The following is a 115,343-nucleotide window of genomic DNA, read 5'->3' as shown; positions in this document are numbered from 1 at the left end:
CTGTTCATTACAATAAAAAGATATGATAAAAGACGATATTTTATCGGATGATTCTTCAAAAAAAACTAACAGGTTAGACGTATTTTCTAGCGATTCGATAAAAAGTTTTTTCTTTTATACGATTTTTGAATGCGTTTTGTAAAAAGCAAAAAAACCCCGTTTTTGCAAACGAGGGTTTTTAAAGCATATTGCAGAATTGAAAGATTAAAGCGCTGCAAGGTTTCCAGCAGCAAATTTTCCAGAACGACGATCTTGAAGAACGTCATAAGAAATCTTTTGTCCTTCATTAAGGTTATTTAAACCAGAACGCTCAACAGCGGAAATGTGTACAAAGACATCTGCACTTCCATCACTCGGCTGAATGAATCCAAAGCCTTTTGTTGTATTAAACCACTTAACTGTTCCTGTAGACATAGGAAACTCCTTAGAATATATAATTATGTTGTGCATTGAAGTCAAAAAGCCTCCAATACGATTTTAGATCGAAATTAGGTGGGAGAAGTTTCGTCGAAAGTGCAGATCGCACAGGAAAGAAAGTCACATAACCGAAAGTTCGATAAGAACTCTATAAGAGTTTTTGAGATAAAAAGCAAGAATTAATTGGTACTTTTATATAAAAAAATTGAGAGAGAGTATTTTGCATCATGGTAAAAAGTTCAAGTGAAATAGCTTTGCAGTGAACGCACTCCAAGGTCCTTTTTTTTCAGTGCTTTGATAGCTTCCATGGCAGCTTCGGCTCCAGCTACGGTTGTATAATAGGGGACTTTTTGCATGAGTGCTGCATGGCGTAAGGATTTCGAATCGGAAATAGCACTGGCAGTGCTGGTTGTATTAAAAATCAATTGAATTTGTCGATTACGAATGGCGTCCTCAATATGAGGATGCCCTTCTAGGACTTTGTTAATTTTTTTTGCCTCAATATTATGTTCGGTCAGGAATTTTTGTGTTCCACTTGTTGCTAAAACAGTAAAACCAAGCTTAGATAAAAATTTTACAGGATTTAAGATACGCTTTTTGTCTTCATCTCTTACAGAAACAAACAATGTTCCCTCTTTTGGTAGCTCAATACCCGCTCCAAGTTGGGCTTTAGCAAAAGCAAGAGCAAATTCATAATCAAGTCCCATGACCTCACCCGTTGAGCGCATTTCTGGACCAAGAAGTGTATCGACACCTGAAAAACGAGCAAAAGGAAAAACGGATTCTTTGACAGCAATATGTTGTTTTTGCGGCAGAGAGGGTAGTCCACCGTAAGCTTGAAGAGCTTTATCGAGCGTTTCTCCTGCCATAATCCGTGCGGCCATTTTAGCAATGGGACGACCAATCGTTTTTGCGACGAAAGGAACAGTACGCGAAGCACGCGGATTGACCTCCAAGACATAAATTGTCTCATCTTTAATGGCATATTGTACATTCATTAGACCACGAACATGAAGTGCCTGTGCTAATGCTATTGTTTGGCGCTCTAATTCAGCTACTGTTTTATGAGAAAGTGTATGGACTGGTAGTGAACATGCTGAATCACCAGAGTGAATACCAGCTTCTTCAATATGCTCCATAATACCAACAACCAGTGTTTTTTCTCCATCGCAAAGACAATCAACATCAACTTCAATTGCTTCTGTTAGATAGGTATCAAAGAGAAGTGGATTTTTACCAAGCAATGTATTGATTTGTCCTGTTTTGTCGTTGGGATAACGGGCTTTGATATCTTCTGAAACCAATTCAAGGACACTCTCAAGCAAATAATTTTGTAAGCTACGCTCATCACGGATAATTTGCATAGCACGTCCGCCTAGAACATAAGAAGGACGTACAACCAATGGAAAACCTAACTCATGGGCAATGAGGCGTGCTTGTTCAATTGAATGGGCAATACCATTTTGAGGCTGTGTTAAGTTAAGTTTAAACAACAATTTTTGAAAGCGATCTCTATCTTCTGCTAAATCGATGGCTTCAGGAGAAGTACCCAAAATGGGGATATTCTGTTTTTCTAGTGCGCTTGCCAACTTCAGTGGTGTTTGTCCTCCAAATTGGACGATGGCTCCAACCAATTCACCTTTTTGCTGTTCTGTTTCTAAAATAGCAATAACATCTTCTGCCGTTAAAGATTCAAAATAAAGACGGTCAGAGGTATCGTAGTCTGTCGAAACGGTTTCTGGATTGCAGTTAATCATAATGGCTTCAAAGTCTGCATCACGGAGCGCAAAAGCAGCATGACAACAACAATAGTCAAATTCAATACCTTGGCCGATACGGTTTGGTCCTCCACCTAAAATAGCAATTTTTTTGCGTTCAGAAACTTGTGCTTCTGATTGTTCTACACCTGCAAAGGGAACTTCATACGTTGAATACATATAGGCTGTCGGTGAAGAAAATTCAGCTGCACATGTGTCAATCCGTTTAAAAACATTCCTAACATTCAGGGATTTGCGCAGAGCAGCAATATCAGCAGATTCTTGTCCCGTAAGGGTAGCTAAACGCGCATCCGAAAAACCCATAGCTTTTAACATGCGTAAATTCTCTGCGTCTTTGGGTAGTCCATGGGTGCGGATGTATTGTTCCATGTCAACAATGGAGGCTATTTGTTCCAAAAACCATGGATCAATTTTGCTGATTTGGTGGATTTCATTTAAGGGTAAGCCCGTACGCATTGCTTGAGCAATGTAGCGTAGACGATCAGGACTTGGTATGGCTATGGCAGAGCGTATAGAACTCTTTTCATCACCTTCAGCATGTTCAGGGATTACAATTTCATCAAGACCGGTAAGTCCAGTTTCAAGCCCACGGAGCGCTTTTTGCAGCGATTCTTGAAAAGTGCGTCCTATTGCCATCACTTCTCCTACAGATTTCATCGCAGTTGTTAAGACAGTTGATGAACCAGGAAATTTCTCAAAAGCAAAACGAGGAATTTTGGTAACGATATAGTCAATAGAAGGTTCAAATGATGCCGGTGTTGCACCGCCTGTGATATCATTTTTTAATTCATCAAGTGTGTAGCCAACTGCCAATTTAGCCGCTACCTTGGCAATGGGAAAACCCGTTGCTTTTGAGGCAAGCGCTGAAGAGCGGGAAACACGTGGATTCATTTCAATAACAATGAGGCGTCCATTTTCAGGATTAACAGCAAATTGTACATTGGACCCACCCGTTTCAACACCAATTTCACGCAGTACAGCAATTGAAGCATTGCGCATACATTGATACTCTTTATCCGTTAAGGTGAGGGCAGGGGCTACCGTAATCGAATCGCCAGTATGAATACCCATGGGATCAATGTTTTCAATGGAGCAAACAATGATACAGTTGTCGTTCTTATCGCGAACAACTTCCATTTCATATTCTTTCCATCCCAAAACACTCTCTTCAATCAAAACTTCTGTAGTTGGGGAAGCTTCAAGCCCTCGTTCAATAATTTCATAAAATTCAGAGCGGTTATACGCAATTCCACCGCCGGTACCACCAAGGGTGAATGAAGGACGGATAATCGCTGGAAGACCAATAATATCAAGAGCTTGAACTGCTTTTGCGGTAGCATGTGCAATATAATGTTGCTTACGCTCAGCTTCTGTATGACGCCAATTGCGTTCAAGATCTTCTAGTGCTTGGTCAAGAGCGTCACCAGAAAGTTTCGCTTTAAGTTCATCGCGCTTTTTTGCGTGTTGGCGGCGATTTTCTTCTTTAAGTTCTGTTGCATTAGCTAACATAGATCGTGGTGTTTCCAAACCAATTTTTGCCATCGCTTTGCGAAATAAAGCACGATCTTCAGCCTTATCAATTGCATCGGCATTTGCCCCTATCATTTCAACGTGATAGCGGTCTAAAACCCCCATACGCTTTAATGATAAGGCGGTATTAAGGGCCGTTTGCCCTCCCATAGTTGGTAAAAGAGCATCGGGACGTTCACGAGCAATAATTTCGGCAACTATTTCAGGAGTAATGGGTTCAATATAAGTTGCGTCAGCTAAATCTGGATCTGTCATAATGGTGGCAGGATTAGAGTTAACCAAAATAATTCGGTAACCTTCTTCTTTTAATGCTTTACAAGCTTGTGTGCCTGAATAGTCAAATTCACATGCCTGACCAATAACAATAGGTCCTGCTCCAATAATAAGAATAGATTTTATATCTGTGCGTTTTGGCATGGTTTTTTCCTATGACAAACATCTGTGTGCAATTGCGTCAGGCAGAATATTTAAATTTTAAGGCTAAAATTGTTTTATAGGTTAAGTGATCAAGAAAGTAAGCCATAAAATGCCTTTTCCATGTTTTTTTTCAGAGAAGTCAAATTTAATAGCTTTGAATATGAGTTTCTTTATGGTCAAAAATTGAGAATTGTAAAGAATAAGTCTTGATACTAAGTTGTTTATTTTATCAAGATGCAAAATTAGAACAAAATTTTCTCGTGTTATGATTCAAAATATGATCAAAACTCTTATCGTAATAAGCTGGCACGATCATTATATTGACTATCGCCCAATGTTGCGATAGCTCTTGCATTAAGACGATTCATTAAAGATATTTTTATTCCTTTTCTAACAGGTTTTTATCCATACGATATTCCCACGTGTGATGGGCAAGGGGATGGTTTGATACAAGATAAGCAGAATTGAAATGAGAGAATCTTAGGATATTCGGGCTTCTCATCCATTATGTAAAACAGTAAATTATCCTTATAAAACAATGTGCTGTATAAAGACATGACACGAATTTGGATAATTTGAGTAAATATTAGTATTATAAGGAACATTTCTGTCCCTATATAAGTTTATTTGAGGGCTCTTAAAACAATAATTCCTGGTGTTTTTGTTACATAATCCATAAAAGGGGAATCCACTACTTTTTCATTTTCTTTTCGTGAAGAAGCATTTCGGAACATTGGACCATTCTCTGTCATGATGAAAAAACCCACATGGGTTACATCCAATCCAGCAAGTTTGGTGTATATACCAATGAAATCACCGGTTTGTAAATGACTTATAACCTCTTCATTAATAAAATGACTTGGAATATAAGTTATGTTGCGTTTAACAATTGGTAATCCGAGAAGGTAGTTTCCACCGTCAGCTTTTTTATTGAGATATTTTTCAGTGCTTACTGCATAGGGGCTGAGCTGTGCGGTGATGTCATTTGCAAGTTTATATTCTCTATAAGCCCAGTCAGTGAAAAAATGCTTCCTCTTCAAAAAGTTTATATTACCATCAACATAACGCGTTTTGATAACATTATTTATGAATTCTGTTTGCGAAGTTGATTTCCGTAATGCTTCAACATAGTCTAGATAAGTGAAACAATCTAAACCTCTAAAATCAATTATGAGTTCTTCTGGTACGTTTTTTGAACCATGCAACATATTTGCTTGGTAAGGTGTTCCTAAAAAAGCTCCTGATAGAAAATCAATCATTTTTCCTGTCTCGTGGTTATCGATTTTCGAGCGTTCTTTAAGAAGAATATTGAGTTTCTTTAAAGTATAGGGATCTAGATTTACTTGTTTTTTTTGCTGTGTTTCCGTTTTGTTTTCAGGCGTTTCTTTATTTCCGTCAGATGTCTGAAAATCACATCCTGTAACCAACGCGGAAATTAAAATGAATTGGAATATTTTTCGCATTTTTTCACCATTTTTAAATTTAACAAAGAGTTTCTTTTGCGTTAGTCATATTATCTTGCGTTAATTATTATAGAGTAAAATATCATTTTCTATTTTTATAGAGCATCTTTATCAGCAGTATTTTTATTTGAAGAGAATTGGCGGTGAATTGTTATAATATAATTTGTATGCATTTAATTCATTAAAAGAAATTTTTTAAAAATATGATTCTTTATAAACTTATAGTTTTGCGCATTTAGTACAATGAGAATTTTTGATATTTTTTTGTTTTTACTTTCGTTATAGTTTTTGTGAGAATATGTTATGTAGCTTTAATAGCAGATAGAGTTTAGAATTGTAGGGAAAACAATTTGCAGGCTATAAGTAATCAAAAACTTGATTCAAAATTTACCCATCGTGGGCTTATTTTAGTTTTTATTATTTTGTTATTGGATTTTATCAGTATCGCAATCATTAACCCTATTTTACCTGAATATTTTGCTCAGTTGACAGGAAAGGATATTAGCAAGGTTTCTGGGGAAAGAGGAAGATTACTTATGGCTTATTCAGCAATGCAATTTTTATTTTCTCCATTTATTGGCAATCTCTCTGATCGTTATGGTCGACGTCCTATTTTGCTTATCTCTATTATCAGTTTTGCTCTTTATAATTTTATCTTTGCTATAGCGTGGAGCTATTCTCTGTTGCTTATTGGGTGCCTTTTGTCAGGGATAAGTAGTGCTAGTTTTGCACTCTGTACAGCTTATCTTGCTGATCTATCTGACGATAGAACTCGCACCCGCAATTTTGGTCTGTTAGGAATTGCATCTGGGCTTGGGTTTGTTTTAGGCTCATTTATAGGCGGTTTTTTAGGTCAATTCAGTCCACGTCTTCCGTTTTATTTTGCGGCCGGTTTTTCTCTTATTAATTTCATTTTTTCATGGGTTATGCTTCCAGAAACGCTTCCTATATGCAATAGGCGCTCCTTTGATATTAAGCGGGCAAATCCTTTAGGTGCTTTTTTGCAACTCAGACAATATCCCAAAGCTCTTTGGATGTTATTAGTTTTTTTTCTTTATTGGTTTGCGGAATCTCTATGGCCAAGCATTTGGGCATTTATTGCTAAAGAACGTTACAATTGGAGCACGTTTTCTATAGGATTATCTTATAGTGTTTTCGGTATAGGTCAGATTATTGTGGTCTCTCTTATTCTGCCTTATTTTTCTAAGCGATGGAGCAATTGGCATATTGCGATGTTGGGGCTCCTGTTTGCATTGGTTGCTATGGTTGGCTACACATTTGCAATTCAAGGCTGGATGATTTACTTGGTTTTTGCGTGTACTATGCTTGAATACCTTGTTCATGCGCCTATGCGCGCTATTGCTTCAGCACAGGTGCCGGCGAATGCGCAAGGAGAATTGCATGGAGCGATGACATCAGTTGTTTCATTGAGTTTAATATTTGGTCCCATTTTTTATATGTTTCTTTTCGAACAATTTACACATGAAGATGCGGACTTTTATTTTTCTGGTGCTCCTTTTGTGGGAGGCTTTTGTGTCCTTATCGTTACTACGATAGTTTTTGCTTTACGGGTCCGCTAATTCTTTAAAGTTTTTATTGATGAGAATTTTTCCAAGCTTCATAAGGTAAAGAAAGCTTATGAGCTCTAAAAGAAGATCACATTTATAGTTATACTGAAAAGTAATATGTTTTTGCGAAATGAAAGAACATGGTTTAGGGAAAGAAGCTCAAAAGAAAAGCATTTCAATTAAGCTATCTTTTTATAATTCATGATAAGATCACTGAAATGTTGAAAGAGGTAATGGCTATCTTGTGGACCAGGGGAAGCTTCAGGGTGATGTTGAACAGAGAAAACTGGTTTTCCAATAATGCGAATGCCACAGTTTGAACCATCAAAGAGGGAAATATGTGTTTCTTGGACATGTGGTGGTAAAGAGCTAGCATCTACAGCAAAACCATGGTTCATTGATACAATCTCAACTTTTCCGGTGTTCAGATCTTTAACAGGATGATTGGCACCATGATGTCCTTGGTGCATTTTTATGGTTTTTGCTCCAAGAGTCAGGGCTAAAAGTTGATGACCAAGGCATATGCCGAAAAGCGGTAAATTATGATCAATTAACGTCTTAATAGTTGGAACGGCGTATTGCGCTGTCGCTGCTGGATCGCCTGGACCATTGGAAAGAAAAATACCATCAGGGTTCATTGCTAGAATTTCTTCTGCATTTGTATGGGCAGGCACGATGGTAATGCGTGCATTCTGTGTCGCCATAAGACGAAGAATATTACGCTTAATGCCATAGTCGATTGCAATGATATGAATATTGTGCACATTGTTTGTCTTATAGCCTTTATTCCAGATCCATGGTTTTTCATTCCATTGTCTTAAGGATTGAGATGTAACTCCTTTTGCAAGGTCAAGATTGATGAGACCAGACCATTTTTGTGCACGCTTCTTTAACGAAGGGATATCAAAATTCCCATGAGGATTATGTGCAATAATAGCATTTTGAGCACCTTTTTCTCGGATAAGAATGGTTAGTGCCCGTGTATCAATGCCGCAAAGTGCAATAATTTTACGTGCTTTAAGCCATTGATGCAGGTTTTCATTTGCACGATAGTTGGAGGGCTGCGTAATGTCTGCTTTGAAAAGAGCACCGACTGCGCCATGACAGTTGAGGGGCGTGAGATCTTCGATATCTTCACTATTCGTCCCTACATTTCCTATATGAGGAAATGTAAAATTAATAATTTGTTGCGTATATGATGGATCTGTAAGAATTTCCTCATAGCCTGTTATAGCAGTGTTAAAACAAACTTCACCTTCAGCAACGCCTGTAGCACCTGCTCCTTTACCTTCAATAACTGTTCCATCAGCTAATACTAAGAGAGCTGTAGGTTTTTTTATACTCCAAGGATCGCGAGATGGGGTAGTTTGTGTCATAGTGAGCGCCTACAATTTATTTCTGAAAGGTATACCAATCAACATCCCACAAAAGTGTAACAGCTTTTGTGTATATTGTTTGTAATGTTTTGCTTGAGAAAGAGAGTATAGGTACATTGTCTGAAGAGGTAAAGTCCTGTTTTTAAATTTTCTAAAATCATCGATATTAATTATTTTTTACCATGCAATGAATGTAAGACATAGAATAATTTAATGATTGCTGAGAAATTATTTTCTGATTGAACAAAATTAGGGTAATTTACGTTGTCTGACAAGATTGGTGGTGCTCTCAAGCCTGCTTTGAAGGTGTAGAAGAGTATGTATCGTGCCGTTCTTTTGGGTTAGTTAATCACTAGATTGAGAGATCGTGATATTTCTTTATTATGATGAAGAAAAATCAGAAGTGAGAGATCATTATATACAGTTTATTTTAGTTGAAATTCAGAAAACAAATCAAAAAAATGAAATAAAATACAATGCCAATGGGGCTTTATAAAGAGTTTAGTTGCTTAAAATTGCTAGAAAAAACAAAGGGATGGGAGTTATTTATAAAATTCTTCTCCATTAACTTGATGAGATGGAAGAAAGGAAAGTCCTTTCCGTAGGGTTGGTACAAGAAAAGAGAGAAAATGAAGTGAACTGTGACAGCTTATGGTGTACTTAAGGGAAAATACTATACAGGTATAGGGAAAATAAATTTTTCTAGAATTGGTAAGAGCTTCATAAAAAAATTCAGTAAAGTTTATTGAGCAACAAAGTGCATCTGTAATTATAATAAGCAATTCTTGACATAGATATATAAACTAAAGATAAGAAGTGAAACTCATTAGAAAAAATTAATGTAAATGAGGGCGTTAAAAGAAAAGAATGAGTCTTTTTTGTTAATGAGTAAAACATCTGTGATCTATTTTATGCTCTTCTTTAAGATGTTACTTTCTTTATTTATGCGGGATTTGTTGTGTAAAGTGGTGAAGCCGTTAAAAACAATTCGGTTAGCAGCAGTGGTTTATCCTTTAATCGCAAACGAGAACGGCGCGCCCACAATGCGCCGTTTTGTCCGATATGAATGTAATCGCGGGTTAATTTGCCACTTTTAAATAGATAGTGTCCCAATGGTTTAGTTCCCAAATGCATCAGTTCTTGATTGTGTTCGAAGAGAGTTTCTTGCGGGATTATCGTGCGTCCAAGAAGCCAAGGTTGATTGTCTCCCATCAGGATAACTTCGCGTAACCAGTAACGTGAGCTCTCAGGGAGATGTTTCGCTTCCTCTTTTAGTTTATCCCGTGTAATGAAACATTCACGTTGTGGTTCGACACGTATACAGGTACAGTGTTTTTTCAATCGAAGTGTCATCGAACCCGTTTCCATGAGCCAGTCACGGATATTTTCTGGTATGAGGTGGTTTTGATCAGGTAGCCACTGTAAAGGTGGCAAGATGGAATCTTTGGGTTCAGACATCATTTTACTCCACATCTAAAACCATATTCCGTATACTATACTGAATAGTATAAAAAGATGTTTGCAATCTAATACAGAAATGCAAAGGCAGCAAGATTTTAAATAAAAAGTTTTAAAGGAAAAATTGAATCGGAAACCTTTAAAAGGGGCTTTTATTCTTTATACTCCAGAAGCATATTTCAATGATTTTAGAAAAGTTTTAATTGATAAAAAACGAAAATAAAAGATACTGAAAAAAGAGTAGAATAAAATTTTTAACATCTCTTTGTTCCTAGATCAAAATTTAGGAGAGGTATGTGTTGAAGAAATCAGATATTAAAAACAGTGATCTTTAAACGCTAATTTTAAAAGGAAGCTAGTACAGTGAAAGAACACTGTTATCTTTGCTGATATAAATAGGTTGTAGCATAGCGATTGAGGATGGTAAGGTGCAAAAGCTTTGTATCGCTTTTAGTTTAACAACAAAATAACGGTGATCCCAAAGGGATGGGATGATAACCCAAAAAGGATGGTAATGCAAAAATATTGCTAAAACACCCACCCCTCACTTGCTCATTCGCGGTAATTTAAAAAGCTACAGCAACGATATTTCAATTTTCTCGTTTAGCACCCAAAAGTGCCTTGAAAAAATGAAAAGGTGTCTTACGAGCGAACTTTTCTTCCTATCCATATAAGAATGCAGGCTCCTATAAAACCTGAAATGAGATAGCCAAACCAACCAGCAAAGCTTACGCCTAAAAGGCCAAAAACAAAACTGGCTAATATAGCCCCAATAATTCCTAAGATAATGTTTAGAAAAACTCCTGTTTGGCTTTTCATAAAATATTGCGCAGCCCAACCTGCAAGGCCGCCGATAATAATAGCTGCAATCCAGCCGATATTTGCGTCTTCCATTTATATTCTCCTTTGCCTGAATCTTAAAACTAGGGTAAGCTCGACAAAGATCAAGGCTAACTCTTTTGCCTTGGGGATAGATAGAGGAATGCTCCTCTTGAAAACTTTATTATATTTTACTTTGCTGTTTTCTCAATTGATGCGAACATCTTATACGTGCAATATTGTATCTCTAAAATCACAAAAACACACCATTACCCGCATAATACCAAAAAATGCTGAAATTCGCAATTGTTTTCCGTAAAGAAAAAATGTTTGTAAAAGCGCATTGAGAGCATATAAATTGAATTTATGAGGAGATTTTTTTGCCAACTCTTCTAACAAGTTTTAAAAAGACTGAAAGGATATAAATAAAGAAACAAGAAAAATTATAATTCGAGAAGTTTGAACGGAAGCTTGTCCATACGATACCAATGATCCTTGAAGTGATCTTTAAGGCTGTTGTTCTTTAAATTTTTACAAACTGTTGTGTCAATTGAATCTTTAAAAATATTATAATTTTTGCAAACCGATGGCGTTTTATCTTTCTCATATTCCATTTTTTTCTTAGTGCTGTGGATCGGTTTAGTCTTTAGCAAGCTTTGATTGGACAAAGACATTTAAAGACGTGAATGCGCAAAATTTAATAATCGATGGAATATGTTCATTGTTCAAATATTCTCAAGGTGAAGGTTTAGACGTTTGTTGTTCAGTAGGATTACGTAGGCGGGAGTTTTGAAGAAGTCCTTGCGCTTCTAAAATTGGGTAGATCATTGAGGTTAAAAGGGAGTTGATTTGTTTTAAATCGCGTACAGTGTCGAGATGAAGGCTGGATGACTCTATGTTTTTAAGGTCACCTTCACGAAGGCGTTTAAAATGCTTTAAACTCATCTCTTTTTCTAAATTTCGGAGCTGGTCTTTTTTCTGCACCAATAAATGTGCGGTATGGGTGTCACGTGAGACAAGAACATTAAATGCGATATGCGCATTGGCTAAAACAATGGAATGGAAGCGCAAGAGATCATTCCATCCATCGCTGCTAAATTTTAGACCTTTTTGTTGTTTCTTTTTAACAAGCATAAGCATATTATGAATAATGATGTCTCCTGCTTGATCTAATTTTATACAAGCACCTAGAAGTTCTTGTGTTTGGAGGGCTTGTTCATCAGACAATTTTTGTCCAGCTAATCGTGCAAGATAAAGTTTAATTGCAATATGCTTTTTGTCCAGCATTGTGTTTAGCTGATTAAGCTCACGGATGATATCGGGATCAGGTTTTTCATAAAGTCCCATGATCTTTTCTAGCATAATATCCACAAGATCACAGATATGGATAACTTCACGCATGACATTAGAAAGTGCTAAAGTTGGGCGCTCAAGAACGCTATCATCAAGAGCTGTTTGATCAGATAAATTCAGTGTTTTATCACTTTGTGTTTTTTTTGTACTGATGTGAACAATTGTGGTGGTTAGTTTTAAAACCGCTGTTGAGAGGGGTATCCCGGCAAGGAGAATGAAAACATTAAAAATGATATGGGCGTTGATAACTTGAGTAGAGGGGGTATTGCCAAGCCATGTGATTGGTGGTTGAAAGAAGAGAAAGAAGAGAAGGATCAAGATTGAACCGGCTCCGCGCATGAGCAAATTCCCCAAGGGCACGAGGCGGGCATTAGGGGAGGCATTGCGTGTTAAAAGCGGTGCTATAAGAGAGGAACCAAAATTAACGCCAAGGACCATTACAACACAGAGTTGGGCATGTATAAGGTCATAGTTGGCAAAATTGACCAGCAAGATGATTCCTGCAATGGATGAATGTAAGAGATAAGTGAGTGCTGCTGCCAATAAAAAAGTAGAAATAGGATCTGTTGAAAGATAACGAATGATGCTAGGTAAAAGAGCGCTATCCCGTAAAGGCTCAGTGGCTGAACTGATCATTTGTAAAGATAAAATCAAAAGACCGATGCCAATGATAATACGTCCCATTTGACGCCACTCACGTTTTTCAGTTGTCATGAAGATACTTGTGCCAATTAAAAGACACAGTGGCACAACAAGAGTAAGGTCATAGGAAAGAATTTTGACAACAAATGCTGATCCTAATTCTCCTCCACGGACAGCCATCAGTCCTGCTACACCAGAGACAAAACCAGATTCGACAAAAGAACCAACAAGGAGTGTGATTGCTGTAGAGCTTTGTAAAATCATTGCTGAAAAAAGTCCGAAACTTACAGCAAACAATGGTTTGGAGATGACATGACGCATTTTATATTTAAGCCTGTCACCATAAGCGCGTTCAACGCCTGTGCGTACCATGCGTGTTGCCCAAAGAAGTAAAGAAATAGCGCCGGCAAGATGAAGGAGTACCAATGAACCATTCATGATACTTTCTCTTTCTTTGTTGTTATAAATAAGGTTGATGTAAAAAATTCATGCATTGAAGCTCATTATTTTACTTTTCTTTCGTTTCTAATACATGACGAAAATCATAACCACTCGGATTTTGAAAAATCTTTAGACCAAAACTAGGAAGAATGGAATAAAGGTGGTCAAAAATATCAGCTTGAATTTGTTCATATTCTAGCCAATTTGTTGTGTTGGTAAAACAATAGATTTCCAAAGGTAAACCATCAGGTGTAGGAGGTAATTGTCGTGCCATCAGGGTCATGTTTTGTTCGATGTTTAAATGCTTTTTTAAATAAGCAACAACATATGCACGGAAAGTTCCAATGTTGGTTAAACGGCGCGTATTGGCTAACACGTCATGATTTTTATCTAATTGAGTATTCCATTGATTAATTTCTGGTATTTTTTGTGTGAAATAATTTTCTAACAAATTAAATCGGGATAGATATTGTTGTTCTTCTTCTGTGTGAAAACGGATGCTTGATTGGTCAATAAAGAGCGACCGTTTAATACGCCGTCCACCTGCTTCTTCCATGCCACGCCAATTCTTAAAAGCGTCGGTTACCAATTTACGAATAGGCACAGTCGTGATTGTTTTATCAAAATTTTGAACTTTAACGGTATGGAGTGCAATTTCAGTGACATCGCCATCGACATCGAGGCTGGGAATTTGAATCCAATCACCGACACGGACCATATCGGTAGATGAAATTTGGATGCCTGCAATGAGAGACAGAAGTGTATCTTGGAAAATCAGCATGAGGACGGCGGCCATTGCACCAAGACTGGAGAGAAGGATAAGTGGTGAGCGGTCAATTAATGTCGCTACCATGAGAATTGTAGCTACAGTAAAAAGCGCAATTTTGGCGATTTGAATATAACCCTTTATTGGTTTTAACCGCGCCGTTGGCTGTTGTTCATAAAGGATATTAATAACATTAAGAAGGGAAGAAATTGCAAGGGCAACCACAAAAATAATGAAGGCATTAGCAACATTGCCTATAATAGTGTTGAGAGCATCAGGAAGTGTTGGGATAAAATTAATGCCGATTGAGAGAGTAAAAGCTGCAACAATGTTCGCTATATACCGAATAGTGGATTCAATATCAGCGGTAGTATTTTTAGGGAGAAAAGAAGAAAGCCGTTTTGCTCCGTGAAAGAGAAGGCTTCGTGCTAAAAAATTGACTAAAAGCGCAATGATGATAAGAATAATGAGCCAAACAATAGATTCTAGCAAAGGATACTGAACAAGAAATTTTATCACTTTTTTTACTCTCCATTTCTGAAAAATATGCGGTTGAACCTTTAAAACTTTTCAATCGCTTAAAAGGAAGTGTTGGAATTATGCTCTAAAGTGGTTAAATATGCAAAAAAGAATTTTTAAACTCTGTGAGAGATAATGCGTTTTTCGGCCGATTTTCTTGATGACCTTCGCACTAGATTGCCAATTTCAACAGTTATTGGCCAGAGGGTGATCTTTGATCCCAAGAAAAGTAAACCTTCGCGAGGAGATTTTTGGTGTTGTTGCCCATTTCATGGTGAGAAGACTCCAAGTTTTCATTGTGATGATCGTAAAGGACGCTATTATTGTTTTGGTTGTGGTGTGAGTGGTGATATTTTTACTTTTCTTTGTGAGCTTGATGGGTTGCACTTTTCAGAAAGTGTAGAGCGTTTGGCTGATTTTGCAGGGATCAAATTACCTCTTTTTGATCCACAAAGTCATAAACGTCAAATGGAAAAGGCTGATCTTTATGATGTTATGAAAATAGCTACGGATTTTTTCCAACAGAGCTTATATGATAAAGCTAGTGTGAATGCGCGTCGTTATCTTGATGCACGTGGTGTGACACCAGAACTTGCAAAGCGTTTTCGAATTGGTTTTGCTCCAGTGAAACGGACAGCTTTAAAAGAAGCTTTAAGTGCGCGCGGAATTTCAATCAAACAAATGGAAGATTGTGGATTGCTCAAATTGAGTGAAGATAATACGGTTTCCTATGATCGATTTAGAAATCGTATTATATTTCCCATTGAAGATTTACGCGGACGTGTGGTGGCTTTTGGAGGGCGTGCGTTAGAGAAAGATACACCAGCAAAATATCTCAATAGTCCCGAAACAGTGCTATTTCACAAAGGAAATATGCTTTATAATGCAGCAGCAGCTCGCAAAAATAGCCGCTTCGTTGGCGATGAGAAAATCCATTCACTTGTTGTGGTTGAAGGTTATATGGATGTCATCGCGTTGACTAAAGCTGGTTTTGAAGGAGCGGTAGCACCTTTGGGGACAGCGTTAACGGAAGCACAAATTGAGCTTTTATGGCAGATGGGATCCGATCCCATTTTGTGTTTTGATGGAGATGATGCTGGCTTAAAAGCTGCTTTTCGTGCTGCTGATCGTGTGCTGCCTCTTTTGAAATCAGGCGTTTCTGTGCGCTTTGTTTTGTTGCCACAAGGTAAAGATCCAGATGAAATTATTTCTGCTGGTGGTGCACAACTTTTCTCTTCTTTTTTGCAAAAAACAATTCCGTTGATTGAACTTTTGTGGCAGCGTGCTGCTTACGGAAAGAATTTTGAAACTCCAGAAGCACGGGCGACGCTAGAACAACAACTAAAACAACAAATTTTTACAATTAAAGATCAAGATATACGCCGTTATTATTTGCAAGATATAAAAAAACGGCTTTTTGATTTTTTTCGTCCCTCTTTTTCGAAAAAAAAGAGTACAGGGCGGTATCAACAGCCCTCCCACAATAGGATCCTAAAAGATCACTCTTTTTCTGTTTTGGAAAATTCTGACATAGTGCGTAATTCGTCGCAATCTATTCCTTTGCGTGAAGCAGTTATTTTGTTGATTTTAGCTTACTATCCTGAGTTATGGTATGAAAATTTTGAAGTTCTTGCTGAATTGGAGTTGCAAAACAGTCAATTAGTCTGTTTTCATCAATCTATGTTAGAAATTCTTGGGGATCAGCAGCTTCATGATAAAGAAACAATGATTGCGCTCTTAGAGGAAAAAGGGCAAACAGCTCTGTTAGAGCGTATGAAACATCTTGTGCAACATGTTGGCATGCGTACTGTTTTTATTGGAGCTCCTATAGAAGATGCTCGGGCTATATTAAAACAGGCTCTCTACTTGCATCTTCAAGAACACCACCTACATAAGAGATTACAAGATATTGAAGAGCAACTTGTAAGGAATCCTAACAGCGAGGTCTTTAATCTGCTTCGTGAGATAAAAAGTGAGCTGGAACAGATGCAAGCGACAGAAGCGTTAATTGAAGGATTTGGAAGTTAGTTGGATAAAAAAATAGACGGGAATAACCAAGATACGATAAAATGATTCGCTTTTTTAATGCGAATCAGTCACCTAAGGCTTAAGATGAGGAAGTTTATGTAGAGCGACATTTTTATAAAGAATGACGACTGGATTTTAGGAAAAGCGGGAAATTGGTTCTTACTATATGCTGCAGAGATTATCTCAGAAAGGCTGAGAGGTGTCGGGGAAACTTCTTGAGTTTTCCCGCGTTTTTGTGTGAATGAAGTACTTATTTCGAATGTATTCTTTCTGATAGTAATCTCCTCTAAGAGGAAGTATATATTGGAAAGGTTCCGATACGTTAGGTAAGAATGAGAAATGCTGGTCACGTGGAAGCTGTGGAGTGATCAAGTGGAGTTACGGTATGGCAACAAAGGTTAAACAGAAAAATAATGTGGAAGTAATAAGCCAAACGAGTTTGGATAGTCCTCTTCTTGATTTTTCTGATGATGCCATTAAAAAAATGGTTAAGCTCGCCAAAAAAAATGGTTATGTGACAATGGATGAACTGAATGCAGTTCTTCCATCTGAAGAGGTTACGTCTGAACAAATTGAAGATATCTTGGCAATGTTTTCTGAGATGGGTGTTAATGTTGTTGACGATGAAGATGATATCGATTCTGAACATGATGAGGAAGAAGTCACGGTAGAGGGAGGAGATCTCGTAGAGGCTTCTAGTCACGCGATTGCAACGACAACGAATAAGCGTGAAGTTACAGATCGTACTGATGATCCGGTGCGCATGTATTTACGGGAAATGGGAGCCGTTGAACTGCTTTCGCGGGAAGGCGAAATTGCCATTGCCAAACGTATCGAAGCAGGGCGTGAGACAATGATTGCAGGACTTTGTGAAAGCCCTTTGACTTTTCAGGCTCTCATTATTTGGCGTGAAGAATTGAAAGAGCAGCGTATTCTTCTTCGTGAAATTATTGATCTTGAAATGACTTATGCTGGTCCAGAAGCAAAGCAGGCTCCTCTTGTTGAGCGAAGTGAAATTAATAAGATAAAAGAGGAAAAAATATCTTCTGGTATGCGCAATATGGAGGGGATTGCGGGAGAGAGAGGCGTTGAGGATGAAGAAGATGATGAGGATGATGTTAACTTGTCGCTTGCTGCAATGGAAAATGAACTCTGTCCCCAAGTCATGGAAACATTGGATTTTATTGCACAAACCTATGTAAAATTGCGGAAATTACAAGATCAACATGTTGAGAGTAGTTTGGCAGAGCGTAAAGAGGGGGCTCTTACATCCTCACAGAGAAAAAAATATGTTCAATTAAAGGGTGAGTTGATTCAAGCCGTAAAATCTCTTTCTTTAAATCAAAACCGTATCGAATCTTTGGTTGAACAGCTTTATGACATCAATAAGAGATTGATTCACAATGAGGGTAAGCTGAAGCGAATTGCTAACAGTTATGGTATTGGTCATGAGGATTTTTTAAAAGAATACCAAGGACGTGAACTAGATGCAGATTGGATAAATTATATTGCGGCTTTATCAGGATCAGGGTGGAAAGAATTTTCAAGGCGTGAAGGAAAAGAAATTCAGAGATTGCGTAGCGAAATACAAAATCTTGCACAAGAAACTGCTATTTCAATTGGTGAATTTCGTCGGATTGTTACGCAGGTGCAAAAAGGTGAACGCGAATCAACAATTGCTAAAAAAGAAATGGTCGAGGCTAATCTCCGTCTCGTGATTTCAATTGCAAAAAAATATACCAATCGTGGTTTGCAGTTTCTGGATCTTATTCAAGAAGGCAATATTGGTTTGATGAAAGCCGTGGATAAATTTGAATACCGCCGTGGGTACAAATTTTCAACTTATGCCACATGGTGGATCCGTCAGGCAATTACTCGTTCAATTGCTGATCAGGCACGTACTATTCGTATTCCTGTTCATATGATTGAGACAATTAACAAAATTGTTCGTACATCACGGCAGATTCTCCATGAAATCGGACGGGAGCCTACACCAGAAGAATTGTCGAGTAAACTTTCTATGCCGTTAGAAAAAGTACGAAAAGTCCTTAAAATTGCAAAAGAACCTATTTCACTCGAGACACCTGTTGGTGATGAGGATGATTCGCATTTAGGTGATTTTATTGAGGATAGAAATGCGTTATTGCCGATTGATGCTGCTATTCAAGCAAATCTACGGGATACAACCACGCGCGTGCTGGCTTCATTAACGCCACGTGAAGAACGTGTTTTGCGAATGCGTTTTGGTATTGGGATGAATACAGATCACACTTTGGAAGAAGTTGGGCAGCAATTCTCAGTGACAAGAGAGCGTATTCGACAAATTGAAGCAAAGGCGCTTCGTAAGTTGAAGCATCCTAGTCGTTCAAGAAAATTGCGTAGTTTTCTCGATTCTTAACAAGGGCTTTATGTCTTTTCCAAGAATGTATCATTTTCTTAAGGAATGTGGAAAAGCATATTTCATAGAGTTTTTAGGGTACCTTCTTAAAAAAGGAAACGAGACAAGAGTTGTAAAGTATTTTGTGATGTGCAAGGGAATGATTTTAATTTCTTCATCATAAACAGGATTAAATTCAAAGAATCTTACGATATTCAGAATCCCTATTCAAAATGAAAAAACAATGAATTATCTTTATCAATCAATGTGTTGTCTAAAGGTTGTCTTGGCTTTTATCATAAAGATAGCAAGATAGGTGGGATGAAATCATAGAGTGTTTTTTCAAAAGAATGAACGAATATTTCAAGCTTTACTCTGTCTATAATGGTAAGTTTATTAAGAGATATGATATCTTAAAAGAACCTTATGGGTAATGTCTCGACTTTTTAGTGACAAAGATGGATTCTTTTTTGCTTTATGAGGTTGTTCACACAAGCGATTTATCTCGATATGTACGAATCTCAAGATTCCATTGAGGTTATATTATTGTTTGAGATTGTGAAAGATTGAGAGTCGTGTATTTTAATTGTTTTTCTTCGCATAAAGGTTTTTTCTAAAGAAAAAATATCCTTATTAAATTTGTTTTAAAAAGATTGTCTTGAGGCAATGAAGTAAATTTAATGTTTTTTAAAAAACGAAAATTGGTGAAATTGTAAAGATTAAATTATTTTATTGCTCTTGTTGATAGATTTTTTTCTCTTGAAAAGATATGACTGATTTTATGAATGAAGAAGCTCCCTTTTGGAAAATAAAAGAATTGGAAGAAATGACCATTTCTGAGTGGGAGAGTATTTGTGATGGTTGTGGGCGATGTTGTTTACACAAAGTAGAAGATGATGATACTGGCGATATATATACAACCAGTGTCGCTTGTCGTCTTTTAGATGGAGAAACTTGTCGGTGCCGAGATTATGTTCACCGCAAGTCAATTGTTCCCAATTGTATATCGTTGGATATTGCAACGGTTAAAACAGCTCGATGGCTTCCGGAAAATTGTGCTTATCGGTTGGTTAATGAGGGAAAAGACCTTCAATGGTGGCACCCACTGATTTCAGGGAATTGGCAGATGGTCCATCAAACACAATTTTCGGCGCGTGAACAGATAGAAATTTACGAAGATGAATTAACCTCTGAAGAGGATTACCTCCATCATATCACCGGTCTTCTTTGTGAAGGCTAGTGATATGATTATTTCATGCAATAGTTTATAATTTTGTGCTTTAGTCTATAGAAAATACTACGCTAACATTGACGTTATAACCCAATTCTCCTCCTGAGAAATTTGTATCGGCGTCGCTTGCATGTACTGCACTGCTCATAAGACGTGGGCGTGGAGAGTAATTATCATTATTTTCATTGATTCGAATAATTTTTCCTAATTTTAAATTTGCTGCTTGTGCTATAGTTTCAGCTTTTTCAATGGCTTCAGCGATAGCTTTTTTACGTGCTTCTTGATAAAATGGCTTTGTATCAGCGTTGGTGAAGGTAATGCCATTAACTGAGTTAACGCCCAGAGTCATTGCTTGATCAAATATTTTACCAGCATTGGCAAGGTCGCGAATACGCACTGTTAAAGAATTTGAAACATGATAGTATTTCTCATTATTCTTTTTTTCATGATGTTGATCAGAGCTATATTGGTAAATGGACAAGCCTGATGTTTGTAAATCATTGGCTTGGATTCCATTGTTTTTAAAAGCAGTTACAATATCATTCATAGATTTATTATTGGCTGCTAATGCTTTTTGGGCAGTTTTGTCCTCTGTAACAACGGCTAGGTTAATAATTGCCATATCTGGTGCTGCTTGACTTTCACCAGTTGCAGTAACTGTAATCGTTGCGTTTTTTATTTTGCTTTCTTCAGCATGTATGGAAAATGAACTGGTTAGCAGTGTAAGTATCACCATAATTATTTTAACATTATAATGGTTCAATGATTGGAAAATTGTTTTTTTCATATCTGCTCCTCTATATTTATCAGGTTACTACTTTCTCATTTTTGGAAGTTTTTGTAAATAAATTAGAGTAGTAGCGAAAAAAACCGATAGATAAAGAAAAAAAGATGAGTTATAATTTAAACAAGCCCTTGTATCATAGGGCGTTTTAGTTTAGAGAAAAGCAACCTGTGTGGGGCCTGTAGCTCAATTGGTTAGAGCCAGCGGCTCATAACCGCTTGGTTGGGGGTTCGAGTCCCTCCGGGCCCACCATTATAAAGTTAAGTGCGTTATAGAGAATCCTTGAGATTTTTTCTCCTTCATTTTTTTCTCTATTGTGGGGTGGTTTCTTATTCGTTCTCTTGGTATAGAGGAGTGATATTTTCATCAATTTAGTCAAAACGGCTCTGATTGATGACATCTTAGCATCTCTCTATTAAGCTTATATACAGTCCTTAATCTATGAATTGATTTTTTAATTTCTGTTTCTGTGTATTTTCCCAAAATAGGGTGTTAAATTTCCTTTGATGAGTTCGTTTTTTCCCCGCAAATGAATCTTATTATTAAAGACTGAGCAATTTAAAGGCTTTTGTTGTTCTAGGTAAACCCAGAAGGAAATATTTGCTTTAAAGTGATTTCTTTATTTTTTTATGAATGAACTTAACTCTTGCATCTTTGAGTTTGATCTAAACTGCATCAGTATGATTCAATCTTGTACAAAAAAAACAGTTTGTAGATGTTCATAGGCACTGTATATCAACGATATAACATTTATCTCTGTTGTTTTTCCAAGGTGGAAATTTTTTCTTTTTTTGAGGAAGAATTTTTTAGAGCTGGAAATCAGGTGTGCTTCTAAAAGTTTTTGATTAATTGTTTTTTAAAGCTTGTTGAGTATTTTTCAGAATATTTTGTGTGGATGTGTTCGTGTGTTTTTTTTGTGTTGTTCGATGTTTGCTGTCATAGGCATCTTTTTTCTATGGAATGAAGATTTTCATCAAAATGCCTTTCTTTTATCGTTGTATATTTTTGCTAAGTTGCGCTTATAAATGCTGTTTGGACTATGGTCTAATTGTCACCTAAGAGAAAATTTATCAAGATCTTCTTTAATGTTGTACTTTATAAGATTTAGAGTGCTAAGTAAATCTTACTCTTTTTTCTGTTGAGTGTAGAGATCTTTGTCATTACCTTTCTCTTTTATGTAAAGCTGTTGATAGATGCATTCGTTTTTTCGGAAAGAAAAATTTATTTCTTCTTCAAATTCAATATATTTATACAAAAGGATCTTCTTTTTTTGTAAATACTTATGCAATTTATGGAGGGATATCATTAGAGCTTGACCCATTGTATCTTTTTAAGTACCGCCATCTTTGTTCATGATAGATCTCTATGTTAGATTGCAAGAGTGCTTTTAGAAGAAAAGCCGATTTTTTGAGAAGCACCTCAAAGATTCGTAAGCAGCATGGCTGTTCATGAGGGCTGTACATATCGCGTTGTTTGTATTTTTGCTTTGCGATATTGTTTTGAAAATAGAGGTAGTGCTGTATAGGATAAAATTGTAATATATGCTTTTTAAATAAGCTTTTTCATATTCTCTCACCTAGAGGTCAGAAGTATTTTCAAAGATATTTTTACGTCGATTAGTTATTGGTTCGAATCACAGGATTTGTGTAACACTGTGAGTGTTGTTGATAAAAGTGGTAGAACCAATTTTATCATAAAAGGGCTTGGGCCGTGCGATGTCTTCTGTTTCACCATGGTACATAACTAACAGAATCCCTTCTAATTGTATAAAATCAATTATCACACAGTCGCTTCCATACTGCCTATTGCAAATATTTTTTGTAAGGTATGGGATATATCTGAACGTTATAGCGTTATCCAGTTTGACTACATGGAGTATAACTATGAAGAATGATGAAAAATTTAAGGTCGATTTATCCAACATTATCGTTAAATGGGAGGCTTTGTCGACGGTGCAGAAGCAAGAGATACTGAAAATAGTAGAAAATTTTACAAATGTTGCTCAGTCAACAGAATATTTAAGGCTTCAATCTTCTTTTTATCTCCAGAGGAAATCAAAGCGATGAGTCTTAGATCTTCATCGGAGATGTTAAAACCAGTTATTACATATATGGCGCTAGTATTTCCGAGTGTGTTAAGAATAGCCATGAGTTTATCTACAGAGGGTCTTTTCCCTCCGTTTATCATTTGTTGTACGTAGTTTTGTCCACAGCCTGCTGCTTTGCTTATTTCAATCATTGTGCGTCCATCACTTTTTATTAATTCAATTAAGCGTTGGAACCAATCTTTTTCAGTCTTTGTCATTTTTAGACCTTTACATATTTACGCTATAGCGTTAATATTGCGTTGCGAATCCAGAGTACATGATACAAGGAGCATAAAAATATCCATGTGTAGCTTTTCGCTTATGAAGGATATCAGGTTGTTTTTTATTAATAAAAAAATGTCCGTATATACTTTCAAATTTGAATCAATAAAAAATTGTTGCTTAGTTTCACTATCGTGACAGAATTTGCGCGTATAACCAGACATGGAAACACACGTGGTATGTTCATGAAATATTATCAATAGTATACTCAGCACCATTATAAATCAAGATATACCCCAACATTGGCATTTGTAAGAAATTTTTGCGGGAGGGTGCTGTGCAGATGTATGGAGCTTTGTGGTCGTAAGGGAAAGGATCATGGCTTTGGAAAGAATGCAAAAAACTCACGGGTACAGGACACTATTTTTCTTTTTATTTTAATAAATGAAGTTACTTTCAAATGGTTTTTCGCATGTGTATGTTGAGAGATTTTGGAAATACCAAAAAAATGATGTTGGTAATTTTATAGAGTATAAAGAGATTATCAATCGTGAAGGAATTTGTTGAGGAGGATATAAAGACAAGTGCGAGATATTTTATAAAAGGTGGATGTGTTTTGGCTAATGATAGCATTGTTTATAATAAACTACATATCTATTCTATTATAATAGCCTGATTTTAGCAGTGTTCATGTGTATGGTAATTCACAGGTTGTGGTAGGCGGTATATGAGGGGATAAGAATTTGCTGTAATAGTAAGGTTAATGGCGGTGCTTGTGTTTATAGGAATGCTTAAGCTTACAACTGTAAAATTTTCAAAGATTCTAAAATTATGTAGGTGCTTTAGTTTGTGGTTATGCAAAGATTTGTAAGGAAGTAAAAGTTTATAGAAATGCAGAGTCTTATGAATATGAAGATTTTTTTCAATTAGATAGCTTTTTCCTGGTATAAAAGAGGATAGCAGGAATGATGTAAGGGAGGAGGTGCCTATTGAGTTTATTGCATCCTTGGAATTTTTTGAAATCAGTGATGTCTTTGCATTTTGTATAAATAAATATGCTGCAAATCATAGGGGTGAGGATATAATTGGGCAGCTTTCATGAGGTTGCTTTATCTTATTTTTTAGCATGTTTTTGTGGAGAGGATAAGGGTACTAAGTGTGATTTATTCCATTTAGTACAGGTGGTTTTTGTATTCTTTTTTAATAAAAAACTAAACGAAACAAATTGCTAAAAATGATTGATTCGATAGTTGTTAAAGGAGATCAAAAGTGAGTGTGAATGCAATTTTATTAGGGGCGGTGATTGTTGTTTTTCTTTTCAGTGGGGGCATGTTTCGATTTGCTTTTTATTATCGCGATCAGGCTAAAGTTCTTAAAGAAGAAGTAAGAAAGCTAAAGCATGAGTTCTTACGGGATTCCATGAAGATGACTGAAGAACGAGATAGGGCAATTAGAGAGCAAAATATGATGATTAAAAGACGGGATCAAGCAATTGAAAGACTAAAAAAACAAATTCAGCAGTACGAGGAAGCTATGCAAAAACACCAAAAAGAGATTACCTTTGAAGAGGGTTAAAAAGATGATGAGAGAGAATGCCAATAGAAAAAGATTAAAAAAAAACTCTTAGGAATTCAGCAGGATAAACATATTCATAATTTGTGTATCACGTGTATTTTATTCAGTCGCTTATGGATGTTAAACATCACATAAAAACCCCCCTCCCTTAAGAAAAAGCAAGGGCTCCTCCTACAGCACGAAATTATTGGACAAGATTTCTAATATAAAAAGCAAAATTTTTATCTTAATATTAAAGAACGTTAGGATTGTAATTCTCTAATAAGGGCTTTATGCGTGATTTCTTTTATCTGTTCAATATTGACCAAGATATCTTGTTTTGTCGGATAACCCTTACTAGAAAAAGCAATTTTTTGTTTGTCTCCTGAGATTAAACGCCAATACCATTGGTTATGAACACCTTGAAATACCTCAAAAAACATGCTTCTCACCTCATAAAATAGCTGTAATTACAAGATAAACATCTAACCAGTATAACTATGAGCACTAAAGTATGTCTCTATAGTGAGTAGTCAATATATTCCTCTTAATTTTTTTAATCTTAGATAAAATCTCTATGAAAGCAACATTCTGTAACAAGAAAATATTTATTGTCAATAAGCTATAAAGAGACACTTTACACTACAAAACCGTTTTTTAAAACTTTAACCATGCTATATTTATAGCTTTTTTGGGAAAAATTTTTTATTGCTACTGGGCAGATATACTCAATTTTTTTCTATAAAAACAAATTTCATACGTTTAATAAAATATCACTAGTATGGAAAAATAAAGAAAACCTCTTTCGTGTTGATAAAGCTTATAATTCTTTTGTTATCCTTTGTGATAAGGATATTTATTGATTAGCTATAATCTCTTTTTGCGACACACTTCGAATGAGTAAATCAATGAACAAGCTAAGGGTATAAGAATTAGCCATTTTTGCTTTCATATCGATCAGCGAGGTTGCTGCTTTTGGGTTAAGGTTATTCGATAAACCTTGTTTTGACAAGTAGTGCTGCAACTTTTCATAAGAGCTATCGATTTTTTCTTGATTTTGTTTTTCATGACGACCACTTTGGGTAAGAATCTCCTCAAGTCCCTCAATTTTTTTTATAAAATAATTCCAATCAAAATCACTTTTAGCATACTCTGTGTCAAACATTTTTCCTTGTCCAGTTAAAAGCCAATTAATATTGACACCGTACAATGTGCGATATGTTTGTAAAACACTAAGATTGGGTTCTCTTTCTCCCCGCTCATAAAAAGCAATGGAATTTTTTGTCATACTAAAACTTTTAGCTAATGCTTCACGTGATGGATCTCCTAGAGCGAGACGTACATAACGCAAACGTTTTCCAAAGATAGTTTTTGATTCAGTTTCAGGACGGGCCACGAATTATCTCCCTCAGTAAATCATCATGGTATAGGTTTTAGCCAATAAAGGCACACTATGTATTAATAACTCTTGATATAATGTCAATATTTATAGTTTTATTTCTCTTTATTTTTTTAAATTTTAGTGGATAGAAAGCAATTTTTGACTTGTTGTATAGCACATTATTTAAAATTGTTATTCATTTTAGAGGTAAAAATAAGCTTACTGATACTTTTCTTGTTTTTTCTGGTGGAAATTTCATATAAATTTGCCGTGTAGATTCTCTCTATCTTTGCGTGAAGGGATATAGTTTAGTTTTTCAATTTGCGTGATAGATGAATTTGAACAAGTAAATTTTGAGGAATGGTCATGGCCCTGTTGGGTTATTTTAGGTGGGCTTTTTTTTTCACAATTGTTGGCGTCTTTATGGGGGGGGTGATTGGTTGGTTCGAAACAGAAAGTTTTATTGGTTTTTTAAAATATTTTTTTATTTGCTGTGTTTTAGGAATTTTAGAAATTTCTTTATCTTTTGATAATTCTATTATCAACGCTCGTGTTCTTGGAAAAATGGACCCATTATGGCGCCGTCGTTTTCTGCTATGGGGTATTTTGGTGGCTGTATTTGGAATGCGGATTGTTTTTCCTTTGCTGGTGGTTGCTGTTGCTGTTGGGATTAATCCAATTGCAGCAGTAAAATTAGCAATATGGGAACCACATCAATATGCCGCAATTTTAACAGATGCTCATGTGGGGATTGCCGCTTTTGGAGGAACTTTCCTGATCATGGTTGGTTTGAGATATTTTTTTGATCCTGAAAAAGAGGTGCATTGGCTTGCTTTTATAGAAAAGCCTGCGCAAAAGTTTGGAGCGCTTGTTGGCGTTGATATTGCAATCGTTTTAGCTTTGATATTGTTCTTTTCAGAACAAATTGTAACAGAAGATAAAATGACTTTTTTACTCGCTAGCCTTTATGGACTTTTGACGTTTATAGCTGTTGAAGCTATTGGTTCGCTTTTGGATGGTCCAAAAGCGGCTTTAGCTACCGTTGTGAAAGGGGGAGCTGGAGCCTTTCTTTATCTAGAGATTCTGGATGCGAGTTTTTCTTTTGATGGCGTTGTTGGTGCTTTTGCTTTTTCACACAACCTTTTTATTATTGCAATTGGTCTTGGTATCGGTGCGTTCTATGTGCGTTCTATGACGATAATGTTAGTCGAATCAGGGATATTGTTGCATTATCGTTATTTGGAGCATGGTGCTTTTTATGCGATCTTGGTGCTTGCAGTGATTATGTATCTGCAAACGATTCTATCGGTTCCTGAAATATTCACAGGACTGGTAGGGGTCTGTATTATTGGAATGGCATTTTATGCTTCTCTTCGTTTCAAGCGTCATACCCTGAATAAGAATGGTCTCTCTGAGTAAATTGAAAATTGTATGCGTTGTTATTGCAAAACGAAGGCATTTTAAGAAGCCATTAACAGTTCTATGCCGGATTCGTTCATCGTTTTCAGCATAGTGTTAAGTGAACCGTTAAGATCAATACCAGCACAGGCATTTAATGAAACACTTACTTTAAAGCCGCACTGTATGGCGTGAAGTGCGGAAAATCCTACACAAAAATCAGTTGCTAAACCACACATAGCTAGATTTGTAAAACCCTGTTCTCTGAGATAAACTTGTAAGCCTGTTGGTGTTTTTTGATCATTTTCAAAAAAGGCAGAATAGCTATCAATTTTTTTATTATAACCTTTTCTAAGGATAAGTTGTGCCTTTTCAACTCTGAGAGATGTATGAAAATCTGATCCGTGTGTTCCTTGTATGCAATGATCGGGCCAAAGTATTTGCGGGCCATAGTCAAGTTCAATGGTATCATAGGGCGCTTTTTGGGGATAGGAAGAAGCAAAGCTGCAATGATTTTTTGGATGCCAGTCTTGGGTTAAAATGACATGATCAAAATGGTTTATGAGATTATTGACCGCGGGTAAAATAGCATCACTTTGTGGTACTGCAAGTGCTCCACTTGGTAAGAAGTCATTTTGAACATCAATAACGATTAAAGCTTTTTTTTCCATAAACATATTCCTGTAAGAGACTTGCTCTTTATGATACCTTTAAGAGGCTCTATTTTAACCTTGAAGTTTTAAAATAGTTTCGTGGATATTGGTATTATTTTTGTAATTATCAAGCCATAAAAGAGGAATGGAAAGATTTCTATAATTCTCTTTATAGCTTTTTACGAATTGCAACCATGACGCAATGGGAAGAGCACTGTGGTCACTAAGTGCCACATGTCGGTGTAAAGCTTTCATGATCATCAAGCTTGGAACATCAGATCCCATAAGGCGACGGTCATTTTGTAAACACAATTTAAGCCACAGCAAAGCAAGGGATGAACTCCATTGTTTTCCATGACATAAAATTGATGAAAAAAGAGAGTCGTTTTTTACTGCATAATCTAAAGCCCATAAAGAAAAAAAAGAGGGGGCATAGAGAATTGGTTTTCTTGGAGGAACACTCTTGCATTGATAAGTCGGTTTAATACGATAAAAATACAGAGTTGTATCTGGTAGAGAAAAGATGGGTGACGTTTGATAGCATGTTTCGGGTACAGCTAAAAAGATTTGTTTTTTATTCTTCAAGGGGACATTTTTTTGCATTCAGAACCGTAGCAGGGCTTGTGAGATTAGAAAAAATGTATCAATATAAAGTGAAAGGCTTTTGATATAACACAAGCGCTTTTTACCGCGCAGTTTGAGAAAAGCAAAGAAATTTTTTCAAAACTCTAACCTTTAATACCGCACAATATAAAGAGAAGTTTATGGCACGTCAATTTATCTATCACATGGCTGAGCTTAATAAAGCTTACGGCAATAAGAAAATTTTAGAAAATGTTCATTTGTCTTTTTATCCAGATGCAAAAATCGGTATTTTAGGACCTAATGGTGCAGGTAAATCAACTATCTTACGAATTATGGCTGGGCTCGATAAGGAATATACGGGAGAGGCATGGCTTTGCGAAGGAGCCCGTTGTGGTTATCTTCCTCAAGAGCCTGTTCTTGATGCAAGCAAAGATGTCCGTGGTAATGTGATGGAAGGGGTGGCAGATAAGCAGGCAATTGTTGAGCGCTATAACACGTTGATGATGAATTATAGCGAAGAAACCGCTGATGAAGGTGCTCGCCTTCAAGATATTATAGACAGTCAGAGTCTTTGGGATTTAGAAAGTCAAGTGGACATGGCTATGGCTGCTCTTGATTGTCCTCCAGCTAATGAAAGTGTGGAAAAACTTTCAGGAGGTGAAAAGCGGCGTGTTGCACTTTGCAAACTCCTTTTGTCAAAACCTGACTTATTACTTTTGGATGAACCAACAAATCATTTGGATGCAGAAACGACCGCTTGGCTTGAAAGGCATTTGCGGGAGTATCCTGGTGCGGTGCTTTTAATTACCCATGATCGTTATTTCCTCGACAATGTAACAGGTTGGATTTTAGAATTAGATCGCGGTAAAGGTATTCCTTATGAGGGAAACTATTCTGCTTATTTGGCAGCAAAAGCTAAACGTTTGGCTCAGGAAGGTCGTGAAGAGGTGGCTCGTCAGCGTGCATTGTCCCGCGAGAAAGAATGGATAGCTTCTAGTCCAAAAGGTCGGCAAGCGAAGTCAAAAGCTCGGATTAAGGCCTATGATGCGTTAGTTCAGGCTGCAAGTGAGCGCCGTCCTGGAGAAGCACAAATCATTATTCCTATTGGTGAAAGATTGGGGCAGACTGTTATTGAAGTTGATAACCTTTCTAAGGCATATGGTGAGCGTGTGTTGATTGATGCGCTTTCTTTTAAACTTCCTGCTGGTGGTATCGTTGGAGTCATTGGTGCTAATGGTATGGGAAAGACCACTTTATTTAGAATGTTGACTGGACAGGAACAGCCAGATTCAGGTCAAATCCGCATCGGTGAAACAGTTCACATGAGTTATGTTGATCAGAGTCGCGATTCGTTGGTGGGTGATAAGACCGTTTGGGAAGAGATTTCTGGCGGAAATGACATCATTACATTAGGAAAATATGAGATGAATAGCCGTGCTTATTGCGGCGCTTTTAATTTCAAGGGTGTAGACCAACAACAAAAGGTGGCGAATTTATCAGGAGGGCAGCGAAATCGCGTACATTTGGCTAAACTTTTAAAGGAGGGTGGCAATGTTCTTCTCCTTGACGAACCGACAAATGATCTTGATACTGAAACATTAGGGGCATTGGAAGATGCATTGGAAAGCTTTGCTGGTTGTGCTGTTATCATATCGCATGACCGTATGTTTCTTGATCGATTGGCAACGCATATTTTGGCCTTTGAAGGCGATGGGCATGTAGAGTGGTTTGAAGGTAATTTTGCTGAATATGAGGCTGATAAAATCCGCCGCCTTGGTATCGACACTCTTAATCAAAGGCGTGGGAATTATAAGCCGCTTACACGTTAGAATTTCTTATCTTTTTCATATTGGTTGAGAAAAGAGTAATGCTGTCTGGTGTTATCTTTATTCTTCAAAAGAAAATGAGTCTGCCATATTGTAAGATTCTTATTCATCACGACTAAGATAGGAATAAAAAACCATAGAATTCTGAAGTTACTTTTCAGGAAGTGCGTTATCGCTTTTGTATGCCAGATGGAAGCGAGAGCATTGCGTGTATCGGTTTGGGTAATCTCTGAAAGCGGTAAACAGCCCAATTTAGGAAGAATATAAAGACGTAAAGTAAAAAACAATCTCTATTCTTACCATCATTTTGAGTTCAGTTTTACGACTTTCAAAAGCATCGAGAGCGCTTCTTTTAAATAATGGAGATTACGCATTGCCTCATATTTTTGTTTCTCACGTTTTTTAATGGGATCACGGACTTCACGAAGAACAGGCCGCCATTGGGTTGCACATTCACGGGCTTGTTTTAAAGAGACGTCTCTTAAAGCACCCAAGCCCATTTCACGACGGCGCCCATGGATGGTATACCGGTAAATCCATTGAGCACTACCATCTTTACGCTTATAAAGGGACAAGCCGGCACCATCATACTATTTGCCAGCTCCCAATGTTGCGATAGCCCTTGCTATTCAGACGATTCATACGAGACATTTTTACTCCTTTCTTTAGAGTTTTTTATCTATACACCAACTCTGCTTGTGATGTGCAAGTAAGTGACTTTAATTGATTCAAAATGAAAAGACTTGAGATAAGAGAATCTTATAATATTGGGGGTTTAGTTCAACATGCAAAACGATGAATTATCATTATAAATTAATATGTTGTCTGATTTTTATGATGGATAGGGGAGTTCCTTACTCATCAGGTTTTAATCGAGATTATATGTTTTCATATGTGTGGATAGTTAAAATATAAGACCTTTTGCTCGTGTTATGGAGGGAGAGTGGGGGCGGCGTTGGTTTTTTAGCAATTAACCTTTTTTATATTATCTATGAACAGAAGTGATGCAACTCTATGCCTTCTGCTTGATTTTCTATTGGTAGGAATAAATACTTATCGGAGCAGTAAGGAGTATTAATGAAAAAACAAGTCAGTTTGGATAGAATGATTATGTTGCTGAAAACCATGGCAGAGACAAGTTGTTTGCGTATTCTTGCACTCTTGTGCCGTGACGATTTAACAGTTTCTGATTTTACTTTTATCCTTGGTCAGTCGCAAGCGCATGTCTCACAGCATTTGCGTTTATTGTGCGAATTACAATTGATTGAGCGTTATCAAAAGGGGGAAGGAACTTATTTTAAGTTTTGTCACAGTTGTTTTGGTAAAGATATTGTGATGGCTGCTCTTGCAGCTTTATCAAAGCATGATGTGATGTTAATAGATGATTTTGAACGTTTGTTGAATGTTCAAAAACAGCGTCGAACAGTGAAGAGACAGTCTTTTTTACAAAATACCCTACAGTGGAATGCATTACGGCTATCATATATTTCAGACCATATTCTAGAAAGCACCTTACTGGAAATCATTGGTGCTAAACCATTTGAAACATTGCTGGGGGTTGGTCCAGATATAGGTTCTGTCTTAACATTGTTTTCAGGTCTTTATACGTGTGCTCTTGAAGGTGCATTGGAGAGTGATGTTTTACGTTTACCTGTTGGAGAAACAACTTTTGATTTGGTTATTCTTTATTGGGCTTTACATTTTCTTGAAAATCCTGAGATAGAACTTCATGAAATAGCACGTGTTTTACGTCCTCATGGGCGTTTGCTGATTGTAGATTTTGTTTGTCATGAAGTTGATTTGCATTCTTCCCATGCTTATAGGCATTTTGGATTTTCAGATTCACAAATAGAGCAATGGCTTAAAAATGCTGGACTTGTTCTAGAGAAAACAGTTTGTTTTCCTCCTGTACAAAATGAAAATCATGAAGGGACTATGGTTAAGCTTTGGCTTGCACGTGATCCGCGTTTACTGGTAGATGATCTCAAAGATAAAAAGGTAGATTTTGCATAATTATATTTGTTAACGTGCTTTATTCTTTGATCATTCTTAGTAAAAAATACGAGAGTGAAATTCTAGGAAATCTTTAAAAAGTTATCGCTTTTTGTATGCACATTGTGTTTTTTGCATTGGATTCTTGATACTTTAATCTGTGGACGTGTAGGGGGACAGTGAAAGGTGTTTTTATAGAGATGAAGCTATGAGGTCAGCCATTTAATATCCATTGATACAGGTTTTGTTTGATAAGTAATATATTGATTTATAAAGAGAGTTCGTCGCGTTTTGTAATTTGAGTAAGAGCTTTGAATATAAGAATATTTTTTTCAAACCTTTTGATCATAATCGCAAAAATGTCTATTTGCATATCGCTAAAGGGATCAGCGTGTGCGTAAGAACTGTTTAAGGAAAGAGGAATAGACCTCTTAAATGCAAAAGTAGCTGCAATATTAAGAATCGGTAGATAGAATCATTGTTGTTGTTTATCTTGTCACTCAGTGTAAAGAGAATGTTTCCCATGGATTTTATTATATTTTTACGGATGGGGTTGAGAGAAATTGAGGGTAAAGAGGTCTCTTTTTAAGCAAGGATATGAATAAGCAGTGTTGTGGTGTGCAACTTTTTGAGGGGAGGAAGTCTGTTAAAGAGTGCGAACAGCAAAAAGAAAATACTGTCTAACTTATTAAAGAGACAAAATATAGCAATTTTCTGATACAGAAATTGCGATTTTATCATTTTGCAAGAGAGGTTAGGAAGGGGAGAAGATAATTTCATGAAGGATTGTTATTCAGAATGTGTTTGAGTTTGTTGTTGGTTATAGAATCTGTAGTCATCTTAAATCCCGAGAGTACATGATTCGGAGCGAATAATCTTCGAAAAAAGCTTAAGTGTTAATTTTTTATATCAACTTAAAAGGGCAACAAGATCCATGATTTCATTGTTGTGCTGAGAGCTTTTCAACGTATGCTTGCTGTGTTTTTATGTTTTTTTATGAGAAAAATTTATATCAATTAAAATTACGATGATCATCGATTCTTATTGAGATCCTGTGAAATAAAATTGCTTCAAATTGGATCATTTTGAGTATTTTTTGCCTTATTTTCTTCATTTTTTGACAATTTATAATTTTTTTATGTTTTTTTGCTTGAAAGATGATAAGAATTTCTTGTTGTTTAAAACGTTTTATTCCATAGCAAAGATATTGCATCAGCTCTTAATAGCTGATGTGAGAGACGATCAGGGAACCTCCTCCCCCCCCCCCCCGCGTGGATCCCTTAGATTGTCGAGCCTGGCTGAGGTTTTCCTCAGTCAGGCTTTTTAGAATTTAAATTTTTGTTGGATATTGTGAGGGGGAGAGAGATAAGCTCTTATTTTATGTGTAAGGGGGGAAATGAAAGCTGCGTGGTGGTGGTGTTATGTTATTTTCAGTGGTAAGAAAATTCTTCTTTACTGGGAATTTAATGAGTGCTGTGGAGTAATATTTTCTTCACGGAGTGTGATGCTTAGGTAAGAGATAATGGGATTTTGCTGGCGTCGTATTGTTTTTTCTTTATTTGTTTTTTTGGCTTTTTTTGTCAGCACTTTTGTCTTTCGTGGTGTTTCTATTCCTCAGCTTTTATTAGATCGCTCTTTTTCTTCTCATCAGGTTAATATTACAGAAGAAGTGCTTTTAGAGCGGTTGGTGGTCTCTTTTCCAGATATTATAATGCAACTCTCTAAGCTAAATCTTAAGCAACAGAAGAAACTGATTGAACAAGTGCGTCGTGATGTTGTTGCTGCTGCTTCTGCAAGTGGTCAGAGTGATGAACAGGCTTCGAAGTTGGGTGAAACTGTTGTTATGGCTTTATCGAAAGCAATGTTGCATCCTTCTGTTGTTGATGCTTATTTTTAGTTCTTTCTTGAGAAGAATTGCATTGGTAACTGGTTTTGAGGGTGTTTTTTGTATTGCCTCTTTACAGAATTATAAAAATAAATAGACGTGATTATTAAATATGGCACGAACATTTGATGTGTTTATGCATATTTATGGATTTCTCATACGTAATATTGTTTTTTGTCGATGAGGTTGTTTTTGATGGATGGCCTGTTTGACATAAGACTTTTTTCTACGGGTGTTTATCAACCAATGGGAAAAGGAGATGATGGTTTCTCTTCCAAGTAGAGTTTTACGCTATCGAGAGCATTTGGTGATGCTGTTTTTATTTCTATTGCTTTTTGCAATTATGAAATTGACCTTAATAAAAGCCTTAATAATCGCAGGTAAAAAATGGTAGAGGTATTTTCAATGTTACTTTCAGATTCCAAAATTTTTGTATACCGTAGATTCTTTTAAAAATTGATAGAGTATATTAGCTTTTTTAGCATGTTAAAATTTTTATTATAGTTTTTTAAGTTTTGATATTTTATGAAATACAGAGAGATATAGTGGATCATTTGAATGATGTTTTTCTTTTGTAAGAATTTATCTTGAAATTGTCTTAATATTTCCATTTTAACGCCGTTCTCTAGCTTTCTTTCTCTGTAGAATGCAATGGTAAAGCCATTGTGGCTAGGATTTAAAAATGTTTTGATGAAGAGAAAGAACATGCAATTTTTGAAAATCATTTTAAATACAGCGTTTGCTGTATTTTTTGTGTTTGATATAAGTTTAGCTCATATTGTCTTGAATGTTGCAAGCTCAAAAGAAGGCTTGGTGACGACCACTTCTAAGGTGTCTGCTCGCCCTTATGAATCTCTTATTCAGAGATTTGCAAATAAGTATAATGTTCCTGTTAATTTAGCACATGCTGTTGTAAGGGTTGAAAGTAATTATAAAGCACGTATAAAGGGGGCAGCTGGCGAAATAGGCTTGATGCAAATTAAACCCTCTACTGCACGAGGGTTGGGTTTTAATGGTTCTGTGCAAGATCTTTACGATCCTGCCACCAATCTTGAATATGGTATACGTTATTTGGCGCGGGCATATACACTCAGTGGTGGAAATACTTGTGGTACGATTCTTAAATATAATGCAGGTCATGCTGCAAAAAAAATGAATTCTATTTCAGCGAAATATTGCTCAAAAGTAAAAACTTATTTGGCTTCATTAAAATGAAAATGAACTTGAATATGGTGTGTTTGCTATAAAATATCTTGAGGATGGTATTTTCACATCATGAAAAATGTTTTATAGGTGATATGTCAGTCGGCTGGGCAGCCGCGCTTGTCTTATGCCTAAGGGTGGCAGGTGAGGAAAGTCCGGGCTCCACGGAAAGACGGTGCCGGGTAACACCCGGCGGGGGCGACCCTAGGGAAAGTGCCACAGAAAGCAAACCGCCTATTTTTATAGGTAAGGGTGAAAGGGTGGGGTAAGAGCCCACCGCGCATTCAGTAATGAATGTGGCAAGGTAAACCCCACCGGGAGCAAGACCGAATAGAAATGACGCGCAAGACTTAACTTGCAGCCGGTTTCCGGGCGAGTCATTCGGGTAGGTTGCACGAGGCGGATGGTAACATCCGTCCCAGATGAATGGTTGCCATGGAGAGTGTAAGCTTTACCATACAGAACCCGGCTTATAGGCCGACTGATATTTTTTGTTAAACACTCTTTAATAGAGTGAATATTACAAACAATTGATATTGCTATGGGATATTGTATATGAGCTCTTTCTTGGGAGGGTGCATTTTTGAAGTGTACACTCAAAGGAAAAGTATCTTTATACAATTATAATATTTCTTTAAGTATAATGCCTTAGAATGCACATCTGGTTAGCTTTAATTCTCATCGTGATAGATATGAGAGTTAGGGTTTTGGTTATTTTGATACCGGTTGCCATGAACGATTATCGATTTGAAAAAGCATAAATCAAGACGGATTATTTTGACAGAGCAGGGTAATAAAACTGAACGCCATATTCCAGTGTTATTACAGCCAGTTTTGGCTGGGCTTATGCCATTGGTTGGAGCAAGAGTGATTGATGGTACTTTTGGTGCTGGTGGTTATACGCGCGCGTTGTTAAATGCAGGTGCACAGGTTATTGCTCTTGACCGTGATCCTCATGCTATTGCCCAAGGACAATCTCTTGTTGATGAATTTTTTCCACGGCTTCGTTTGGTGCACATGGAGTTTTCTCAGTTGGATCGTGTCGTTGAAGAAAAGGTGGATGCTGTTATTTTGGATATTGGTGTCTCTTCAATGCAACTTGATGAAGCAGAAAGGGGGTTTTCTTTTCAAAAAGATGGCCCATTAGATATGCGAATGGCTCAGACTGGTTTTACCGCTGCCGATGTTGTGAATCGTTTAAAAGGTGATGATTTAGCGCTAATCTTTAAAAGATTAGGAGAAGAACGCTATGCGGGTCGAATTGCACGGATGATTGAAAAGCGTCGCAATGTTCGGCCCTTTTTACGGACAGGGGACCTTGCACATACCATAGAGGCGTTGATTGGCCGTAAAAGCGGAGATCGCATTCATCCTGCAACGCGTGTTTTTCAAGCTCTTCGTCTTTATGTTAACGATGAAATTGGTGAACTTGCACGTGCCTTATTTGCTGCGGAACACGTTTTAAAACCAGGAGGTCGTTTGGGTGTTGTGAGTTTTCATTCTCTTGAAGATCGGATGGTCAAAAGATTTTTTTCTGCTCGTTCAGGAGAGCGTATGCGATCGCGTTATCTTCCTGAAATAGAGACGCCTCCAGCAACATTTTTTCCTTTGTTTAAAGGAGGAGTAACAGCAAATGAAGAGGAGTTGCAGAAAAATCCTCGTGCCCGTTCTGCGCGATTACGTATTGGTATCCGCACCAAGGCTGATAGTCTTGCTGTAGATATGAATTTATTTGGTATGGCAGAGATTGCTCGTTTTGAAGGCGGTAATACATGACAGTTTTTCGTACATTTGATATGATTTTAGTGATGATTATGATTTGTATGGCAGGTCTTACTTATAAGGTGAAATATGATGTTCAAAAACGGATGAGTGAAATCCGTCGTCTTGAACATGAAATTGTTGCAGCAAAAAATACAGTGAGTTTACTTCATGCTGAGTGGGCTGTGATGATAGAGCCCACACGCATGGAAAAACTTGCGAAGCGTTATCAAAAAGAGCTTGGATTAGAGATGATACAGCCTCGTCAAATCGTAGAGTTTAAGGATATTCCAGTCCGTGTTCATGATCAAATTGAGGAAGTGATTAAACAAAATCTCTTGGAGGAAGAGAAAGGTATTTTAGCAAATAATCGTCCTTTATCGGTGAATAACGGTGTTCAAGAAGGCGTGCGGTGATGAAATCGACCTTTCTATTTACGCAGAAAAGAAAATGTTTAAAGACACCTTTAGATGATCATAACTTTCCGGTTCGTCGTTCCTATTCTAGTCGTCCACGCTTGCTTTTTTCTTTGCTCTGTTTTGCTCTTTTATATGGCGTTATGGGGGGGTACCTTATTTCTTATGGTCTGGAAGGTGGGCAGATTGAAGAGGCAAAAGGACCAAATGTCCTTCAATTGACGGCACGTCCTGATATTATTGATCGGAATAACCGTTTGCTAGCAACGGATATTAAAACTTATTCGCTTTTTGCTGAACCACGACGTATTATTGATGTGGATGAAACAATTGAATTGCTCTCAACCGTTTTGCCCAATCTTAATTGGCAGGAAACTTATAAACGTCTCAAAAAAAAATCTAGTTTTTCTTGGATTCAACGCGGATTAACACCAACACAAAAGACGAAAATTATGGCTCTTGGTATTCCTGGGGTTGGTTTTCGTACTGAAATTCGTCGTTTTTATCCAAGTGGATCGGTGGTTTCGCATATTCTCGGCATGGTTAATGTTGATAATCAAGGCATAGCGGGGATGGAAAAATATATTGATGACGCTGGTTTGAGTGCTCTGCGTGCTGCTGGTCTTGCAACGGAAGAATCATTAAAACCAGTTCAGCTTTCGATTGATGTGCGTGTTCAGAGTATTGTGCATGATGAACTTATGAAGGCAATGAAACGTTATAAAGCGCTTGCTGCTGGAGCTGTTATTTTAAATATCCATACTGGTGAAGTTTTGGCTTTGGCATCACTACCAGATTTTGATCCTGGAAAACCGGTTGAAGCTCTAAAAAGTGAACGCCTTAATCGGATGAGTGCGGGGACTTTTGAAATGGGATCTATCATTAAAAGTTTTACGACCGCCATGGCTCTCGATTCAGGTCTTTTTCATTTAAATAGTGTTATTGATGCTTCACGGCCTATGCAAGCAGGGAAGAATTATTTTATTCGTGATTTTCATGGAAAAAATCGCCCTTTAGCACTTTGGGAAGTTTTTATTTATTCCTCTAATATTGGTTCTGCTAAGGAGGCATTGGCGGTAGGGATTGATGGACATCGTAATTTTTTGAAACGACTTGGTTTACTAGATCGATTGACAACAGAATTGCCTGAAGTCGCACATCCTGTTGTTCCACGGCATTGGAAGGATATCCATTCTATGACAATTGCTTTTGGACACGGAATGGCAACAACGCCTTTGCAAACAGCAGTGGGTGCTGCTGCTTTAATGAATGATGGTTGGTTAATTGAACCTACCTTTTTGAAACGCACAAAAACAGAAACTTTGAAATATGCAAAACAAGTTTTAAATCCCAAAACGAGTCAAAATATGCGTTATCTTTATAAGTTAAACAGCGATATTGGTTCTGGGCGTAATGCAAAAGTAGAAGGTTATCGGATTGGCGGGAAAACAGGAACAGCCGAAAAAGTTGAAAATGGAAAATATTCTAAAACAAAAAATTTCAATAGTTTTCTTGCTGCTTTTCCTATTGAGAATCCTGCTTATGTTGTTTTGACAATTATCGATGAGCCTCAGCCTGAAGAGGGACAGCGTTCAGCAACAGCAGCAATGAATGCAGGGCCGATGCTTGCTAATATTATTCGCCGTTCAGCAAGTTTTTTGGGAATAAAACCAGATTTTGAAAAAGAGTACGAACCACTTTTAAGTACAAAGAAGAGTTTGAGATTCGTTAAACAACAATAAAATGAATATAAAGGTACGGTATCATGTTGTTTGGAACAGTTTTTACAGAATGTATTGAAGATGAGAACTTTTCTTCAATGGAAATAACAGGAATAAGTGCAGATTCTCGGCAAGTTTTGCCAGGCTATGTTTTTGTAGTTGTTCAAGGAAAGCAAGGTGATGGCAGACACTATATTCATGATGCCATAAAACGTGGTGCACGAGCAATCGTTACAGATTGTGATATTATGCTTGAGGATTCATCTGTTCCCATTTTACATATTTGTGATGTTCGTCATAGTTTAGCAATGGCAGCTGCACGTTTTTATGGTTCTCAACCTGAAACTGTCGTTGCTGTGACAGGGACGAGTGGTAAAACATCTGTTGTCTCTTTTGTTAGGCAAATTTGGACTCATGTGGGATTTTGTGCTGCTAGTATAGGGACTGTAGGGGTTATTACTCCTCACCGAAATGATTCTGGTTCTCTCACAACGCCTGATCCAGTAGTCTTGCAGCGCCTCCTTTATGAAATTTCCAATGAAGGTGTTACACATCTAGCCCTTGAAGCATCTTCGCATGGGCTTGATCAATGTCGGCTTGACGGGGTACATTTAGCGGCTGGTGCCTTTACCAATTTAGGGCGTGATCATATGGATTATCATCCGTGCGTAGAGGATTATTTACGTGCTAAAATGAGGTTGTTTGATAAGCTGCTACCGCAAGATGCACCTGCTCTGATTTTTGCAGATGATGTTTATTCGCAAGAGGTTATTGATCATGTTAGACAAGCACGCCGCCGTGTCTTAACAATTGGACGGAAAGGACAATTTATCACACTTAATCGTGTTGAACATCAACGTTCGAAACAGCGTGTTGAATGTCGTGTGGAAAATAATATTTATACATTTGATTTGCCTTTAGCTGGAGATTTTCAGGTGATAAATGCGCTTATGGCAGCCGGCCTAGCAATTGCAACAGGTGTTTCTCCTGATAGGGTTTTTCGTTCCCTTGAAACCTTGCAGGGAGCCCCTGGGCGATTGGAATTGGTTGGAAAGACGGAAAATAATGCGCCTGTTTATATAGATTATGCACATAAACCAGAAGCTTTAGAGCAGGTATTGCTTTCTGTTCGCCCCTTTACGCAAGGACGTTTAATCCTTGTTTTTGGTTGTGGAGGCGATCGTGATCAAGGAAAAAGACCTTTGATGGGAAAAATTGCAGAAAATAAGGCTGATATTGTTATTGTAACAGATGATAATCCACGCACGGAAATGCCAGAAAAAATCCGTAAGGATATTTTACAAGCTGTTCCAAAAGCAATGGAAATAGCAGATCGTGGTGAAGCTATTGCTTATGCGGTTGGGCTTCTGAAAGCAGGAGATACATTAATTATTGCTGGAAAGGGACATGAGAATGGCCAGATTATAGGGCAAAAAATATATCCTTTTTCAGATCGTCTAAAAGCGATTGATGCTTTGCAGGGGCGCAATAAATGAGAGCTTTATGGGATAAACAAGCGCTTGTTACTGCAATTGATGGTGTCGTCGTTGGATGTTTACCAGAAACTTTTTCTGGGATTTCTATTGATAGTCGTACGCTTGTAAAAGGTGATATTTTTTTCTGTATTAAAGGGCATCGTCTTGATGGACATGATTTTGCTGTACAAGCTTATGAAAGAGGTGCAGGTGTTCTTATTGTTGCGCAAGATCGTTTGGCTGACATAAAAAAAATATCCGCACCACTGATTGTTGTTCCTGATGTTTTGCAAGCCTTAGGAAAACTTGCACAAGCTGCGCGTAGACGCTCAAAGGCTAAGATTATAGCGGTAACAGGTTCTGTCGGAAAAACAACGACAAAAGAAATTTTGAAACAAGTGCTTACAACTGTTGGAAAGGTTCATGCTAATTCCGCTTCTTTGAATAATCACTGGGGGGTGCCGCTTACTTTGGCACAAATGCCTGCGGAATGTGATTATGGTATCTTTGAAATTGGTATGAATCATAAAGATGAAATTCGCCCTTTGGCTAAGTTGGTTCATCCGCATATTGTTCTCATTACGCATATTTCTGCGGCACATCTTGGGTTCTTCAAAAGCCTTGAGGAGATAGCAGATGCAAAAGCTGAAATTTTTGAAGGGATGGATGAGGAGGGTATTGCTGTTTTAAATGCCGATAATGATTTTTTCTCCTATCTAGCTCAAAAAGCAAAGCAATGGGGTATAAAAAAGGTCTTAAGCTTTGGTGAAGCTAAAAATTGCGATTATCAAGCAAGCGATATCCGTCTTTTAACAGATCTTTCCTCTATGACTGTTCGCATTTCTGGCCAAGAGAAGATAATTGAAATTGGCGCTCCGGGACGACATATTATGCAAAACAGCTTAGGCGTTATTGCTGTTTGTGATGCCATTGGTGTTGATTTAGAACGTATTTTGCTTTCTTTGAGATGTTTTTCTCTTCAAGAGGGGCGTGGTGTTCGTTATCGACTCTCTTTACCAAATGGAGGCGAATTTCATTTAATTGATGAAAGCTATAATGCAAATCCTGCTTCTATGCGTGCGGCTCTTGATCTGCTTGCTACAGGGCCAGTAGGGTCATGTGGTAGGAGAATTGCTATTTTGGGTGATATGTTGGAGTTAGGAGCTTATAGTGAAAAACTCCATCGTGATTTAGTACAGCCTGTGTATCGTTCTGGTGCTCATCTGGTTTTTTTATTTGGTGAAGCAATGAAGTTTTTAGCTACTGATCTGAGCGCATCTGTTAAGGTTCATTATGCTGAAAGTATTGAAAAAATTTTACCGCTTATTTTGGCAGAAATTTCTAATGGAGATCTGCTTATGATTAAATCATCCCGTAGTCTTTATTCCTCAGATATTGTGGCTGCATTGCTTTATCGCTATAAGGTGGTCTCGCTATAATTTAATAGGTTTTTTTGTATCATGATGCTGTTTTTATCTTCGCTTAGTGACTGGTTTCCAGGAGTTAATGTTTTTCGTTATATTACTTTTCGCACGATAGCTGCTACGCTTACATCGGGGCTTATTGTCTTTTTATTTGGCCCTAGCATTATTGCCTCTCTTAAATTACGGCAGGGAAAAGGGCAACCAATTCGTGCTGATGGTCCTCAGACACATTTTAAAAAGGCGGGGACACCTACTATGGGTGGATTAATGATTTTAACGGGCATTGTGGTATCAGCGCTTTTGTGGTGTAATTTATTGAATATTTATTTTTGGGTATCGCTCTTTGTTATGCTTTCCTTTGGAGCAATTGGGTTTTATGATGATTATCTTAAGGTAACAAAACAAACACACAAAGGATTTTCCGGTAAAGCTCGATTAAGTTTGGAGTTTCTTGTTGCAGCAATCGCTACCTTTATTATCTTGCAAGTTGGCTCCCCTGGATTAGCTTTGCCCTTTATGAAAGAGTATTTTATCAATTTGAGTTGGTTTTTCATTCCTTTTTCTGCTTTTGTCATTGTAGCAACAGGGAATGCGGTTAATTTGACGGATGGTCTTGATGGACTTGCTATCGTTCCTGTAATGGTTGCTGCCTTGTCTTTTGCTCTGATTTCTTACCTTTCTGGTAATATAAATTTTGCTGATTATTTACAAATTCACTATGTATCGGGAACAGGTGAACTGGCTGTTTTATTGGGTGCCGTTGTTGGTGCAGGCCTCGGATTTTTATGGTTTAATGCACCACCTGCGGCTATTTTTATGGGGGATACAGGTTCGTTAGCTCTTGGAGGACTTTTAGGTATTGTCGCTGTAGCAACAAAGCATGAAATTGTTTTGGCTCTTATTGGTGGGCTTTTTGTTTTGGAAGGGTTTTCAGTTGTTATTCAGGTTGGCTACTTCAAATTAACAAAAAAGCGTGTATTTCTTATGGCACCAATACATCATCATTTTGAGAAAAAAGGGTGGACTGAAAGTCAAATCGTGATACGCTTCTGGATTATTTCGATTGTCCTCGCTTTGATTGGCCTTTCAACACTTAAATTGCGGTAAAACTTTGATTTCTGTTACGTGTTATAAAGATCAGAAAGTTGCTCTGTTTGGATTGGGGCAATCGGGATTAGCTGCTGCGCAATCATTGATCAATGGCGGTGCAGAAGTTGTTGCGTGGGATGATAATCCTTCAAGTCGAGAAGCTGCTGTTCGGCAAAATATTCCAACGAGAGATCTTCGTTATGAGGATTGGACAGAGTTTGTCGCATTGATTTTAGCTCCTGGAGTGCCTTTGACGTATCCTAAGCCGCATTGGATTGTGGAGAAAGCACGTCAAAAACAGATAGAAATTATCGGTGATATTGAATTATTTGTGCGTGCGCGCAATTATTTTTTACAGCAGAATGGTCTTTGCGATCAGGATGTTCCGTTCATTGCTATTACCGGCACGAATGGGAAATCAACAACGACAGCTTTGCTTTCTCATCTGTTAGAACAAATGGGCTATGATGTTCAGATGGGGGGAAATATTGGAACTGCAATATTAACTCTGAAACCCTTTGTTAAAAAACGTATTTATGTAATTGAATGTTCATCATTTCAAATTGATCTTACACTCTCTCTTCGGCCAACTATTGGACTGTTATTGAATTTGACGCCTGATCATATTGATCGACATGGCAATTTTGCTCATTATGTGCAAGCCAAAAGACGTTTGGTTGCTGAGGCTTCTCATGCTTTTATTTCCGTTGATGATGCAGTTTGTCAGGATTTATATCAACAATTGCTTCATGAAGGTCATCAAGTTAAAGCGGTTTCCAAGGAACATTTTGTTGAAAATGGCTTTTATGCTGATGGGACTCAGCTTTTTTGTGTTCGTCATGGGCGGCATCATATGCTGGCAAATCTCGCTCATATGACCGCATTGCGCGGTCGTCATAATGCGCAAAATGCTCTTATGGCGTTAGCAACATTGCAGGCTTTAAAAATCAAAGATCCACATATAGAAAAGCATTTAGCTAATTATAAAGGATTGCCACATCGTATGCAACAGGTGCGCAAGATGGGAGCTGTGTTGTTTATCAATGATAGTAAGGCTACCAATGCAGACGCATCGGCTCCTGCATTGGCTGCTTTTAATGATATTTTTTGGATTGTTGGAGGGCAGGCGAAAGAAGGTGGAATTGAGGCTTTGAGAGTTTTTTTTCATAAAATCCGCAAAGCTTATTTGATTGGAACAGCAGCGGAAGAATTTGCTAGTGTTATTGGATCTGCCTTTCCTTTTTCGATGAGTTTAACTTTGGAAAATGCAATGCATGAAGCTGTTGCTGATGCAATGTGCTGTAAGGCGAAAGAGGCGGTGGTTCTCTTTTCACCTGCCTGTGCAAGTTATGATCAATTCAAAAATTATGAAATGCGTGGAGAAGCCTTTGTTTCTTTTGTTAGGCAGTTAAAAGAAACATGAACTTTTAAAAAATCCTTTTACGTTAAGACTCCAGAATCTTTTTTTGAGTAATTTGTTTTTTTAAAGTGTTTGCTAAAAAGGTAGGAACCATATCACTTTGAAGATAATTATGAAAAAGAGAAGGTGGGCATGATGGTTACACGTGTAGATAGAGACCCAATTGCTAATTGGTGGTGGACGATTGATCGCTCTATCTTTGCCGCTTGTTTGATTTTAATGGGGATTGGCATTATGCTTTCTTTTGCTGCAAGCCCCACGATTGCAAAAAAAATCGGAATTGCTGATAATTTTTATTTTGTTCGCTGGCATATCATTTTTAGTATTCCAGCATTTTTTACGATGATTACCATCTCTTTTTTTTCGCTTCGTAATATTCGCCGTTTATGTGCTCTTTTGTTTATTGCAACGCTTGTTCTTATGGTTGCAACTTTGTTCGTTGGTCCAGAATTAAAGGGAGCCCGTCGGTGGATTCCTCTCTTTGGTTTTTCTGTACAGGCTTCAGAATTTATGAAACCAGCTTTTGTGGTGATGTCTGCTTGGCTTTTTTCAGAACAGATGCGGCGTAAAGGTATTCTTGGCTACATGTTAGCTCTTGTACTTTATGCTTTTTGTTGTGTGCTTCTTGTTCTACAGCCTGATATTGGTCAAACACTGTTATTAAGCGCAACATGGGGTGGTTTGTTTTTTGTTGCGGGCGTGCCTCTTACCATTATTTTCTTATTTATCGTTTTAGGCATGGTAGGAATTGTGTTCGCCTATTTTTTTCTTCACCATGTACGTGAACGTATCAATAGTTTTTTAACAGGGGAAGGCGATACCTTTCAAGTGGATGTAGGACGTGAAGCTATTTTGAATGGTGGTTGGTTTGGGCAAGGTCCGGGAGAAGGAACAGTGAAACGTATCATTCCTGATAGCCATACAGATTTTGTGTTTTCCGTTGCTGCTGAAGAATATGGTATTATCCTGTGTCTTTTCATTATGATGCTTTTTGGCTTTATCGTTATACGCTCACTGTATATAGCGTTAAATACCCGAGATTCATTTATACGTCTTGGTATTACTGGCATAGCGATGATGATTGGCTTTCAATCAGCGATTAATATGGCGGTTAATCTTCATTTAATCCCTCCAAAAGGTATGACATTACCATTTATTTCTTATGGTGGTTCATCAATGCTGGCGATTGCCCTTTCAATGGGCATTTTGCTGAGTTTAACACGCCGTTGGCCAGAAGCACGCCTTTCAGCTTTTTCCTCTCCTTCTGTTTTGGATATTCCTTATGACCGATAAAAAAGTTATTGTTTTGGTAGCTGGTGGTACAGGCGGGCATCTTTTCCCTGCTGAAGCGCTTGCCGTTGAATTAAGGCGACGTGGATATGATGTACATTTGGTAACAGATGAAAGAGCTCGATGTTTTGTACGATGGTTTGATGAAGAGCATACTCATATAGTTTCATCAGCAACATTTACACGACGCCATCCTTTTGCGCTTGTAAAAACATTTTTGACTTTATTAAAAGGAATGGGGCAGTCGTTAGCGCTGTTTTATAAGTTACGTCCCGTGCTTGTTGGTGGATTTGGCGGATATCCTACTGTTCCACCTCTTTTGATTGCTGCCTTAAGTCGGCGCGCAACATTTGTTCATGAGCAGAATGCTATTATGGGGCGTGCTAATCGAGCGTTGGCAACTTTTGTCCGTGCAATAGCAGGTGGTTTGTTGTTGCCCAATAACACCTATGCCCATAAAATACTTCTTACGGGAAATCCTGTGCGTGAGGCTGTTCTTAAAGCAGCAAATGTTCCTTATCATCCTTCAACGGGTGACAAACCATTTCATTTGTTGATTTTTGGTGGTAGCCAAGGAGCTTCTTCTTTTTCACGAATTGTTCCGGAAGCAATTGCTTTGCTGGATGATGAGAACCGTAAGCGCTTACGAATTGTTCAGCAAGTTCGGGGTAGAGCTGAAGAGTTGATAGAAATCTATCGTAAGATGGGTGTGCAAGCAGAAGTTGCTTGTTTCTTTGATGATATTGCTGAACGTATGGCGCGATCTCATTTTATTTTATCACGTGCTGGTGCGTCATCTGTTTGTGAAATAGCTGTGATTGGTCGGCCCGCTTTGCTTATCCCATATCCTCATGCTTTAGATCACGATCAGGCAGAAAATGCAGCATTGCTTGCTGCTGTGGGAGGTGCTCAAATTATAGCAGAAAAAGATTTAAGCGCACAAAGACTTGCTGCTCTTTTAATAGAGGCTTTTTGTTCGCCGCATTTATTGGAAAAACAGGCGCTTGCTGCAAAAAAAGTTGGACAACCTTATGCAACCAGTCGCCTTGCTGATATGGCTGAAGCCTTGATTGGAGGGCAACCATTGTCAGATATAAGAGAGGAGTTTTTTAATGAAAATGCCGCTTAATATAGGCGTTATCCATTTTATCGGAATTGGTGGTATTGGTATGAGTGGAATTGCTGAGGTTTTTCATAATTTTGGCTATAAGGTTCAAGGTTCAGATCAAATTGAAAGTGCAAATGTTGAACGTTTGCGGAGAAAAGGAATTAATATCCATATAGGTCATCACGCTGAAAATTTAGGGAATGCAGAGGTTGTTGTTTTTTCTACGGCCGTAAAAAAAACAAATCCTGAATATATTGCTGCAAAAGAAAGACATTTGCCGCTTGTAAGACGTGCGGAAATGCTAGCGGAGCTTATGCGGTTTCGTCGGGCAATTGCTGTTGGTGGTACGCATGGTAAAACAACCACCACATCAATGGTAGCAGCACTGCTTGTCGCTGGTCATTTGGATCCGGTGGTGATTAATGGCGGTATTATCAATGCTTATGGTACGAATACGCGTATGGGAGAAGGGGATTGGATGATCGTTGAGGCCGATGAAAGTGATGGTACATTTTTGAAGTTGCCTGCCGATATTGCCGTTGTTACCAATATTGATGCTGAGCATTTAGACCATTACGGAAGTTTTGGTGCTGTACGTGAAGCTTTTCGGCAATTTGTAGAAAATGTTCCTTTTTATGGTTTTGCTATTTTGTGCCTTGATCATCCAGAGGTTCAGTTGTTGGCTGGCCGTATTGATGATCGGTGGGTGATCACTTATGGGACTAATCCACAAGCAGATGTTCGTTTTTTTAATGTTTCGATGGATGGTCAAAAAACGCAGTTTGATGTTCTTATTCGTTCGCGTAAAACAGGGAAAAGGACTGAGTTAAAAAATTTAATTTTGCCAATGTCTGGGCAGCACAATGTTTCTAATGCAACGGCAGCGATTGCTATTGCTCATGAACTTGGCATTTCAAATGAATCGATAAAAAAGGGCTTAGCAGAATTTGGTGGAGTAAAACGACGTTTTACGCAAACAGGAAGTTGGCGCGGAATTGAAATATTTGATGATTATGGACATCATCCTGTCGAAATAAAGGCTGTTTTATGTGCAGCACGTGAAAGCGCAAAAGGGCGTGTGATTGCGATTGTGCAACCACACCGTTATTCACGTTTGTATCACTTGTTTGATGATTTTGCTGCTTGTTTTAATAATGCAGATACAGTGCTGATTACACCTGTTTACGCAGCCGGTGAGGAACCTATTGATGGTTTTGGTGCTAGAGAGTTGGTCGAACATATTCAAATGGCTGGTCATCGTGATGTGCGTTTGATTCATTCTCTGGAAGATGTCATTTCGATTGTCTCTACAGTTGCTCAATCGGGGGATTATGTTGTTTTTCTTGGTGCTGGCAATATCACACAGTGGGCTTGTGCTTTGCCGCATCAGTTGGCGGTATTGGATCATAATGATAAATTTTCAACGCATTGATGGTGAGGCGCTGTTGGCGCAATTGCAACCGATGTTAAGCAGAATAAAAGGCAAACTTGCGCCTAATATCGAGATGCGGAAGGTGACGTGGTTTCGCACTGGTGGGTTAGCAGAACTTCTTTATCAACCTGCGGATGAAGCAGATTTAGCCCTTTTTCTACAAAATCTACCTCAATCTATTCCTGTCACAATTGTGGGGATCGGTTCTAATCTTTTGGTCCGTGATGGGGGAATTCCTGGTGTTGTTATTCGTCTTTCAGCTAAAGGTTTTGGGCAAGTGCGACAAGTTTCTCCAAACCGCTTTTTTGTTGGTGCTGCTACGGCAGATAAACATTTAGCAGCGGCAGCTTTAGAAGCTGAGATTGCAGGTTTTCATTTTTATCATGGTATCCCTGGTGGTCTTGGAGGAGCCCTTAAAATGAATGCTGGGGCTAATGGTATTGAGACAGCTGCACGTGTTGTAGAGGTTTATGCATTTGATCGTAAAGGACAGCGCCATATCTTGAGCTTAAAGGATATGCAGTATTCCTATCGTCATTGTAATGTTTCTGAAGATCTTATTTTTACGGCGGCTTTGTTGGAAGGCCAACAGGGAAATAAAGATGATATTCGTGCAGCTATGGATGAGGTTGCACGTCATCGGGAAGCAGTACAGCCTATTCGTGAAAAAACAGGTGGATCAACTTTCCGAAATCCTGAAGGTACATCTGCGTGGCGTGTTATTGATGAAGCTGGATGCCGTGGTTTGCGGGTTGGGGGTGCTCAAATGAGCGAAATGCACTGTAATTTTATGATTAATACAGGGCAAGCAACAGGTTATGATCTTGAAGCTTTGGGTGAAACAGTCCGTGCACGTGTTTTTGCGCATTCAGCCCATCTTTTACAGTGGGAAATATGGCGTATTGGTCAATTTGAACAAGGTCGTAATGTTCTCTCTTTTGAACAGTCTCACTGATTTACTGAGTGCATAAAAAAGTGCAATAAAAAATTGAGTCATTTCAAAGAGATAATAAAAAAATTCCATTAAGAATCAATAAATTAACAGAGAAGCTCTTGCGTCTTGTGCCTGATTCTGATTCATTACGAAAAATGCTAGATGATTGATTCGCAAGGATAAATCTTAGTATTTTCTGTATATGGTGTTAGTTATTTCTATGTAGTCTATATATGGTAGACAAAGGAGGGTGAGTTTTTATGAAAGATGAACATATAGCTGTATTAATGGGGGGGGTCTCCTCTGAGCGGTCTGTAAGTTTGTCTTCAGGTACTGCTTGTGCTGATATTCTTGAAGCACAGGGGTATCGTGTAAGTCGTGTGGATGTTGACGGTCATGTTGCTTCTGTTCTTGAACAGTTGCGGCCTGATATCGCTTTCAATGCATTGCATGGTTCTTTTGGAGAAGATGGTTGTATTCAGGGTATTCTTGAATATTTGAAAATTCCTTATACGCATTCTGGAGTCATGGCGTCGGCATTGGCGATGGATAAGGGGCGTGCAAAAATTATTGTGGCAAGTGTTGGAGTTTCCGTTGCGCCTTCTTTGGTGATGAGTCGTTTTTCTGTTGGGCGAGTGCATCCTATGGAGCCTCCTTATGTGATTAAGCCTGTGTGCGAGGGGTCGAGTTTTGGTGTTGTGATTGTTAAAGAAAGTGAATCTGTACCACCCCATAATATTGTAGGATCTGAGTGGGCTTATGCAGATGAAGTAATTGTTGAAAAATATATTCCTGGTCGTGAACTGACTTGTGCTGTTTTGGGAAATGAGGTGCTGGATGTCTGTGAAATTCTTCCCGATCAGCATTTCCAATTTTATGATTATGATTCAAAATATAAAACTGGTGGCTCTCTTCATATTTGTCCTGCACCACTTTCATCAAATATTTACCAAAAGGTGCAAAGAATGTCTTTAGCTGCGCATCAGGCGATAGGTTGTCGAGGTGTTAGCCGTTCTGATTTTCGTTTTGATGAGGAAGCAGGAGAATTGGTTTGGCTTGAAATTAATACCCAGCCCGGTATGACACCAACCTCTCTTTTTCCTGATATTGCAAAAGCAAGTGGTCGTAGTTATGGCGATATTGTTCAGTGGATGGTGGAGGACGCGTCGTGTATGCGTTGAATGTTAATAAAGCAAATGGTTCGATGGAGGTGCTGTTCGTGTCAGTTTTGCCACGTCTTTATCGTCGCGTTCTTCGAATTGTGTTTGAGTTTATAGCCGATATTCATGTTCCTCGCCATTTTGGTTCTTTTGCGGTTTTGTTATTTTTCTTTTTTACAGTGCTTTATGGGCTTTCATCGAGTGGTCGTATGGGGGTGATTGTGAAAACTGTAATATCGGATGTTGGTTTTTTGGTCACTGATGTCGATATAAATGGTAATAAACGCTTGGTAAAACAGGAGATTTTGAAAATTTTAGGACTTGATTCTGCTGAGTCTATATTCACTTTTGATGTTGAGAAGGCCCGTTCTGTTTTGGAGCAGCAAGCTTGGGTTCAATCGGCTAATGTTCAGAAAATTTATCCCAATAGAGTGCGTATTTCAATCGTAGAGCGTAAGCCTTATGCAATTTGGCAGCATGATGGCATGATGGATATTGTTGATGATACAGGTCGTATTATTTTGCCTCTTAAAGGTGAAGTTGTTCGGAATTTGCCTCTTTTGGTTGGCCAAGGCGCGCAAAATGCTGCCAAAATGTTTCTTCAAGAACTTTCTGTGTATCCACAGTTGTATAGTCGTGTTCGTGCTTTTGTGCGTGTCGGTGATCGGCGCTGGGATCTTGTTTTGAATAATGGGGTACGCGTTATGTTGCCTGAAAATGATGCGCTTGAAAGGCTTTCTTCTTTGATTAAGACTGGCACAGCGGAGGATCTTTTTTCTCGTGATATTCTGAGTGTTGATTTACGCCTTTCTGATCGTATTACAGTTTCCTTGTCCGATGAGGCATTAGACCGTCGTGGTGCTGCTGTAGCAGAAGAAGAACGCATGTTGAAGGCGCGAAAGGCAGGAAGCCTATGATGTTGCTCAGATCACAGCATATGGGGGGGCGTAAAACACGTTTTTTAACGGTTCTTGATGTCGGATCAAGTAAAATTGTCTGTCTTATTGCTTGTTTGCGTCCTTTGAAACATACGCATTATTTACATGGTCGTACACATTCGATGGAAATTCTAGGCTTTGGAGTACAGCGCTCACAGGGTATCAAATCCGGTGTTGTGATGGATATGTTTGCAGCAGAGCAATCAATACGGTTGGCTGTTGATGCGGCAGAAAAAATGGCTGGTTTGGTCGTGGATTCGGTGATTGTAAACTTTTCCTCAAGTCGATTACAAAGTGCTCTTATTAATGGCATGGTAAATTTGAATGGTCGTGAAATCACTCAGCGTGATGTGCGTGTGGCATTTTCAGATGTTTCTCGTAAAGCTTTTGATGCTGAGCGTCATGTTATGCATACCGTTCCAGTCTCCTATGTATTGGATGGAGATAAAGGGATTTCTGATCCTATTGGAATGGCGGGAGAATTGTTTGGTGTCGATGTTCATGTGGTAACAGCGGAAACAGCTTCTTTGCGTAATTTAGAAACTTGTATTAATCGTGCACATTTGAGTGTTGAAACAATGGTTGCAACTCCTTTTGCAAGTGGTCTTGCTGTTTTGATGAATGACGAAGCGCATCTAGGGGCCGCGTGTATTGATTTTGGTGGTGGAACAACGACATTTTCAGTGTTTTTTGAGGGAAAATTTGTCCATGCAGAGGCGCTTGCGATTGGTGGGCATCATGTAACTCTTGATGTTGCACGTGGTTTCTCTATGTCACTTACAGAGGCAGAACGTTTAAAAGTTGTCTATGGTTCAGCGCTTCTGACAAGTGCTGATGAGCGACATATGATTAATGTGGCAGAGATTGGGAATGGACAGCGTGAGACGCAATATCCTCGTGCTGTTCTTGGTCGTATCATTCGTGCACGTGTTGAAGAAATTCTAGAGATGGTACGTGATTGTTTAAATCGTTCTGGTTTTGGTCACATTATTGGTAAGCGTGTTATTTTGACCGGGGGTGCAAGCCAGTTAACAGGATTGCCAGAAATGGCACGGAGTATTTTGGGAAGAAATGTTCGTATAGGACGGCCTTTAGGTATTTCGAGGCTTCCTTCTCTTGCAAAAGGGGCGGCATTTTCATCTGCTGTTGGATTGTTAATTTATCCGCAATTGGTGGGGTTTGAAGAAAAAACAATGCAGGGTGCAGTGAAACATTTATCGATGGGCACGCGTGGGTATTTTCAGCGTGTTGGTCAGTGGTTGCGTGAGAGTTTTTAAATAAGTTTATTGAGGTAAGTTAAATTTTATCGCTTGGGTTTGCGATGTTTTATGAGAAGGAAAAGAAAATGACGATTAATCTGCATCGGCCAGATATCGCGGAATTAAAACCACGCATTACCGTTTTTGGTGTTGGCGGTGGCGGTGGGAATGCCGTGAATAATATGATTAATGCTGGTCTTCAGGGAGTTGATTTTGTTGTTGCAAATACAGATGCACAGGCTTTGGCTATGTCAAAGGCTGAACGTGTTATCCAGCTTGGTGCAGCAGTTACGGAAGGTCTAGGTGCTGGAGCTTTGCCAGAAGTTGGTCAAGCAGCGGCAGAGGAATGTATTGATGAAATTATCGATCATCTAGCAGATTCTCATATGGTTTTTATTACAGCTGGTATGGGGGGAGGTACCGGAACTGGCGCGGCACCTGTGGTGGCTCGTGCTGCGCGTGAAAAAGGTATTTTGACTGTTGGTGTTGTAACAAAGCCTTTTCAGTTTGAGGGTGCGCGTCGTATGAAAACGGCAGAGGCCGGCATTGATGAATTGCAAAAGTCTGTTGATACGCTTATTGTTATTCCCAATCAGAATCTTTTCCGGATCGCGGATGAAAAAACAACATTTGCTGATGCATTTGCCATGGCTGATCAAGTACTTTATTCTGGTGTTGCTTCTATTACCGACCTCATGATTAAAGAAGGGCTCATTAACCTTGATTTTGCTGATGTTCGTTCTGTTATGCATGAAATGGGCCGGGCGATGATGGGAACGGGTGAAGCGTCTGGTGAAGGTCGCGCTTTGAATGCTGCTGAAGCTGCTATTGCGAATCCACTGTTGGATGATACTTCTATGCGTGGTGCTCGTGGCTTACTTATTTCCATTACGGGTGGTCGTGATATGACACTCTTTGAAGTCGATGAAGCTGCTAATCGTATTCGCGAAGAAGTGGATGCCGATGCCAATGTTATTTTTGGTGCCATTGATGATGAGTCCCTAGAGGGTGTTATTCGTGTATCTGTGGTTGCAACAGGTATTGATCGTGAGGTTAGTGATATAGTTCAGCCATCTCATCCTCAACTTCAAAGACCTGCTGCTTCAATTCGTAAGAGTGATCCTGCGGCATCGTCACAGACTTCTTTTCATGTTCAGTCACCTCCTTTACGTTCTGAGTCAATGGTAGAAGTGATAGAAGCACTTGAAATAGAGAAAGGGAAACCAGCTGGAGAACAGTTTCGTCCTAAGAGCCAGATTTTTGCACAGCCTGCCGATACTGTTGCTGCACGAAGTGTGAGCACTGCTCCTTATGGTTCAAGTGTTGTGCATAGTCAGATATCAAATGCGCCACGTATGCAAGCAAGCCGTGCTTCTCAACAGTCGATGGTTGCACCGGTCAGTATGGAGGCGACGGCGCATGTTCTTGATGAAATGACAGAGGTTGTGAAGCAGAAAGACAAGCAAGTACAACATATGCAAGCACGATCACCGATGCGTATGCCTGAGTTAAAAGATTTTCCTCCTGTTGTTCATGCTCAACGTGAGAGGGTTCCAGCAGCTGGCCAGGGTCCTCGCAATCTTTGGCAACGTTTGAAACAGAGCTTGACACATCGTGAGGAAGTTGAACCAGAAGCTCGGTTAGAGCCTGCTGTGAGATCCTCTCAGCAGAAAGAAGCGCAGGTTTATAATAAAAGTTCTCAGGATGCTTCTGTGTATGTTCCACGTCGTTCTGGCGAATTACATCCTCATGTCCCGCAAGATCAGCGTAACTTTATAACCGAAGAAGATCAATTAGAAATACCAGCATTTTTGCGTCGTCAGGCCAATTGATTGGCAAAAAGTGAGGAAAAGAGGCTATTTTAATCCTTTTTTCATGATGGTTAAAAGTTTTAAGTAGCAGAATATACTGTGTTTTTGAGAAAAGTGTTTTATTTTTTATAAACCCGTTTATGATGAGCGGGTTTATTGTTTGCTATGAATATCATTTTTATAGTTTTATAAATATTTTCAAAGGTTATAAAATTATTCAATAAAGTAACATGATGAAGCTGGTGCAAAAATATCAGTCTACTCTTAAAAAATCCGTAGCATTGAAGGGCTATGGTGTTCACAGTGGATGTTTATCTGTGGTGAAAATTCATCCAGCTGATGTTGGATGTGGTATTATTTTTAAGCGTTGTGGATTAGAAGGAACGAATCAAATCCTTTATGCGCATGCATCGCAAACGGGATCGACTGAATTATCAACAGTGCTTGGTCATGGTGAATTCAGAATTGAAACAATTGAACATTTGATGGCTGCAATTACCGCTTATAATTTGGATAACCTTATTATTGAGGTATCGAGTCATGAGATACCTATTTTGGATGGGGCTGCATGGCAATATTGTCAAGCTTTTGAAGAGGTTGGTATTGTACAGCAAAATGCGTTGCGTCCTTATTTTATCATAAAAAAACCGCTGCGTGTTGAAGTTGCGAGTGGAGTTGCTGAGTTTTTGCCGTTTGATGGGCGTCGTTTTGATGTAACGATTTCTTTTTCTTCTTCTGCTATTGGTAAGCAACATTTTAGCTTTGATCTTACCCCAGCAGGATTTCGCGATAATTTATCACGTGCGCGCACTTTTGGTTTTGTTAAAGATGTAGAAAAATTATGGACTTCTGGAAAGGGAATAGGTGCCTCTTTTGAAAATTCTCTTATTATCGGACTTAACGACGAAATTATGAATCCAGGCGGTCCTTATTGGGAGGATGAGTGTGTGCGACACAAAATGCTTGACGCGATTGGTGATACCGCTTTGCTTGGAGCACCTTTTATTGGATTGTTTCGTTCCTATTGTAGTGGGCATAGAATTAATTCGCAATTGGTAAAAGCTATTTTGGCAGACGAATCTTGTTACGAAATAAGTTACTTATAGGGAGTGTAGAGCAAAAATTGAAAAGATTTTCTTATAGCTTGTTTGATTTTTAGGGGGATGATTGACCTAAGTCACTAAATTGGTTAGTGGATGTTAAAGCGATATGGTATAGAAACGCTTAATAAATAATTTTTGCTACAAGGTGACATTCTCTGGAGGCCGGAAGAACTATGACAAAATCTTATATATGTATTGAAAATATGGCAGATAGGAAATCTAACATTGTACGCACAGTTTTGGGGGTGATGCTTTTGGGGAGCACCTGCTTGTTAGCGGGTTGTTTATTTAAAGAGAAAAATACCCTTGATCCATCTGTATATGTGTTAAAAATGGATCCACCAGATGTTTTATATAATCAGGCACTTGCAAGCCTTGAGAGTGGACGGCTTGCCGATGCGTCGAAAAAGTTTCTTGCGATTGAAAAACAGTATGCTTACACGGATTGGGGCCGTAAATCCTTGGTAATGGGTGCTTTTACAAATTATCGGCTTGGTAAGTATGATGATTCAATTAGCATGGCTCAACGCTATATCACTCTTTATCCAGGAGCTGATGATTCGGCGTATGCTTATTATATTATTGGTCTTTCTTCTTTCCGTCGGATTCCTGATGTTACACGAGATCAACGTGATACAAAGCGTGCTATTGCTGCTATGCAACTTCTTGTGGAGCGCTATCCAAATTCTGAATATGTCGAGGATGCTAAAGCAAAAATACGTTTTGGACGGGAGCAGTTGGCTGGTAAAGAAATGCAGGTTGGCCGTTATTATGAAGAAGGGCGCCGCTATCTTGCTGCAAGTAGAAGATTTCGTACAGTGGTTGAAGAGTATTCCGATACAAATCAAATTGAAGAAGCGCTTTTCCGCTTGACGGAAGTTAATCTTGCTCTTGGATTAACTGCGGAAGCGCAGACAGCAGCAGCTATTTTAGGACGTAATTACCCTAAAAGTGAGTGGTATAAGTTTTCTTATAATTTATTGCAAAAAAATAGCATATCTCCACAGGAGCACAAATCTTCTTGGATCTCACATGCTCTAAAGGGTGATAAGAAGAAGGCACGTTGATTCTCTATGCTGGTACAGCTTTCGATTCATGATATTGTTTTGATCGAAACGCTTGATATTCATTTCACAGCGGGTTTGTCGGTCTTGACTGGGGAAACGGGTGCTGGGAAATCTATTCTTCTTGATGCTTTGTCGCTAGCTCTTGGTGGGCGCGGCGATGCTTCTCTTGTGCGTCATGGGGCTGCACAAGGGCAAGTAACGGCTGTTTTTGATGTTCCTGTTTCACATCCTGCACGTCAGCTTATCCGTGAGAACGGTTTTGATGATGAAGGTGATATTATTTTACGGCGTGTGCAGTCAAATGATGGTCGTAGCCGTGTTTTTATCAATGATCAGCTTGCTAGTGTAGCATTTATGCGGTGTGTTGGTCGTTTGTTGGTTGAAATCCACGGGCAGCATGATGATCGTGCACTTGTTGATGTTGCAACGCATCGCCAGTTATTAGATGCCTTTGGGGGGCTTCAGAACGGGACAGAAAATTTACGCCAATGCTATCGGATATGGCGTGAATTTGAAGAGCGCTTGCAACAACAGCGTAGTAAAGTGGAAGATGCTGCGCGCGAGGCTGATTATCTTCGTGCCTGTGTGGAAGAACTGGAGAAGCTTGATTTTCAAATTGGTGAAGAAGAAGCTCTTTCTCTCCGTCGTGCTGATATGCTTAAATTAGAAAAGATAGCAACGGATATTAAGGAAGCTGATGATCTCTTAAGTGGCTCTAAATCACCAATTCCTGTTCTTTCTAATTTGGTGAGGCGTTTGGAGCGAAAAATCTCTGAAGCACAAGAGCTCATTACACCGGTGGTGAAATCTCTTGATGAGGCATTACATGCACTTGCTGCAGCGCAAGAAGGGATTGAAGCAGCAATGCGAGCATTGGATTTTGATAGCGGTGAATTAGAACGGATAGAAGAGCGTCTTTTTTCTCTTCGCGGTTTTTCTCGTAAATATCAGGTTGCTGCGGATGATTTGGTTTCGTTGCGTGATAAAATGGATGCGGAGCTTGCTGATTTTGAGGATGCGCAAGCGACATTAACTCATCTTGAAGTTGAGGCACGGGAAGCACAAAAAAATTATGATATATTAGCACAAGCATTGTCAATAAAGCGTCGAGAAGCCGCAAATCACTTGTCTAAGAGTGTTATGGCTGAGTTACCTGCATTGAAGTTGGAAAAAGCAGAATTTATCGTTGAAATACAAAGTGATGCTGAAAAACGAAGTGCAGAAGGGATAGATCGTATTGAGTATTGGGTTCGGACAAATCCTGGAACACGAGCGGGACCAATGCTTAGTGTGGCTTCTGGTGGCGAATTGTCTCGTTTTTTATTAGCATTAAAAGTTGTTTTGTCTGATCGTGGATCGGCTCCCACATTGATTTTTGACGAAATTGACACGGGCGTTGGGGGCGCTGTTGCTGCTGCCATTGGACAACGGTTGCAGCGTTTATCAAAAAGTGTTCAGGTTTTTGCTATTACACATGCACCACAGGTAGCTTCCAAAGCCCATAGTCATTTTCTTATTTCAAAGGTTGAAAGTGGTGATAAAGGGCGTTTTATGACGGGTGTGCGTAAAATGGAGGAGAATGAGCGTGCAGAGGAAATTGCTCGCATGCTAGCAGGAGAGCAGATTACTCAAGAAGCACGTGCTGCGGCTCAAAAGCTTCTCACATAGAGAGAGACGCGCATGTGTTCATATGGATTCTCTTCAGCAAAAGAAGAAGAGAATCTTATCATCATGGCTCATAATTTGGAATTAATCTTATGAAAAGGGAAGCAATTAAAAACTTAACTGCTCTTGAAGCAGAAAGTGAACTAGAATGGTTAGCAAAAGAAATTGCCCGTCATGATGTTCTTTATAACACGAATGATCAGCCTGAAATTTCTGATGCAGAATATGATGCACTTCGTCGCCGTAATGCAGAAATTGAAGCCCTTTTTCCTGAGCTCATTCGTTCAGATTCTCCTTCCTATAAAATTGGAGCACCAGTTTCTGAAAAGTTTGAAAAATCTGTTCATGCACAGCCAATGCTTTCGCTAGATAATGCATTTAGCGCTGAAGATGTTTGTGAATTTGTTGAGCGTATTCGTCGTTTTTTACGACTGCCAGCAACACAGATCTTGGAAATAACGGCTGAGCCGAAGATTGATGGTTTATCGTTGTCTTTGCGCTATGAAAAAGGAAAACTTGTGCGTGCTGCAACGCGTGGAGATGGATATGTCGGTGAAAATGTTACAGTGAATGCACGAACAATTGCTGATATTCCAAAAGTTTTGCAGGGCGAATTTCCTGATATTCTTGAGGTTCGTGGTGAAGTTTATATGGGACAGAAGGATTTCCAAGCACTTAATAGCAGTCAACAAGAAAAAGGCAAATTAACTTTTGCTAACCCTAGAAATGCAGCAGCTGGTTCGCTTCGTCAGCTTGATTCACGGATAACTGCTAGTCGAAAGCTTCAATTTTTTGCTTATGCTTGTGGTGAAGTGAGTGAAATGTTTGCAGAAAGCCAAATGGAGATGATGAAAAAGTTAAAAGACTATGGCTTTGTTATCAACCCATTGACGAAAGTTTTTAAAACAGTAGAAGAAATGATTTCCTATTATCATGATATCGAAGAATGCCGTCATTCGTTAAGCTATGATATAGATGGGATTGTTTATAAGGTTAATAATTTAATGCTCCAGACACGTTTGGGGTTTGTTTCTCGTTCACCACGTTGGGCAATTGCGCATAAATTTCCAGCAGAAAAAGCTATGGCGCTTTTAGAAGCTATTGATATTCAAGTCGGTCGTACTGGAGCACTAACTCCTGTTGCACGCCTTGCCCCTATTACTGTTGGTGGTGTAGTGGTTACCAATGCAAGCTTGCATAATGAGGATTATATTAAGGGAATTGGTCATAAGGGCGAGCCAATTCGTGAAGGGCGTGATATCCGTGTAGGCGATACGGTGATTGTGCAGCGTGCTGGTGATGTAATTCCTCAGATTATTGATATTGTTGTTGAAAAGCGCCCAAAAGACGCTTCTGCTTTTGTTTTTCCGCATCTGTGTCCAGCTTGTGGGAGCCATGCTGTTCGTGAGGAGGGTGAAGCTGTACGTCGATGTACAGGTGGGCTTATTTGTCCAGCACAAGCCATTGAGCGTATTCGTCATTTTGTTTCACGGAATGCTTTTGATATTGAGGGACTTGGGAAAAAACAGGTGGAGTTCTTTTTTCATGTTCAAGATGAGACGCTTTGTATTCATACACCAGCCGATATTTTTACTTTACAACGGCGACAAGAAAAATCTTTGACGCGTTTAGAAAATATGGAAGGTTTTGGCATTGTTTCAGTCCGTAAACTGTATGATGCCATTAATGCACGCCGCGAAATTCCTTTAAGTCGTTTTCTCTTTGCATTAGGAATTCGTCATGTGGGAGAGGTTAATGCGCGGCGTCTTGCACGTGCTTATCAAAATTATGCAGCGTTTGAAACTGCTGTGATGGCTGCTAAGATGCCATGTAATAAGGAAAATGAAAAGGGCAATGAGGCTTGGATGGAGCTTACTAATATCGAAGGAATTGGACCACAGGTAGCGAGTGCTATTATTGATTTTTATCAAGAAGCGCATAACCATGAGGTTCTATCGGTCTTACTTAAGGAAGTCACACCTCTTGATGAGGAACCTATTATGACAGATTCTTCACCTGTAGCAGGGAAGATCATTGTTTTTACAGGAACTTTAGCACATATGTCACGTGATGAAGCAAAAGCATTGGCAGAACGATTGGGTGCTAAGACCTCCAGTTCACTTTCTAAAAAAACCGATCTTCTTGTTGTTGGAGCTGGAGCAGGATCGAAGTTAGCCAAAGCGCAAGAGTTAGGTGTCGAGGCTATCGATGAAGAGGCTTGGCTGCAATTGATTGAGGGATATTATGTTTAGGGAAGAGAGTCTGCAAATACGATAAATTTATCAGCATTTATTATATGTCATCAGATAGGATTTCTCTTTATCCTTCAGGACGGTGATGGAATAAGAAAAATACGGGATATAACCATCTGGAGGACGAAGAAGGTCGTCACAAAATAAACGTCACCCTTTGCAAGAGTGCATTATCTTGTTCCGTTTAGGTTAGCATTTGTCAGCTTAGCACAAAATTTGAAGCATCTTATAAAATATTTTTTGTATTTCTTGATGGGAGAGAGAGATTTTTTTCTTAAAAGGAGGAGATAAGGTGTTCGTTTTGTAAGAAGAGTTAGGAGATGTCCGTGTGACTTCACTTAAAGGGGTTTTGTTGCTTCTTTGGCCCATTCTTTATCTTCTTTATTTAAGTAAGGTGCATTAACTTGATAAACATGTGCATGGTAATCATTGAGCCATTTTTTCTCTTGTAATGTCAAAAGTTCTGGGAGGATTAAGCGCTGGTCAATGGGACAATTTGTGAGTGTTTCAAACGAGAGCATTTCTATATCTCCACCGTTAATTTTTTGTGCTGGTTTCACAATGAGCAGATTTTCAATACGAATACCAAAGGCACCTTCACGATAATATCCAGGTTCATTAGAAACAATCATTCCGGGAATCAATTCTTGGGATCCATTGCGGGAAATATTTTGTGGCCCTTCATGAACAGAGAGATAAGATCCAACACCATGACCAGTGCCATGGGCGTAATCAAACCCAGCGTTCCACAATGCAATGCGTGCTAGAGCATCAAGGTCTTGACCACGTGTTCCTTTTGGAAAGTGAGCAGTTGAAAGAGCAATCATACCTTTGAGAACAAGAGTAAAACAGCGTTTTTCTTCTTCTCCGATATTCCCTATTGCTACTGTGCGCGTGACGTCTGTTGTACCATCACGGTATTGTCCACCTGAATCAATAAGATAAAGTTCACCAGCATTGAGCTGTTTATTTGTTTTTGTCGTTACACGATAATGAACAATGGCGCCATTTGCACCTGCTGCTGAGATTGTATCAAAAGAAAGATCTTCAAGTTTTGCACCCATTTCCTTTGCTGTCATTATACGCAATTCTTCTAATTTTTGAGCAGTAGAAATTTCATTTATTGTGCCTGGTGTTTGTTTATCTAACCAAGAAAAAAAACGAATAAGGGCTACACCATCGCACAGGTGTGCTTTACGCGCGCCGTTCAGTTCTATGCTGTTTTTAATGGCACGTGGTAAAGCAACAGGGTCAGTAAGGCTAATAAAAGAGCTTCCTTGTTGTTCAATAATGGTGCGGAATTTTTCGCATGTTAATTGGGGATCTAGGGCAAAAATTGTTCCTTTTTGAACATAATCTCTTATCTCTGCAATAAGTTGTTCTGGTTCATATAATTTTGCATAGCGTTCCAGATATTGTTTTTGTTCTATACCTAATTTTTTGCTGTTAAGAAATAAGGTCGGTGTTTCTTTGATGGGAATGAGGGCAAAACCAAGGGTGAAAGGTGTGTTGGAAACATCATTACCACGGATATTGAAAGTCCATGCAATAGAGGAGGGGTCTGTGAAAATAAAAGCATCTGCATGAGCTTGCTTGATCTTTTGATGAATTAAGGTCAGTTTTTCATCAGTCTTGCATCCTGCATATTTGAGAGGATGAATCAATAAGGCAGATTGCGGTAAGGGTGGTTGATCATGCCAGATAAGATCAATAGGATTTTGTTGAATTGCTACAAGTCTTCCACCTACTTTCATTTCTAATGTTTTTTTTAATATATCTACAGCGGAGATAGTGTGAAGCCATGGATCAAAGCCAAGTGAAAGCTTTTGCCCATTTTCTTCAAGCCATTGTGAGGGGGGGCAAGTCACAAGGTCTTCATAATCAAAAATATCAGGATCAGTTTGTTGGCGAACTTGGAGCTTATAGCGTCCATCTGTGAATATAATAGCTTTGTTTTTTAAAATGAGTGCAATACCTGATGAACCCGTAAAGCCAGTGAGCCAACTAAGACGTTGAGCATGGGGGGGGACATATTCTCCTTGATGTTCATCAGTACGTGGGACAAGAAAGCCATCTAGCTTGAGGCGTTCGAGTTCTTTACGAAGACAGGAAATACGTGTCGCAGCATGAGTGAGATTTGTTGTCTCCTCAAAAGTTTGATACATAACAACGTCCTTTTTGTTTATTTCAGATGTATAGTAACCCATCCATGACGGTGGTATGTTTCAATATGTTTTAGCCCCTGCTTTACATAAGCTTCCAAAACAGTGGCGTGTTGTTCTTCAAGAATTCCAGAGAGTATCAGTGATCCGCCTTTTTGGAGTGCTTGTACCATTTCTTGAGCAATTTCAATGAGTGGATTGGCAAGGATATTGGCAACAATAAGATCAAAGGGTGCACGTGATGCAATTTTATCGTGGGAAAAACCTGTCGCTGTGACAGTTGTAATATGTTCTTTTACGCCATTGAGTTCGATGTTGTGTTGTGCAACTTGAATAGCAGTTGGATCAATATCAGATGCAAGGATGCAAACAGGTTTGAGCTTTGCAATTGCGATGGCAAGGATACCGCTACCGGTACCAAGATCAAGGACATTTTTAGGACTTTCCTTTTGCATTACCTTGGCAATCATTTCTAAACAGCCGGCTGTTGTCCCATGATGTCCGGTACCAAAAGCTTGACTAGCTTCAATTTCAATAGGAAAAACATTGGGAGGGATATTATTTCTGTTATGGCTTCCATGTAAAAAAAAAGGACCAGCATGGACAGGTGTTAGTCCTTCAAGGCTTTGCTGAACCCAGTCAATATTGGGTAAAATCTCATAGTTAATTTTATCAGGATCTATAGAGAGAATGTTCGCAAAACATTTGGAAACATCTTCTTGGCTTTCTTTATTGACATAAAGTGAAAGCTCATACACAGCATTTTTTTCATCTATCTCTGTCAGAGCAAGAGGATAACCTTCTTCATCAAAGGCTGTTTCCATAAGAGTATAAAACTTCTCTGCTTCATTTTTGGAAGTCGTATAATACAGACGAATTTGCTGCGCCATTTTGTTCTTTCTTTTAATTGACTTTTTTAGTTTAAGACGAGCTTTTTTAGTTGTTCAACGGCGATATTGTCTTTTATTTCAGGATCGATCTCTTTTGTTTCATAAGGAATGACACCAGCTAGCTTTCCGCCTTTTTTTAGTAAAAAAATTGCTGCTGTGTGGTTATAAGTATAGTTTCCATCTGTTCCCGGTACTTTTTCAGCAACGATATTAAAAGAATCTACCATTTTATGAACTTTTTCAGGTTCTCCACTAATCCCAATAATTTTGTTGGTAAAGTTACTGAGATAATCATGGAGAACTTCCGGTGTATCACGTTCAGGGTCAACTGTAACAAACCATATTCCTAATTTCTCAGCTTGTGGTCCAAGAGCTGTCAACCATCGATCAAGATTGATGAGTGTGGTAGGACAACTTTCAGGACACATAGTGAAGCCGAAAAAAATTATTGAAGGCTTGCTTCTAATATCCTTTTCTGTGATCGTTTTCCCATTGGAATCAATGAGTGTGAAATTATCACCCAGAGGTTTATTTCTTAACGTATCATAAATAAAAATTCCTACAAGAAATATGATCGTTAGCCCCAAGATGCGCATTACATTTTTCATAACTTGACTCTCTAAAATAGATCGAAAAATTGTAACATTGGCTGGTTAACTTTGCAATCTCTGTTTCATGGTTGATTTTGTTTCCCTAGTCGGTATGTTGTTTAGGGAAATATTTATAGAAAAAAATTGGTGAAAGATGGATGGATAGTAAGAAAGATCTTCGATTCCATGACAGTGAGCCTCGTCTTCATACGACAGCACGATTGCATGGTTGTAAATTGGGGCGTTATGTAGAAATCAATGAGCGCGTGGTTTTGCGTGATGTAACAGTTGGAGATTTTACTTATTTTGAACGGAACAGTGAAGCGATTTATAGCGATATTGGTCGTTTTTGTTCTATTGCGTCTCGTGTGTGTGTAAATGCATTAGAACATCCCATGGAACGGCTTTCAACGCATAAAATAACTTATCGTCCTAATGAATATTTCCGCTATATTCCGTTAGATAGTTCTTTTCGTGAAAGACGTTGTGCAAAACGTGTTATCATTGGGCATGATGTATGGATTGGATATGGTGCTGTTATTATGCCAGGGGTGACCATTGGGCATGGCGTTATCATTGGTGCTAATGCTGTTATAACAAAAGATATTCTTCCTTATACAATTGTCGCTGGTGTTCCTGCAAAACCGTTGCGGATGCGTTTTTTTGATCATGTGATCCAAGAACTTTTGGAGATGACTTGGTGGAATTGGCCGCTTGATAAAATTTATAACGCATTGCCTGATATGCAAAATCTTCCAATCGAGGTTTTTATTCGAAAATGGAAAGAGCGTTCAAAATAAAATAAAAAAATAGTTTTTGTCTGGGGATGTGATACCATTATGTTGATACTAAGCTTTGTTTACAAAATTATCGAGGACACGTTTTTCTCCCGCTTTCTCAAAAATAATGGTTAATTTATGACCATCTATTGCTGTGATATGACCATAACCGAATTTTATATGAAAAATCCGATCATTGATGGCAAAATTTGAAGGGGTTTCAGAGACTGATTGGGCAAGAACTTTTCCTTCAATGTTTTTTTGTGTGCGCTTCTGTTTTGGTGTAGTAGAATCATTATAAAATGAACCATGATGTTTAACAGAAGATTTCCCATACCCCCCATAAGAGGTTTCCATTGTTATAACTTCTATATGTTCTTCTGGTAATTCATTGAGAAAACGCGAGGGTATTGTGTTTTGCCAATGTCCATGGATTCTTCGATTAGAGACAAACCATATATGCAAATGTTTTTTTGCTCTCGTCAATCCTACATAAGCTAGTCGCCGTTCTTCTTCTAAACCTGAACGGCCGCCTTCATCCAGTGAGCGCTGATGAGGAAAGAGACCTTCTTCCCAACCAGGAAGGAAAACTGTTTCAAATTCAAGCCCTTTGGCTGAATGAAGAGTCATGATGTTAACAGCGTCAGTATTTTCATTGTTTTCAGCATCCATTACGAGTGCAACATGTTCTAAAAAGCTATGAAGACTTTCAAATTGTTCCATGGAGCGAACCATTTCTTTAAGATTTTCTAGCCGTGTTGGTGCTTCTGGTGAACGATCTTCTAACCACATGGTAGTGTAGCCTGAATCCTCAAGAATTGTTTCAGTAAGTTCTCTATGGGGTGTGCTTTGCAGCATATTTTGCCAGCATCGAAAGTTTTCAATAACGCTTCGCAAAGCACTGCGTGCTTTAGGTTTTAGTTCGTCCGTTTCAATTATTGCAGCTGCGGCAGAAAAAAGAGGAATAGCGCGTGCCCGTGCACTTTCATAAAGAATGCGTAGAGTTGCATCGCCTAAGCCGCGTCTAGGTGTATTAATAATGCGTTCAAAAGCTAAGTCATCTGCTGGTTGGACGACAACGCGTAAATAAGCCATCGCATCACGTATTTCCATTCGTTCATAAAAGCGCGGACCACCAATCACGCGGTAGTTAAGACCAAGTGTTACAAAACGATCTTCAAATTCACGCATCTGAAATGATGCGCGCACCAATATAGCCATATGATTTAATGAATGGCCAGTCTGTTGTGCCTGTTCAATTTCTTCTCCAATTGCACGCGCTTCCTCTTTCGAATCCCATGCTGCATGAACTTTTACTTTTTCTTCTTCGGTATTTATTTGATCAGAAAAAAGTGTTTTTCCAAGTCTTTCTTGGTTATGAGAAATGAGATGAGAAGCGGTTTTGAGAATGTGTGATGTTGAACGATAATTGCGTTCTAAACGGATAATTTTTGCAGGAGGAAAATCTTTCTCAAAACGTAAGATATTATCGACTTTAGCACCACGCCATCCGTAAATGGATTGGTCATCATCGCCAACACAACAAAGGTTGACATGTTGTCTTTCTGGCTGTTGTGCCAAAAGGCGAAGCCAAAGATATTGTACTGTGTTGGTATCTTGATATTCATCAACAAGAATATAGCGAAATTTGGAGTGATATTCCCGAAGAATATCTGGATTATGTTGGAAAATAGAGAGTGGATGAAGTAAGAGATCGCCAAAATCACAGGCATTAAGGCTTTTTAATCTCTCTTGATAGAGATGGTAAAGTTTACGTCCCATACCCTTACCAAAGGAATGAGAATCGTCTTCTGAAATATGTTCTGGTGAAAGCCCTTGATTTTTCCAAGAATCAATCATTATAGTAAGATTCTTGGCGGGCCAACGTTTATCGTCCAATCTTTCAGCTTGAATAAGCTGTTTTAAAAGCCTAGTAACATCATCGCTATCAAGAATTGTAAAGTTGCTTTTTAAGCCAACAAGTTCTGCGTGACGGCGCAAAATTTTTGCCCCCGTGGAATGAAAAGTTCCAAGCCAAGGCATGCCTTCAACAATTTCACCAATAAGTGTGCCAATGCGCATTTTCATTTCACGTGCTGCTTTGTTGGTGAAGGTTACAGCAAGTATTTGCTTAGGAGAGGCAAGCCCAGAGCGTAAAATGTGAGAAATGCGGGTTGTTAAAACACGCGTTTTTCCAGTACCAGCACCCGCAAGAACTAAAAGAGGTCCTTCTGTATTCATGACGGCTTGTTGTTGCTCTGGATTGAGTTGTTGTAAATAATCGCCATCACATTGCGTTTTTTCTTTTTCTTTTACAGTAGGCATAGTGGCTCTAGAACTCTTTTCATTATGGAGAGGGGAGGCTTATCTTCAAAGAATGGTATGGGATCAAGAAAATTGTTCATTATACATTTTGTGTAGTACTTTTTTCATCTGAATGCTAGGTCCAAAAAAACATACTCTCTTCGGTTGAATAAGGGACAGAGATTTTAAAAACTAAAACAAATATTAAAAGCGTTGGGTGAGAACGCTTTGAAGTGCATAAATGCGTAACGAAGACGAAAGATTTACTTCTGGTGGTCTTTTGCTATCAATATCGGTGATAATAAAGGCTAAAGATTGTTTTTTTTTGTGCGCTATGGTTTTGAGGATATCTAGAAATGGTTGTTCTAAAGATACGCTTGTTGCATGTCCATCAATACGAACAGATATTTTTCGCAAAATTACTTTTGACCAATCGATGAAAGTATCTTCATGCATTCTTTTTATTCTTATTCCTCGCGCTCTAAATAATTTTGATCAAGAAATTTTTGCGTTTTTAAAGATTCTTTTTGCTCGAAAAGTTTTTCAGCTTTTGTTCTTCCAAAACGATAGCGTCTTTCTTCTGCATGAACAGCTTGTTCTGCACGCTTTTTCTGTTTTCGAAATTGACGAAGATTAATGATTTTAGTCATGAAACACTTATTTTTTGCGAAAAGAATCTAAAGAAACAACATCAGCACTTGGTTTGATATCATTGTTTGAGGGATCTGTATTTGGACTAGGATTTTGTTCTTTTATAAGCGAGTTCTCTTTTTTTTGTTTGTCTGATAGAACCGTCGGTGTACTTGGAGCATTTTCTGAATTTTTGTCTTCTCCAGAAGTAAGGTTCGAGGGGAGATCAAATGCTGCTTCAAATGCTGCTATAGGGTCATAAAAGACTTGAATAGAGGTAAAAGGAATTACAAGTTTTTCGCTAATTTCTCTAAAGGAAAGTGTTACTTCGAAGGCATGCTCTGAAACACTTAAATCTCTAAACTGATGTTGTAAGACGATTGTCATTTGCTCTGGGTAACGACTTTTTAGACGAGGAGAGATTTTTACGCCTGGGGCATTGGTCAAAAAAGTAATAAAAAAATGATGATTTCCTGGAAGTCCTGCTTTGGCAACTTCCGATAAAACTTTACGGATAACCCCACGAAGTGCATCCTGAACGAGAATATCGTAACGGACTTGATCTTGAACCATCGAAGCTTTCCTTTTATTTCATACGATAGATGAGCGTGCGGAGTATTTTGCTATAGAATGTCTTTTTAAGCTAGCAATATTTTGTCTCATATGTACTTAAATCACTCAAAAAATGATATGAAATTTTATGACAAAAAATGTCTCGAAGATCAATTGATCGTCTTTATAAAGGTGAAGGCTTCTGTTGCCAGGTGCCTCCGAACCCCGCTTAAACCTGCGACGGTTTAAGGCTTAATTTGAAGCATTCACACCACCTTAAGCGGCGAGACGTGCTTCCGCATAGTTGTCATTTGCAACTACTCATTTAGCCCGATAACGGTGGTACTATGCCGAGTAAAAGAGCAATCTTTACACTCTTGTCGATCCTATTTCGCCCCCATCAAAGTATAATTTTGTATTATATTTTGGTGGAGGCGCCGGGTACCGCCCCCGGGTCCAATAAGTTTATTCCATTGTCCATTTATTACCATAGCTGGCAAGCCAGCACTTTAAATATAGATGAAGACGAGTCTTTAGAAAAGGGGGGTTGTTAATATTTTTAATCCTCTAATTATTATGAGAAGCTCTGTGATGCGGTTGTAGAGTACAGTCGCTAATTTTTGGAGAGGAGAGGGTGCAAAATGACCAATGATCTAGCAGATATTAAATTATATGACCAAAATCCCGATGAGGCTGCAATAGAACGGCTAAGACATCGCTTAGCTTTGGTGATGAAAAAACAGGATGCATCACTGGTTGCTACATCGGATCCAAAAGAGTTAGAACGCGTTGAAAAATGGGTTCAAGATGTATTAGGCGCGGATGAGCAGAGTGCTAAGAAGGCTGTGTCAAAAGTTGCGGAAATGATGTCTGGAGATCGCAGAAAAAGCCGTATGACCTTTTATTATTTGGTCGCCAAGCAATTAAATGCACTTGATAAAGTTTAAACAATTTTAAACTAAATTTTGCTCAAGAACAAGAAAGCTCAAAATTCTTTGAGCTTTTTTGTTTAGCGTAGGGGGTTAATTGGTTTCGTCTTCTTGAAGATATCCTCCTTTGCTCATATCCGGTATAAAGAGGGTAGCAATGAATGCCATGATCATCACGCCGATTACGTAAAAATAAAAGAGTGATTCATGTCCCATATTTTTTAATCCGAGTGCTACATATTCGGCAGAACCACCAAGTAATGCATTCCCAATAGCATGAGAGAGACCAACTCCTAATGCTCGTACTGAGGAAGGAAACATTGCTGATTTTACGACACCAGAGATGGATGTATACATGCTCATAATACAGAATATTCCAATAATGGTTGACAACGCAATCCATGGATTATGCGTATGACCGATTATGAGAAGTCCAGGAATTGTAAAGAGAGTAGAAAGTGCACTCCAAAGGATAAGTAAATTTTTTGTGCCAATTTTATCAGCTAGGATACCAAATAGGGGTTGAAGGAGTATGAAAATAAAGAGTGCAGCAGTCATCAAAGTTGTTGCGGTATGTTTATCAAATCCTGTGGTTGTGATGAGATATTTTTGCATATAAGTCGTACAGGTGTAAAATGTAAGAGATCCTCCAGAGGCGAAGATAACAATAACAAAGAAAGCTTTTGAATGTTTGCTGAAAAGCTCTTTCAGACTTCCCGTTCGTTTTCTAGAACGGCTTTCTTTCGTGGTTGTTTCATGAAGCGAACGACGGAGATAAAGTGCAACGAGTGCTGCTAATCCACCAATCGCAAAAGGGATACGCCAGCCCCATGCTCTTAATTGGTCTTCCGTTAGATAAAGTGCCAAAATGAAGATAATAAAACTCCCTAAAAGTTGACCAGTAATAAGCGTACCAGATTGGAAAGAAGCAAAGAGACCACGATGATTTTTAAGAGAAATTTCGCTTATATAAGTTGCAGCTGTACCATATTCACCACCGGCTGAAAGTCCTTGCATCATTCGGATGAGGAGCAGAAAAATTGCGGCAGTTATCCCTAAAGTTTCATAAGTTGGAAGGATGGCAATGAGGAAAGAGCCTCCACACATCATAAAAATAGATATGAGCATTGAACGCTTGCGTCCATAGCGATCAGCGATAAAGCCAAAAAGCCAACTTCCAATTGGGCGCATAAGAAAACCGATAAAGAAGATTCCTGCCGTTCTTAGAAATTGGGTAACAACATCGCCATTTGAAGGAAAAAATTGTGGTGCAAAGTAAATCGACGCAAATGAATAAATGTAAAAATCATACCATTCTACTAAATTCCCTGATGCACTGGATATAATAGAAGAAATACGTTTTCTTGTATCATCTGGTTCTAAAGTTGTTTCATTTTTCATGAAGTGCTTCCCTTTGGTTTATAGTTTATATTTTTCACTTTAAAGTTTTTTATAATTTGTATCATTAAAATTCAATTGTATATAATAATTTCTTATGAAAGCTCTTTCAGAGGATTTATGTGGGCTATAAGTTTGCGCTTCATGAGGATTTTATTTTGTAGGAGGATAAAAATCATCATACCGAATCTAAAAGGCGACGTGTGTTGAAAAAGAGGTTCAAGCTGGATGAAATGTTAGTAAAAAGAGTGCTTCAATAGTTCTTTATAAAAGTTACCGATAAGATGGTTGAAGAATGTAAAAAAGTTGCGTAACTTTTTCTTGTTTATGTGCTAAAAATTCAATTTATTCGATAAAATCTAAACAAGACAGAGTCTTATAAACATCTTCTTCTCCTTATAGAGGAGCATTATATTTTTTCTTGTAGGGTGAGCTCTAAGAAGTGAATGACTTTCTATTATTTGCTTGTTATTTTAAATATTTGTACATTCATTATAAAAAAGCCTAATTGCTTAGGCTTTTTTATTTTGTGTAGAAAATTTAATGGACCTCATTGTCTTTAAGGTATCCTCCTTTGTCTATATCTGGCATCAAGAGAATTGAGATGAGTGCAATGATCATCATACCAATGATGTAAAAAGGAAAGACAGTTTCATATCCTATAATTTTTAGCCAAAGAGCTACATATTCAGCAGAACCACCAAACAGTGCATTACCAATGGCAAAAGCAAATCCAACTCCGATTGCGCGGATTGAAGCAGGGAAAAGTTCTGCTTTTATGATCCCTGCGATGGATGTATAAAAACTCATAATACAAAGCATTCCAATGATGATTAAGAATGCGACCCATGGATTATGGGTATTTCCAATCATTTTTAGCACAGGAATTGTGCAGAGAATGGATAAGGTACTCCAACTGATGAGGGAAGCTCTTGCTCCAATTTTATCGGCTAGAAAACCAAAGAGCGGTTGGAGTAACACAAAAATAAAAAGTGCAGCAGTCATTATCGTTGTTGCCGTATGTGAATTAAAACCGCTGGTTGTTATCAGATATTTTTGCATGTAAGTCGTGTATGTATAAAACGTGAGCGATCCTCCTGCTGTAAAACCAATAACTAGAAAGAAAGCTTTTGTGTGGTTATCTAGAAGCACGCTAATACTGCCAGTGTGTTGTTTAGAACGACTTTCTTTAGTGGTTGTTTCATGGAGCGAACGACGCAGATAAAGGGCAACGATTGCTCCTAAGCCACCGATCACAAAGGGAATACGCCAGCCCCATGCTTTTAGCTGATCATCAGTGAGATAAAGTGATAAAATAAAGATAACCAAGCTGGCAAGAAGTTGTCCTGAGATCGTTGTAGCATATTGAAAGGAAGCAAAGAGCCCACGACGATTTTTGAGGGCGACTTCACTCATATAAGTTGCTGTTGTACCGTATTCACCACCAACGGAAAGTCCTTGAAACATACGGATTAAAAGCAGAAGGAAGACTGATGTTATTCCCCAAGTTTTATAAGTGGGAAGGATGGCAATGAGGAATGAGCCACAACACATCATAAAAATAGAAATAAGCATTGAGCGTTTACGTCCATAACGGTCGGCAATAAAGCCGAAGAGCCATGCTCCAATAGGGCGCATAAGAAAGCCAACAAAAAAAATTCCTGCGGTTTTTAAGAGTGTTGTCACAAGAATATCGTCTGAAGGGAAGAATTGTGATGCGAAATAAATCGATGTAAATGAGTAAATATAAAAATCATACCATTCTACTAAATTTCCTGATGCACTCGCTATGATAGCAAATATACGTTTTCTTGTATCATCTGGCGCTAAAGTTGTTTCATTTTTCATGAAATATCCCCTTTTAATGCTTATCTTTATTTTTTTCTTTAACGTTGTTTACAATTTAAGCCATCGAAATTCAATTACTAAGAGTTGTTTTTTTATGAAAGCTCTTTGAGATACTTTATTGGAGTTATAGTTTTTTGAGTTCTTATTTTTTATGTTAAAATGAAATCAATAGTAATGTTTACTTACAAGATTTTCTCTTGATTTTTATTATCTTTTTAAGAGTAGCTTTAATTTTTGAGAATGAGGCTTTCTATACTAACAAACACGATTTAGTTTATAGATTATGCGCGTCTTTTGAGAAATAATGAAACTGTATTTTTGCTTTCAATTACTTGCTTTTGTGATTTTTTAAAGGGACTAAATTTACCAAAGTTAGAAAATAATGTCCTTATAATAAAGTTCGATAATTTGTTTTCCAAGGTTTGTGTTAAAGCAAGAAAGATTACTGCTTTTCCTTATAGAAGAGAGCAGCGTAATATTTTGTAAATACTTAATTTTCTTTATGAATTTCGTAACAAAAAAGCTCAATTTATTGAGCTTTTTTGTTTAATTTCATAGAAAAAAATTTAACGGACATCATCGTTTTGAAGATATCCCTTTTTTCGGGCATCGGGCATCAAGAGAATAGCAATAAATGCAATAATCATCATGCCAGTTATATAAAAATAGAAGACAGATTCATAGCCAAGTTTTTTTAATTCAAGGGCTACATATTCAGCAGAACCACCAAACAATGCATTGGCAATAGCATAAGAAAGTCCGACTCCTATTGCCCGTATTGAAGCGGGAAACATTTCTGATTTTACAATACCAGAGATGGAGGTATAAAAGCTCATAATGCACAGCATTCCAATAATGACTGATAGAGCAATCCATGTATTATCAGTTTTGCCAATCAGATTAAGGCCAGGAATTGTAAAAATAATCGATAAAGTACTCCAAATAAGTAGAGATATTTTTGTTCCGATTTTATCAGCAAGAAAACCAAATGCAGGTTGAAGTAACATAAAAACAAAGAGTGCGGCAGTCATTAAAGTGGTAGCCGTATGTTTATCAAATCCAGTCGTGGTGATAAGATATTTTTGCATATAGGTTGTATATGTGTAGAATGTGAGTGATCCCCCAGCGGTAAAACCAATCACTAGAAAAAAAGCTTTCGAATGGTTGGAAAAAAGTTCTATAATACTTCCAGCTTTTTTACTAGAACGACTTTCTTTGGTGGTTGTCTCATGGAGTGAGCGGCGTAAATAGATTGCAACAATTGCTCCAAGCCCACCAATGGCAAAGGGAATACGCCATCCCCATGCTTTTAACTGATCCTCGCTCAGATAAAGCGCTAGAATGAATATAACGAGACTAGCGAGAAGCTGTCCACCAATCAGTGTGGTGTATTGGAAAGAGCTAAAAAATCCACGGTGATTTTTGAGAGCAACTTCACTCATATAAGTTGCCGTTGTACCGTATTCACCACCGACAGAAAGTCCCTGAAGCATTCTAAGTAACAGTAAAAGAATGCCTGCTGCTGCTCCAATGGTTTCATAGGTAGGAAGTAGGGCGATTAAGAACGAACCACCGCACATCATAAAAACAGAAATAAGCATTGAGCGTTTGCGTCCATAACGATCAGCAATGAAGCCGAAAAGCAAACCACCAATTGGACGCATCAAAAAACCAATAGCAAAGACGCCAGCAGTTTTTAAAAGTTGCGTAACAACATTACCTTCTGAAGGAAAGAATTGTGATGCAAAGTAAATGGATGTAAAAGAATAAACGTAGAAGTCATACCATTCTACTAGATTACCTGATGCACTGGACACAATAGCCCAGATACGTTTTCGTGTATCATGCGGCGCTAAAGTTGTTTCATTCTCCATAAGTCTATCCCTTTATTCATCTTCATATAGTTTACTCCCCCTGTTATTTATTCTCCTAAAGGTTGTCTACAGTATTTTATCTTTTGCGTCAAAAATTTAATCGAAACATAAGAATTTCTTGTGTAAAATGTTTTGAAAGGAAATTTAAATTGTTTTTTTATAAATTTTACAATTTCTATATTCGACAGAATCGTCCATAATGTTTATATGAAAAACTACCTTGATCTTTTGTCTCATGTTTTAAATCAAGGCACGGATCGTGCGGATCGAACGGGTGTTGGAACGCGGTCGGTTTTTGGTTATCAAATGCGATTTGATTTACAGGTTGGATTCCCATTATTAACAACGAAGAAGTTGCATTTGCGTTCAATCATTTATGAGCTTTTGTGGTTTCTTAAAGGTGATACAAATATCGCATGGTTGAAGGACCATGGCGTATCAATTTGGGATGAATGGGCTGATGAGAAAGGGGATCTTGGTCCTATTTATGGTTATCAGTGGCGCTCTTGGCCTGCTCCCGATGGACGGCATATTGATCAAATGAGTCATCTCTTGACTATGATTAAGAAAACCCCCGATTCTCGTCGCTTAATTGTATCTGCTTGGAATCCCACACTCATAGAGGAGATGGCTCTTCCACCTTGTCATTGTCTTTTTCAATTTTATGTTGCTGATGGTAAATTATCTTGCCAACTTTATCAACGTTCAGCAGATGTTTTCTTAGGTGTCCCATTCAATATTGCTTCTTATGCGTTATTAACAATGATGATTGCCCAAGTATGTGAACTTCAAGTCGGTGATTTTATTCATACCCTTGGTGATGCACACCTTTATTTTAATCATTTTGAACAGGCTCGATATCAATTGTCTCGTAGTCCAAATGCTTTGCCGTTTATGCATATAAATCCAACGGTAACAGATCTTTTTTCTTTTAAATTTGAGGATTTTGAATTGCTTAATTATGAAGCGCAACCCCATATCAAGGCACCGGTAGCAGTATGATTCTTCCAGTTTGTTTAATTGCAGCTGTTGCAGAAAATGGCGTTATCGGCCGTGAAGGTGCCTTGCCTTGGCGTCTGTCGACAGATTTGCAACGCTTTAAAGCTTTGACCCTTGGTAAACCCATCATTATGGGACGAAAGACTTGGGTTTCTCTTAAACGTCCGTTACCAGGACGCATGAATATTGTAATTACTCGTGATCCTGCTTTCACAGCTGAAGGTGCTGTTGTTACTCACTCTTTATCTCAGGCTTGTTCTGTTGCAAAAAGAGAAGCTTCTCAAAGGGGGGCAGATGCAATTTTTATTATTGGTGGTGGTGAAATCTTTCAACAGGGATTACAGATTGCTGATAAAATATTCCTTACAGAAGTCTTAGCTTCCATTAAAGGTGATAGTTTTTTTCCTGATTTCGATAAAGAAAAGTGGACTATTGTGCAATCACAATATATCTCTGAAGGAGATAAAGATAGTCATCCAACACGTTTTGTAGTTTATGAGCGGAGATAATTTATAATTAAGTGGAAAGAGCCTGTCGGTTCCATTGTAATCAGACAAGAGCCATCCTATAAGGTTGAGTAAAAAGTTGGTATTTGGTTAATGGTATTTAGTTAAAGAGGTGATAATGCCCTGGACAAATCAAAATGGTGGTGGCCCATGGAGTGGCGATAAAAATAAACTCGGTGGTGAGAAAAAAACACCTGCTAAGAATATCTTTGGTTCTGGTGGCAATAATGGTGGTGATAGAGGGCCCGGTCTTGATGATATTTTGCGTAAAGGGCAAAATCAGCTTAAACAATTTGGCGGAGGTGGCCTTTGGGGGCTATTGTTTTTGCTTGCTGTGTTTTTTTGGCTGTATCAGTCAGTTTATATTGTTCAGCAAAATGAACAGGCTGTAGAATTGCGTTTTGGTGTTCCTAAAGTAGGAATTATCGGCGATGGTTTGCATTTTCACTTTTGGCCAATTGAGACTTATATGAAAGTGCCTTTAACGGAAAAAACAATTGCAATTGGTGGGCAGTCTGGTCAGGCGCAACAGAGTGAAGGTTTAATGCTTTCGAGTGATCAGAATATTGTGAATGTTAATTTTTCTGTTTACTATCGGATTTCACATCCTAGTCAATTTTTGTTCAATGTGAGTGATCAAGAGGGAACAGTTCGTCAGGTTGCTGAGAGTGCAATGCGTGAAGTCATTGGTTCAAGGCCTGTTGATGATGTTTTACGTGATAAGAAAGAAGAAGTTGCTGGTGACGTTAGAAAAATTATCCAATTGACGGTGGATAAATATCAACTTGGTGTTGAAATAAGTCGTGTGTCGATCAGTGAAGCTGCTCCTCCTACCAAGGTTGCTGCTGCCTTTAATTCTGTTCAGCAGGCAGAACAAGAACGTGGGCGAATGATTGAAGAAGGAAATCGTGTGCGTTTTACGAAGATTGGTTTAGCAAATGGTGAAGCTTCACGGACACGGGAAATCGCAAAAGGTGAAAAGGCACAAATGGTTGAAGAGGCAAGAGGACGAGCTGAGCGTTTTCAGGCTATAGTTCGTGAGGCTGAAATTTCACCAGAGGCTACACGTTATCGTCTTTATATGGAGACAATGGGGCGTATTCTTTCTTCGCCAAACAAGTTGGTTCTTGATCAAATAAATTCTTCAGCAGTGCCTTATCTTCCTCTGAACGAATTGCTGCGTAATAATTTATCAGAAAATGCGAAAAAAATGCCAGCACGTTCTGCACCGCTATTAGATTCTCGTATTTTGGAAGGACGCTAATTATGCAGCAGTCTCGTTTCTTGTTTATTTTTAGTTCCATAGTCTTTCTTTTGACGGTTTTATGGATGTCTATTTTTATTGTCTATCCTCGTCAACAAGTAGCCGTTAAGCGTTTTGGGCAAATTGTAAAGGTAGAGTCTGATCCTGGAATCTATTTAAAAGTGCCCTTCGTGGATAAGATGATTGTTGTTGATAACCGGTTGTTACGGTACGATGTTCCAACACAATCTGTACAGGTGAGAGGGGGGGCTTATTATGAAGTAGATGCGTTCTTTATTTACCGTATTATGGATCCTAAGTTGTTTTTACAGCGCATTGCTTCAGGGCGTCCACAAATTGCTGCGCGTGAAAATCTTGCACCGCGTTTTATTGATGCTTTGCGGGCTGTTTATGGTAAGAGAGAATTTAGAGCAGCTTTATCAGATGAACGGGGTGCAATGATGGCTGAAGTGCAGCGGCAGTTTTCTGTCGATGCAGGGTCTTTGGGTATTACCATTGTTGATGTGCGTATTCGCAAAACTGATTTGACTGATGCTGTTTCAGAAGATGTCTATCGGCAAATGGCAGCTGAACGTGAAGCTGTAGCGGAAAATATTCGTGCCCGTGGTCAGCAGGAGCGTGATCGTATTGTAGCAGAAGCCAATCGTGAATATGAAGAGATCGTAGCAGCGGCAAGGCGTGATGCTGAAATTACCCGTGGTGAAGGTCAAGCTGAAAGTATTCGTTTGTTACTCAATACAAGAAAGACTAATCCATCTTTTTATGATTTTTGGTTGGCGATGGAACAATATAAGAATTTGGAGCGCGTTCCAATGGTGATTTCACCAAATGAGGATTTCTTTTTCTATTTTCGTAATCCACAGAAAGAAAAGGGAAAAATTCCATCAACAATGAATACAAACCTCAGTAAGACGGAACCAAAACTCATGGGAGAATAGATACAACAATCGATCGTGGCTACGATTTGACGTAAGAAGTGTGCTCTGTGGTTGTTTTTTTTATGATGAGAATGGTAGAGTGTTGAGCCGTACTCATTTTGCATAGTTAAATTGAGTAAGGCTCTTTGCAGCATTTTGTTAAAGGCAGATTATGGGTAGAAATGTCGTAGATAAAAATACGTCTTTGAGGTTCTTTATCACAAAAATTGTTGTTTGTGTGGTTTTGTTTTTATTTGAATCAAGCAGTTTGTCTTGGGGAGAAGAGATAAAAAATACACCACCTTCTGTTCCTGATTTAGCTGCTGAACTTTTAGAGACGGTGGTGAATATTTCCACGGCACAAACCGTCGATGGTACAGAACAAGACGAGCATACTTCCGTGCCTGCTATACCAAAAGATTCATTGTTGGAAGAGTATTTTAGTGATTTTTTTACACCCAAAGATGGTCAAAAAGATAGTCAGTTTCAAAAGATACGTTCTTTGGGATCTGGTTTTGTGATTGATGCGCAAAGAGGGCTTATTGTTACAAATTACCATGTTATTGTTGATGCTGATGATATTGAAGCTAATTTTACCGATGGTACAAAACTAAAAGCAAAATTGCTTGGAAAGGATAGCAAAACTGATTTGGCGATTCTTCAAGTAGACGCAGGAAGTAAAAAATTAAAAGCTGTACGTTTTGGTGATTCAGAAAAAGCCCGTATTGGTGATTGGGTTATGGCTATTGGGAATCCCTATGGTTTTGGTGGAAGTGTGACAGTTGGTATTATTTCTGCACGCAATCGTGATCTCAATGCTGGTCCTTATGATAATTTTATTCAAACAGATGCAGCAATTAACCGAGGAAACTCTGGAGGTCCGTTATTTGATAGAAATGGTGAGGTAATTGGTATTAATACAGCAATTATTTCACCTTCTGGTGGTTCGATCGGTATTGGTTTTGCTATACCATCAGAGATGGCTCTTGCTGTTATCAATCAGTTGCGTGATTTTGGAGAAATAAGGCGTGGTTGGTTGGCTCTTCGTATTCAGCCAGTAACTGAAGATATTGCAAAAAGTTTAAAGCTAGAAAAAGCTGTGGGAGCATTGGTTGCTGGTAAAATAGAACATGCTGATGTTGATAATAGCCAGTTACAGACTGGAGATGTTATTCTTTACTTTGGAAATACAAAAATTAAGCATGCGCGTGATTTGCCGCGTTTAGTAGCGGAAAGTTCTGAAGGCAAAGTAGTGGATGTTACTGTTTTTCGAAACGGACAGAAAAAAACAGTAAAAGTTAAGCTTGGTCGTTTGGTTGAGACAGATGAAAATACAGTAGAAGAATCTGATGGTGACAAAAGTAGTGCTGTATCAAAAAATGTGACAATGCAATTTATGGGAATGACATTATCTGAACTTACAACAGATTTGCGTCACCGCTATTCAATTACAGATAAACTTCGAGGATTGGTGGTGGCGTCTGTTGCAAAAAATAGCACGGCAGATAAAAAGCGTATTCGCACTGGTGAAGTGATTGTTGATATCAATCAAAGTTCTGTTACAACGATTGATGAGGCTAAGAAACGTCTTCATAAATTACGTGAAGCTGGGCGTAAAAATGCTCTCTTCATCGTTGCTCGTCCAGATGGAGAGTTGCGTCTTGTAACAATTCCAATGGATTAATAGTTTTGGGAATTGAAGCTTTTACATCTGCTTCTCATTACTTTGTGTTTTTATTATCACCCTTAAAATCTACGATAGGGAAGAGATTGTACTCTTCAGTTTTCAAATAGCAATTATTCGGAGAGATTAATATTTTAGAGTTGGTAATTTATGAGCATTACTGCATTTTGCTTTGTTGTTGATGAAAGAGTAATGGTTAGTAATGGTTGTAAATGGGAGTGTGAAGAAAATGATGCACTCGTTTCTTCTTATAAATCAGAATATTATTTATTTTCGTATAAAAATATAAAATTATTTAATTATATGCGTGAATCTTAAGGGTTATTTTTTATATGATTGTAAGAAATATATTTATTTATAATGCTTTCTTTAAAAAAATTTTGTAGATGTGTTGTGTTGTTGAATAATGATAAACAGAATAAGTCCCTTGAGATTTTTTTGTATTATGATTGGATTCATTTTTCCGAGGGAGCAAAACTATTATAGATACTTTTACTGTTTTAGTTATAAAAGCTCTGTTTGTATTTCGTTTGAAGTATTTACTCTATGACAATGGAGATGAAATACAGATTTTGCGTGGTTTGTTATGTGTGTTGCAAGAAATTTTTGTTTGGTGGAAGTAGAGATTTCTATTCATGACACAGAGAACAATTACATTGATAGCTGGGCCAACTGCAAGTGGAAAGTCATCACTTGCGTTACAGATGGCTCAAGAAAAAAATGCCCTTATCATTAATACGGATTCAATGCAGGTTTATGATGTTTTAAATATTTTAACGGCACGTCCGACAAAGGCTGATACGACAATTGTTCCACATTATCTCTATGGTTATATAAGTCCTGCACTGAATTATTCAGTGGGACAATGGTTGCTTGATGTTGAGAAGTTATTGACAAAATTTTCATCAAGGTCACTTATTTTTGTTGGTGGAACAGGGCTTTATTTCCGTGCTCTTTTAGAGGGAATTTCAAAAATCCCTGATGTTCCGGATATTGTACGCCAGAAATGGCGACTTCGGCTTGATCAAGAGGGTGCTGAAAGTCTTTATCACCAGTTCTTACAGGTTGATGCTGTTCTTGCTGAGAAAATTTCTTCACAAGATGGTCAACGTATTGTTCGTGCTTTAGAAGTTTATGAGGCAACAGGTAAGAAGTTAAGCTGGTGGCAGAAGCAAAAAACAACACCTCTCATTGTTTCAAATTGTTTAGAAAAAATTCTTCTTCTTCCACCACGTCAATTGCTTTATGAACGTATTCATAAGCGGTTGGACTCCATGATTGAAAGAGGTGCTTTAGAGGAGGTTGCTGCCATGAAGAGGCTTAAACTTTCTCCTTTTTTACCAGCGATGAAAGCTATTGGCATACCTGAATTTATAGCTTACTTGGATGGATATAGAAGCTTTGAAAGCGTTCTTGAAACGGTGAAAACACAAACAAGGAGGTATGCAAAAAGGCAAATGACATGGTTTCGTCATCAATTTGATAAAGAATGGATGCTGATTTCTTGATAAAAGAGTTGAGAAGCTTGAAAAGCAATTAAAAAAATCCTTATGAAGGGATTTTTTTTAGGAGGTATAATTTTTTATTGACGAATGCTGTTAATAGAATTAAAAACTCTTCTGTAGGAAATGTTTTCCTTATATGTTTGTGCATTGGAATGAGGAGGGGATCATACAATATATATTTTTTTGTGTGTAATGGGCTCCTTGGGGGTCTTTTTTTATGGGCTCCTCTAGGGGCTTTTTTTTATTTTACTATCAAGTAAGCGAGTGGGAAAAATGACAAATCATCCAAGAATGCAAGAGAGTGCGGACGGAAAAAGAATGTCAGGTGCTGAAATGGTGGTTCAAGCTCTTATTGATCATGGGGTTAAACATCTCTTTGGTTATCCTGGTGGCGCTGTTCTTCCTATTTTTGATGTTCTTTATCAACAAGATAGAGTTCGGCATATTCTGGTACGTCATGAACAAGCAGCAGGTCATGCGGCTGAAGGTTATGCACGCAGTACTGGGAAGGTAGGCGTTATGCTTGTGACTTCTGGTCCAGGGGCAACGAACGCTGTGACACCTTTACAAGATGCACTCATGGACTCTATCCCACTTGTTTGTTTTTCTGGTCAGGTACCGACAACTGTAATTGGAACAAATGGTTTTCAAGAGGCCGATACAGTTGGGATTACAAAACCTTGTACTAAGTATAATTGCTTGGTTAAAGATGTAAATGATCTTGCCACAATTATTCATGAAGCCTTTTCTATTGCTCAATCAGGGCGTCCGGGACCAGTTTTGATTGATATTCCTAAGGATGTTCAATTTGCCTCAGGTATTTATAGAGCACCTCAAGTTGTGGAAGCTCCGCATTCTTATTTCCAGTCAAAAGAGGAGGCTGTCGAATGTGCTGTTGCTCTTTTAGCAGAAGCAAAACGCCCTATTATTTATTCTGGTGGTGGTGTTATTTCATCTGGGCTTAAAGCTGTACAGTTTTTGCGTGAATTGGTTCAACTAGGGGATTTTCCAATCACTTCAACACTCATGGGACTTGGTGCTTATCCGGCTTCTGGTAAAAATTGGCTTGGAATGCTTGGAATGCATGGAACCTATGAAGCTAATATGGCCATGCATGATTGTGATGTTATGTTAGCTATTGGCGCACGGTTTGATGATCGTATCACTGGGCGACTTGATGCATTTGCACCTCATGCGCGCATTATCCATATTGATATTGATCCTTCTGTTATCAATAAGATTGTAAAAGTAGAAGTTCCACTTATTGGCGATGTAGCACATATTTTAGGAGATATAAATCGATGCTTGCATAAGCAAAAACCAATATTTAAAAGCGAAAGCCGTGATATGTGGTGGAGACAAATTAATGGCTGGAAAGCGCGTAATTCATTGGCATATGCTGAGAGAAAAGATGTCATTATGCCACAATATGCTCTTGAACGGCTTTATGCACTGAGTAAAAGTGCAAGTCCTTATATCACAACAGATGTTGGACAGCATCAGATGTGGGCCGCTCAGTATTATCGCTTAGATGAACCAAAACATTGGATGACTTCTGGTGGTCTTGGAACTATGGGGTATGGTCTTCCTGCTGCTATTGGTGTTCAAATTGCACATCCTGATGCCCTTGTTGTCTGTATTTCTGGTGACGCTTCAATTCAAATGAATATTCAAGAACTTGCGACAGCAATGCAGCATAATACGCCAGTAAAAATTTTTATTTTAAATAATCAATATATGGGTATGGTTCGCCAATGGCAGCAATTGTTGCATGGCAATCGTCTTTCTCATTCTTATACAGACTCTATGCCTGACTTTGTAAAATTAGCGGAATCTTATGGAGCAGTTGGTATTCGTTGTGTAAAACCGGATGAACTTGATGATAAAATTCAGCAAATGATTGCTTGTGATAAGCCAGTTCTTTTCGATTGTCATGTTTATAATTTAGAAAATTGCTTTCCTATGATCCCATCTGGGTGTGCACATAATGATATGCTGTTGCCTGATGAGGCTAATGATGAAGCAATTGCAAATGCTATTGCTGCTGATGGTCATATTCTCGTGTAAAATGAATATGTTAATCAAAGAGTGAAGGATGGTGATGATGAAGTCTCTGGAGTCTTCATCTCTGTCTCTTCTTTGTGGAGAGTTCCTATTATCCTTAGAGCTCATTTTATGATTTTCATTCTTTGTTTAAAGAGACATAGGGTTTAAAGACATGGGGCGTCATTTGTTCATCTAAAAAATGTTATAAGTTGTGTGCCCAATTATGTTTGAATTTATTTGTACGCAATGTTTATTTTTTTATATGTTCACATGAATAGCTATTTCGTTGCATTTTTTAGAGAGTACATTGAATGATCTGTTATAAATTAATTATCGTCCCATATATGAAAGATTCCATCGTGCAAGAAAAAAGCCACTGTGCTTGAAGGGTGCAACCATGCAAACCGTCATGCCTATGAAAACAATAGGGAAAACAATAGAAAAGTTTGTCACTCTGTTTTGGTTTCGCATTATGAAATTACTTCAAATTGCTCTTTCAAGGGCTTGAGAGGAGAATCCCCCTAGCGGCTTGAAAGGAAGGGCAAAAATAACAAAGATCAAATGCAGCCATAGAAAATCAATTAGCTACCATAGCTTATAATCAGCTAGTAATCTCACTGGATTATGCGCGAGAAATCTCTACATATGAGATGTATCGTCAATATCTATAAACCAGAATAACATTCAACTTTATATCATTATCATGTCATTAACATTGAAAATCAAATATTCTTTCTTTTATTTGTTCTACATTTCTATGATTCCATAAATCTGCAGATACAAACACTCTTTGAATCCACCGCATTGGATTTTCATAACTATCAAATGATCCAGAAAATTTATCTCTAGAGTGTAGAGCCATTCTGTTATCAATGTATAATAATCTTCCTGGTTGTACATCAATTCCAAAAGATACAGCCTTAATAGCTTCATAAAAATGGTCTAAAGCTTCCTTAGCTTTTTTTGACTGTGGCTCTAACATGCCCAGATAAAAAACAGCGCTGATATCTGGGAATTCACCGTTCCCTTGAACTAGGGGCACTTTACTTGTAGAGGTTACTCCATTTTTTCTCCATCTATAGGGAACGTTAATTATATATAAATTATCCCTTAAGCTACTCAAATCCTCCTCACTTAAAAGTTTTAAAGCTAGACGTGCACCAGATATTCTCGTTAACGGACCATTAACATCATTGCGAACACCAGATAAAAGGATCCCTTTAGGAGATAAATTAAAACCCGTTATAAATTTTAGTGCAGCATTTTCTATATGAAAATCTAACTCAACTTCAGATCCTAATCCTGTATAATCTTTTTTATTATCCCCTAAAGGAACTAGGTTATTTACTCTATGTCCGCCTTCAAACTTAATTGAATAAGGCTCTCCGATCAATAAAGAAAACATCATAATTAAATTTTCGCTAATATAGCCACTTTTACAAGATGCATCTAAATTATAAGGATTAGGTGACGTATTAATTTGTCTATCAATTGGAAGATTTTCAAAGATTAAATATGGTCTAGGAGTAATAGGCCTCTTTTGTTTCATAAGAATTGTCAATATTCTCTGTGGTAGAAGCGGAAACGCTCTTTTTTAGCTCAACCGAATATTCAATACCACCGTACGGATCATAAATAATATGGTCTAAAGCCTTTCAAAGTTTGTCTCTTTCGACATTGCTCAATTCAAAAGTCTTTTCATTTATCATTATAATTCCCTCTCCAATTATATTTCCCTACTTTTTTATTAAGAAAAGTGAAAAAACAATCATTAAAATTAAAATCAGCCATGTTAGTAAATAAGTGTCTGTAAAATCTTGGATTAATCCAAATAATGGTGGAGCAGTAATGATTGCGATTTGATTTACAGACATTGCTAAACCTAGAGAAAATCCAACGCTTTCCTTCGGCGAAGAGTCTACAATATAAGCAACCCAAGGGCCATACCATCCCAATCCAAAAAAACCTAACCAAGCAGATAAAAGAGTTAAATAAATTATGGATCCACTCATGCCCAAAATTAATATTAAAAATCCAAAAACGACTGCAATCATGCAAAACAAGACAGGAAAAAATCGTCCTTTTCTACAATGATCACTCCATGCTGCTAAAATAATTCTTCCTAAGGCACCAGAAGCCTGTGAAACAAAAAACAAATAAGCACTTTTATCTAAAGACAGGTGATAAATTCTATAAAAATAAACAGTTATAAAAATGGTTAAAACATATTGAACTATCACAAGGGAAACGCCTGAAAAAATAATATTCTTCATATGTGGCGCAGCTAACATTGCAGGACGAGATTTTACATTTGCATAGAACGAAACTCTTGCCTTGCTTTCTGGAATGATAGCTACAACTTTTGCTGGTGAGTGATAAAAAATAATAAATAGACATCCACCTAAAAAAGAGGCTATGGCACCGATCAAAAACGCGCCTTGTATGCCATAGACAAGCGCACTAGCAGGAAGAACTATCCCAGCTAATGCCCCACCTAATGGTAGCCCCGCCTGCCTTATTCCCATTGCAAATCCACGCTGCGATTGTGGAAACCATGCAGAAACAGATTTAGCGCCACCGGGTTGAGCAGAACTATAAAATCCCCCTACAATGAGCAAACAAACCAAAAGGGAAAGATAGTTATGTGCGATTGCTCCCAACAAAAGAGCGACAGAAACGCCGACCGCGCCAACTCCAACAATATAGCGCTCGTTAAATTTGTCTAGTAATTCGCCAGCGACAAGTAACCCAATAATAGGGAGGAACTGCGCTGCTGAAGACAGCAAACCAATCTGAGAGTCACTAAGCGAGAAATCGTTCTTAAAAAATTCAGCTAAAGGACCAATCCCTTGAACAAAGAAGCAGGCTGATGCTTGAGCGATAGTGGCAACAAGCAATACAATCCATCTATAATAATTTTTTTCTATAAATTTATTATTGCTCATTATGCCCCCTCCAATGAAAGTGTATTCTAATGAAGTAGCCTTTTTTAATAATGATTGCCAACAATAAATGAGGTATTTTATGCTGATGGTTATATTCTCGTGTAAAATGAATATTTAATCCAATAATGAAGGGATTGGATGGTTCTTGGTTTTTTGAATCATTTCCCGCTCTTCTTCGTTCTTTGATGATTTTTATTGTTTTGAGAACGCATTTTTTTAAGATTTACGCTCTTTTCCTAAAGAGAGGGTGTGTCATATTTTTAGCCTAAAAATGCCTTAAATTATAAAATTATTCCACCTGAATTGGCAAGACATGTTACTGTACATTTTAAAATGTGCGTGTTTCTGTTTTTTAATCAATAATACTATCGTTATATTTTAAAACTGAAATGCATTACACCGTGAGGTCATTATATAAAAAATGATTTTATTTTAGAGGCGTTCATGGAAAGATAGTGTATCGTTGATTATATTTTTAGAATTTTTCTTTTGCTACATGTGAAGTTTATCTTTGTTTTGAGACGTTGTTTTTTGATTTGTGAAGTTAGACCACATTCTAAAAGTCCTTGTTCAATTGTGCATTTAAAAGGCCATGAGAGCTTTTAGGAAATTTTAGCGTTTGTTTTTTTGCGCATTCAACTCTCTGTTCCGTTTTTTCGATTGTCTTCTATAGAGTAGTGGAACATTTTCTTTATAAGGATGAATGATCGGTCTTTTGTGACTTTAGCGCGTTATGCTCATTGACGCTTTTAAAATACTGTTTTTGTAACCAAGCAGATGTACCTTCAACAAATCGCAGTTTTGATTTAGGGAGTGTCAGATTTTGTAATTGAGCAAGTGGTTTTTTAGAAAGTTAACAAACTTTTGCGTTCCATCAGTTTTGCATATTTTAATACGCTTTCCATATTCAATGTACCCATACGCTATGATTTTACCATGGCATGCGATTTCTTTTTCTTTGACAAGATGAGACGGACGGAGCTCTGCTATAGAAAGAGCTCATAAGATGGTAACAAAGCCGTATTTTTTTTAATATCTCTCCATATTTAGCAGAATGCATAGCTGTTTTGGTCATGGGATGGCAGATTTGAGATAGATGAAGAGTTTGTTCATAAGTTTTGTTTCTATTAATTCTTATCTTTGTTTGGGATGCTTTCAGAGCGTGTACTCTTGCTGGTTACTATGGTGGGCAGGCAAAAACATCTTGTCTTTATCTTCGTTATTTAGTTGCAGTTTATCCCGTGCCATAAATTACGTATTTGTTGAAAGTTGTTATGAGAGGATGGCGGCTGAGAGGCTATAAAAACTTTTCCATAAATTTTCAGCGGTTTTTATTGAGATCTTTTTATCTTTTGTTCTCTTTTTGCTGAAAAGGTTTTGAAAGCTTCTCTGCTTTATTTAATTGATTGCTCATCGTGATGGATGTGTTTTGTTTTTGCCATTTGCTTTAATTCTAAACATGATGCAGGAGAGGTGTATCTATAGGGTGTTTTAGTTGATTACATGGATTAATTTTCTGTTCGTTATTTTTCTATAGAATAGAATATCCAGTTTAAAAAATGTAAGATTTTATCAAAGGGCTGACATAAATTTTTCGTGGGTAAGAAATTTAAATTACTGAAATATTTTGTATAGAAATGGTTGATAATCGTCCTATAAAAGTGATCGAATGGGTCTGTATCAGAAATCCTTAATGATAAAAAGTTTTTTGAATGTGATTTTGTTTTCAAAACTCTTGCTCTTTTTACGCGAATCTTATTTTGATAAATTATGCAGTTTTCACCGGAACAGGATAATGCGTTAAAGGCTGTTGCCGCGTGGTTAAGGGAAGGGCGTTCGCCACTTTTTCGCCTTTTTGGTTATGCGGGAACAGGGAAGACGACGCTTGCGCGCTATTTTGCCGAAACAGTTGATGGATCTGTTCAATTTGCTGCGTTCACAGGAAAGGCAGCACAGGTTTTACGGTCTAAAGGTGCGAGTAATGCTTGCACCATTCATTCGTTGATTTATTGTCCACGTGGAGAAGAAGAAGTTTCTGATGAAGTAACAGGAAAAAAATCTCTTGCACCGACATTTGCTTTAAATCGGAGAAGTGCAGCCGCACACGCTAAGCTTATCATTGTTGATGAGTGTTCGATGGTAGACGAACAATTAGCCCGTGATTTAATGAGTTTTCGGACGCCAATTCTTGTGCTTGGTGATCCAGGTCAATTGCCTCCTATATCAGGAGGTGGTTTTTTTTCCAACGGTACACCAGATTTTCTACTCTCTGAAATTCATCGACAAGCACGTGATAATCCGATTATTCGTCTGGCTATGGATGTTCGTGAAGGGCGCGAGATTGTTTATGGGGATTATGGGGCAGCTCGTGTTATTACACGTAAAGAGGTCGATCAGAAATTGGTTTTAGATGCTGATCAGGTGTTGGTAGGGGTTAATCGGACACGTCACCTTTATAATAGACGTTTGCGTGCATTAAAGGGATTTACAGCAGATTATCCACAAGCGGGAGATAAACTTGTCTGTTTACGTAATGATCCTACTAAAGGCTTGTTAAATGGCTCTTTATGGAAAGTAATGACTTCACACAAGGAAACCGTTAAACCAAGTATTAACCTTCTTATTAAACCAGAAGAAAGTGATCGTGGGGTAGTGAAGATTAAGCTTTTAAAAGCAGTGTTTGAAAATCCTGAAAGTGAGATTTCATGGGCGTTAAAAAAAAGACACGATGACTTTGATTATGGATATGCATTAACTGTTCATAAAGCACAAGGATCTCAATGGGATAATGTTGTTTTATTTGATGAAAGTTTTGCATTTCGTGATATGTATGCCCGTTGGCTTTATACGGGAATTACGCGTGCAGCAGAGCGTTTAACAATTGTTCGATAGGAGAAAAATATTTTTATCCTTTATATTATATTGATGAATGTATTTTTTGTCTTGAGAATTGTGTATGAGAATGGAAATGGCCATGACCATAAAACTTTCGGTTAATCTTAATGCTATTGCTGTTTTGCGAAATCGGCGTAATCTTCCTTGGCCAAATATCAAGACTATTGGACATATAGCACTTTCAGCTGGTGCTGCTGGTTTGACAGTTCATCCGCGTCCAGATGAGCGACATATTCGTTTTTCTGATTTGCCAGATATACGCTGTTTACTTAACAGTACGTTTCCTACTGCTGAGTTTAATATTGAAGGTTATCCGAGTGATACATTTTTGGATATAGCAGAAAATTATGCTGATCAGATTACTCTTGTTCCTGATGACCCAGCTCAGTCAACTTCTGATCATGGTTGGGATTTTGCTCGTAATGCAGAATTTTTAGCACCTATTATTCAACGTTTGAAAGCAAAAAAAATTCGTGTGTCTTTATTTGCTGATCCTGTTGTCGATGGTCTTGATATTGCTAAAGCGATTGGTGCTGATCGTGTGGAGTTTTATACTGGCCCCTACGGTGGTGCATTTCAGGATATGATAAAACAGGATCAAGAGCTCAGTAAACTTGTTTTAGCAGCAAAAAGGGCTCAAGAGTTGCAATTAGGTGTTAACGCAGGGCATGATCTAACAGTTACAAATCTTCCTGCTCTTATTAATCGTATCCCTTGGCTTGATGAAGTTTCTATTGGTCATGGGCTTATTGCCGATGCGTTAGAATATGGAATGCACAAAACGGTTGAGCGTTTCATCCGGTTATTGGTATAACCCTTTTTCCTTTATACCATGGGCAAGATAAATTTTTGTAAAGCTCTCTTTATCTTGAAAAAACAGCTGTATATATGTTTGTTTAGATAACTGTTACTAGTATGCATTATGAGAGCGATAGAAATGCTACATTCAATTTAAAATGATTGGTTGTAACTTCATCATATTAGCCTATAGAGATGTCACAAAGTTTTGTCGTTTTTGAGGAAATCTCCTTTAAAAAGGCAGGAAATCAACGATAGATTTCATAAGAAGTATAAGAAATAAAAACTTTTAGATTTGTGTTAGCAACTGAGGTGAGAAGGATAATTATGATGAGAATACAGACTTATGTTTTTTCTGTATTCTTCAGTTATGAATTTATTCAGTTAAAATACTCAATATTACCTCTATTGAATCTGTGAAAATAGGACTCTATAAAGAGTATTTTTTATCATGAGAGCAGTGAAATTGATTTTTTGCATTTCAGGATAAAGCAGTATCCTTTATTTATAATTTTTCTTGCTATCCACTTTGATTTAGTTCATGTTAAAAAATGCGTACAATATCTTAATTTCAAAGATATAATGCTTTATTCTTTGAAAGAAGAATATAATTTTAGTATATGTTTTTATTTTATAAGTACTGTTATGCACAATATAGTATTTTTGTAAAGAAGTAGTTGAATTCTATTTTGGTTAAAAATATTCTTTTAGAAGTTTTGGGGGATATAGCTTTTTGTATGCAAACTATAAATTTAAAAAAGATATGCAATTACTTTGTTCTTATAAGTGGTGTTTTTTTATTTATAGTTTCCTCAAGAAATTGAATTAATTTTTTAATTATTTATTCAATGAAAATAAGCCAAAATTAAGTTTAAATAGAGAGAAAAGGAAGTATTTTATGCGTGTTTATTATGATCATGATGCAAATGTTGATTTGATTAAAGGGAAAAACGTAGCCATTGTTGGTTACGGTTCACAAGGGCGTGCTCATGCTTTAAACTTGAAAGACTCCGGTGTTCAAAATGTGAAAATTGCTCTGCGTTCAGGATCCGCAACAACTAAAAAGGCTATGGTGGATGGTTTTGAGGTTATGAGTGTTGCTGAAGCAGCAAAATGGGCTGATCTTATTATGATGGCTACACCAGATGAATTGCAAGCTGATATTTATAAAGAGCATATTCATGATCATTTACGTGATGGTACTGTGATTGCTTTTGCTCATGGTTTGAGTATTCATTTCGGTTTAATTGAACCTAAAAAAACAGTTGATGTTGTGATGATTGCTCCTAAAGGTCCTGGCCATACAGTGCGCAATGAATATCAACGTGGTCGCGGTGTTCCTTGCTTGATTGCCGTTGCACAAGATGCTTCAGGACAGGCACATGATGTAGCATTATCTTATGCTTGTGGTCTTGGTGGTGGACGTGCTGGAGTGATTGAGACAACCTTTAAAGAAGAGTGTGAAACTGATCTTTTTGGTGAACAAGCTGTTCTTTGTGGTGGTCTCGTTGAGCTTATTCGAGCGGGTTATGAAACACTAACGGATGCAGGTTATGCACCAGAAATGGCTTATTTTGAATGTTTACATGAGGTTAAGTTGATTGTTGATCTTATGTATGAAGGTGGCATTGCAAATATGAATTACTCAATTTCTAATACAGCTGAATGGGGCGAATATATGTCTGGTCCACGTGTGATTACGGATGAAACGAGAGCAGAAATGAAACGTATTTTGCAAGATATTCAGACGGGAAAATTTACATCCAATTGGATTCAAGAATACAAAGCTGGTGCTGCTCATTTTAAAAGTATACGGCGTTTAAATGATAGCCATCCTATTGAAGAAGTTGGTAGAAAACTCCGTTCTATGATGCCTTGGATAAAATCTAATGCCCTAGTTGATAAAGAGCGTAATTAAAATTCAATCTGTAAATTGTACATGTAAACATCAAAAAAGGGTAACTTTCGTTACCCTTTTTTGATGTCTTTATTCTGTAGAGATTCTATTTGTTGTCTTTAAGCGTTTTTTTTCTCACAAACATAAAATACATTATGCCTAAAAAAACAAACCATACTACGCCACATTGAAAAGCTATGAAAGTATCATGTTCTAATGTTAACAAATAAAGCATGAAAGCAAAAAAAACTAAAATAAACCAGCATACGATAATGCCTCCTGGCATTTTGTAGACAGATTCAGCATGTAGGTGAGTATGATTGCGGCGATATACAATATAGCTAATCAAAATTGTAGACCATACGAATAAAAACGCAATAGCTGAAATACTCGTTACAATTGTAAAAGCACTTATAATGCTTGGAGATAGCGATGTAATTGAGTATCCTAAGAAAATACAGAGACAAGAAAAAAATAGAGCATTGGCTGGAACATGGTATTTAGAAAGTTTTCCCATAAGGCGAGGCGCACCATTTTGTGTTGCAAGCCCATATATCATGCGGCTGGTAGAAAAAATACCACTATTTGCTGAGGAGGCAGCCGAAGTGAGGACAACAAAATTTACCAAACCAGCCGCTATTGGAATACCAGCAAGCCAAAACATCGAAACAAAGGGGCTTTTCTCCGGAGTAATTTGATCCCAAGGTGTGACTGACATAATGACAGCAAGAGAAAAGATATAAAAGAGGACAATACGAACCGGTATTGCATTAATTGCTTTGGGCAGAACTTTTTTAGGGTCTTTGACTTCAGCTGCGGTTGTTCCTGCAATTTCTATACCAACGAAAGAAAAGATGGCGATTTGAAATCCAGCAAAAAAACCTGTAATTCCCCGAGGAAATATATCTCCACCGTTCCATACGTGACTGAGAGAGGCAACAGTGCCATTTGGAGAGGTAAAGCCAGTAATGACCATATAAAGTCCAACAGCAATTAATGCTAAAATTGCTACGACTTTGATAAGACCAAACCAAAATTCAAGTTCTCCGAATAGTTTTACAGCAAAGAGATTGAAGATTAAAAAGAAACCAATGCAAGAAAAAACAATAATCCATGGATTGAGTGTTGGCCACCAAAAGTGCATGTAAGTGATGATGGCGATAATATCTGCAGCTCCAGTTACGACCCAGCTCAACCAATAGCTCCAGCCAACAAAAAAAGCGATTCCTGGTCCTAGCATATCAGTTGAAAAATCAATGAGAGAGCGGTATCGTGAATTAGAAAGCAATAACTCTCCCATAGCACGCATTACAAAGTATAAGGCACACCCGATAATAGCATAAACGAGTATAATGGAGGGACCTGCTACACTGATTGTCTTTCCTGATCCCATAAAGAGACCTGTTCCAATAGCACCACCAAGGGCTATAAGTTGTACGTGACGGTTATCTAATCCGCGTTGCAATTTTTGCTGAGGATTAGCTTCTGAATTTTGTTTATAGTTCATTTTTTGAAGGTTCCCTTTGATTATTTAAGGTTTAAAATTACACTGAAAAAAGTAATCTCCTGTATCGAAGCATGATATAAATGAGGAGTAAAGGAAAAAAATATTTTTTATGATTTTATGTGGATAAAGAAAAGGTATAGAAAACGTCTAAGGAGAGACGACTTTACTCCAGAATTGGAGTATAGAGTTTTAAGTTGTCGCTGAAATGATGGGCAAAGAGTTGATAAAAGAACTGAGCATTATGCTCGTTGTTTTTAAACTATTTCAAACAGTTCGTGAGAAACTGCTTGTGAGAGATGGAAAATTCTAGCCGTATAAGTACTATCGTTGCTTCTAAGATCATAATGGGAAAAGAGTTTCATTTTCATTTGAATAGAGTATAGAGTTTCTATTCTGTTTAAGAAATAATTTCCAAATGATAAAAATTTTAAATTGATTTTTACAATCATATGTACTGATGGTTTTTAATATTGTTCTGTGCGTTTTGCGTTTTACCATAACCGAGATCCAGCTTGGTCTCTTCAATTGATAATTCCTTTATAAAATTTGGTACTTTAGTCATGCATTTGTGGGAAGTTCAAAAATGTTAATTGCTTGAGAGCCTTTGCGGGGTTTATGACAATAAGTTCTGGTGAGAATGCTGTACGATTGTTACACCTCATGGTTTTATGAGCTGGTGCCTTGTGATGGTTTATAGTTCTAGGTAGTGCATTCACTATGGTTTGGAAATGGGATAAGGTTAGCCATGAAGGTGATTATCGCTGTTATTATCTCTGTTGTTATCATTGCTTGTGCTGGTTCTCAATATTCATTTGGTACTGTTTTTTAGAATAGAGAATATATTTGATCTTTTAAATTCTTTCTCTGTCTTCTAAAGGAGAATGATATATATTTAACGTGAAACTGCTGTCGGATATCACTTTAAAATTTTTGTCCTGTCGTAAATACAATCTGCTCATAAAACATCAATATGAATCTCTCAATTGTTAAAATTAATTATGCGGATTGACAATTCTACAATGTTTTTAATTGACACTGCGTGGGAATTTCAACAAGGGCTTCAGGTTCATTTTCAACGGTGATGATTGTATTGATCAGAGTCATCTCATTACTTCGATGGTATGTTGAGTCATCTCTGGATCAGTAGAAGCAACAGCTGTGAGCTATAAGCTTATTATGAGGGGCTATAGCGCTTATAATCTATAATTTATAATACCTTATGATGAGAGTATGGTAAATGAGATAGTAAAAAGTATTTTCAAATGTCTCATATTTAATTTTAATAAATCAGCATTCCAAGAGTAAGTTAGATCAATTCATAGCCTAACTGGACAAAGATTGTGCAAAGATTTGTCTGTTAGCAAGGCAACATATTATTGATAAGATGCTGTTATCCAAAGAAGATGAAAAAAGAAAACAGAGATAAAACTGTTCCTGTCGCGATATTAATTGCCCCTTTTACTCTCTGTTTTTTTAAAGCATTGCTGGTAAATGATATAAAAAGGGTCATAAAAGTGAACCATACAAAGATATTGAAAGAGTGTATTGTGACAAGTTCAAAGCCTTTTTTAATGCTCCCACCAGAAGCCAAGAATTTTGGAAAGGCTGCTATGTAAAATATTGATACTTTAGGGTTGAGTATTTGGGTCAGAAAACCGTCCATATAACTGGTGAAAAGCTTTGTTTTACCTACGACATTCTTTTTATTCATTAATATTCGTTCTTTTGAATTTAAACTGTGTATTCCAGATTTAATCGCTTTAAAACCCATATATAATAAATAGCAGCTTCCCATAAATTTCACTAAAAAAAATAGCGTTTTGTTGTTGAGAATGAGCGCTGATACACCTAATATGGAAAATGTTCCATGCACATATGTTGCTGTACACAATCCTAAAACGTTCGTAAATGCGTTCTTTTTTCCCAATCTCGTGGCATTATCGATGATAAGGACCATATTTGGCCCCGGTGAGATGACTAAAAAAAATGAAACAATGAAAAAGGTTAATATTTGATGATTCATTTGACTTTTAGCTCTGAAATTAATTGGTCTTCGAGATATAATTCTATTCTATCGAGCTTAGAAAGTTTCCCTACACCCTGTGGAGTGCCTGTGTATATGATATCACCACGTCTTAACTGAATGTAGCGACTCAAAAATGATATTATTTTCTCAAAGCTAAAGATCATGTTTTTCGTATTGCCAATTTGCCTCGTTTCTCCATTCAACTTCATTATAAAGGTTATTGGATTATTTATTTTTTCCTTGTTTATAAAGTCAGATACATATGCGGCGCCTTTAAATCCTTTAGACAAAAGCCAAGGAAGCTTTTTTTCTTTCAGTTTTGTTTGCAAATCTCTTGCTGTGAGATCGAGACCTATTGCTATTGCATCATAGCATTCTTTCGCTTCTTTCTCAGTGACTATGAAAGCATCCTTTGAGATTTTGAGCACAATTTCAGTTTCAAAATGGATTTCTTTGGAAAAATCAGGAAGATAAATTTCATTGCCTAAAAGGAGTGAACTTTTGGGCTTGCTAAAGATAACAGGTTCATCTTCAACATTATTGCCTAGTTCATGAATATGCTCAACATAATTGCGTCCAACACAGTAAATGTCATTAATCATAGGAAATCACCAAATTTTTCATTTTCTTTTTGTATAGGTAGGATATTACTGTGGAAACAACATCTTTTCTCATATCGATGTGTGAACTTTCTGAAAAATATGCATTGTGTGGATTAATGACTAATCGCGACGATAACCACTTCGCATTATCTCGCCAAGCTTTAATGAGAGAGTAATCACTTGGGGGCTCCATAGGAAGAACATCAAGGAGCACTTGGAAGTCAGGATTTTCTCTTAGATGCTTTTCCAAACAATCAAAATCACTGAGGATTTTTCCCCTGCAGTGTTCACTAGAATACCATTCTTCTTCATCTTATTAAGGAATGCTGAATTAATCATTCCTGTTGTTTTTTTGTAAGAGGGCAATGCACTGATATTACATCAGATTCCTCTAGAAGGGAATTAATCTCTTCGAGAAGTTTGAAGTTGAGAGATTTAGCCAGACCTGCATCAATATAGGGATCGTAGACAAGCACTTTAAAGCCAAAAGGCCTTAAACGTTCTAACGTTGCTTTTCCTATTTTACCCAAGCCAATCAATCCAATTGTTTTCTGCTTGGGACGGACTGTTTTAAGATTGTTTTCTTGCCATATTTTTTTGCTAAATCATTATGTCTAGAGACTTGCCTGCATCCCTCTAAAATCATGGTTAAGGCGGTGTCTGCCACTTCATCTATACAATAGGAAGGATTGTTAGCAAATTCAACACCATGCTTTCTAAGTGCTTCGTAATCTACCTGATCATAACCGATACCAAAGCGTACTGCTATTTTACACTTACGCAATTTCTTCGCTGTTTTTTCTGTTATTTTTGCATGCCAGATCAATAAGGCATCAAGTTCTTCCAAAATGTCATCAGGAAAGTTATCTTCATTTAAAGAGTTAAAAAAATAAAATTCAGCACCTAAATCAACCAGTGGTTTTTCAAATTTACTTATTTCAGTTATTCTATCTGTTATCGCAATTTTCATTGTATTTTTTCTCTATAATCGATAACCATCAAATCCCTAAAACCTCTTTCATCGTTTCTTGATGAAATTGCAGAGGCTGAATGATACATTTCACTATCATCCAGCAGTATACTTTCTAAATTTTTTTTCAAAATGATCTCTTTTATTTTTTTCTGTTTTCATCATAAATATAGGATGTGCCACCTTCAATATTGTGTCTATCGATCAGGTGCATACTTATAAATGTATGACCATCTTTATGGATTCCTTCAGGTGTAGGGTTTCCTTGAATTCCTTTTTTTGCTTCAATACGGAATTGGTGGACAAAGACATCCCATATTGAGCTTTCTTTATTTTTATATATCAAAAAAGCACTAAGTGTGTTTTGAATTATTTTGTGCAATATAACATTTGATGATATTGCATCGGATATTTTTGGTAGTTTTCTTTCAATTCCACCCGCATAACTGTTAATTTCAGAACTCTGAAAAAAACATTATCTTCTACAAAATTTATAGTTTTGTTGGCTACATCTACGATAAATTTGCCAAAGCATTTTCTCCTGTAGGTGTCACCTTTTTTCATGTAAGGATCGATAGGTAAATAGTCCCAGCTTCTCTTCAGTCGGGCTAGATCAGTTATCTCATGAGCTCTGATATTGATTTTCTCAGAAGGAATGTGGGCAAATTTATTTTTCTTAATTTTTCAACAATTTGATCTATATTTACAAACATCTATCTCCCCCTCTGTTATATAAATGAATTTTGACTGTAACATATAATGTATGTCTTTTTTGTTAATTTTTTTGAATTGTCACTTTTGAAAGCAAAACGAGATTCTCTCAGATAACAGTTTGTTTTATACACACGGTGTTTTATCTATGTATACCCTACCAAGCATACCGCAATTTTCCTTTTAAACCAGTACGAGAGTGTTGTTTGACAGTAGATTTTGTATTAAGTGGGAAGAGGTAAAATTAGCCAAGAGCTAAGTGTTAATTTATTATTTTTATGTCTATTTTTTACCATAAAATGCACGTTTTGTTAAAATGGATTTTGATACCTAAAAATCACGAAAAGAGCAGAAAATAGCAAAAATCAGAATTTTGCATAAAAAAGGAAAAAGACTTTGAAAACTTCAATAAGACCGTAAAAAAGCATCCAATACACCAAGCGCTGCTATAAAGCGCTCTTCAAGGCTTTCAGGGATAGCGACTTATATAAAACACTTGATGAAAAAATGGGAGGGTTACAAAAATCTGATCTTATTATTCTCACTGGACGCCTCGGTATGGGGAAAACCTCTCTTGCGACCAACATTGCTTTTAACATTGCCAATGTTTGTAAGCATGATAGCAAAACGCGAGAATAAGATAATGAGGGGGGGGGGTATTGTTGGATTCTTCTCGTTGGAAATGTCCTCAGAACAATTAGCAACTCGTATTCTTTCTGAGCAAACAGAGGTTTCTTCTTCTGATATCAGATGGGGCAATCTCTCAGAACAGCAATTTACTAAAATCATTCATATGACGCGTTCTTTGCAAAAAGCCCCGCTTTATATAGACCAAACGGGTGGTCTGTCTGTTGCCCAATTAGCAGCGCGTGCAAGGCGCCTCAAACGGCAACATGGTTTAGATGTTTTGATGATTGATTATCTCCAGCTTATGACGGGTCATACAAAGCGTTCCTCAGACAATCGCGTGCAAGAAATGACAGCCATTACCATGGCTCTTAAGGCATTGGCGAAAGAACTGAATATTCCTATCATTGCTCTTTCACAGCTTTCACGCCAAGTTGAAAATCGCACAGACAAACGCCCACAACTTTCTGATTTGCGTGAATCCGGTTCAATTGAACAAGATGCGGATATTGTTTTGTTTGTCTATCGTGAAGAATATTACTTAAAAAATGAACAGCCAAAGGAAGGCAGCGTTGAAGCTGTCAAATGGCAAGAGAAGATGGATCAGGTGAGGGGGCAAGCGGAAGTGATTATCGCCAAACAACGCCATGGTCCCACAGGAACCGTCCCTCTTGCTTTCCAATCTGATTTTACACGTTTTAGTGATCTATGAAGAAAAGCATGCATAAAGGGGGCAATAAATGGTCTTTGAGAGGTCTTTGAAAAAATGAAAATCCTTTGAAAATGAGGTCATTTTTACAAAATATGATGCAAATGATACAAAATTTGTTGGTCTCTGCATGCATATTTTACAGATTTTAGGTGTCAAATAATAGGATTGTTGGAAAAGATGAATCATCTCAAATTGTGATTCTGATCCAAAGAAAACAAGACTCATGAAAGCGGCTCTAAACACCTCTTAAAGCTTCTCTGAGAAGCGCCTAAAAACGCCTTTGAAAAAAATGAATTGCTGCAAAACCTAGTGGCAAGCTACACTGGTGGCGGGCTACACCCTCACTACAAAAAACATATGTTAGATCAATAAGTTATATGTATCGCAAAAGTGGATGGTGGGTGATGAGGGGATCGAACCCACGACCCGCTGATTAAGAGTCAGCTGCTCTACCGACTGAGCTAATCACCCATAGCTTATCAGAAAGTAAGAATAGGTGGTTCTATAACGCTCCTAAGGGAAGAAGTCTAGAGAGTTTTGTTGCTTTTTACATGAAATGGGAAAGTTTATAGCTAAATTAGCTGTATCATTAAAAATGTAATATACATCTTGATCTTATGTAAAAATAGTCCCATTATAAGAAGCTCTATAATAAATGTTCTGATTATTATACGGGACTATAGTTTGGAGGATCGTCGAGCATAATGCCCGAAAAAGAATCAGAGGAGCCTTCGTGTGGTTGTGGGCGGTATAGGTTACCTTTCTGTTTTATGAATTTTATCAATAACTGTGTAGGGTTAAGGAGTACATTCCTTTCTTTGAATGCAGTCTTTCTGTGTTCAATGTTCTTTATCAATTGTGCGAATGAAAGCTCATGAATTTGTTTTATCAATCGTGCACGTTTAAGTGTTTAAAGGGTGAGCTATGATGGAGTGGATCGCTGATCCCCATGTGTGGTTTGGTTTGATCACGTTGATTTTTCTTGAAATTGTTTTAGGGATAGATAATCTCGTTTTTATTGCAATTTTAGCTGAAAAATTACCGCTGCATTTGCGTGATCGTGCACGCTTGATAGGCCTCACCTTAGCGTTAGCGATGCGGCTTTTCCTTCTCACGATTATTGGATGGGTGATGAATGTCGATACAATAATTTTTTCACTCTCATTTTTTGAATTTAGTTGGCATAGCCTTATTTTAATTGGGGGTGGAGTTTTTTTGTTGGCAAAGGCAACACTAGAATTACATGAAAGGTTAGAAGGAGTCCCGCACGAAAGAAAAGCAGGCATTGCGTATGCTGTTTTTTGGCAGGTAATTGTTCAAATAGTGGTGCTGGATGCTGTTTTTTCTCTCGATAGTATTATTACTGCAACAGGGATGATTGCAAAAGAGCAGGCAATAGTTATGTATATAGCTGTCATTGTTGCTATGGGGGTGATGATGTGTGGATCTGGTGTTCTTATGCGCTTCATTAATCGTCATTCCACCATTGTCATCCTTTGTCTTGGCTTTTTGATGATGATAGGCTTTACTCTTATTGTTGAGGGATTTGGCTTTCATATTCCAAAAGGGTATTTATATGCTGCTATTGGTTTTTCTGTTCTCATTGAGGCTTTTAATCAAATCGGACGTCGTAATCGTGAGAAAATGATTACAACAAATGATCTGCGTGGTCGAACAGCTGATGCTGTTTTGAGGCTTTTAGGAGGCGGAAACAAAGACGGTAATCTTGGTGAGACTGTAGATGTTATTGCTGAACAAGCCGCAGCTTCTGAGTTGTTTCGACCAGAAGAAAAGGAGATGATCCGTGGTGTTCTCGATTTGGCTGATCGTCCTGTTCGTTCTATTATGTCACCACGCAATGAGATTGAATGGTTGGATTTGAACAGCAATGAGAATGAAATGCGTGAAGAATTACAACAGGTTAAACATAGCCGCTTAATTCTGGCACGTGAAAAAGTGGATGAATTTGTTGGCGTTGCTTTGACAAAAGATCTTCTTTTGAACTTGGCTGAAGGAAAAAAAATCAATTGGAAAAAAGCTATGCGGGAACCCCTTGTCGTTCATGAAAATACAAGTGTTTTACGATTGATGGAGCAATTACGTCATTCTTCAATCCAGCTGGCAATTATTGTTGATGAACATGGATCTTTTGAAGGGATTGCAACACCAACAGATATTCTTGAAGCCATTGCAGGTGATTTTCCTGATGATGATGAAGAACCCATGATTGCAGAGAAGCTTGAAAATGGAAGTCTTCTTGTTGAAGGATATGCTGATATTCGCCGTTTAAGTGGTTATCTTGGGCGTAATCTTGTTGATGAGGCAGATCGTTATACGACTCTTGCTGGCTTTATGCTATGGCGGTTTGGCCATTTACCCAATGAGGGAGAAAGCTTTGAGGCTGATGGTTTGTGCTTTAAAGTTGTTGAAATGGATCGCCGAAATTTATCTAAAATCCTTATTTCTCCACTTATGTAACACAAAAAAACTCATTATTTTGAGTGTGTGAGATAAGTGAAAAAAGTTGAGTTGTCAATGAATCTTTAGCTTGGAAGAGAAAAGACTTCATATTAGATGAAGCCCTTTATTGATGATTTGTTTAGCGAAGAAGAAAATGGTGCAAAGTTATTTGTGAAACCATTTTTGCTTTCGTCAGGTTATCTTAAAAATTTTTGTTATTCTTTTCTATCATAAAAAGTTTTATAAAGGGCATTGCACTATAAGGAAGTAAACTCAATGTTGAAAATGGATTCAGGACTATAAAAGCGTGATTTTTTCATACAGAATTTATTGGATAGGTTTATTTGGACGGTTTGCTAAAGGAAATTCAAATATTAAACTATTTTTATGTATTTTGATCATGAAATTGGTATGAAAAAGAGAGGCTTCAAATCAATATAAAAAAATCAATTAAAGATAATGTTTATGTTGATTTACAAACAAGACAAGATCCAACAGGGTTATTGTTATTTATATGTCATAAAAATAAAGGCGTGATTTCTCTTTATTTAGGGGGTGTTTTGAAGATCCGTTTCCGATATTGTTGTGTTTCAAAAATTGCTACAACAAATAAAGAAATGATCAGTGGTATGATTAAATAAAGCATTCTAAATACAATAAGTGCTGCAACAACATCAGTTGGGTTTACACTGGGCATACCTGTTATGAATAAAGCTTCCAGAACACCAATTCCTCCGGCTGGGGCGTTGGAGAGAAGCGTTATAGTGAAAGATGCGAGAAAAACACCGAGCACAGAAATAAAATGAATATCTGTATTATGTGGGAGGACCGCGTATATAATCCCTACTGCTCCTAAAAGTTCTAGGGGGCTAATGAGGAGTTGTTGGATGACAATTTTTAATTGTGGGTAGGAAAGTTGAATTTTTTTACTCAAGCGGAGAGGTTTCAGTTGAAGCCAACTGCCAAAGGTATAAAGGGCTATACAGCCGAGCAGAATTATACCGATTGTTGTTCCAAGCCATTCAGGAAGGTTATCATGAATGAGTCTGATAATTTCAGGTTTTAAAATCAAAACAATTCCAAAAAGTAAGATTGTACCTATTACAAAGGTAAAAGAGCAAAAACCTACTAATATCGCGATTTCGGTTCCACTTAATCCTTTCATTCTATAGGCGCGATAGCGTACGACTGCACCAGAAAAAACTGAAGCACCAATATTGTGTGAAAGGGCATAGGTCGTAAACGAACAGAGTGCGATAAAAAACCAAGAAATTTTATGGCCCAGATGTTGCAAGGCAATTCGGTCATATCCCGCAAGAGCAGCATAAGCTAGAAGAGAACACGAACAGGCTAATAACCAATCTTGTGCATTTAAATGGCCCAAACGTTCCAATACATCATTAAAAGAAATAGCAGAAAGTTTTATATAAAGAATGCGGATAGATATCAGCATTGCTAAGATACCAATAAATGGCCATATAAATTGCTTTATTTTCACGCTTTGTTTATCCACTTTATGTTTTTTGTAAATTTATCACATGATTGTGCATATTTTTTACAGATCTTTGTTCTATGATATGTTCTATAATACTGTTAGCAATTTCTTCGTCATCAGTTACTACGACATTTGCACCTAAATCAATGAGATAAGTTGTTTCTACATCGGATAATGCATGTGTTACTATCTGAATATCTTTTTTCATATTACGGATATTCACTATACATTCTCCGACTTCAATGGTACTTCGCATCGTAACAACAACTTTGTATGCATCACTTATATTTGCTGCGTTCATCACTTCCTGTTGAATGATATTCCCACAAATCACTTCGAAGCCGTCTGCAATTGCTTTATCAGCGAGGCGTTTTGATTCTTCGACTATCACTACAGGTTCATTCTTTTTTATTAAAGATAATGCAATACATTTACCAATACGACCGTAGCCAACAATCACGATATGATTGGTTTTTAAGGTCATTTGTAAAGATTCTTGATCGGAATCTTGAGAATCAAGATCAATGATCGCTTGTGTATCTTGTAAATTTGTAGGCAATTTTTCTAGATGTTTTTTTATTTTATCACAGGCAATAAAAACAAGGGGATTGAGCAAAATAGAAAGAATCGCACCTCCAAGAATTAAATCATGGGCATCATTGTTTAAAAGTCCCAAGCTCAAACTTAAACCTGCAAGAATAAAAGAAAATTCTCCGATTTGAGCAAGGCTTGCAGAGATGGTTAAAGCTATTGCGTTAGAATAACGAAAAGCCTTAACGATAAAAAAGGCGGCAATAGATTTTCCTATTATGATAATGAAGAGCGTTGCTAAGAGAGGAAAAAAATGCGTTAATAGTTTTCCTGGATCAAATAACATCCCTACAGAAACGAAAAAAAGAACAGAAAATGCATCGCGTAGCGGTAAAGATTCCTCCGCTGCACGATGGCTTAATTCTGATTCACTCATAACCATACCGGCAAAAAAAGCACCAAGAGAAAGAGAAACTCCAAATAAATGGGCTGCTCCAAACGCTACTCCTAATGCAATAGCAAAGACACTAAGACGAAATAATTCGCGTGATCCTGATTGCGCACTCATTTTTAATAACCATGGGATAACACGTCGTCCAATAACGAGCATAAGTGCAATAAAGAGGATGACTTTCAATATGGTAAGACCAAAAATCCCCCAAATGCTTAAATCCAACCACTGAACAAGAGGATCAATTGCTTCCTTTTTTGTATTACTAAGGATATTTGCTAGTGATGGTATGAGGACAAGAATAAGGACCATCGCTAAGTCTTCAATAATCAACCACCCAACAGCAATGCGTCCTTTTTCTGTCTCAATAAGATGGCGTTCTTGTAAAGCGCGTAGTAAAATAACAGTACTGGCTATTGATAGAGCTAAACCGAAGACTAAGCTACCGCTGAAACCCCATCCCATCATTAAACCAAGGCATAAGCCCAGAAAAGTAGAAAATGCCATTTGTCCAATGGCAGCAGGGATAGCAATAGCTCTTACAGATAAAAGGTCTTTTAATGAAAAATGGAGTCCAACACCAAACATCAGCAAAATGACACCAATTTCAGCGAGTTGGTTGATAATAACGGAATCTATTCTAAAGCCGCCTGTATTTGGTCCTACAATCACACCGGCTAATAAGTATCCTACCAGTGGTGAAATACGCAAACGGCTAGCAATCATTCCTAGAAGAAAGGCTAAACATAAACCTGCAACAATAGTTGTAATCAGTGGTGTATCATGAAGCATGGATTATCTACGACTTTTTATCAAAAAATGAAACAATTGTGAGTTTTTTATGAGAAGAGAGGTGACCTGTTGTATAAGCATGGCATTTTCATTTTAGTTTAGTGTTTTATTTGTACGATTATTCCGTTTATGCCACCAATCTCCTAGCAGAAGCAAAATCGGAGCGGCAATAAAGATAGAGGATGATGTCGCAATAATGATCCCGAAGACCATGGGTATTGCAAAATTATGGACCGCACTTCCACCCCATATCGCCATCGGTAACATAGCAAGAACCGTCGTAGCCGATGTAAAGAGACAACGGATAAGAACTTGATTAATTGAAAGATCAATGAGTTCTCGCAACTGCATTTTTTTATAAAGACGCATATTTTCACGCATGCGATCATAGACAACAACTTTGTCGTTTATGGAATAACCGACAATTGTTAAAAGAGCAGCAATGGCCGTTAAATTGAAATCAAATTGGAATAAGGCAAAAAAACCAATCATTTTTGTCGTATCTAAGATAAGTGTTATAATTGCACCGACCGCGAAGAACCACTCGAAGCGCAACCATATGTAAAGAGACATGGCAATTGCGGCCAGAATAACAGCAGTAAAAGCAGCTGTAGCAAGCTCACCTGAAATTTTTGGACCAACAACTTCTATTTGATCGAATGTGGCATCTGGATAGATGTTTTGTACTGTTGTTTTGACTTTATCAATGGCGATGGTTTGTTGCGCTTCACTGCCACTTTGTTTCTGCATGCGAATCAATACAGTGTTTGCATTATCAATATTTTGTAAGGTAATTTCACCAATATTAAGGGTAGAAAGCTTAGAACGTAAGGTCGCTAAGTTTGCTGGTGTTTTTGTGGTAATACTCATTTGGCTTCCACCAATGAAATCAATTCCGAAATTTAAGCCAGGTTTTAAAAACAGAAAAATCGAAGCAAGTGATAAAACAATTGAGACGCCAATACCAATAAAGCGTGCCTTCATAAAACGGAAATTTGTATTTTTTTGGATAATATTGAAAAGAGAATGAAGATGCAGAGTTTTAATTTTCCATTTGCGGATTACCCAAACCATTATGATACGCACAATGGTGATATTTGTGAACATGGAGATGATAATACCAAGCAGCATTGTTACAGCAAAACCGCGAACAGGACCGGTGCCAAACCAAAACAGTAAAATAGTTGCAATAATTGCAGTAACATTGGCATCAACAATGGTTGCAAAAGCGTGTTTGAATCCACGATCTAAAGCTGCAAAGGCGCTAATGCCTTTTCGGCTTTCTTCACGAATACGCTCATTAATGAGAATATTGGCATCAACAGAAATACCGATACCTAAAATAATACCAGCAATACCGGGTAGGGTGAGAGTTGCACCTAGAAGACTGAGTGCAGCAAATGTTAAAATAGTATGGAGTGCAAGTGCTATATTCGCAATAAGTCCCCAAACTCTGTAGAGAAGAAAAATAAAAATTGTAACAAAACCGAAGCCGATTATGCCGGTATAAAGCCCCATTTGAATTGCGTCAGCACCAAGATTTGGGCCTACAGTTCTTTCTTCAATCACAGTGAGTGGGGCAGGTAAGGAACCAGCTCGCAGGAGGGCAGCGAGAGTTGAGGCTTCTTTGGGATCAAAGTTCCCTGTAATTTGACCTTGCCCGTTGGGAATAACGCTATTGATAGTAGGAGCGGTCAAAACTTTGTTATCGAGAACGATTGCAAAAGGACGGTTAATATTTTGTCGTGTTATTTCCGCAAATGTTTTTGCGCCAGCGGAATTCAGAGTGAATGAAATAATAGAACGTCCTGGCATTTGTGGGTCAAAACCTGCGCGGGCATCTTTCAGGACATTTCCATCTAAGGCGATTTGATCATAAATTGCGTAGTGTTGTGTCTGATCTGTATATCCGGGGAGAATTGAAACACCTACAGGAGGGTTATTTATATCCACATTGGAAGGGACGAGATGAAAGCTCATCTTTGCGGTTGTTCCTAAAAGATCACGCAGCTGCTTTGGATCTTGTAAGCCTGGCAATTGAACCATAATACGATCGGTTCCTACCTTTTGGATGGCTGGTTCAGTAACACCAACTTGATCTATACGGCGACGAATAATTTCTAAGCTTTGTTCAATAGCATTGCTCATACGATCCTTGATACCAGCTTCACTTAATATGACACGGATAGTCTCATTTTGAGCACTAATAGTGATATCATCGGCTGTAGCACCAAAGCTACTGTGTATGGGGGTTATCAATGTCTTCAAAGCAGAGAGTGCTTTTTCAATTTGTAACGGATCAGAAACAAGTACAACCACGCTATCTTCGGTAATACGGACACTTGATGTAGGGATTTGTTTTTCACGTAGTGTGTTCCGTACGTTTGCTAAAATTACGTGTAATTGGTCGCGTTTTAATGTTTTGCTATCAACCTCGAGGAGGAGAGAAGAGCCTCCTTGAAGATCAAGCCCAAGTGTTACACGGGTATCGGTTAAAAATCGTGAATTTTTTACCTGTTCTTGCGAGAATAAATTGGGCAAGGCAACATAAATGCTGCTTAAAAGAATCAGACAATAGAGAGTAGTCAACCAACTGGGTGTACGCATGATATATTCCGCTAATAGGCAATTTGTAAGAGTTGTTAATTAAAGGTCGTGGTGAGATAAGATGATAGTTTCATAATTCAAGCAAGAGGAGGAGCACGTTTATTTAAAAAATATTGTGTTTTAAGGTTTCTAAGTTGTGTACAAATAACGACAATTATTATCAAAAAGAGATTCAATGTTAGGATATTTTGAGAAGTCTTGTTAGGAAAAACAGGATCGAGATAAAATGTTGCAAACTTTTTAGTTTCAGTTGTATTAACGTTCAATTGGCTACGCTTATTTTGTGGATGAAGGTTATTCTTTTTAACTATATTATTTGCTTGGGGTTGTTTTATTAAATAAGCACGTGTTTCTAAGCTGCTTGTTAACAATAGGCAGAATCCTGACAGAAGAAGCCAGATCGTAAAGGGAAGAAAATTTTCTTTTTTGCAATAGGGGTGCAAAAAAAGCATGTTAGAGTACCTTCTTTAATTTTGTTATGTTCACAGTTACGATTATCCTTTCTCCTCTTATCAGTATTATAGGATAAGGGGAAGATTATAAATTATTCTACAAAAGTTGAAAATATTTGTTCTATGCCATATTGTTAACAGGAGGGGGCAGATTCCTCTTTGGTACATCTAAGGCAGATATGTATTCATTTTTTAGAAAAAAAATACGCATACTTTTCTTTGTTACTTCGATTATAGTTATCTTTAGCTCTTGTGTATGGGGAGATATTGGGTCACAAAATGCAATTGTTGAACAGGCAGTTACTTCTCAGTTAATTGATAAAATTATTCAACAACAACAGCTTGTTATTAAGAATCTTGAACAAAATACAGAAACTTTAAAAAAAGATTTTGAAAATAAATTAGAAGATGAGCATGCTTTAGCAGAAGTGCGTTATCGTGCACGAGATATCAGTCAGCGTGCTATAGAAGAGGCATTTGTTTTGCGTGCCCCTCTTAATGATATTAATGCACTTCTTGATCAATTAACAGAACTTCATGGTGGTTTAGAAAACTCGAAAAAAATAGCTAAAGAGTATGCTTGCTTGTTGGAGAAAAAAGCTGAAATTAACAGCATAGTGCTTCGATTCGAAGCAATATTTTTGGCTACAAATAGAATATCTGAACTTGCTATTTCTCAATCTCGAGAGCTTTTTAAACGCACACTTACACACAGGCTTGAGTTTTCAATTCCAATGCTCAAACATTTTTTTGAGAAAACAAAAGAAGCTTCGTCTGATTTTCTTTTTCTTTTGAGTTCTTGGATAAGTTTCGTTTTTTATTTCAAATTGTTACAGCTGTTTCTTTCCTTTTTTATTCCACTTTTTACTGCTTTAGGACTCTCTTATTTTTCTCGTAAAGCTCTTGCATATGTGTATGATCACTTTGCTAAAAGTAATGAGGAGATATCTTATTTACAGCGCTTATTAGTCGCTTTTATTTCAATTCTCTTACCTTTGCTTGTCTGTGTTTTTTGCGTTTGTCTTGTATTATTTTTATCTCGTAGTTTTAATTTGGAGCTAGGGAAGCTCACAGCAGTATTTGATACGATAGGCTATCAAATTATCTTAGTTTTTTTGATAAATCGTTTAGCAGTTGTTCTGTTATCATCGAATATAACCCCTATGCATCTTTTCAACATTGCTCCGTCGGTTGCACATCAATTGGTGATTTTGCTTACTTTTTTAGGTGGAATTTTAGCATTTGATGCTGTTTTCGATAGTATTTATCAAATAATTTCGGCTTCTCTTTTTTTAACAATCGCAAAAAGTTTTATTGCTGTTTTCCTTGTAGCGCTTCTGCTGTTTATAATCTCTTTTGTACCTTTACGTTTCAAGCGTAAGCATTTGCAAAATGAAGAAGAAAAACAATACTTTTGGCCATTTTATATACGCATTGCCTTCATTTTATTAGGATTGTTGCTGATTATAATGGATTTTTTAGGTTATGTTGGCTTAGCGCGTTTTCTGATGCAGCAAATTATAATTGGGGGCACATTTATAGTTTTAATGTATTTAGGGATAAAAAGTACGCAAGTACTTGGAAAAAAAGGACAATTTGTAAAAACAAGCGTTGGTCATGCTTTGATGCAATGGCTCCATTTAGAAGAAAAAACGATGGATCAATTAGGGAGTATTCTGAGTATTTTCCTTAATTTATTTGTTATCGTATTTTGTGCAATGCCCATTGCTGTACAATTTGGATTTTCTTACTCTGATTTGAGAGCGGTACTGTGGCAGTTGATGACCGGTTTTCAAATTGGAAATGTTTCTATTTCTTTGATTTCTATTATTACAGGAATCGTTGTTTTTTTCGCTTGTTTTTTTGTCATTCGTCAATTTATCGGTTGGTTAGATAGCACGATATTATCACATGGTGAATTTGATTCTGGTGTGCGTAATTCTATCAAAACAATTATAAGTTATAGTGGTATTGTTCTTTCTGCTTTGATTGGATTGTCGATGGCAGGTTTGGATCTTAGAAATTTTGCTCTTATTGCAGGTGGGCTTTCGCTTGGTATAGGTTTCGGTTTGCAGAATATCGTTCAAAATTTCGTATCTGGGCTTATTATTTTGATTGGAAGACCCTTTAAACTGGGGGATTATGTGGAATCTGGATCAGTAGGTGGTATTGTTAAACGGATCAGTGTACGTGCAACAGAACTTGAAACACTTCAGCGTAAGACAATTATTATTCCTAATTCAACTCTCATCAATAATAATGTTAGTAATTGGACACGACGGAGTAAAATGGGACGGATTGATATTCCAATTACTGTTTCTTCCAATGTCACTCCAGAACGTGTTGTTGAAATTTTGCTAGAAATTGCTTCTGCAACAGAAGGGGTTTTAAAAAATCCTGCGCCGCAGGTTAGTTTTACTGCATTTGATAGTAAGAAATTTTCATTTAATTTGGCTATTTATGTGCCTAATATCACCTCACCTTCTAAGGTGACAAATGCTCTTCATTTTATATTATATAAACGTTTCGTTGAAGAGGGAATCCTAGAATGTTAAAATATGTTTGCATTTGTATTGCAGTTGCTCTGTTGGATATTTGGGCTCTTACAACTTTTGCAGCAACCGTCAAGAATGCCGATTTAAAGGTACATTCTCTCATCATTGTGGAAGGCAGTATACCCTTAAATCTCTCGTTGCGTACTAATCAAACTGCTACGATTTGCATGAAAGGGTGTTTTATTACCTTTCCTAATAAAGACAGGTTCGTAGTTAAGCCAGAGGATAATATAGAAATCAGTCACGATAGAGCGATTTTTAAATAAAGCCGTTTCGATTTCTCTTATGAGATAAAATTTGAAGAATGATGATGCTATTTGTTTAGTTATTGAGAAATATTATAATTAAAAAGTTCTCAGTCAAAGCTGTAATCTTAGTATGAGATTTTACATTGAATAAATAACATGGGTAGCCTTTTTTACGTGAAGAATCAAAAATATGTATTTTAAGTGTGATAATTTTTAAAAAATTGCTCAAATAAATAACTGAAATAAAATCATTTCTTTTATGCAATACCAAATGTATTTTTAAATCTCTTTATGGCAAGGTTTGATAACTAGCAATGTGCCGATAATTTTCGGCATTATTGCAGATGGTGGCTGCGAAAAACAGGCCGTTGAATAAACTGATTTTGGAATTTTGATACAATCTTTTAAATAAGAAGAGTATTATATTTTATTTTTTAAGTAAAACATAACAGATTAAAATATAAAAGATGATATTTGATAAAATTAGATATAAAAGTATTGATTAAAGCTTAAAATTGAGTAAAAATGTTTGCTGAATTAGGTTTTGATGTAACTATAGAGGAGTATATGTGATTTTGCAGCATAAGATTTGATAGCGCTTTGTTTTTACTGAATGTGATTTTTTATTATATTTATAATAGCAATGGGGTATAATTTTATGAATACAAAATTTCTAACAGCATCCATTTTTACTTTGGTTTCAACTTCTATGGTACAGGCAGCAGATGTTGTTGTTCCTGAACAGCCAGAACATGTTGCTTCACCAGTTGTTGTTTCTCCACCTTTTTCTTGGGGCGGTTTTTATTTCGGAGGCCAAGTTGGTGGTTTTTCGAGCAAAGTCTCTGCTATAGTGCCTGATGTTAATATTCCTCTCTATCCTGATGATGATAGTAGAAAGAAGGAATGGGTACCCGTGGCAAAGCAATATATGCCTAAACTTTCTGGTTTTTTAGGTGGGATTTATGCTGGTGCTAATTTCGATCTTGGTAATAATTTTATTTTGGGAATTGATACCGATATATTTTTTACGAGTCGAGACAATAAGAAAAGTCATTTTGAGACTGAAGAAGATAACGGAAGTGAGGTTATAGAGAGTGGGAGTGAAAATGGAGATAGCACAAATGGCTCGAAAGAAAAAGGCCTTATGATGCGAGTTAAAGCAAGAACCGACGAAGGTGCAGAAACAAGGAAAAGCAGTCTGACTTTCACTCATACTTTAAAACAAAAATGGACTGGTGCCACACGAGCGCGCATTGGTTTTACTGTTGATCGTATTATGCCTTATATCTCTGGTGGTGTCGCTTATGGTGAGTTTCAGGATATTATGTCGACATTAATTACAGGAGAGGAGCCCTTTAATAAAACATCAGATGTTACAAAAACTATGATTGGTTATACTCTTGGTGGTGGCATTGATGTTGCAATGACAGATAATGTCATTGTCCGTGCGGAATATCGTTACTCGGATTTTGGTAAAAAGAAATTCGGTGATGAAATTGAACTTAAATATAAAACGAATGACTTTCGTGTTGGAATAGCTTACAAATTCTAATTTTTGTAAGATTAAATTGATGGAAAAGGTCCTATCCTTGATAGGGCCTTTTTTTCGCTGTTTTGTAGAATGTTACCCTTTTTATGGAAAGAAAGGATTTAACTTTTAGTTATCTAGATTTTTAATATTGTGATAAGGTGATAAATAGCTTAAAAGATCTTTTTAGTATGAAAATTTAGTGAAGATCATTAGCGCTGCTAAGCGTAATAAAAGAAGTTATGATTCGTAATTAAAAGAGTTATTATAATACTGTTTTGTTAGCATTAGATGCTCTTAAATGCGGTTTAATTTGTCATTCTCTACAAGCTATTAATAAGGAAAATCTAAATGTTATGGTGCGGACGGCTGCACCATTTGTGCACCGATTTTTTCTTGTCTTAGAACTCTCTATAATATCACCTGATAGCGCGGTTTCTCTTTTTTATATTTAATAAATAATTGTTTTTATTTTATTTATTTAATTGCCTTTTATATATAATCTTGGTACCAGATGAAAGCGTTCCAATCGCGTTCCAAAAGGTGGTTCGAAGAATAAGAACACGTGATAGACTATCTGTCTTATCTGTAAAAAATCTATCTAAAGGTAAATATGCTGATGGAGCTGGTTTATGGCTCATCAAAACTGCACCAGATCAAGGACGATGGGTTTTTAGGTTTGATCTTAATAAAAGACGACGAGAAATGGGATTAGGCTCTTGTAGCAATGTATCTTTAAAAGAAGCACGGTTCAAGGCTACAGCTTGGCGTGATCTTTTGGATCAAGGAATTGATCCAATTCGCCAAAAACAAAAAGAAAATTTGCGTCGAGCAGGAGGTGGTATTTCTTTACGAGAAATTGCCTCCGGTACTTTTGAAGCGAAAAAAAACGAATTGAAAAATGAAGGGAAAGCAGCAAGGTGGTTAACACCTCTTGAGTTACATGTTTTTCCTAAACTTGGTGATATGTCAATCACTGAACTGACGCAAGTTGATATAAAAGAATGCATTTCTCCCATTTGGAAGACAAAAAACGAAACAGCAAGTAAAGCTCTATCCCGCTTGAATATAGCTATAAAACATGCGGCAGCACTTGGTATAGATGTGGATATGCAATTAATACCAAAAGCAAAAGCTTTATTAGGAAAGTTTATTCAAAATACCCAAAATATTCCAGCAATGCCATGGAAAGAAGTGCCTAAGTTTTTTCAATCTTTAAATGATGAGCTTGTATCAAACTTAGCCTTAAAACTTCTTATTTTGACGGGTGTTCGTTCTATGCCAATCAGGCATATTCGGTTAGAAGAGATTTATGAATCAATATGGATTATCCCCAAAGAAAATATGAAGGGGATTGTTGGAAAGGTTTCGGACTTTCGTGTGCCACTTACAGCTGAAGCGCTTGCTGTTATTGAAAAAGCAAAAAAAAATGGTTTTTTATTTTCTGGGAGTTTTGGAAAGCCTATATCTGATGCAACGCTTTCTAAATTCATGAAAGACAAAGGCTTTGATTATAGACCTCATGGTTTTAGATCGAATCTTCGTGACTGGATAGCGGAGACAACATCAACACCATTTGAAATTGCAGAATCTGTTCTTGCGCATTCAGTTGGTAATTCAGTGACGAAAGCTTACATGCGAACAGATTTCTTAGAACAACGTCGTATCCTCTTAGAACAATGGGCGTCTTTTATATCAGGAACATCTTTACCAAATATTCTAAACCGTTAAGCCTAAAATATAATTGCTGTCACTCTATCATAATGGCATCCCTAGAGCTTCAAAGAAGCGTTGCTTTCTTTTTTCGGTATCAGCATGAGTTTGTCAAATGAAATAACCTCTATATAAGACTCTAGCCTCTTCCTTTCTCTCCGCCTCTCAATCTTTAACTATAAATAACTTATTGGTTTTCCATATGTTTTTTAAAGGTGCGGGATACGTGAATAAAGGTTAGGGAATAGGATTTTCTAACATTCCTCCGCAACACGAACATTTTTTGGCTTTTCTCTTCTCTAATCGTTTCTAATATTCCTTTGAAGGATTATAAATCCTGTTGTGAAAAAACCTTTAAAAGTCTCATAAACATACCAACAGTTTCACGACACAATGGATCAGAAGATTTGATGGTAAAACTACCACGACAAGAATCCGCTTCTCTCCTTAAACGGGCGCCTGTTTCTTGATCTAAAGCATAAAGCTCTATGCTCTTTTCTTCCATGCCAGCAGGTACAGATTTTTTACCAATTTCTACAGATGATAAAAATGGAATAGAGACCTCTAATTTCTCTGCCATATCTAAAAGGCGTTCAGAGTGATCAATGCGAAGTTTGCGTAAGGTTTTACCAAAGGGTGTAATCATCTAAAAAATCCTATGAAACAAATGAACATTCACCCTGATTCTAGAATATTTGAAAACTATTTCTCTCAATTATTGGGAAAGATTTCTTTTCTAAGGGAATCTATTTTAAGAGAGATGTGGATGAACTAATTCTTTGAAAACCACTGTTTTAAATGGGCAAAGACACTGTCTATTGCATCCATAAGCCGAGCAAAGTCAAGGATGAGTAAAAAGAGAAAAAG

General features: G+C 37.6%; 81 protein-coding genes, 2 tRNA genes, 2 other RNA genes and 5 pseudogenes. 50 read left to right on the top strand and 40 right to left on the bottom strand.

Annotated elements, in window-relative coordinates; all coding sequences use genetic code 11:
- Positions 1-204 precede the first annotated feature (204 nt).
- The 4 genes and pseudogenes from AC0QT4_RS03375 to AC0QT4_RS03360 all read right to left on the bottom strand — a co-directional run bounded on the left by AC0QT4_RS03375 (position 205) and on the right by AC0QT4_RS03360 (position 5,605).
- Entirely contained in the window at positions 205-414 is a 210-nt protein-coding gene (locus AC0QT4_RS03375) for a cold-shock protein (RefSeq protein ID WP_473200315.1), read from the bottom strand.
- Positions 415-656: 242 nt separating this feature from the next.
- Positions 657-4,142: a carbamoyl-phosphate synthase large subunit gene (gene carB, locus AC0QT4_RS03370; protein WP_473200314.1), complete on the bottom strand. Its 3,486-nt coding sequence runs from the start codon at positions 4,140-4,142 to the stop codon at positions 657-659.
- Between the two features lie 296 nt (positions 4,143-4,438).
- A pseudogene (locus tag AC0QT4_RS03365) lies at positions 4,439-4,519 on the bottom strand (DUF4102 domain-containing protein); the annotation flags it as partial.
- Positions 4,520-4,765: 246 nt separating this feature from the next.
- On the bottom strand, positions 4,766-5,605 hold the full coding sequence (locus AC0QT4_RS03360; RefSeq protein ID WP_473200313.1) for a DUF1460 domain-containing protein: 840 nt from the start codon (positions 5,603-5,605) through the stop codon (positions 4,766-4,768).
- A gap of 350 nt (positions 5,606-5,955) precedes the next feature.
- Between AC0QT4_RS03360 and AC0QT4_RS03355 the strand changes: the two genes are divergently transcribed.
- Complete coding sequence (locus AC0QT4_RS03355) at positions 5,956-7,185, top strand: MFS transporter (protein ID WP_473200312.1); 1,230 nt, start codon at positions 5,956-5,958, stop codon at positions 7,183-7,185.
- Positions 7,186-7,352: 167 nt separating this feature from the next.
- On the opposite strand, the gene carA is transcribed toward AC0QT4_RS03355, so the two are convergent.
- The 5 genes from carA to AC0QT4_RS03330 all read right to left on the bottom strand — a co-directional run bounded on the left by carA (position 7,353) and on the right by AC0QT4_RS03330 (position 14,547).
- Positions 7,353-8,549 (bottom strand): glutamine-hydrolyzing carbamoyl-phosphate synthase small subunit, encoded by a 1,197-nt coding sequence (carA, locus tag AC0QT4_RS03350; RefSeq protein WP_473200311.1) that lies wholly within the window; start codon positions 8,547-8,549, stop codon positions 7,353-7,355.
- A gap of 942 nt (positions 8,550-9,491) precedes the next feature.
- On the bottom strand, positions 9,492-10,010 hold the full coding sequence (ubiC, locus tag AC0QT4_RS03345) for a chorismate lyase (protein WP_473200310.1): 519 nt from the start codon (positions 10,008-10,010) through the stop codon (positions 9,492-9,494).
- A gap of 639 nt (positions 10,011-10,649) precedes the next feature.
- Complete coding sequence (locus tag AC0QT4_RS03340) at positions 10,650-10,901, bottom strand: GlsB/YeaQ/YmgE family stress response membrane protein (RefSeq protein ID WP_473200309.1); 252 nt, start codon at positions 10,899-10,901, stop codon at positions 10,650-10,652.
- Between the two features lie 660 nt (positions 10,902-11,561).
- Complete coding sequence (locus AC0QT4_RS03335; RefSeq protein ID WP_473200308.1) at positions 11,562-13,259, bottom strand: Na/Pi cotransporter family protein; 1,698 nt, start codon at positions 13,257-13,259, stop codon at positions 11,562-11,564.
- Positions 13,260-13,329: 70 nt separating this feature from the next.
- Positions 13,330-14,547 (bottom strand): mechanosensitive ion channel family protein, encoded by a 1,218-nt coding sequence (locus AC0QT4_RS03330; protein WP_473200307.1) that lies wholly within the window; start codon positions 14,545-14,547, stop codon positions 13,330-13,332.
- Between the two features lie 135 nt (positions 14,548-14,682).
- On the opposite strand from AC0QT4_RS03330, the gene dnaG reads away from it, so the two are divergent.
- From dnaG to AC0QT4_RS03315, 3 genes are all read left to right on the top strand, one after another.
- Positions 14,683-16,575 carry a DNA primase gene (gene dnaG, locus AC0QT4_RS03325; protein WP_473200306.1) on the top strand — a complete coding sequence of 631 codons (1,893 nt, stop codon included), beginning with the start codon at positions 14,683-14,685 and terminating at the stop codon, positions 16,573-16,575.
- Between the two features lie 385 nt (positions 16,576-16,960).
- A complete protein-coding gene (gene rpoD / locus AC0QT4_RS03320) occupies positions 16,961-18,973 on the top strand; it encodes an RNA polymerase sigma factor RpoD (protein WP_473200305.1) in 2,013 nt (670 codons plus the stop codon).
- Positions 18,974-19,721: 748 nt separating this feature from the next.
- Positions 19,722-20,192: a YcgN family cysteine cluster protein gene (locus AC0QT4_RS03315; protein WP_473200304.1), complete on the top strand. Its 471-nt coding sequence runs from the start codon at positions 19,722-19,724 to the stop codon at positions 20,190-20,192.
- Positions 20,193-20,232: 40 nt separating this feature from the next.
- Here AC0QT4_RS03315 and AC0QT4_RS03310 read toward each other — a convergent pair whose 3' ends face one another.
- Positions 20,233-20,970, bottom strand: coding sequence for an SIMPL domain-containing protein (locus tag AC0QT4_RS03310; protein ID WP_473200303.1), 738 nt, complete (start codon positions 20,968-20,970; stop codon positions 20,233-20,235).
- Between the two features lie 172 nt (positions 20,971-21,142).
- Between AC0QT4_RS03310 and AC0QT4_RS03305 the strand changes: the two genes are divergently transcribed.
- Positions 21,143-21,219 (top strand) — tRNA-Ile (locus AC0QT4_RS03305).
- 1,631 nt (positions 21,220-22,850) lie between these two features.
- Positions 22,851-23,033 (top strand): hypothetical protein, encoded by a 183-nt coding sequence (locus AC0QT4_RS03300; RefSeq protein ID WP_473200302.1) that lies wholly within the window; start codon positions 22,851-22,853, stop codon positions 23,031-23,033.
- Here AC0QT4_RS03300 and AC0QT4_RS03295 read toward each other — a convergent pair.
- Positions 22,957-23,271, bottom strand: a complete 315-nt coding sequence (locus AC0QT4_RS03295; protein ID WP_473200301.1) for a helix-turn-helix domain-containing protein — start codon at positions 23,269-23,271, stop codon at positions 22,957-22,959. The genes AC0QT4_RS03300 and AC0QT4_RS03295 overlap by 77 nt on opposite strands.
- 1,273 nt (positions 23,272-24,544) lie before the next feature.
- Here AC0QT4_RS03295 and AC0QT4_RS03290 point away from each other — a divergent pair.
- Positions 24,545-24,850, top strand: a complete 306-nt coding sequence (locus AC0QT4_RS03290; protein ID WP_473200300.1) for a hypothetical protein — start codon at positions 24,545-24,547, stop codon at positions 24,848-24,850.
- 242 nt (positions 24,851-25,092) lie between these two features.
- Here AC0QT4_RS03290 and AC0QT4_RS03285 read toward each other — a convergent pair whose 3' ends face one another.
- The gene (locus tag AC0QT4_RS03285) at positions 25,093-25,272 is read right to left on the bottom strand and encodes a YegP family protein (RefSeq protein ID WP_241437352.1); all 180 of its coding nucleotides are present in this window, start codon (positions 25,270-25,272) and stop codon (positions 25,093-25,095) included.
- Between the two features lie 413 nt (positions 25,273-25,685).
- Positions 25,686-26,225, bottom strand: a complete 540-nt coding sequence (locus AC0QT4_RS03280) for a helix-turn-helix domain-containing protein (protein WP_473200299.1) — start codon at positions 26,223-26,225, stop codon at positions 25,686-25,688.
- A 351-nt stretch (positions 26,226-26,576) separates the two neighbouring features.
- Here AC0QT4_RS03280 and AC0QT4_RS03275 point away from each other — a divergent pair, with 351 nt between their 5' ends.
- Positions 26,577-27,629 carry a DUF475 domain-containing protein gene (locus tag AC0QT4_RS03275; RefSeq protein ID WP_473200298.1) on the top strand — a complete coding sequence of 351 codons (1,053 nt, stop codon included), beginning with the start codon at positions 26,577-26,579 and terminating at the stop codon, positions 27,627-27,629.
- Between the two features lie 41 nt (positions 27,630-27,670).
- Here the strand turns inward: AC0QT4_RS03275 and pncA are convergent, their stop codons facing one another.
- Complete coding sequence (pncA, locus tag AC0QT4_RS03270; protein ID WP_473200297.1) at positions 27,671-28,279, bottom strand: bifunctional nicotinamidase/pyrazinamidase; 609 nt, start codon at positions 28,277-28,279, stop codon at positions 27,671-27,673.
- A gap of 54 nt (positions 28,280-28,333) precedes the next feature.
- Entirely contained in the window at positions 28,334-28,864 is a 531-nt protein-coding gene (locus AC0QT4_RS03265) for a hypothetical protein (RefSeq protein ID WP_473200296.1), read from the bottom strand.
- A gap of 161 nt (positions 28,865-29,025) precedes the next feature.
- Here AC0QT4_RS03265 and ettA point away from each other — a divergent pair, with 161 nt between their 5' ends.
- Positions 29,026-30,675 (top strand): energy-dependent translational throttle protein EttA, encoded by a 1,650-nt coding sequence (ettA, locus tag AC0QT4_RS03260; RefSeq protein WP_473200295.1) that lies wholly within the window; start codon positions 29,026-29,028, stop codon positions 30,673-30,675.
- Between the two features lie 164 nt (positions 30,676-30,839).
- On the opposite strand, the pseudogene AC0QT4_RS03255 reads toward ettA, so the two are convergent.
- Positions 30,840-31,323 (bottom strand): annotated as a pseudogene (locus tag AC0QT4_RS03255) (integrase arm-type DNA-binding domain-containing protein); the annotation flags it as partial.
- Between the two features lie 426 nt (positions 31,324-31,749).
- On the opposite strand from AC0QT4_RS03255, the gene AC0QT4_RS03250 reads away from it, so the two are divergent.
- From AC0QT4_RS03250 to ligA, 23 genes are all read left to right on the top strand, one after another.
- Positions 31,750-32,685 (top strand): ArsR/SmtB family transcription factor, encoded by a 936-nt coding sequence (locus AC0QT4_RS03250; protein ID WP_473200294.1) that lies wholly within the window; start codon positions 31,750-31,752, stop codon positions 32,683-32,685.
- Positions 32,686-34,186: 1,501 nt separating this feature from the next.
- Complete coding sequence (locus AC0QT4_RS03245; RefSeq protein ID WP_473200293.1) at positions 34,187-34,561, top strand: hypothetical protein; 375 nt, start codon at positions 34,187-34,189, stop codon at positions 34,559-34,561.
- A gap of 693 nt (positions 34,562-35,254) precedes the next feature.
- Entirely contained in the window at positions 35,255-35,764 is a 510-nt protein-coding gene (locus AC0QT4_RS03240; protein WP_473200292.1) for a lytic transglycosylase domain-containing protein, read from the top strand.
- Between the two features lie 86 nt (positions 35,765-35,850).
- Positions 35,851-36,241, top strand: an RNA gene (rnpB, locus tag AC0QT4_RS03235) — RNase P RNA component class A.
- A gap of 288 nt (positions 36,242-36,529) precedes the next feature.
- Entirely contained in the window at positions 36,530-37,528 is a 999-nt protein-coding gene (gene rsmH, locus AC0QT4_RS03230) for a 16S rRNA (cytosine(1402)-N(4))-methyltransferase RsmH (RefSeq protein ID WP_473200398.1), read from the top strand.
- On the top strand, positions 37,525-37,929 hold the full coding sequence (ftsL, locus tag AC0QT4_RS03225; RefSeq protein WP_473200291.1) for a cell division protein FtsL: 405 nt from the start codon (positions 37,525-37,527) through the stop codon (positions 37,927-37,929). The genes rsmH and ftsL overlap by 4 nt, the downstream gene beginning before the upstream one ends.
- Positions 37,929-39,671 carry a peptidoglycan D,D-transpeptidase FtsI family protein gene (locus AC0QT4_RS03220; RefSeq protein WP_473200290.1) on the top strand — a complete coding sequence of 581 codons (1,743 nt, stop codon included), beginning with the start codon at positions 37,929-37,931 and terminating at the stop codon, positions 39,669-39,671. The genes ftsL and AC0QT4_RS03220 overlap by 1 nt, the downstream gene beginning before the upstream one ends.
- A 23-nt stretch (positions 39,672-39,694) precedes the next feature.
- Positions 39,695-41,146: a UDP-N-acetylmuramoyl-L-alanyl-D-glutamate--2,6-diaminopimelate ligase gene (locus AC0QT4_RS03215; RefSeq protein WP_473200289.1), complete on the top strand. Its 1,452-nt coding sequence runs from the start codon at positions 39,695-39,697 to the stop codon at positions 41,144-41,146.
- Positions 41,143-42,564 (top strand): UDP-N-acetylmuramoyl-tripeptide--D-alanyl-D-alanine ligase, encoded by a 1,422-nt coding sequence (locus AC0QT4_RS03210; RefSeq protein ID WP_473200288.1) that lies wholly within the window; start codon positions 41,143-41,145, stop codon positions 42,562-42,564. Before AC0QT4_RS03215 ends, AC0QT4_RS03210 begins: the two co-directional genes overlap by 4 nt.
- 21 nt (positions 42,565-42,585) lie before the next feature.
- Positions 42,586-43,656 (top strand): phospho-N-acetylmuramoyl-pentapeptide-transferase, encoded by a 1,071-nt coding sequence (mraY, locus tag AC0QT4_RS03205; RefSeq protein ID WP_473200287.1) that lies wholly within the window; start codon positions 42,586-42,588, stop codon positions 43,654-43,656.
- A gap of 4 nt (positions 43,657-43,660) precedes the next feature.
- The gene (murD, locus tag AC0QT4_RS03200) at positions 43,661-45,061 is read left to right on the top strand and encodes a UDP-N-acetylmuramoyl-L-alanine--D-glutamate ligase (protein WP_473200286.1); all 1,401 of its coding nucleotides are present in this window, start codon (positions 43,661-43,663) and stop codon (positions 45,059-45,061) included.
- A 132-nt stretch (positions 45,062-45,193) separates the two neighbouring features.
- Positions 45,194-46,351 carry an FtsW/RodA/SpoVE family cell cycle protein gene (locus tag AC0QT4_RS03195; protein WP_473200397.1) on the top strand — a complete coding sequence of 386 codons (1,158 nt, stop codon included), beginning with the start codon at positions 45,194-45,196 and terminating at the stop codon, positions 46,349-46,351.
- On the top strand, positions 46,341-47,477 hold the full coding sequence (locus AC0QT4_RS03190; protein ID WP_473200285.1) for a UDP-N-acetylglucosamine--N-acetylmuramyl-(pentapeptide) pyrophosphoryl-undecaprenol N-acetylglucosamine transferase: 1,137 nt from the start codon (positions 46,341-46,343) through the stop codon (positions 47,475-47,477). Before AC0QT4_RS03195 ends, AC0QT4_RS03190 begins: the two co-directional genes overlap by 11 nt.
- Positions 47,461-48,888 carry a UDP-N-acetylmuramate--L-alanine ligase gene (gene murC / locus AC0QT4_RS03185; protein WP_473200284.1) on the top strand — a complete coding sequence of 476 codons (1,428 nt, stop codon included), beginning with the start codon at positions 47,461-47,463 and terminating at the stop codon, positions 48,886-48,888. The genes AC0QT4_RS03190 and murC overlap by 17 nt, the downstream gene beginning before the upstream one ends.
- On the top strand, positions 48,866-49,843 hold the full coding sequence (gene murB, locus AC0QT4_RS03180; RefSeq protein ID WP_473200283.1) for a UDP-N-acetylmuramate dehydrogenase: 978 nt from the start codon (positions 48,866-48,868) through the stop codon (positions 49,841-49,843). The genes murC and murB overlap by 23 nt, the downstream gene beginning before the upstream one ends.
- A 239-nt stretch (positions 49,844-50,082) precedes the next feature.
- The gene (locus AC0QT4_RS03175; protein ID WP_473200282.1) at positions 50,083-51,003 is read left to right on the top strand and encodes a D-alanine--D-alanine ligase; all 921 of its coding nucleotides are present in this window, start codon (positions 50,083-50,085) and stop codon (positions 51,001-51,003) included.
- The gene (locus AC0QT4_RS03170; protein ID WP_473200281.1) at positions 50,991-51,899 is read left to right on the top strand and encodes a cell division protein FtsQ/DivIB; all 909 of its coding nucleotides are present in this window, start codon (positions 50,991-50,993) and stop codon (positions 51,897-51,899) included. Before AC0QT4_RS03175 ends, AC0QT4_RS03170 begins: the two co-directional genes overlap by 13 nt.
- Complete coding sequence (gene ftsA, locus AC0QT4_RS03165; RefSeq protein WP_473200280.1) at positions 51,896-53,197, top strand: cell division protein FtsA; 1,302 nt, start codon at positions 51,896-51,898, stop codon at positions 53,195-53,197. Before AC0QT4_RS03170 ends, ftsA begins: the two co-directional genes overlap by 4 nt.
- A gap of 68 nt (positions 53,198-53,265) precedes the next feature.
- Positions 53,266-55,011, top strand: coding sequence for a cell division protein FtsZ (gene ftsZ / locus AC0QT4_RS03160; RefSeq protein ID WP_473200279.1), 1,746 nt, complete (start codon positions 53,266-53,268; stop codon positions 55,009-55,011).
- Positions 55,012-55,220: 209 nt separating this feature from the next.
- Positions 55,221-56,096: a UDP-3-O-acyl-N-acetylglucosamine deacetylase gene (lpxC, locus tag AC0QT4_RS03155; protein ID WP_473200278.1), complete on the top strand. Its 876-nt coding sequence runs from the start codon at positions 55,221-55,223 to the stop codon at positions 56,094-56,096.
- Between the two features lie 170 nt (positions 56,097-56,266).
- A complete protein-coding gene (locus tag AC0QT4_RS03150; protein ID WP_473200277.1) occupies positions 56,267-57,160 on the top strand; it encodes an outer membrane protein assembly factor BamD in 894 nt (297 codons plus the stop codon).
- Positions 57,161-57,166: 6 nt separating this feature from the next.
- On the top strand, positions 57,167-58,828 hold the full coding sequence (gene recN / locus AC0QT4_RS03145) for a DNA repair protein RecN (RefSeq protein ID WP_473200276.1): 1,662 nt from the start codon (positions 57,167-57,169) through the stop codon (positions 58,826-58,828).
- An 89-nt stretch (positions 58,829-58,917) separates the two neighbouring features.
- A complete protein-coding gene (gene ligA, locus AC0QT4_RS03140) occupies positions 58,918-61,077 on the top strand; it encodes an NAD-dependent DNA ligase LigA (RefSeq protein ID WP_473200275.1) in 2,160 nt (719 codons plus the stop codon).
- Between the two features lie 338 nt (positions 61,078-61,415).
- On the opposite strand, the gene AC0QT4_RS03135 is transcribed toward ligA, so the two are convergent.
- The 3 genes from AC0QT4_RS03135 to AC0QT4_RS03125 are packed head-to-tail and all read right to left on the bottom strand — an operon-like array spanning position 61,416 to position 64,737.
- Positions 61,416-63,242, bottom strand: coding sequence for an aminopeptidase P family protein (locus AC0QT4_RS03135; protein WP_473200274.1), 1,827 nt, complete (start codon positions 63,240-63,242; stop codon positions 61,416-61,418).
- Between the two features lie 17 nt (positions 63,243-63,259).
- Positions 63,260-64,129, bottom strand: coding sequence for a 50S ribosomal protein L11 methyltransferase (locus AC0QT4_RS03130; RefSeq protein WP_473200273.1), 870 nt, complete (start codon positions 64,127-64,129; stop codon positions 63,260-63,262).
- Positions 64,130-64,155: 26 nt separating this feature from the next.
- A complete protein-coding gene (locus tag AC0QT4_RS03125; protein WP_473200272.1) occupies positions 64,156-64,737 on the bottom strand; it encodes an SCO family protein in 582 nt (193 codons plus the stop codon).
- 140 nt (positions 64,738-64,877) lie between these two features.
- Here AC0QT4_RS03125 and AC0QT4_RS03120 point away from each other — a divergent pair, with 140 nt between their 5' ends.
- Complete coding sequence (locus tag AC0QT4_RS03120) at positions 64,878-65,519, top strand: DapH/DapD/GlmU-related protein (protein ID WP_473200271.1); 642 nt, start codon at positions 64,878-64,880, stop codon at positions 65,517-65,519.
- Between the two features lie 48 nt (positions 65,520-65,567).
- Here the strand turns inward: AC0QT4_RS03120 and AC0QT4_RS03115 are convergent, their stop codons facing one another.
- The 5 genes from AC0QT4_RS03115 to ssrA all read right to left on the bottom strand — a co-directional run bounded on the left by AC0QT4_RS03115 (position 65,568) and on the right by ssrA (position 69,529).
- On the bottom strand, positions 65,568-67,823 hold the full coding sequence (locus AC0QT4_RS03115) for an ATP-dependent helicase (RefSeq protein ID WP_473200270.1): 2,256 nt from the start codon (positions 67,821-67,823) through the stop codon (positions 65,568-65,570).
- Between the two features lie 183 nt (positions 67,824-68,006).
- Positions 68,007-68,258, bottom strand: coding sequence for a ribbon-helix-helix domain-containing protein (locus tag AC0QT4_RS03110; RefSeq protein WP_473200269.1), 252 nt, complete (start codon positions 68,256-68,258; stop codon positions 68,007-68,009).
- Between the two features lie 11 nt (positions 68,259-68,269).
- Positions 68,270-68,452 (bottom strand): DUF4169 family protein, encoded by a 183-nt coding sequence (locus AC0QT4_RS03105; RefSeq protein ID WP_473200268.1) that lies wholly within the window; start codon positions 68,450-68,452, stop codon positions 68,270-68,272.
- A 7-nt stretch (positions 68,453-68,459) separates the two neighbouring features.
- A complete protein-coding gene (locus AC0QT4_RS03100; RefSeq protein ID WP_473200267.1) occupies positions 68,460-69,005 on the bottom strand; it encodes an SspB family protein in 546 nt (181 codons plus the stop codon).
- Between the two features lie 170 nt (positions 69,006-69,175).
- Positions 69,176-69,529: a transfer-messenger RNA gene (ssrA, locus tag AC0QT4_RS03095) on the bottom strand.
- 96 nt (positions 69,530-69,625) lie between these two features.
- Here ssrA and AC0QT4_RS03090 point away from each other — a divergent pair.
- Positions 69,626-69,931 carry a DUF2853 family protein gene (locus tag AC0QT4_RS03090; protein WP_473200266.1) on the top strand — a complete coding sequence of 102 codons (306 nt, stop codon included), beginning with the start codon at positions 69,626-69,628 and terminating at the stop codon, positions 69,929-69,931.
- 75 nt (positions 69,932-70,006) lie between these two features.
- Here AC0QT4_RS03090 and AC0QT4_RS03085 read toward each other — a convergent pair whose 3' ends face one another.
- The 3 genes from AC0QT4_RS03085 to AC0QT4_RS03075 form a co-directional block, all read right to left on the bottom strand.
- Positions 70,007-71,314, bottom strand: a complete 1,308-nt coding sequence (locus AC0QT4_RS03085; protein WP_473200265.1) for an MFS family transporter — start codon at positions 71,312-71,314, stop codon at positions 70,007-70,009.
- Between the two features lie 537 nt (positions 71,315-71,851).
- Complete coding sequence (locus tag AC0QT4_RS03080) at positions 71,852-73,159, bottom strand: MFS family transporter (RefSeq protein WP_473200264.1); 1,308 nt, start codon at positions 73,157-73,159, stop codon at positions 71,852-71,854.
- A 566-nt stretch (positions 73,160-73,725) separates the two neighbouring features.
- The gene (locus tag AC0QT4_RS03075; protein WP_473200263.1) at positions 73,726-75,033 is read right to left on the bottom strand and encodes an MFS family transporter; all 1,308 of its coding nucleotides are present in this window, start codon (positions 75,031-75,033) and stop codon (positions 73,726-73,728) included.
- A gap of 207 nt (positions 75,034-75,240) precedes the next feature.
- On the opposite strand from AC0QT4_RS03075, the gene AC0QT4_RS03070 reads away from it, so the two are divergent.
- The 7 genes from AC0QT4_RS03070 to AC0QT4_RS03040 all read left to right on the top strand — a co-directional run bounded on the left by AC0QT4_RS03070 (position 75,241) and on the right by AC0QT4_RS03040 (position 83,975).
- Entirely contained in the window at positions 75,241-76,035 is a 795-nt protein-coding gene (locus tag AC0QT4_RS03070) for a thymidylate synthase (RefSeq protein ID WP_473200262.1), read from the top strand.
- Entirely contained in the window at positions 76,032-76,541 is a 510-nt protein-coding gene (locus tag AC0QT4_RS03065) for a dihydrofolate reductase (protein ID WP_473200261.1), read from the top strand. The genes AC0QT4_RS03070 and AC0QT4_RS03065 overlap by 4 nt, the downstream gene beginning before the upstream one ends.
- 115 nt (positions 76,542-76,656) lie before the next feature.
- Positions 76,657-77,802, top strand: a complete 1,146-nt coding sequence (hflK, locus tag AC0QT4_RS03060; protein WP_473200260.1) for an FtsH protease activity modulator HflK — start codon at positions 76,657-76,659, stop codon at positions 77,800-77,802.
- A gap of 2 nt (positions 77,803-77,804) precedes the next feature.
- Positions 77,805-78,740, top strand: a complete 936-nt coding sequence (gene hflC, locus AC0QT4_RS03055; RefSeq protein ID WP_473200259.1) for a protease modulator HflC — start codon at positions 77,805-77,807, stop codon at positions 78,738-78,740.
- Between the two features lie 151 nt (positions 78,741-78,891).
- On the top strand, positions 78,892-80,403 hold the full coding sequence (locus AC0QT4_RS03050) for a Do family serine endopeptidase (protein ID WP_473200258.1): 1,512 nt from the start codon (positions 78,892-78,894) through the stop codon (positions 80,401-80,403).
- Positions 80,404-81,038: 635 nt separating this feature from the next.
- Positions 81,039-81,911 carry a tRNA (adenosine(37)-N6)-dimethylallyltransferase MiaA gene (gene miaA, locus AC0QT4_RS03045; RefSeq protein ID WP_473200257.1) on the top strand — a complete coding sequence of 291 codons (873 nt, stop codon included), beginning with the start codon at positions 81,039-81,041 and terminating at the stop codon, positions 81,909-81,911.
- A 270-nt stretch (positions 81,912-82,181) separates the two neighbouring features.
- Positions 82,182-83,975: an acetolactate synthase 3 large subunit gene (locus AC0QT4_RS03040; RefSeq protein WP_473200256.1), complete on the top strand. Its 1,794-nt coding sequence runs from the start codon at positions 82,182-82,184 to the stop codon at positions 83,973-83,975.
- A 688-nt stretch (positions 83,976-84,663) separates the two neighbouring features.
- Here the strand turns inward: AC0QT4_RS03040 and AC0QT4_RS03035 are convergent.
- Positions 84,664-85,503: a TauD/TfdA family dioxygenase gene (locus AC0QT4_RS03035; protein ID WP_473200255.1), complete on the bottom strand. Its 840-nt coding sequence runs from the start codon at positions 85,501-85,503 to the stop codon at positions 84,664-84,666.
- Positions 85,504-85,690: 187 nt separating this feature from the next.
- The gene (locus tag AC0QT4_RS03030) at positions 85,691-86,899 is read right to left on the bottom strand and encodes an MFS transporter (protein ID WP_473200254.1); all 1,209 of its coding nucleotides are present in this window, start codon (positions 86,897-86,899) and stop codon (positions 85,691-85,693) included.
- A gap of 1,770 nt (positions 86,900-88,669) precedes the next feature.
- On the opposite strand from AC0QT4_RS03030, the gene AC0QT4_RS03025 reads away from it, so the two are divergent.
- From AC0QT4_RS03025 to ilvC, 3 genes are all read left to right on the top strand, one after another.
- Positions 88,670-89,791, top strand: coding sequence for an ATP-dependent DNA helicase (locus AC0QT4_RS03025; RefSeq protein ID WP_473200253.1), 1,122 nt, complete (start codon positions 88,670-88,672; stop codon positions 89,789-89,791).
- An 82-nt stretch (positions 89,792-89,873) separates the two neighbouring features.
- Positions 89,874-90,608, top strand: coding sequence for a pyridoxine 5'-phosphate synthase (locus AC0QT4_RS03020; protein ID WP_473200252.1), 735 nt, complete (start codon positions 89,874-89,876; stop codon positions 90,606-90,608).
- Positions 90,609-91,490: 882 nt separating this feature from the next.
- Positions 91,491-92,510, top strand: a complete 1,020-nt coding sequence (gene ilvC / locus AC0QT4_RS03015; RefSeq protein WP_473200251.1) for a ketol-acid reductoisomerase — start codon at positions 91,491-91,493, stop codon at positions 92,508-92,510.
- An 85-nt stretch (positions 92,511-92,595) separates the two neighbouring features.
- Here the strand turns inward: ilvC and AC0QT4_RS03010 are convergent, their stop codons facing one another.
- The 6 genes and pseudogenes from AC0QT4_RS03010 to AC0QT4_RS02985 form a co-directional block, all read right to left on the bottom strand.
- Positions 92,596-93,996 carry an amino acid permease gene (locus AC0QT4_RS03010; RefSeq protein ID WP_473200250.1) on the bottom strand — a complete coding sequence of 467 codons (1,401 nt, stop codon included), beginning with the start codon at positions 93,994-93,996 and terminating at the stop codon, positions 92,596-92,598.
- A 1,390-nt stretch (positions 93,997-95,386) separates the two neighbouring features.
- Entirely contained in the window at positions 95,387-96,019 is a 633-nt protein-coding gene (locus tag AC0QT4_RS03005; RefSeq protein ID WP_473200249.1) for a LysE family translocator, read from the bottom strand.
- A complete protein-coding gene (locus tag AC0QT4_RS03000; protein ID WP_473200248.1) occupies positions 96,016-96,624 on the bottom strand; it encodes a fumarylacetoacetate hydrolase family protein in 609 nt (202 codons plus the stop codon). The genes AC0QT4_RS03005 and AC0QT4_RS03000 overlap by 4 nt, the downstream gene beginning before the upstream one ends.
- 234 nt (positions 96,625-96,858) lie before the next feature.
- Positions 96,859-97,163: pseudogene (locus AC0QT4_RS02995) on the bottom strand (NAD(P)-dependent oxidoreductase).
- Entirely contained in the window at positions 97,160-97,594 is a 435-nt protein-coding gene (locus AC0QT4_RS02990; protein WP_473200247.1) for a Rossmann-fold NAD(P)-binding domain-containing protein, read from the bottom strand. Before AC0QT4_RS02990 ends, AC0QT4_RS02995 begins: the two are co-directional and overlap by 4 nt.
- Positions 97,591-98,158: pseudogene (locus tag AC0QT4_RS02985) on the bottom strand (2OG-Fe dioxygenase family protein). Before AC0QT4_RS02985 ends, AC0QT4_RS02990 begins: the two are co-directional and overlap by 4 nt.
- Before the next feature lie 542 nt (positions 98,159-98,700).
- Here AC0QT4_RS02985 and AC0QT4_RS02980 point away from each other — a divergent pair.
- Positions 98,701-99,644 (top strand): annotated as a pseudogene (locus AC0QT4_RS02980) (DnaB-like helicase C-terminal domain-containing protein); the annotation flags it as partial.
- Positions 99,645-100,039: 395 nt separating this feature from the next.
- Here the strand turns inward: AC0QT4_RS02980 and AC0QT4_RS02975 are convergent.
- Positions 100,040-100,115, bottom strand: a tRNA-Lys gene (locus AC0QT4_RS02975).
- 453 nt (positions 100,116-100,568) lie between these two features.
- Here AC0QT4_RS02975 and AC0QT4_RS02970 point away from each other — a divergent pair.
- Positions 100,569-102,122 (top strand): TerC family protein, encoded by a 1,554-nt coding sequence (locus tag AC0QT4_RS02970; protein WP_473200246.1) that lies wholly within the window; start codon positions 100,569-100,571, stop codon positions 102,120-102,122.
- Between the two features lie 526 nt (positions 102,123-102,648).
- On the opposite strand, the gene AC0QT4_RS02965 is transcribed toward AC0QT4_RS02970, so the two are convergent.
- The 3 genes from AC0QT4_RS02965 to secD all read right to left on the bottom strand — a co-directional run bounded on the left by AC0QT4_RS02965 (position 102,649) and on the right by secD (position 107,980).
- Entirely contained in the window at positions 102,649-103,602 is a 954-nt protein-coding gene (locus tag AC0QT4_RS02965) for a lysylphosphatidylglycerol synthase transmembrane domain-containing protein (RefSeq protein ID WP_473200245.1), read from the bottom strand.
- A gap of 16 nt (positions 103,603-103,618) precedes the next feature.
- Positions 103,619-105,373, bottom strand: coding sequence for a cation:proton antiporter domain-containing protein (locus tag AC0QT4_RS02960; protein ID WP_473200244.1), 1,755 nt, complete (start codon positions 105,371-105,373; stop codon positions 103,619-103,621).
- 93 nt (positions 105,374-105,466) lie between these two features.
- Positions 105,467-107,980, bottom strand: a complete 2,514-nt coding sequence (gene secD, locus AC0QT4_RS02955) for a protein translocase subunit SecD (RefSeq protein WP_473200243.1) — start codon at positions 107,978-107,980, stop codon at positions 105,467-105,469.
- A 631-nt stretch (positions 107,981-108,611) separates the two neighbouring features.
- On the opposite strand from secD, the gene AC0QT4_RS02950 reads away from it, so the two are divergent.
- From AC0QT4_RS02950 to AC0QT4_RS02935, 4 genes are all read left to right on the top strand, one after another.
- Positions 108,612-110,987, top strand: coding sequence for a mechanosensitive ion channel domain-containing protein (locus tag AC0QT4_RS02950; protein ID WP_473200242.1), 2,376 nt, complete (start codon positions 108,612-108,614; stop codon positions 110,985-110,987).
- The gene (locus AC0QT4_RS02945) at positions 110,981-111,253 is read left to right on the top strand and encodes a hypothetical protein (protein WP_473200241.1); all 273 of its coding nucleotides are present in this window, start codon (positions 110,981-110,983) and stop codon (positions 111,251-111,253) included. The genes AC0QT4_RS02950 and AC0QT4_RS02945 overlap by 7 nt, the downstream gene beginning before the upstream one ends.
- Positions 111,254-111,893: 640 nt before the next feature.
- The gene (locus AC0QT4_RS02940) at positions 111,894-112,787 is read left to right on the top strand and encodes a porin (protein ID WP_473200240.1); all 894 of its coding nucleotides are present in this window, start codon (positions 111,894-111,896) and stop codon (positions 112,785-112,787) included.
- 519 nt (positions 112,788-113,306) lie between these two features.
- Positions 113,307-114,494, top strand: a complete 1,188-nt coding sequence (locus AC0QT4_RS02935; protein WP_473200239.1) for a tyrosine-type recombinase/integrase — start codon at positions 113,307-113,309, stop codon at positions 114,492-114,494.
- 310 nt (positions 114,495-114,804) lie between these two features.
- Here the strand turns inward: AC0QT4_RS02935 and AC0QT4_RS02930 are convergent, their stop codons facing one another.
- A complete protein-coding gene (locus AC0QT4_RS02930) occupies positions 114,805-115,122 on the bottom strand; it encodes an XRE family transcriptional regulator (RefSeq protein ID WP_473200238.1) in 318 nt (105 codons plus the stop codon).
- Between the last annotated feature and the right edge of the window lie 221 nt (positions 115,123-115,343).

The sequence above is a fragment of the Bartonella sp. EBT8 genome, assembly GCF_055796165.1.
Note: the sequence above shows the minus strand (reverse complement) of the source record. Positions and strands in the feature narration are given on the sequence as shown.

Bases quoted from the DNA above. Each gene is read 5' to 3' on its own strand.
- AC0QT4_RS03375 (WP_473200315.1), bottom strand. From the start codon at position 414: ATGTCTACAGGAACAGTTAAGTGGTTTAATACAACAAAAGGCTTTGGA.
- carB (WP_473200314.1), bottom strand. From the start codon at position 4,142: ATGCCAAAACGCACAGATATAAAATCTATTCTTATTATTGGAGCAGGA.
- AC0QT4_RS03360 (WP_473200313.1), bottom strand. From the start codon at position 5,605: ATGCGAAAAATATTCCAATTCATTTTAATTTCCGCGTTGGTTACAGGA.
- carA (WP_473200311.1), bottom strand. From the start codon at position 8,549: ATGACACAAACTACCCCATCTCGCGATCCTTGGAGTATAAAAAAACCT.
- ubiC (WP_473200310.1), bottom strand. From the start codon at position 10,010: ATGATGTCTGAACCCAAAGATTCCATCTTGCCACCTTTACAGTGGCTA.
- AC0QT4_RS03340 (WP_473200309.1), bottom strand. From the start codon at position 10,901: ATGGAAGACGCAAATATCGGCTGGATTGCAGCTATTATTATCGGCGGC.
- AC0QT4_RS03335 (WP_473200308.1), bottom strand. From the start codon at position 13,259: ATGAATGGTTCATTGGTACTCCTTCATCTTGCCGGCGCTATTTCTTTA.
- dnaG (WP_473200306.1), top strand. From the start codon at position 14,683: ATGCGTTTTTCGGCCGATTTTCTTGATGACCTTCGCACTAGATTGCCA.
- rpoD (WP_473200305.1), top strand. From the start codon at position 16,961: ATGGCAACAAAGGTTAAACAGAAAAATAATGTGGAAGTAATAAGCCAA.
- AC0QT4_RS03315 (WP_473200304.1), top strand. From the start codon at position 19,722: ATGACTGATTTTATGAATGAAGAAGCTCCCTTTTGGAAAATAAAAGAA.
- AC0QT4_RS03310 (WP_473200303.1), bottom strand. From the start codon at position 20,970: ATGAAAAAAACAATTTTCCAATCATTGAACCATTATAATGTTAAAATA.
- AC0QT4_RS03300 (WP_473200302.1), top strand. From the start codon at position 22,851: ATGAAGAATGATGAAAAATTTAAGGTCGATTTATCCAACATTATCGTT.
- AC0QT4_RS03295 (WP_473200301.1), bottom strand. From the start codon at position 23,271: ATGACAAAGACTGAAAAAGATTGGTTCCAACGCTTAATTGAATTAATA.
- AC0QT4_RS03285 (WP_241437352.1), bottom strand. From the start codon at position 25,272: ATGTTTTTTGAGGTATTTCAAGGTGTTCATAACCAATGGTATTGGCGT.
- AC0QT4_RS03275 (WP_473200298.1), top strand. From the start codon at position 26,577: ATGGCCCTGTTGGGTTATTTTAGGTGGGCTTTTTTTTTCACAATTGTT.
- pncA (WP_473200297.1), bottom strand. From the start codon at position 28,279: ATGGAAAAAAAAGCTTTAATCGTTATTGATGTTCAAAATGACTTCTTA.
- AC0QT4_RS03265 (WP_473200296.1), bottom strand. From the start codon at position 28,864: ATGCAAAAAAATGTCCCCTTGAAGAATAAAAAACAAATCTTTTTAGCT.
- ettA (WP_473200295.1), top strand. From the start codon at position 29,026: ATGGCACGTCAATTTATCTATCACATGGCTGAGCTTAATAAAGCTTAC.
- AC0QT4_RS03250 (WP_473200294.1), top strand. From the start codon at position 31,750: ATGAAAAAACAAGTCAGTTTGGATAGAATGATTATGTTGCTGAAAACC.
- AC0QT4_RS03245 (WP_473200293.1), top strand. From the start codon at position 34,187: ATGGGATTTTGCTGGCGTCGTATTGTTTTTTCTTTATTTGTTTTTTTG.
- AC0QT4_RS03240 (WP_473200292.1), top strand. From the start codon at position 35,255: ATGCAATTTTTGAAAATCATTTTAAATACAGCGTTTGCTGTATTTTTT.
- ftsL (WP_473200291.1), top strand. From the start codon at position 37,525: ATGACAGTTTTTCGTACATTTGATATGATTTTAGTGATGATTATGATT.
- AC0QT4_RS03220 (WP_473200290.1), top strand. From the start codon at position 37,929: ATGAAATCGACCTTTCTATTTACGCAGAAAAGAAAATGTTTAAAGACA.
- AC0QT4_RS03215 (WP_473200289.1), top strand. From the start codon at position 39,695: ATGTTGTTTGGAACAGTTTTTACAGAATGTATTGAAGATGAGAACTTT.
- AC0QT4_RS03210 (WP_473200288.1), top strand. From the start codon at position 41,143: ATGAGAGCTTTATGGGATAAACAAGCGCTTGTTACTGCAATTGATGGT.
- mraY (WP_473200287.1), top strand. From the start codon at position 42,586: ATGATGCTGTTTTTATCTTCGCTTAGTGACTGGTTTCCAGGAGTTAAT.
- AC0QT4_RS03195 (WP_473200397.1), top strand. From the start codon at position 45,194: ATGGTTACACGTGTAGATAGAGACCCAATTGCTAATTGGTGGTGGACG.
- AC0QT4_RS03190 (WP_473200285.1), top strand. From the start codon at position 46,341: ATGACCGATAAAAAAGTTATTGTTTTGGTAGCTGGTGGTACAGGCGGG.
- murC (WP_473200284.1), top strand. From the start codon at position 47,461: ATGAAAATGCCGCTTAATATAGGCGTTATCCATTTTATCGGAATTGGT.
- murB (WP_473200283.1), top strand. From the start codon at position 48,866: ATGATAAATTTTCAACGCATTGATGGTGAGGCGCTGTTGGCGCAATTG.
- AC0QT4_RS03175 (WP_473200282.1), top strand. From the start codon at position 50,083: ATGAAAGATGAACATATAGCTGTATTAATGGGGGGGGTCTCCTCTGAG.
- ftsA (WP_473200280.1), top strand. From the start codon at position 51,896: ATGATGTTGCTCAGATCACAGCATATGGGGGGGCGTAAAACACGTTTT.
- ftsZ (WP_473200279.1), top strand. From the start codon at position 53,266: ATGACGATTAATCTGCATCGGCCAGATATCGCGGAATTAAAACCACGC.
- lpxC (WP_473200278.1), top strand. From the start codon at position 55,221: ATGATGAAGCTGGTGCAAAAATATCAGTCTACTCTTAAAAAATCCGTA.
- AC0QT4_RS03150 (WP_473200277.1), top strand. From the start codon at position 56,267: ATGACAAAATCTTATATATGTATTGAAAATATGGCAGATAGGAAATCT.
- recN (WP_473200276.1), top strand. From the start codon at position 57,167: ATGCTGGTACAGCTTTCGATTCATGATATTGTTTTGATCGAAACGCTT.
- ligA (WP_473200275.1), top strand. From the start codon at position 58,918: ATGAAAAGGGAAGCAATTAAAAACTTAACTGCTCTTGAAGCAGAAAGT.
- AC0QT4_RS03135 (WP_473200274.1), bottom strand. From the start codon at position 63,242: ATGTATCAAACTTTTGAGGAGACAACAAATCTCACTCATGCTGCGACA.
- AC0QT4_RS03130 (WP_473200273.1), bottom strand. From the start codon at position 64,129: ATGGCGCAGCAAATTCGTCTGTATTATACGACTTCCAAAAATGAAGCA.
- AC0QT4_RS03125 (WP_473200272.1), bottom strand. From the start codon at position 64,737: ATGAAAAATGTAATGCGCATCTTGGGGCTAACGATCATATTTCTTGTA.
- AC0QT4_RS03120 (WP_473200271.1), top strand. From the start codon at position 64,878: ATGGATAGTAAGAAAGATCTTCGATTCCATGACAGTGAGCCTCGTCTT.
- AC0QT4_RS03115 (WP_473200270.1), bottom strand. From the start codon at position 67,823: ATGCCTACTGTAAAAGAAAAAGAAAAAACGCAATGTGATGGCGATTAT.
- AC0QT4_RS03110 (WP_473200269.1), bottom strand. From the start codon at position 68,258: ATGCATGAAGATACTTTCATCGATTGGTCAAAAGTAATTTTGCGAAAA.
- AC0QT4_RS03105 (WP_473200268.1), bottom strand. From the start codon at position 68,452: ATGACTAAAATCATTAATCTTCGTCAATTTCGAAAACAGAAAAAGCGT.
- AC0QT4_RS03100 (WP_473200267.1), bottom strand. From the start codon at position 69,005: ATGGTTCAAGATCAAGTCCGTTACGATATTCTCGTTCAGGATGCACTT.
- AC0QT4_RS03090 (WP_473200266.1), top strand. From the start codon at position 69,626: ATGACCAATGATCTAGCAGATATTAAATTATATGACCAAAATCCCGAT.
- AC0QT4_RS03085 (WP_473200265.1), bottom strand. From the start codon at position 71,314: ATGAAAAATGAAACAACTTTAGAACCAGATGATACAAGAAAACGTATT.
- AC0QT4_RS03080 (WP_473200264.1), bottom strand. From the start codon at position 73,159: ATGAAAAATGAAACAACTTTAGCGCCAGATGATACAAGAAAACGTATA.
- AC0QT4_RS03075 (WP_473200263.1), bottom strand. From the start codon at position 75,033: ATGGAGAATGAAACAACTTTAGCGCCGCATGATACACGAAAACGTATC.
- AC0QT4_RS03070 (WP_473200262.1), top strand. From the start codon at position 75,241: ATGAAAAACTACCTTGATCTTTTGTCTCATGTTTTAAATCAAGGCACG.
- AC0QT4_RS03065 (WP_473200261.1), top strand. From the start codon at position 76,032: ATGATTCTTCCAGTTTGTTTAATTGCAGCTGTTGCAGAAAATGGCGTT.
- hflK (WP_473200260.1), top strand. From the start codon at position 76,657: ATGCCCTGGACAAATCAAAATGGTGGTGGCCCATGGAGTGGCGATAAA.
- hflC (WP_473200259.1), top strand. From the start codon at position 77,805: ATGCAGCAGTCTCGTTTCTTGTTTATTTTTAGTTCCATAGTCTTTCTT.
- AC0QT4_RS03050 (WP_473200258.1), top strand. From the start codon at position 78,892: ATGGGTAGAAATGTCGTAGATAAAAATACGTCTTTGAGGTTCTTTATC.
- miaA (WP_473200257.1), top strand. From the start codon at position 81,039: ATGACACAGAGAACAATTACATTGATAGCTGGGCCAACTGCAAGTGGA.
- AC0QT4_RS03040 (WP_473200256.1), top strand. From the start codon at position 82,182: ATGACAAATCATCCAAGAATGCAAGAGAGTGCGGACGGAAAAAGAATG.
- AC0QT4_RS03035 (WP_473200255.1), bottom strand. From the start codon at position 85,503: ATGAAACAAAAGAGGCCTATTACTCCTAGACCATATTTAATCTTTGAA.
- AC0QT4_RS03030 (WP_473200254.1), bottom strand. From the start codon at position 86,899: ATGAGCAATAATAAATTTATAGAAAAAAATTATTATAGATGGATTGTA.
- AC0QT4_RS03025 (WP_473200253.1), top strand. From the start codon at position 88,670: ATGCAGTTTTCACCGGAACAGGATAATGCGTTAAAGGCTGTTGCCGCG.
- AC0QT4_RS03020 (WP_473200252.1), top strand. From the start codon at position 89,874: ATGACCATAAAACTTTCGGTTAATCTTAATGCTATTGCTGTTTTGCGA.
- ilvC (WP_473200251.1), top strand. From the start codon at position 91,491: ATGCGTGTTTATTATGATCATGATGCAAATGTTGATTTGATTAAAGGG.
- AC0QT4_RS03010 (WP_473200250.1), bottom strand. From the start codon at position 93,996: ATGAACTATAAACAAAATTCAGAAGCTAATCCTCAGCAAAAATTGCAA.
- AC0QT4_RS03005 (WP_473200249.1), bottom strand. From the start codon at position 96,019: ATGAATCATCAAATATTAACCTTTTTCATTGTTTCATTTTTTTTAGTC.
- AC0QT4_RS03000 (WP_473200248.1), bottom strand. From the start codon at position 96,624: ATGATTAATGACATTTACTGTGTTGGACGCAATTATGTTGAGCATATT.
- AC0QT4_RS02990 (WP_473200247.1), bottom strand. From the start codon at position 97,594: ATGAAAATTGCGATAACAGATAGAATAACTGAAATAAGTAAATTTGAA.
- AC0QT4_RS02970 (WP_473200246.1), top strand. From the start codon at position 100,569: ATGATGGAGTGGATCGCTGATCCCCATGTGTGGTTTGGTTTGATCACG.
- AC0QT4_RS02960 (WP_473200244.1), bottom strand. From the start codon at position 105,373: ATGCTTCATGATACACCACTGATTACAACTATTGTTGCAGGTTTATGT.
- secD (WP_473200243.1), bottom strand. From the start codon at position 107,980: ATGCGTACACCCAGTTGGTTGACTACTCTCTATTGTCTGATTCTTTTA.
- AC0QT4_RS02950 (WP_473200242.1), top strand. From the start codon at position 108,612: ATGTATTCATTTTTTAGAAAAAAAATACGCATACTTTTCTTTGTTACT.
- AC0QT4_RS02945 (WP_473200241.1), top strand. From the start codon at position 110,981: ATGTTAAAATATGTTTGCATTTGTATTGCAGTTGCTCTGTTGGATATT.
- AC0QT4_RS02940 (WP_473200240.1), top strand. From the start codon at position 111,894: ATGAATACAAAATTTCTAACAGCATCCATTTTTACTTTGGTTTCAACT.
- AC0QT4_RS02930 (WP_473200238.1), bottom strand. From the start codon at position 115,122: ATGATTACACCCTTTGGTAAAACCTTACGCAAACTTCGCATTGATCAC.